Source organism: Lacticaseibacillus daqingensis, assembly GCF_003946115.1.
GTDB lineage: Bacteria > Bacillota > Bacilli > Lactobacillales > Lactobacillaceae > Lacticaseibacillus > Lacticaseibacillus daqingensis.
Map to the genome: position 1 here is coordinate 1 of NZ_RHOH01000005.1, position 112,243 is coordinate 112,243.

The following is a 112,243-nucleotide window of genomic DNA, read 5'->3' on the forward strand; positions in this document are numbered from 1 at the left end:
AACACAGAAGTTAAGCTTCTCTACGCCGAGAGTAGTTGGTGGGTGACTGCCTGCGAGGGTAGGAAGCTGCCGCGCTTCATCATTCCGGATTAGCTCAGTGGTAGAGCACCTGACTGTTAATCAGGGTGTCGTCAGTTCGAGCCTGACATCCGGAGTTGTATGGAGAGTTGTCCGAGAGGCCGAAGGAGCATGGTTGGAAACCATGTATACGGGCTTTACCCGTATCAAGGGTTCGAATCCCTTACTCTCCGTTGCTTCAATGGCCCGTTGGTCAAGTGGTTAAGACACCGCCCTTTCACGGCGGTAACATGGGTTCAAATCCCGTACGGGTCAGTTTTATGGAGGATTAGCTCAGTTGGGAGAGCGTCTGCCTTACAAGCAGAGGGTCACAGGTTCGAGCCCTGTATCCTCCATTTTTTTTGATTTTGGTTCCATGGTCTAGTTGGTTAGGACGCCTGCCTGTCACGCAGGAGATCACGAGTTCGAGTCTCGTTGGAACCGCTACTGAAGCCGCAGCTGATGCGGCTTTTTGTTTGCCCAAAAAGTGGCCGCAAAATAGGCCGAGGCGCGAGGCCTCGACCAGAAATTCACTCAACCATGCAGGTGCGTCCAGATGTCTGCGACGCTGATAACGATGCCGGCCCAGGCGGTTGCCACCGGGGGCAGTTGCTTGGCTCGAAGCGCCAGCGCGCACCCACAGAGAACGGCGATCGCGGCGGTGATCAGGGTGAAGGATTGCTGCCAGACGGCCAACCCGGCCACGAGCACCTGCAAGCCGATAGACACCCACAGCGGCTGTGACCACTGAGCGAGTAGCGGGGGCGTGGCCACGAAGACCACGGCCAGGACGGCACTGAGCGTGAGGACGGTGTTCAACCGGGCTAACAGCAGGAGCTGAACGAAGGCCACTTCGATTTGCCAGCCGGAGAGTTGCAAGGGCCGCTGCAGATTTTGCGAGGCCAAAAGGGCGGCCAGGCCGATCTGGGCCAGCGCCAGCGGCAGCAGGCGCCAAGCGCCAACGCAGCCGAGTAACGCCAGCACAAGGGCGGGCCACAGCCCGCGCAGGTCCCGAGTGGCCTGTGTCCAAGCGAGCGCCAGCGCCATGGCGATCAGCGCCCACATGGACCAGGGCAGCGCCGTCAGCTGGGTGCGGTTCAGCAATAGGGGGAGCAGGAGGAGCTGCGCCGCGAGACTAGCGGCGGTCAGGAGTTTATGAGTACGCATGAGTTTGTCCTTTCATCACGCTTCTCATGTTACCCAAGTTGACGCGTTTTCGCAAAAAGGAATTTCGGTTCTTACTTATTTATGGTAAACTGGGACAGTTGCAAAGAATTCCCGATGGGATCCGCTTCGGCGGAGATGCCTTGTAACCGAACGACAATTTAGGGGGAAAATACACATGCAAGAACGTCACTTATTTACGTCGGAGTCTGTCTCCGAGGGCCATCCGGATAAGATCGCGGATCAAATCTCTGATGCCATTCTGGATGCGCTTTTGGCGGAGGATCCGGCGGCGCGCGTGGCCTGCGAAACCACGGTGACCACGGGGCTCGTCCTGGTGGTCGGGGAGATTTCGACCACGGCGTACGTGGACATCCAAAAGGTGGTCCGCGACACGATCCGTACGATCGGCTACACGAAGGAATCTGGGTTTGACCCCGATTCCGTTGGCGTGCTGGTTGCGCTCGATGAACAATCACCCGACATCGCGATGGGCGTTGACGACTCGTTCGAGGCGCGCCAAGACGATACCGACCCGCTGGATAAGATCGGTGCCGGCGATCAGGGGATGATGTTTGGCTACGCGATCAATGAGACGTCGGAGTTCATGCCACTGCCGATCAGCCTGGCACACCAGTTGATGCGCAAGATCACGGCGCTGCGCAAGGCGGGGACGCTGAGTTACCTGCGGCCGGATGCCAAGGCGCAGGTGACTGTGGAGTACGATGACCAGGAACGGCCCGTCCGCGTGGACACCGTGGTGGTCTCCACGCAGCACGATGCGGACGCGACGCTGGCACAGATCCGCGCGGATGTCGAAGCGCAAGTGATTCGCGCGGTCATCCCAGCTGCATTGATGGACGACCAAACCAAGATCTACGTGAACCCGACCGGCCGCTTCGTGCTGGGGGGGCCGCAGGCGGATTCCGGGTTGACCGGCCGCAAGATCATCGTCGACACATACGGCGGCTTCGCGCGTCACGGCGGTGGGGCCTTCTCCGGGAAGGACGCGACGAAGGTGGACCGCTCGGCCAGCTACGCGGCGCGCTACATCGCCAAAAACGTGGTGGCGGCAGGACTGGCGGACAAGCTTGAGGTGCAACTGGCCTACGCAATCGGCGTGGCGCAGCCTGTCTCGGTATCCGTCAACTGCTTTGGCACCAACAAGATCCCAGAACAGACCATTACAGACGCCATCCGGGCCAACTTCGATTTGCGCCCGGCCGGCATTATCAAAATGCTTGACCTGCAGCGGCCGATCTACAAACAGACGGCGGCTTACGGTCACTTTGGACGTACAGATGTTGATCTACCTTGGGAGCACCTCGACAAAGTCGCGGTGCTGGCCAAGTACTTAGATTAAACGAGTGAAGAGGCGGCCTTCCCCACGCATGGGGGAGGTCGCTTCATTTTTAGGCGAAAGGAAGGGCTTATGCCGAAAACCAAACAAACGAATGTGACGGTCGTGACCGTGGCAATTTTCATTGCGACCTTCATGACCGCGATCGAGGGGACCATCGTGTCCACCGCGATGCCGACGATCGTGGGGAGCCTGCACGGGGTCAACCTGATGAATTGGATCATCTCGATCTACCTGCTGACGAACGCGATGGCCACGCCGATTTACGGCAAATTCGCCGATAAGATCGGCCGCAAGCCGGTGTTTCTGATCGGGCTGACGATCTTCATCCTCGGCTCCGCGCTGTCGGGGCTGGCGCAGTCGATGCCGGTGCTGATCGTGTTCCGTGCGATCCAGGGGATCGGGGCCGGGGCGATCATGCCGGTCACGTTCACCATCATCGCAGACATCTATCCGTTCGAAAAACGGGCTAAGGTGCTGGGCTTCAACGGCTCGGCCTGGGGGATCGCGTCGGTGGTGGCACCGCTGCTCGGGGGCTTCATCGTCGATCAGCTGTCCTGGCACTGGATCTTTTTTATCAACGTGCCCATCGGCCTGATCACCATGGGGCTGGTCGTGTGGTTCTTCCACGAGGATTACACGGCTGAAAATAAGGCGGTCGACTACCTCGGCACTGTGTGGTTGGTGCTGACGCTGCTGTTGCTGATGCTCGGGTTCCAGGGGCTGGCCGAGGCGAATGGCCTGCTCGTGTTCGGCGGCTTGCTCGCGCTTGCTGCCGCAACACTGTGGCTGTTCGTGCGCCAGGAAAAGCGGGCGGTGGACCCCATCATCGACCTGAAGCTGTTCAAGAACCGCGGCTTTGTCATCACCAACATCGTGGCGGCCCTGATCTCCGGGTTCGTGATCGGGTATGAGGCCTACATGCCGATGTGGGTGCAGGGGATCCTCGGGATGGACGCCTCGTTCGGGGGCTTTGCCATCACGCCCAGCAGCCTGATGTGGGTGATCGGCTCCTTCGTGGCCGGGCGGATGCTGACCAGCATGCCGGCGCGGCGGATCTTAACGCTTGCGATGAGCGTGCTACTGGTCGGTGCGCTGGTCCTGGCGCTGGTGCCGGAAGCCACGCCTTACTGGGCGTTTCTGCTGATCGCCGCCGGGCTCGGGTTCGGCTTCGGGCTGGTCATCACAACCACCACGGTGCGCGCGCAGGCGACGGTCGACCAGGCGGAAGTCGGGGTCGCAACCAGCTTCAACACGCTGTCGCGGACGCTGGGGCAGACGCTGATGGTGTCTGTTTACGGCGTGGTGCTGAACTTGCGCATGGCCCAGGGCGTGGCCGCGCATCCGGCAGTAAAGGCGGACATGCTCAACAAGCTGATCAATCCGCAGACGGCTCAGTCGCTACCGGCGGCTTTGATGCCAACGCTGCGCGGGATCCTGTACGAAGGGCTGCACAACATTTACTTCTTCTCGGTGGTCATCGTGGGGCTGGGGCTGTTGATCAACGCCTTTGACCGCGACCCAAAGCGCCTGTAGTCGGCGCTTCGGTCATGAGACGCGCCGAGGACCGCTCGCGGCGCACGCAAAAAGCGCGGCCACCTGCTCCCCGTTGTTGGGAAGCCAGGCGGCCGCGTTTTTGCGTGAGTCGGTCGGCGGCCATTCACTGACGCCGGGGCACCCACCCAGTCGGGGTGACGCGGGTCAGCCACGGCCACATCAGCCACCACAAAAGCATCAGGCCGACCAGTGCACTGCTTTGGCCGGCGAGCACGTCGGTAGGGTAGTGCACCTGCACGTAAATGCGTGAGATGCCGGTCAGGCCGATCATCACCACGCTCAAGGCGATCAACCCGCGGCGCCGGTGGCCGGGGTCGACCAGCGTGACCGCCAGCAGGATCACGGTGCCCCACAGGAGCACGGTGCCGCTGGCGTGGCCGCTAGGGAAACTGTAGCCACCGATGCGAGTCAGCGGGGTGATGGTCGGGTCGGCGATGAACGGGCGCAGTCGGTGCACCACTTGCTTGATGAGGTGGTTGACGCCGCTCATGCCGACAATGCTCAGCGCGGCAAAAACGGCGTAGCGCTTTTTGCGGTAGTAGAAGAGGACCGCAGCAATGACTAGGCCGAGGCCGACGATCACCAGCGGGTTGCCGCAGTTGGTGACGGCGAGCATCAGCTCGGTCAGCCACTCGGGGCGATAGGCCGTGACTTGGGCGACGATCGCGTGATCGAGCGCCTGCACCCAGGTTGCGTCGTGCCAGACGCCAACCAGCAGGGGGATGAACAGCACCAGCCCCCCAGCGGCGAGAATTAAGGGATACTTGGGTCGCCTCATCGTAACACCTCCGTTTGACTTAAAATTGTACCACATGGCGGGCGGGGAAGGGTTGTTTAACCGGCCCATTTTTGCTATGCTTAGCCTAATATCGAACGAACAAAGGACGAGTAACTTTGGGGTGGGATGCAGAAAGCAGGCGGTTGCTGGAAGCCTGACGAAACCCTGGGCGAACTGACCTTTGCAGTGCACGCAACCCAATGCGCGCCGGCTCCGGCCGTTATCCCGTCAAGCGCTGCGCAAGCAGAACTTAGGTGGTACCGCGGCTAAGCCGTCCTATAGACATAGGGCGGCTTTTTGTTTTCGTTCGACCAATTGTTGGCATACGCATAGGAGGCACAATTTCATGTACGATCACAAGGCGATCGAAAAAAAGTGGCAGAAGCGTTGGCATGAGCACAACAACTTCAACACCACGACCGACCCAGACAAAAAGAACTACTACGCGCTGGACATGTTCCCGTATCCGTCCGGTCAAGGCCTGCACGTGGGGCACCCGGAAGGTTACACCGCCACGGACATCATCGCGCGGATGAAGCGCGCGCAGGGGTACAACGTGTTGCACCCGATGGGCTGGGATGCGTTTGGCCTGCCTGCGGAGCAGTACGCGCTGAACACTGGGAACAACCCGAAGGATTTTACCAAGAAAAACATCGAAAACTTCAAGCGGCAGATCAATTCTCTGGGCTTCTCCTACGACTGGAACCGCGAAATCGCAACGACCGATCCGAGCTACTACAAGTGGACGCAGTGGATCTTCGAGCAGATGTACAAGCGCGGCCTGGCCTATGAAGACGAGGTCGCGGTGAACTGGAGCCCGGATCTCGGTACTGTGGTCGCCAACGAAGAAGTGATCGACGGCAAAACCGAGCGTGGCGGTTTCCCTGTCATTCGCAAGCCGATGCGCCAGTGGGTGCTGAAGATCACCGCCTATGCCGATCGGCTGCTGGCAGGGCTTGACGACCTCGACTGGCCGGAACCGATCAAGCAGATGCAGCGTAACTGGATCGGCCGCTCTGTGGGCGCTCAGGTGACCTTCCAAGTGGCCGACAGCGATCAAGCCTTTGACGTCTTCACTACGCGCCCAGACACGCTGTTTGGGGCCAGCTACTGCGTTATGGCCCCGGAGCACGCGCTGGTCGACACGATCACCACACCGGCCCAGCAGGCAGCGGTCGCGGCCTACAAGGAAGCGATCGCCCACAAGTCGGACCTCGAACGCACGGATCTGAACAAGGACAAAACCGGCGTCTGGACCGGGGCTTACGCCATCAACCCGATCAACGGCGAGCGGTTGCCGATCTGGCTCTCTGATTACGTGCTGGTCAGCTATGGGACCGGTGCCATCATGGCGGTGCCGGCGCATGACGACCGGGACTACGCGTTTGCCAAGCAGTTCGACCTGCCGATCATTCCGGTCATCGCCGGCGGTAACGTTGCCGAAGCCGCCTACACTGGTGATGGGCTGCACATCAATTCCGGCTTTTTGGACGGCAAGAACAAGCAAGACGCCATCGATGCGGCCATCGCCTGGCTGGAAGAGAAGGGGATCGGCGAAAAGCACGTCAACTTCAAGCTGCGCGACTGGGTCTTCTCCCGCCAGCGCTACTGGGGCGAACCGATCCCGGTCATTCACTGGGAGGACGGCGAAACCACACTGGTGCCTGAGGACCAGCTGCCACTGATGCTGCCGGAAGAGGCTGACATCAAGCCGTCTGGCACCGGGGAATCCCCGCTGGCCAACCTGACCGACTGGGTCAACGTGGTGGACGAAAACGGGCGCAAGGGGCGCCGCGAAACCAACACGATGCCGCAGTGGGCCGGGAGCTCCTGGTACTACCTGCGCTTCGTTGACCCGCACAACAAGGAAGCGCTGGCCGATTTTGACAAGCTCAAAGCGTGGACCCCGGTCGACCTCTACATCGGTGGGGCCGAACACGCGGTGCTGCACCTGCTGTACGCGCGCTTCTGGAACATGTTCCTGTACGACATCGGCGTGGCGCCGCACCCGGAGCCGTTCCAGCGCTTGTACAACCAGGGCATGATCCTCGGGGATAACCACGAGAAGATGAGCAAGAGCAAGGGCAACGTTGTCAACCCCGATGATGTGGTGGCTGAATACGGCGCCGACACCCTGCGCCTGTACGAAATGTTCATGGGCCCACTGGATGCCGGGATCGCCTGGAGCACCACGGGGCTGGCCGGGGCGCGCAAGTTCCTTGACCGCGTCTACGGCACCTTCGTCGATGACAACGGCAAGATGCGCGACCACATCACGACCCTCAACGACGGGGCGCTGGACAAGGTTTACAACGAAACCGTCAAGAAGGTCACGGAAGATTACGAGTCCCTGCACTTCAACACGGCCATCTCCCAGATGATGGTGTTCATCAACGAAGCGCGCAAGGTGGATGCTTTGCCATACGCGTACGTTGAAGGCTTCGTCAAGCTGCTGGCGCCGATCGCGCCGCACCTGATGGAAGAGCTGTGGCAGATCCTCGGCCATGAGCACACGCTGACCTATTCGGCTTGGCCGACCTACGATGAGGCCGCCATGCAAACGGCCCAGGTCAACCTGATGGTGCAGGTCAACGGCAAGCTGCGCGGTCACCTGACCATCGCGGTGGGCACGGCTGATGCGGACATCAAGGCGGCCGCCAAGGCGCTGGAGAACGTCCAGAAGTTCATTGCCGGCAAGACGATCGTCAAAGAAATCGTCGTGCCAAACAAGATCGTCAACTTGGTGGTCAAGTAACCCACGCCCAAAAAGCGTCGATGAACGCGTTCGGCCCCGCAAATTTGAAGGGGTCACGATGAGTGCAAGGGGTGTGATGGCTTAACGGTGATCGTCCGCTTGCGCAAAATAGGATGGCGACAATGAAAAACTTAGCGGTTTATTTCACGTTATTCGGGATGCTGTTAGTTGGCATTAGTGGTTGCTTGTTTTTGTTTTTGAATCATTGGCAACTGGCAGAGGGCATTTGTTTTCTGAGCGGTTTTTTCATCCTGATCTACGCCGAGAAAATCGAAAAATTGCTTCAGCGAAAATAGTGGTGTTGCGTTTGAGGGGAGTAGTCGTCAAAAAGACGGCTACTTTTTATTTGGTCGGGTGATTTGCGGCATTCACTGTCAGTGGGGGTGAGCCAAGGCCAAAAGCAAAGGAACGCATAAGGCCGGCGGTTAGAATTGAAAGGCGCGGGGGGTTCAACTAAAATAGGCGTATATGTCTATTTTGATGGGAGCAGACGCATGGCGAAGCAAACACAGGCGGCACAGCCGCAGCGCAGCAATAAGGAAATGATGCTGCGCGGATCGGCCTGGATGACCGCCGGCAGCATTCTGTCGCGCGTGCTGGGCGCGATTTACATCATCCCGTGGCGCATCTGGCTGGGGGCGGCGTACCTGACCGCCAATGCCTTGTTCACCAAGGGGTACCAGGTCTACAGCATTTTCCTGATCATCTCGACCGCTGGGGTGCCGGGGTCGATCTCCAAGCAAATCGCCCACTACAACGCGATGAATGAGTACAAGACGGGCTTTCGGCTGTTCTCGGCCGGCACCATCGCCATGGCGATCATGGGGGTCATCTCCTGTGGCCTGCTGTGGCTGCTGGCCCCGGTGCTGGCGCTGCATGATGCGGCGCTGACGCAGGTGTTTCGCACGCTGGCCTGGCCGCTGTTGATCATTCCGGTGCTCAGCATCATCCGCGGGTTCTTCCAGGGCTATAACGAAATGGCGCCCAGCGCCTTGAGCCAGTTCATCGAGCAGGTGGCCCGGATCATCTACATGCTGATCATGACCTACGCGATCATGCGCACAGGCAGTGGCAACTATGTGGAAGCGGTGGCGCAGTCCACCTTCGCCGCGTTCATCGGTGCGGTGTTCGGGCTGGGGCTTTTGGTGATTTACTTTTTCCGGCAAAAAGATCGGTTCACCGAGCTGGCGGCCAACAGCGCCGACAATCTGCAGATCTCAACGCAACGCATCTTGCTTGAAATCGTGCAGCAGGCGGTGCCGTTCATCATCATGGGCTCGGCCATCAACCTGTATTACATCATCGACCAGTACACCTTCCCGAAGATGATGCTGACGCATTTCATCGCGTCCAAGACCGTCCTGGACGAGCTGTACGCCTTGTTCGCCGGCAACGCCAACAAGCTGATCATGATCGTGGTCAGCCTGGCGGTCGCGATGGCCTCCACGGCGCTTCCGCTGCTGGCGGCGGCCAAAACGCGCGCCGTGGGGCGGGAAATCGCGGACACGATCACCAACATCCTGCAGCTGTTCTTTGTCGTGATGATCCCCTGTGCGTTCGGGATGGCTGCCGTGGCGCAGCCGCTGTACGTGCTGTTTTACGGCTACGACCGCCTAGGGATTTCGATTCTAGAGCTGTCGGCCTTTCTGGCGGTCTTTCTCGGGTTGTTCACTGTGCTGGCCTCGATTCTGCAGGGGCTGTTCCACAACCGGTTGGCGATCCGCACCATGCTGGTGGGGATGGCGGTCAAGGCGGTGTGCCAATGGCCGGCCATCGTCTTTTGCGGCGTGTACGGGCCAACGCTGGCAACCATGCTGGGGATGACGGCGTCCATCGTCTGGATGCTCAATGACCTACGTCAGCTGTATCACTTCAAGGTGCGGCAAACGGCGCGGCGGCTGGTCGGGATCGTCGGGTTTTCCGTCATCATGGCCGTGGTCGTTCGGGCGCTGGTCTGGGCGCTGTCCAACGTGTTCAACCCGGCCAGCGGCATGCAGTCGGTGTTGATGCTGGTGATCGTGCTGCCAGTTGGCGTGGGGATCTATGGCTACGCGGTGCTCAAAACGCGCTTAGCTGACCTGATCATCGGGGCGCGCGTTGGCGGGATTCGCCGGCGCCTGCACATCGGGTGAGCGCATGCGACTAGACCGTTTATTGAGCCACCTTCAGTACGGCACGCGCAAGGAAGTGCGACGCATCATCAAAAAGCCGCGCGTCATGGTTGACGGTGTGCTGATCCGCGACCCCGGGTTCGACGTGCCCAGCACCGCGGTGGTCACGCTGGACGGGCAGGTGCTCGACCAGGACCTCGCCGTGTACTACTTGATGAACAAGCCGGCCGGCGTCATCACGGCCACGACCGATGCGCATGACCGCACTGTTGTGGACTTGATCGCTGAAGCAGACCGCCGCCCGGGGCTGTACCCGGTCGGCCGGCTGGACAAAGACACGACGGGATTGCTGCTTTTGACCAATGACGGCACCCTCGGCCACAACCTGCTGGCGCCGGGTAAGCACGTCCCCAAAACCTACGAGGCCACCCTGCTGGTGCCGCTGACGCCGGAGATGGCAACGCAGCTCGCGCAGGGCATCGCCTTCAAGGACTTCACTAGCCAGCCGGCTCGCGTGGCGGTGGTACCGGACACGGCCGCCAAGCGCGTGCGCCTGACCATCGGGGAAGGCAAGTACCACCAGGTCAAGCGGATGTTCAAGCGCGTCGGTAACGAGGTGCTGGCGCTGCACCGCCTGAGCATGGGGCCGCTGACGCTGTCGGCCACGCTTGCGGCGGGGACGTACCGGCCGCTGACCGAAGACGAGCTGGCGCGCATCAAGGCACTGACGAAATGAAGACAAAGAGACGGCCCACGCAGGGAGATGCGTGGGCCGTTTTTGGGGGGTGTGGGGCTGAAGGTTTCCTCGGCTTCCGGTTGGCTTTGTCTCGGGGACGTCTAACCAAGCAGTCTGGGTGACGTACTTGCTACCTTGCTTCCGTTCGGCTTCGCTTCGCTCCGCAGCAGTGCCTTGCTTCCGTTCGGCTTCGCCTCGCTCCGCAGCAGTGCCTTGCTTCCGTTCGGCTTCGCCTCGCTCCGCAGCAGTGCCTTGCTTCCGTTCGGTTTCGCCTTGCTCCGCAGCAGTGCCTTGCTTCCGTTCGGCTTTGCCTTGCTCCGCAGCAGTGCCTTGCTTCCGTTCGGTTTCGCCTTGCGCCGCAGCAAAGCCTGCTTACTGCTTTCCAGTCTTCGTCGAGCGCCGTGGCGCAACGCGGGAGCGGCTAGCGACGCACAGGCACTCGGGCCCAAGTGCGGGCCCGGGCGTTGTCCCGAGGGCTTCTAGCCATGCAGTCTGGGCAACGTACTTTCCGACTTGCTTACTTCTTTGCAGTCTTCGTCGAGCTACGCAAAGCAACGCGGAAGCGACTAGCCACGCCTAAACACTCGGGGCCAAGTGCGCCCCAAGCGCTTAGGCGAAGCTACTCGTTCCGCTAAGTGCGCTTTGCTTCGCTCTGGGGACAAAAAACTCACGCTGATTTCTCAACGTGAGTCATGGGTTATTGCCAATGCCGCAAACAGGAGTCGAACCTGCACATGGATAACCATACAGCGACCTGAACACTGCGCGTCTGCCAATTCCGCCATTGCGGCAACAACAGGATTAATTATAGCAAGGCACCGTCACTTTGCCAAGCCCGAATGTGCGCTTTTTGGATTTTTTCTCATGCTAGATTCATCTGGGCGCGGTGCGGTATAATCAGCGGCGAGGTGAGTGCAGTGAAACAACTTTCAGAGGCGCTGGTGCGTCAGGTGATTCAACCGCGACTGGCGCAAAGTCACAAGGGGACATTCGGTCGGGTGCTCGTGATTGGCGGCAATGCCCATTTTGGCGGTGCCGCAATTCTGGCGGCCAGTGCAGCGGTGTACGCCGGCGCAGGGCTCGTGACCGTGGCCACCGATCCGGTGAACGCAGCGGCGTTGCACGCGCGATTGCCTGAGGCGATGGTGATTCCCTATGATGGCCCGCGACTGCGGCACACGGTTCCCGAAGCGGACGTGGTGTTGATTGGCCCGGGGCTGGGCACGAACGAGACGGCATGGGCGATTTTGACGCAAACGCTCGCAGCGGCAGCGCTGACGCCAGCGCAAACGCTGATCTTGGACGGCTCGGCGCTGACCCTGATCGCGGCGCATCACGTGACCGTGACGCACGCCGCCACAGTGTGGACGCCACACCAGATGGAGTGGCAACGGCTGAGCGGTGTGGCGGTGGCGGCACAAACCGCGGCCGCTAACTTAGCGGCCGCCGCAACGTTGCCAGGGACGGTGGTGGTTAAAAGTCACCGGACGCAGCTTTTCACCCCTACGGCGAGCTACGAGAACCCGATCGGGACACCGGCGCAGGCTACTGGCGGCTCCGGGGATACGCTGGCCGGGATCCTTGCCGCGTTCATCGGCCAGTTCGGCTACCGCGATGCGACGATCGGCGCGGCAGTGTACACGCACAGCGCGATCGCGATGCAGCTCTCCGAGACGCAGTACGTGGCCTTGCCGACCCGCGTGATCGCCGCGCTGCCGGCTTACATGGCGCAGATGGCGCAAAAATATTCCGAATAAGAGTTGGCAAACGCGGCGCGCCTTGTTATAATCATTTATGTTGTTGCCGCAATGGCGGAATTGGCAGACGCGCAGTGTTCAGGTCGCTGTATGGTTATCCATGTGCAGGTTCGACTCCTGTTTGCGGCATTGGCAATAACCCATGACTCACGTTGAGAAATCAGCGTGAGTTTTTTTATCCCCAGAGCGAAGCAAAGCGCACTTAGCGGAACGAGTAGCTTCGTCTAAGCGCTTGGGGCGCACTTGGCCCCGAGTGTTTAGGCGTGGCTAGTCGCTTCCGCGTTGCTTTGCGTAGCTCGACGAAGACTGCAAAGAAGTAAGCAAGTCGGAAAGTACGTTGCCCAGACTGCATGGCTAGAAGCCCTCGGGACAACGCCCGGGCCCGCACTTGGGCCCGAGTGCTTGTGCGTCGCTAGCCGCTCCCACGTTGCGCCACGGCGCTCGACGAAGACTGGAAAGCAGTAAGCATGCTTTGCTGCGGCGCAAGGCGAAACCGAACGGAAGCAAGGCAGAAAGTATGCCAACCAGACTGTATGGTTAGACCCCCCGCGTGTCAAAGCTTGTGGCCGCACGACCATCGCCACGGCGCTCGACGAAGACTGGGAAGCAATCAGCCAGTCGAACAGCCCGTCACCAAGATTGCATGGGCAGACCCCCCGGGCCAAAGCTAGCCCCGACATCACCTCGCCCACGCAAACAAAACAGTTGCCAACGGCCGGTTGGCGCGCTAAAATTTCACCTAATGGTGTTATCGAATCGGCGTCACGGATCCTTAGTCCTTACTAGGCTTAGGATCCGTGACGCTTTTTTCGTTGGAATGGAGGGATCGTGTGTTTCGAATCGTGATGGCCCACACACACGGGCGCGCGCGGTGGTGCTTCTTTCTCGCGCCGCTGGTGATGCTGGGCGAGGTGTTTTGCGACTTGCAACAGCCCACGCTGATGGCGAACATCATCGACCACGGGCTGGCGAAGGGCGACATGGCCTTTGTGGTGCACGAGGCCGTGTGGATGCTGGGGTTTGCACTGCTTGGGCTGGTCGCCGGCGCCAGCACCGGCGTGCTTGGCAGCTACGCGTCGCTGGCGATGGGGCAGCAACTGCGAGAGCACATGCTGGCGGTGGCGCTGAACAGTCGCAAGGCGGACGGGCTCGCGCCGGCCACGCTGATCACCCGCATCACCAACGATGTGACGCAGATGCAGAACTTGGTGATGATGGTCACCCGCGGCATGGTGCGCTCTCCGATGCTGATGCTGGGAGGGATCGTGATGTCGGTGATCGTCAGCCCGGCGCTCGCGCCGATCCTGTTTGTGACGCTACCGGCGCTGATCATTTTCATGCTGGTGATCGTGCGGCGCAGCCTGCCGAAGTACCTGGCGATGCAGCAAAGCGTTGACGACATGAACCGGGTGATGCGCGAGAACTTGCAAGGGGCCAAAACTATCAAGTCATACGTGTTAGAGCCGCACCAGCGCGCGCAGTTCACGGCGACCAATGACACCTTGCTGGCGCGCTCACAGGCCGCGGCGATGGCCACGGTGACGTTGGCGCCGGTGATTCAGCTCGTCTTGAACCTCGGGGTGGTCGTTGCCTTGGCGTATGGGGGGAGCCTTGCCATTCGCAGCACGATCTCGACCGGACAGATCATCGCGTTTGTCAACTACATGATTCAGATCACCACCGCGATGATCGGGACGGTCAACATCATCACCGCCTTTTCGCGCGCCATCACGTCGGCCGGACGCGTGCAGGCCGTGCTGGTCGAGGCCCAAGGCGCGGTGCCGATGGGCAGTCCTGCGAACGCGCCGACGGGCAGTGCCATCCAGTTTGACCACGTGACCTTCGGCTACGCGGCCAGCATGCCGATCCTCAACGACATCAGTTTCACGGTGCCGGACGGGCAGTGGCTGGGCATCATCGGCACGACGGGCAGTGGCAAAACCAGCCTGATCAACCTGATGACGCGCGCGTTTGACGCTTACACGGGCACGATTCGTATCGGCGGCGTGGACGTGCAGACGCTTGACCTCGCCGCGGTGCACCGCAAGGTCAAGGTGGCCACGCAAGACGCGCAGCTGTTCTCGGGCACGGTGCAAACCAACCTGACGTACGGTGCGCCGGCGGCTGATGCGGCCGCCTTGACCGAAGGGGCCTATGTGGCGAACGCGGACGAGTTCCTGGCGACGCTGCCGGCGGGCATGGCGGCGCCGGTGGAACAGCACGGCAAGAATTTTTCCGGTGGGCAGCGACAGCGCCTGAACATCGCGCGCGCCGTGGTGCCGGATGCGGACATTCTGGTGCTGGACGATGCGACCAGCGCGGTGGACCAAACCACCAACGCGACGATCCAGCGGCGGCTGATGCAGGCGCGGGCCAACCGCACCACGGTGATCATCTCGCAGCGCGTGGCGAACCTGATGCACGCGCAGGAGATCCTGGTGCTGCAAGGCGGGCGCATCACGGCGCGCGGGACGCACGCCGAGCTCCTGCGCATCTCGCCGTTTTACGCGCAACTGGTGCAGACACAGTTAGGAGGTGGCCGTCATGCAACTCATGCCTAGACGCGGCCCGCGCAACTTACACCAACCCAAAGCCGAGCTGCACAATGTGCGCGCCACGTTGCGCCGCATCGGCGGCTACCTGGCCCCGGATAAGGGGCGGCTGGCGCTCGTATTCGGCCTGACGGTGTTCACCACGGCCGCCACCATCATCGGCAACCGGGTCAACGGGATCGCGGTCGACCGCTACATCACCGAACCCCACCTGCGCACGCTGCTGCTCGTGTGTGCGGGGCTGGCGGGGCTGTACCTGGTGGCCGGTGGCTTGACCTATTTTCAAACCAGTCTGATGATCAAAACCGCGCAGCGCACCGCGACGGCGATTCGCGCCGACGTGTTCGCCAACCTGCAGCGTCTGCCGATGCGCTTTTTTGACACGCACGACAACGGGGATGTGATGAGTCGCCTGACCAACGATGTTGACAACATCAACACGGCGCTGATGCAGACGTTCGTGCAACTGTTCACCGGCGTCATCAGCGTGGTCGGCATGGGGGCGGCGATGCTGTGGCTGTCGCCGCTGTTAACGCTGATCGCACTGCTCGCTACGGTGCTGACCTACACGTTCACCCGGGTGGTGGCCAGAGTCACGCAAAAGGCCTTCACGATTCAGCAGGCGGCGCTGGGCGCGCTCAACACCCAGATCGAGGAGAACGTGTCGGGTAAGGCGGTGGTGCAGCTGTTTGACCACCAGCAGGCGGCGCTGGCCGACTTTGCGGCCACCAACGCGACGTACACCCGGGCCGCCTTTCGCGCGCAGGCGTTTTCCAGCGCGATGGGGCCGTTCAACAACATGACCAACAACTTGGCGTACCTGCTGATCACGGCCGCCGGTGCCGTTTCGATCCTCAGCGGCAGCCACACCATCACGGTGGGCGTGATCTTCACCTTCCTGATCTACCTGCGCAACTTCACCGGGCCGATCAACAACGTGCTGGATCTGATCAACACGCTCCAGCTATCCCTGGCCTCGGCCGAGCGGGTGTTTGCGCTGATCGATGAGGCCCCGGAGACGGATGCCCCGGATGCACTGGCGCTGACGACCACGCACGGCGCAGTCGCCTTTGAGCAGGTCGATTTTGCCTACGACACGCGGCCGATCCTGCAAGACATCAACCTGACCGCCGCGCCTGGCACGGTGGTGGCCTTGGTGGGACCGACCGGGGCGGGCAAAACGACGATCATGAACCTGCTGACGAACCTGTACCCCTTGCAACGCGGGCGGGTGCTGCTGGACGGTACCGATGTCACCCACATTCAGCGGGCGGCGCTGCGGCGGCTGATCACCGTGGTGCAGCAGGAGCCGTACCTGTTTTCGCAAACGATTCGCGAGAATATTCGCCTCGGTCGCCCAGACGCCTCGGATGCCGCGGTGGAAACCGCCGCCCGGCAGGCGAACGCGCACCAGTTCATCACCCAACTGCCGCAGGGCTACGACACGCTGCTGACGGAAAACGCCAGCGGCATCTCGCAGGGCCAGCGGCAGCTGCTGAACATCGCGCGCGCCTTCATCACCGGGGCGCCGGTGCTGGTGTTGGATGAGGCAACGGCGTCCATTGACAGCAACACCGAGGCAGATGTGCAGCGCGCCATGACGGCCTTGATGCGCGGCAAGACGAGTTTCGTCATCGCGCACCGGCTGTCCACGATCCAGCATGCCGATCAGATCCTCGTGATCCAGGCTGGCCGCATTGTGGAACGCGGCACCCACGCGCAGTTGCTCGCGCAAAACGGGGCGTACGCGGCGCTTTACAACAGCCAGTTTGACGACGAATAGTTTGCCCATAGCATCAAAGAGTCTGGTACACTGGGGGTATAAGACAGACGAAGTGGGAGGAATCTGGCATGAAAAAAGTGGGGCTCATTGTGAGTGCAATCATCGCGCTGGGGTTGGCTGGGTGCAGCCAGCCCAAGGCACCGACGCAGCAGACGGTTGAACAAACCGGCACCGTCACGCTGAAGAAGAACGTGAAGGTTTCGTTGAGCAAGGCCTGGACGACCTTCACCACCCAAAACGCTGGGGCGGCCGTGACTGGCATCGACCTCAAGAAGGCCGGCAGCGGCTATCATTACGAGATCGAAGGCGTGGACGACAGCACCGAGTACGAGTTGACGCTGGATGCCGCAACGGGGAAGACCGTGCGCAAGACGTCAGAGGCGCTGGATGCCGATGAGGCCAACGGGGTTAAAAAAGCCGCTGATGCGCTGACCAAAAACGGGTTGCAGACCCTGACTGAAGTGACCGACTTGGCCGAAAAGCAAGTCGGTGATGGCGATGCCTACGAATGGTCGCTGGAGAAAGACTCTGGCAGCACCGTGTGGCAAGTCCTCGTGCGCCACGGCAAAACCACCACAGAAGTCACCATCGATGCGTATGGTGGCGAGATCCTGAAGTCCGAAGTGGATGACTAACCAGGCACAAAGAAGCCCCGGCCGAAAAAATCGGCCGGGGCTTCTTTGTGGGCTGTCAAGGGGCCCCTCAGTACATCACGTCATCATCGAGCAGGGTGCCCTTGCTGGCAATGACGCGCTGGTACCAGGCAAAGGACTGCTTGCGTGAGCGGGCGAGGGTGCCGTGGCCGGCATCGTCGAGGTCAACGTAGATGAAGCCGTAACGCTTGCTCATCTGACCGGTGGAGGCGCTGACCAGGTCGATGCAGCCCCACGGCGTGTAGCCCATCACGGGCACGCCATCGCGCAAGGCCCCAGCGATCGCTTCGATGTGCGCGCGCAGGTAGTCGATGCGATACGGGTCAAAAATGCGGCCGTCCGGTTCCACCACGTCTTTTGCGCCCAGTCCGTTCTCCACCACGAACAGCGGCTTCTGGTAGCGGTCGGACAGCTCGTTGAGGGCGATGCGCAGGCCAGTCGGGTCGATCTGCCAGCCCCAGTCGGACGCCTGCAAAAACGGATTCTTGACGCCGCCCATCAGGTTGCCGGCCACGGTGTCCTTGACGGCGCCAGTCACTTCCACCGCGCTGCTCATGTAGTAGGAGAACGAGATGAAGTCCACGGTGCCGGCCTTAAGCAACGCCAGCTCTGCTTCGGTGCGGTCCAGGTCGGCTTCGCTGACGCCGTTCTCTGCCAGGTAGCGGTGGGTGTAGCGTGGGTACGCGCCGCGCACTTGCACGTCAGCGCAAAAGAAGTTGAAGTCTTGGTTGTGCTGGAGGTTGGCCAGCTGGTTGACGGGATTGGCGTCGTAGGCGTAGCTGGTCGCGTAGATGATCATGCATCCGACTTGGATCGTGGGGTCAAAGGCGTGGGCCAGCTGCACCGCCTTGGCCGAGGCCACGAACTGATTGTGCCAGGCCTGAAAGACGTTGCGCTTGTCGTTGGCGCCGGTGGCCGGGATCAGCCCCTGGCTCATGACCGGAAAGTGCGCCGCGGAGTTGATCTCGTTGAAGGTCAGGAAGTACTTCACGCGGTCGCCGTAGCGTTCAATGACGGTGCGGGCGAAGCGCTCGTAAAACCCGATCAGGGCCTTGTTGCGCCAGCCGTTGTACGCCTTGGCCAGGTGTAGCGGCAGTTCGTAGTGCGAAATCGTGATCACCGGCTGAATGTCAAACTTCAGGCACTCATCGATCAGGTCATCGTAGAACTTGAGTCCCGCCTCGTTGGGCGTGGACTCATCGCCTTGGGGAAAAATCCTTGACCAAGCGACGGAAAAGCGGTAGCACTTGAAGCCCATTTCGGCAAACAAGGCGATGTCTTCCTTGAACCGGTGATAGTGGTCAATGCCCAGGTGGTTGGGGTAGGTGGCGTCAGGCACCAGCGACCAGTCAAAGTCGGGGCTCGCTGCGATGGCGAAGCGCTCGGGGCCCCCGGGCAGGGCATCGGCGATGGACGGGCCGCGGCCGTCTTCCTGCCAGCCACCTTCCAGTTGATTGGCCGCCGTGGCGCCGCCCCAGAGAAAACCGTGTGGAAATGTCGTCATATCGTGTTGCCTCCCATGTGGATTTGCAGACTGTATCCGCTTTCCTCAGTATACCGCAAAAGGCTGCGTAACTGGCGTATAATACTTGGGGGACCGGTCGTGGTATCGGCCAAATCTTGTAGTCTTTCACAACTTTTATCCCCACAATCCACAACATCTTGTGGATAACCGATCGCTAGGAGGATGCATGAAACGTTTGATTCAATTGGCCACCGCACTGCTGACGCTGTGCGCGGTGGCGGCGGGGCTCACGCGCGTCCCGCAGGCGGCCACCACCACGGTTTTGACCACGCAAACCGCGCCGCGGCTCATTGTGATGTCCGATCCGCACTTCATTGCGCCGAGCCTGCACGACCAAGGGGCAGCGTACACCGCGATCAAGGGTAGCACCTCCGGCAAAGACCTCGACGCCCAGCCGGTGGCGTTGCGCGCCTTTGTGCGCCAGGCACTGGCGGTCCACCCCGTCGCCGTGGTGCTCACCGGGGATGTTACGTTCAACGGTGCCAAGGCTTCAGCGCAAAGTCTCGCCAAGCGCCTGGCCCCACTGCAGCGCGCTGGCATCGCGGTGCTGGCGGTTCCCGGCAACCATGATATCTTCGACGGCTGGGCGCGGGCGTTTCGGGGAAAGCAGCAGCTGACCACGGCGCAGCTCAGTCCCACCGATTGGCGGCGCATTTTTCCCGATGCCTTCACGCATGCGACCAGCCAGGATGCTGACTCGTTGAGTACCACCGTGGTGCTCAACCGTGACTACCAGCTGCTGCTCCTGGACAGCAACAACTACCCGATCGGCGTCAGCCAGCGCCAGCCCAACACTGGTGGACGGCTGCGGCCCAGCACGCTGGCCTGGGTGGCGCGCCAGCTAGCGGCGGGGCAAAAAGCCGGGCGCGCCACGCTGGTATTCATGCATCACAATCTGTACGCGCACAATCAGGTCGTTCACACCGGCTATGTGCTCGATAACGCGCCGGCGCTTGCAGCGCTGCTGACGAAATACCACGTGCCGGTGCTGTTCTCTGGGCACAGCCATGCGCAAGACATCGCGGCCGACCCTGCCGGCACCTGCACCACCACCGAGGTGACGAGCGGCAGCTTCGCCATTTCCCCGGCCAGCTTTGGCGTGGTGACGCTTGCGGCAACGCGGCTTCAGTACCGCATGGCGACCGCGGCGCTGACCCCGGTGCTGACGGCCGCAGAGCGCCGCGATCCGACGCTCACGCACTATCAGGCCCACCTCAAGCAACTGTTCATGGGCAACGGTGCGCGCCTGGCGCTGGAGACCCTGTACGGGCAAAAAGGCCTCAGCGACCAGGAACTGACAGCGGCGGAACAGTTTCTCGGGGAGGTCAACTGGCGCTTCTTTGTTGGGCTGGATCACCCCGATGCCCAGACGCTGGCCGAACTGAAGCGCATGCCCGGCTACAAGATCGCGTGGGCCACGCCGAGCCTGCGCCGCTATGTGCAATCCTGTTGGCAGGATCAGAACCTGCCAGACCGGCAGCTGACGCTTACGATCGCACGACCTTAGCAGGGGCATCCTGTGGTTTTCTTCTATAGATGCATTGCCCTTACGCCGAATATCTGATAACATTGTTGCCAATACGCCTAGAGGAGGAACTAACACCTTTGCTTACTGTGAATAACGTGTCGATGGTCTTCACCGACCGCAAGCTATACGACGATGTGAACCTGAAGTTCACGCCTGGGAACTGCTACGGCATCATCGGGGCGAACGGCGCCGGGAAGTCCACGTTCCTGAAGATCTTGGAAGGGAAGCTCGCCCCGACGACCGGGACCGTTCAGATGGGTCCGAACGAGCGCATGAGCAGCCTCAAGCAGGACCACTTTGCCTTCGATGATCAAACCGTGATGAACACGGTGCTTCAGGGCTTCACGCGCCTGTACGAAGTGATGACGGAAAAAGACGCGCTGTACGCGGACCCGGACTTCGATGAAGCCAAGGGGATGCGCGCCGCAGAGCTTGAAGGCGAGTTCGCCGAGATGGACGGCTGGAACGCGGAAAGCGACGCCAGTCAGCTGCTCCAGTCCCTGGGCATTCCGGAAAGCCAGCACCAGACGCTGATGGCCGAGCTACCAGAAGGGGAAAAGGTCAAGGTGCTGTTGGCCCAGGCCCTGTTTGGCAAGCCGGATGTGCTGCTACTGGACGAGCCGACGAACGGGCTGGACCCGCAAACCATCGACTGGCTGGAAGACTTTTTGGCCGGTTACGAGAACACGGTCCTGGTGGTCAGCCATGACCGCCACTTCCTGAACGCGGTCTGCACGATGATGTGTGACGTGGACTTCGGTAAGATCCAGCTGTTCGTCGGTAACTACGACTTCTGGCTGGAATCGTCCAAGTTGGCCCAAGAACTGCGCGGCCAGCAAAACGCCAAGAAGGAAGAGCAGATCAAGCAGCTGCAGGAATTCATCGCGCGCTTCTCCGCCAACGCCTCCAAGTCCAAGCAGGCCACTAGCCGTAAGAAACAGCTGGATAAGATCACGCTGGACGACATCAAGCCGAGCTCCCGCAAGTACCCATACATCAAGTTCACCCCGGAACGCGAGATCGGCAACGACCTGCTGCGGGTGGAAAACGTCTCGAAGACCATCGAAGGCGTGAAGGTGCTCGACAACGTCAGCTTCATCCTGCGACCTGGCGACAAAACCGCCATCATTTCTCGTTCAGACGTAACGGCCAGCCTGCTGATGCAGATCATCGCCGGGGCCATCGAACCCGATACCGGGACAGTGACCTGGGGCGTGACCACCAGCCGCTCCTACATGCCGCGCGACCTGACCCCGGAATTTTCCGATGAACGCTTCGACATCCTCGAGTGGTTGCGTCAGTTTGCCAGCAAGGAAGAAAGCGACAACACCTTCCTGCGCGGCTTCCTCGGCCAGATGCTGTTCCGCGGCGACGAGGTGCTCAAGAAGGTCACCGTCCTGTCTGGGGGCGAAAAGGTTCGTTCGTACCTGGCCAAGATGATGCTGGCCAAGGCCAACGTCCTGCTGCTGGACGACCCGACCAACCACCTGGACCTTGAAAGCATCACGGCGCTGAACGATGCCTTGATCGACTTCAAGGGGTCCATGGTGTTCACCAGCCATGACCACCAATTCATCGAAACGATCGCCAACCACATCGTTGAAGTGGGGCCAAAGGGCGTGGTCGAGCGCGCCGACACGACTTATGATGAATTCATGAGCCATGAGGTCGCGCAAGCGCAGGTCGCGGGCGTCTACTAATCGGACACATACTGACCCCCTCACGTGTTATACTGCTGCTTGCAGGGGGCGGTGATTCGGGGGAGTGCCGCCCACCGCGCATCACCACGAGGAGAAGCAGCCAGCAAACGCTGGCTGCTTTTTTGCGGTCAAAGGCGCAAAATAGGGTATGCTGGAAGCAATACATCAAGGAGGTAAGGGCAGATGCGACTCTTGCACACGGCCGATTGGCACATCGGCAAAAAACTGGCGGGCTTTGACCTCGCAGCGGATCAGGCCGCAATTTTCGCGCAACTGGTGGCGACGGCCAAGCGCGAGCGCGTGGATGCCATTGTCATCGCGGGGGACCTGTACGACCGGGCGCTGGCCAACGAGGCGGCCGTGACGATGGTCAATGACCAGCTGGCGCAGCTGAACCGAACGCTCAAGTACCCGGTGCTGGCGATCGCCGGCAACCACGACTCGGCGGTGCGACTGGCCACGGGGCGCGACTGGTACGGGGCCACGCAGCTGTACCTGAACACGCAGCTTGCGGAGGCATTCACGCCGGTGGTGCTTGGCGACACGCAGTTCTTTTTGCTACCGTACTTCGAGCCGGTGGCGGCGCGCCAGTACTTCGACGACGACAGCCTGACCAACATCAACCGCGCGATGCACCGCGTCACGCAGGAATTGCAGGCGCAGTTTGACCCGACCAAAAAGCACGTGCTCATCGCCCACTTTTTCGCGGCGAACAGCCACCGCAGCGACTCCGAGACCCAGTTGGCCGTTGGTGGCCTCGATGCGGTGGATGTGGCCGATCTGGCGGCGTTTGATTACGTGGCGCTCGGCCACCTGCACAACCGCCATGCGCTGGATCACCCGACGATCCAGTACGCGGGGTCGCTGTTGAAGTATTCCGTCAGCGAAGTCGCGCAGGAAAAAGGCGTGTTTATCCTCGACACCGACACCATGGTGCGCCGGTTCGTCGCGCTGCCGCCGCTGCATGAGGTGCAGCACCTGACTGGCAGCTTCGCGGACCTGACCGATCCGGCGCACTACGCGGCGGTCGACCGCGAGGCCTACACCGCCATCACCCTGACGGATGTGGCGGTGATCCCCAACGTTATGACCGCGCTGCGTCAAGTGTTTCCGCGCACTATCAGCCTGCAGCGCGCATCGAGCCTGAAGCTGGATGCCGCAGCCGCAGCCGTGGACCCGAAGCTCGGCCCGATGCCGATGCTGGCTGATTTTTACCAGCAGGTGCAAGGGACGGCGTTGTCTGCCGACCAGACGCGCTGGGCCAAGGCGGCGCTTGCTCAGGCAAGGGAGGGGCAATGATGCAACTACTGCGATTAGACTTACAGAACTTCGGCCCGTATCGTGATGCCACCGTGGACTTCACCGCCTTTGCCGAGACGCCGTTATTTCTGATCAGCGGCAAAACCGGGAGCGGCAAGACGACCATCTTTGACGCGCTGGTGTTTGCGTTGTACGGCACGACCACCGGGGACGACCGCTCCGGTCGGGAGATGCGCGCCAGCTTTGCCGCGCCGAGCGAGCCGACCCGCGTCACCCTGACGTTTGCCCACGGCGGCAAGCAGTACGTGATCTGGCGCGAGCCCGACCAGGTGTTGGCCAAGAAGCGTGGCGGTGGCACCACCAGTGTGCCGATGCACGTGAGCCTGAGCGAACAGGTTGAAGGGCGTGAGGTGAACGAGTGGACCAAGGTGCGCGACGTGGCGCCGCGCATCGAAGGTCTGCTGCACCTGGACGCCGACCAGTTTCGCCAGATGATCCTGTTGCCGCAGGGCAAGTTCCGCCAGTTTTTGGACGCCAAGAGTGACGACAAGGAGGCGCTGTTGCGGCACCTCTTTGGCACCGCGCTGTTCAAGCGCTGGCAGGACAACCTGCGCGCCATCGCCCGCCAGAAGCAGGCCGCGGTGAAAAAGCAGGCTGAGCGGCTCGACACGCTTGCCGGCCAGTTCGCGTTCGATGGCGCAACCCCAGACGCGAGCGTGCCGATGCCGGACCGGCTCGCGGTGATGCACGATCGGCTGACCGCACTGGAAGCCACTGTGACCGCCGCAGCCGCCGAGTTGACCGCCGCAGCCGCCGCTTACGCGCAGGCAGAGGCCGCGGCGCAGGCCGGTGACCGGCTGCATCAGGCGTTTGCCGATCGCGCCAGCGCGGCCGCCGCGCTGGCGGAATTAGCCGCGACCGCGCCGGCGCGCGCCGCCCAGCAGGCGCAGCTGACCCAGCTGCAGTGGGTGCAGCAGCACGTGGCCGTGGCCGATCAGCTGACGACGCAGGAACAGGCGCTCGCGAGCCTCGCTAAGCGGGTGACGACTGCAACGCAGGCGCTGACCGCCGCCACCGCAGCCGCCACGGCTGCCGAAGAAACGCAGGCGCGCTTGGCCGCGGCTGCGCCGGCCCACGATGAGGCAGTGAAGCGCCGCGACCGCCTGCAGGGGCTGCGGCCCCAGTTGGAGCAAGTCGCTGAGCTGACCGCGGCGCTTGAGGCGGCCAATCAGGCGGTCACAACGACCGCCGCGAAAGTTGCGGCTGCCACCGCAGCGGAAGCCAAAGGCCAGGCCGCTCAGACCGCGAATGCCGCCGCCCAGGCAGCCGTGGCCGATCATGCCGAGGAAGCTGCGGCGGCCACGGCCAAGCTGGCGGCGCTGACCCCGCGGTTTGAGCAGTGGCAGGCCGGTGCCCGCGAGAGATCTCAGCTGACGCGCCAGCAGACGACTGCCGCCGCGGCGCTGGCCACCGCGACCGCCGCCGCCGAAACCGCGCAGACCCACTACGCGACGCTGCGTGATGCGCGCCTGTCGCAGCAGATCGCCGTTTTGGCCGCCCAGTTGAGCCCCGGGGCGGCCTGCCCGGTGTGCGGCAGTGAGACCCATCCGCACCCAGCAGTCGCTTCGAACGCGGCCCCGGCCGTATCGGATACGGCGCTGGAAGCCGCCGATGCGGCACGGCAAGAAGCCCAAATCACGCTGGCACAGGCCCAAGCTACGGCTGAGCGGTTGGCGGCTCAGGCTCAGACACTGACCGCCAGCCAAATCGCCCTGACGACGCAGCTGACCGGCGCGGCCGACGGGGACGTCGCAGCGGTGATGGCCGTAGCTAAGCAGGCCGCCGACCACCTGACCGAGCTGGTCGCGCAGGAGCAGGCCGCGCGCACCCGGCTGATGACGGCCGCAACCGCTTTGGCCACCACGCAGCAGAAACTGGCGCAGGCGGTGACCGATGCGACTGCGGCGGCGCATGCGGCCACCGTCACCCAGGCCAGCCTCGCTGGGCAGCAGGCCGCCGCGCAGAAGGCATTGCCGCCAGACGCCCCGGCGCTTGAGGTGCTGGCCGCTGAGATCCAGCAGCTGACTGCGGAAGACGACGCCTACCGCAAGGCGGTGGATGAAGCACGAGTGGCGCTGACGGCCGCGCAGGCAGACGCCGTGCAGGCGCGCACCCAGCTGGCCGACCTGACGGCTCAGCAGCAAACTGCCACCGCGCAGCATCAGACCGCGCAAGCCGCATTTGTGGCCGCGCTGACCGCCCAGTTTGGCACGCCGGACACGGCCCGCTTTGATGCGCTGCGCGCGCAGCTGGACCAGCAGGCCGAACTGAGCGCCGCGCTGACTGCGGCCAAAACGCAGCAGGATCAGCAAACCGCGCTGCTTGACCGCGCCAACGCGGCCATTGGGACGCAGGAAGCACCGGATCTGGCGGCCCTGGCCGCGGCCAAAGCGGCCGCTGCAGCAGCACAGGCGACCGCGCAAACCGCGCACGCCAACGCGACGCACGAGCTGGCGACGAACCGCAAGCTGGTCACTACGATCGAAACCGAATACGCCGCCAACCAAACTGCGATGGATGAAGCAGTTGGCCTGGAGAGCCTATTCCAAGTCGTCACCGGCAACAACCCCGCCAAGCTGAGCCTGGAGCGCTACGTCCTGCGCGCCTACCTGCAGCGCGTGCTGGAGGTGTCCAACACGCGGCTCAAAACGCTGAGCGCTGGCCGCTACATTTTCACCCTGCACCAAGAACCCGGTAGCCACCGCAACGACTCGGGGCTTGAGATCGACATCTACGACGACCAGATCGGGGCGACTCGCTCCGTGCACACGCTGTCCGGCGGCGAGAGCTTCATTGCTGCCTTGGCGCTGGCGCTGGCCCTAGGCGAGGTGATCCAGCAGGAAAGCGGCGGCGTCTCAATCGATGCGCTGTTCGTTGATGAGGGCTTCGGCTCGCTGGATTCTGCCAGCCTCACGATCGCGATGACGGCGCTCGAAAGTTTGGAAGGCCAAAGTCGCATGATCGGCATCATCAGTCACGTCACCGAGCTGCGCGAGGGCATCCCGGATCAGCTACAAGTGATCGCCGACGGGAACGGGGAAAGTCACCTCCAAGCGGTCCACCGCGATTAGCAATTAACGATTCCATGTGCTAACAGTCCCAAAATGTGGTATAACTAACTTGTCGCGAGAGTCATCGTGCCCTCACGCTAATTCATTCATGAAGAGGCGAGAAACATGGCAGGAAAACTCAGTAAGCAAGAACGCAAGGCGCTGATTCAAGAAGCAGAAAAGAAGCGCGCTGAGCACCCAGTTAAGAAGACCGAGTCAGGGTTTGCTACAATCGACAAAGAAGCCGAGAAGCTCGAAAGTGAACACTAATCTGATGGTCTGTCGACGTCCAGCGATGGGCGTCTTTTTTTGCGCTTGAATTGTCAAGCTAAGTGGCACATCTCTGACCAGAGGACTTCTGACGAAGATTTCCATCCGAACAGATTGTGTGGTCGAATTTTGGTTGTTAATCGCGCGCCACCATTTTTACTCATGTAATTGCCATGAGGGGTGCCAGTCCATCGCGAGCAATCGGCTGACACAAAACCCCTCACGCGATGGTCGTGAGGGGGCGGGAATGTGATATCAGACTGTTTTTTGCAGGCGCTTGATGAACCAGTGTCCGATCAGCTCAACCACCGCGATGATAAGTGCCAAGCCAGCGAGAATTGCCAGCTCGATGGCGCGCATCTTGGGCGTTTCAACAAAGCCGGTGGCATCCGTGTGGCGCGTCAGAATAAACGCGGCCAGGCTGATAAACACAAGTGTCAGCGCGCCATTGGTGAACCAGAGTGCTTTGGATTTCATTGGGATCAACCTCCTTGTGAGCTGGTGCTGGTACCATTCGCAGCTCATCTCACTGGTGAGAAGTGCGCCGGCGAGGCTGTAAGCGAACTGCAGGGGCCATTCCATCTCAAAAATGTTCCCCCATGAAAAAGCAAGCATTGAAGCCCCGAGGCTTAAGGTGGTCAAGGTAACGGGGCGGCTGGCGACATGGTGGCGTTGGGCAAGCCACACGCCGGCTAAGCCGATGATCACGGCGTCTTCGAGCAGTAGTGTGGTGCCGCTTGTTGCAATGCTGAGACGCATGCAGACAAGGATCGCCAAAACTGGCACGACCGAACCGAATGGGGTCGATGCGCGCGTCTCGGTAGGACGCCCGAGCAGGTAATCGGTGGTGACGTCCAATTCGGCGGCAAGCCGCGCCAGGGTCTCGAGGTTGGGGAGGTTGCGGCCGGTTTCCCAACTCGAGACCGTTTGACGGGAGACGAATAAGCGTTCTGCCAGCGCTTGCTGGGTGAGCGCGACGTCCAGTCGTGATTGCTTCAATCGTTGTTCAAACATGGTTGACCTCCAAAGCGTACAGTCGCCAGCTCGATTCGTCACGCTAGCCTCTCTAGCACGCGGTTATCACGGGCGTCAGACGCGCGCGCCCAGCCCCATCATACTGCTTTTTTGCGAGCGAAGCTGCCATTAACGCGGGGGCATTCCGAATGACGCGACGATTATTGCCCGGGAAATCATCGTGCGGTTGCTTTGCGCACGCAATGCGACCCAGACCTAGCCTCTGCTTGCGAGCTAAGCCTCATCGGGTCACTGGCGCAAGATGACCACCACGTCGATCAACCATAACACGAGCGCGGTGGTTCCTGCGATCACCAACGAGACACCGGCCGTTGTGGCCAGCTGCATGTTGTTGGCAATGCCCGCTTTGCGGCAAGCCAGAACTACGAGACCGTAGAGGCTCGAATCGCTCAGTCCGGCGGCAAGCAAAAGTACGATCAGCTGCAAGCCACTTTCGATCCCGCGCTCTTGAATCAGCTGGCCGCGAGTGAAGCCAAGCAGGGACAGCTGGGCCAGGTTTGGTTTCTGCACGGCCCCCTTCAACATGGCCACCGAAACGATGTTGGCGATCACCAGGATCAAAGGGGCACCAATGTAGGCGAGGAAGGCGACCCAGACGTTGGGGAAACTGATGGCCGCGGTATCTGCCATGCCGAACAGCAACGCGTACAGGCCGATGATCAGCGTTTGCACCACGAGAACGGGGACGAGGGTGGTCGCCGTCCGTTCGCCATCGGCCGCGACCTGCCACCCGGCCGTGCGCGCGCCCCCTTGAGGCAGCCAGCGCGTGGCTTTCGTGACCATATTCAGCAGCCACGTGAGCAACGCGCGCCCGCCGAGCACCTGAAGCAAAACGAGGCAGATCAGCGCAAAATAAAGTGGCTGAATGAAGTGTAGCGCCAGCGCCTGCGTTGAGTGGTGCGGCTGCGGTGCGAACAGGATGGCGCCGACACAGGCCAGTAGCCCGATCCCGGCCAGCGTCAGACGCACCATTGGTCCGCGGACAGGGGCCGTTTTTGCCGTCAGTTGAAAGCGGCGCAGGGCCTGCTTAGTGCGAAGCAGGCCGATGATGAAACAGGTCAGTGTCATCAGCAGACCGGTTGCCACGAAGCCTTGAGGGGAAAAGTGAAAGGCGACGGTTGGTAGCATCGCCGCCCCGATTTTGACTTGGAGCAGGTGGTACAGCGACGGGAGAGTTTGCAAGGCGAGCAGATCACCCACCAGGCTGCTGATGAGGCCGGTCAGGCCGAGCTGAACGGCCACTAGGACGGCGATCTGGGTGGGCGTGGCGCCTGTGATCAGCCAGAGCGCATACTCAGCCCTGAGCGCCTGGATCACGCTGCGAATGAGTCCGCCGAGCACGAAGAATAGCGTGATGCTCCCGAACACCAGCGGCATGATGAACAGCGGCGTGGGGTCTTCCGCCAGCGTCAGCCCGGTGGCAAGCGCCTGCTGAATGGAAAGAATGCCAGTCAGGCAAAAGCCGATCAGCCAGCCCGCGACCAGAAACACAAAGCTTGCGGTGAGCCACACCCGGCAAGACGCGCGAAATTGGGACAACCCGAGTCTGATCATGGGCGCACCTGCTCGGCGGACTGCATCGCCTCAAACAGGCGTCGCTCGGTGGGTCGCGTGTCGATTGCCGCGATCCGACCGTCCCGGAGGATCAGTGTCCGGTCGGTTTTGGCGGCTTGGGCAATGTCGTGGGTCACCATCACGACGCATGCGCCTGATACCGCCAGCGCGCGCAGCTTGTCGAAAATAATGGCGCGCGACAGGGAATCGAGGGCCCCGGTCGGCTCGTCGGCGAAAATCAGCTTGGCCTTTGTCATCAAAGCGCGCGCGATCGCGACTTTTTGCTGTTCCCCGCCTGACAGCGCGGCGGGACGCTGGTGCAAGTCCGCCTTGAAGCGCAGTTCAGCCATGAGGCGCTGAACCGCTTGAACGTTGATCGGATGATGGCTGAGGCGCAGCGGCAGGACGATGTTTTCCAACACCGACAGGGCGGGCAACAGGTTGTACGACTGAAAGATGTAACTGAGCGTAGTGCGCCGCAACAGGGCGAGTTGCTTGGCGGACAGTGCGCTGAGCGGTTGTCCGTTGATCAAAATGGTGCCGGCTGTCAGTGCGGTCAGCCCCGACAGGCAGCGCAGCAGGGTGGTTTTGCCCGACCCAGAGGGGCCGAGAATGCTGACGAATTCACCGGGGGCTGCGGTGAATTCGATCCCGCGTAGGATGGGCAACGGTGCAGCCTGGCCGCCCGGCGCGATGGTTTTGCTGATGCGGTGCGCTTCAATAATTGCGGTCACCGTGATTACCTCCAAAAGGCAGCTTATTTCGCTTGCTCTCTTGGCACGACTTCATAGAAGATTGCGTTGACGTTGTACCGGTAGTAGGCCTTCAGGATCCGCCACATGTAGCGGGTCATTTTCCAAAGTAACGGCATAATAAGGCAGGCAAAGGCAGTCAGACCTAAGCCACCGAGCGCCCGCCAGAACGTGAGCGCGCGGATGCCGGTGACGGCCTGCCAGATGACAACGCCTGGGCCGATGAAGCAGGCCCCCGCAGCCCCCCAGAAGGCGAGCTGAATTGAGATCAATGCGACTGCGACGATCCAAAAGAAGAGAAAGTTGAAGGTCAGGCTCCCGAACAACGCAAAAAAGTTGAACTTGTGAACCACAATGCGGTCTTCACCAAAAAAGTAGGCGACGTCGACCTGAAACAGATCTGCCAGATCCTGCACGGCCTTAAGGGGTGGGGTGTGCTTGTCGCTTTCCCACCGCGCGACCGTCTGCTGGGTGACGAATAATTTGTCCGCCACATCATTTTGCGTCAACTGCAATGCCTCGCGTTTTTGGCGAATTCGTTTGCCGATAGTCATCGTGTTCTTTCCCTTCAATGGACCCTTTTAGTAAGCCACGCGCAGTCGAGTAAAGCTAACAATTTATTTGATCGGTGCGGTTGTAGCGGGTGTTTTAGCTAGCACCATTATTCGCCGATCGCAGCCAGATGGCAATCGGGTGGGGGCGCATCTACTGGCCTAAACGCAACTATTTTCTGCTTGAACAGGTCACGCACCGCCCAAACGCGGCCCACATAGGGGGCGTAATTGGGCGATAAGGCGTGTTGGCTGTTCAACGCACGCAAAGCCTTGACAGCGACCCGTCGTCGGTTTAATATGAAGCTAACTTCATACGAAGCGAACTTCATATTTGGAGGTGCCGATGAAAACCAAGGTCAAGGAATTTCGCAAGGCGGCTGGCCTGACGCAGGCGCAGCTGGCTGAGCGCGTGCACGTTTCGGCGCGCACGATCATCTCGATTGAGAAGGAGCAGTACAGTCCGAGTCTCATGCTGGCTTACCGGCTGGCGCTAGTTTTCGGCCAAAGCGTGGAGACGCTGTGCTGCTTGGCGCTGAACAAGCGATTGGAGGATGAGGAGAATGCGGATCTATAACAAGCGCGGCTTACTGATGGGCATCGGGTTACTTTTGATGGGCGGGCTCGACGTCTACCTGAACCTGACCGGCCCCGCAACTGATTGGCCGACCGCCGTCAAGGATTGGGGCGTGGTGATCGTCTGCATGCTGGCAGGGGGCGTCATGATGAGACGCGCCTTTTCACGCCGGGCCGCGCATGCGGACCGCGTTGACGACCGCGATGAGCGCAACCAGCTGGTACGGCTCAAATCCAACGACCGTACGCTGAAGTTGTTGCTCGCGGTATTAGTGGTGGTGAGCCTGCTGACACTGGTGGCAACACACGGCACGGCCTCGGCTGAAACGCGCGGGCTACTGACCGGGATGGCACTGACCGTGGGGCTGACGTTTTGGCTCTGGCTGGGCAGCTCGTTGTATTACGAGCACAAACTTTAATTTGGGTGCGCAGTTGGCGGCCATGAGCGGTATCATAGGGGCGGTTGAAAACGGACGCTGGATGACATGTCGCAGGGGATGAGTCGATCCATTGACCGGCATGGTGGCGCGCGTCGATTCTAGTGGTGAAAGGCGTTCGGTCAGCCAGCGAAACGAGTGCACACTTGCCCCACTCAGTGTTGCGGCAGCGGTGGGCGATTGATAGACCTGATGATTGATGGAATGACGCCGCGCGTGTGTCACGTGCGGCGGCCTTAGCGGGAGGTGGCGTGATGCGCCGGTATCGGGTATTGCTCTGGGGCCAAGTTGGCCTGAGTCTGTTGATTTCTTTGGGGTTAATGGCGGTAGCGCCTCGCACCATCGCGATGCATATCGATGACCTGGGCATCACCGATGCGATCGGGGGGCCGGCAGGCTTGCTGCTGATGCCGGCACTCATGGCCGTTATCGCGGCCATCTGCGATGTTGTGGCGGCCCACCAACGCCGCCGGCAGGGACTGACGACACTGCCGAGCCTGCTTTACGCCGAGTGGCAGTTTCTTGGCTTGCTGGCGGTGTGTCTGGTCGTTTTGACCCTCGTGCAGCTGACGCAGATCGGCTGGCTGTAAAGCAAAAACCGAAGTGGCGTCGCCGGGAATGGCGCGCTACTTCGGTTTTTTCGTGGTGGCATCGGTTGGCGGAAAAACGATTTCGGTGGTGCTGCCGTCCTTGCCGTGCATCAGCAGGCTGCCCAGGCCCTGCGCGAAGGCCTTGATCTGACGGAGCACCACGTCTTGCTCTTCCTGCATCGCTTATGCCTTGCGCGTCTTGCCGCGCCACCACAGGCCAGCGAGCCCGAGCACGATGGCGGCGGTGATGCCCCAGAACCAGCCCGTCAGACCGATAGTGGCCCACAGTCCACCGATGACGGTGCCACCCAGCAGGGCCACCAGCTGATGCCCACGCGTGAGGAGCCAGCGGGTCGTGGTTTGCCGGTAGCGGGCCTGGGCCAGCAGGCTGACGGCGATGCTGACCAGCAGCACCGCGAGCAGTCCCAGCTGGGTCAGGTGGCCCATCGCGCTACCAGGCCAGTTTAGGGCAAAGGCCGCGATGATCCCCACGATCATCAGCGTGCTGAGCTGGGTGCCCCAGTACAGCAGCCGGGCGTTTTGCCGCTCCTGTTCCTTGTGTTTGGCATCATTCATCATTCGAACATCTCCCTTGAGTAATTGGTCGAGGGAGAGCGTTAGTGTGTCTGCGAGTAACACAACACTGGCGAGATCCGGGTAGCTGCGACCCACCTCCCAGTTCGAGATGGTTTGCCGGGTCACGTGCAGCTGTTCGGCCAGCTGTGCCTGCGTGAGATGCTGCGCTTTGCGCGCCTGTTGAAGTTGCTCACCGATACTCATGTTCGATCCCTCACCATCACTTTAGGCGCTTACTTCAGATTCTACTAGCAAATGGCCGTGGCATCACGCCAAGAATCGGCGCATTGGCATTATTGCCCGGGAAATATTGACCAAACCGGCCAGAATGCCCAGCCTCCGCCTAAAGTCCCTTGCTCGAAACCGGCTTGGGCGTTACAGTGACAGTGTATTGGAGGGATCATCATGACAAAATTTGATCGCACCGCATTCTCGACGGAAGTCGCCCGTTTGCAGGCGCTCTCGACCACCACGGCGGCGGAACGCCTCGTGCTGGACCAGGTGGCCCGCGCGCTGGCCAGCGGCGCCGCGGACGACCGGTGCCTGATGTTGCTCCGTCAGGGACTGGACCCGCTGGCGGTGAAGCAGGCGCTGTCGCAACCCGTTGGCGCCTGGTTTGCCACGACGGCGCCATATCAGCTTGGCACACGCCATCGCGGGCTGGGGCTCGCGCTGCTATAATGGGCGAAGGAAACGACAAGCCCGATACGCTGGGAGGAAAACAAGTGACAGAGCAGCATTACGCAGAGGCGCAGGCCTTTCACCGCGTGTTTGACGACCGCGCCCCGGCCAAGCCGCAGGCGCTCGGACAGGCGGAGCTGATCGACCGCGCGGGATTCATGCTGGAGGAGCTGACGGAGTTTGCCACGAGCACCGCAACCAGTGCGGCGGACGTGGACGCGGTATTTGCCGCGCTTCAGGATAAGCTCGCCTCGGCGCGAGCCAAGTTGGCGCGCAAGCCCGCCAGCGCCACGCCGCCGCTGGTGAAGCAGGCGGATGCCGTGGGTGACATGCTGTACCTTGCATACGGCAACTTCGTGCTGATGGGCGTCGAACCCACTGCGGTGCTGGACGCCATCCACGCCGCCAACATGCACAAGCTGTTTCCAGACGGAACGGCGCATCGCGACCCCGTCACGAACAAGGTGCTCAAGCCCGCCAGCTGGGCCGTCCAGTATCAGCCCGAACCTGCCATTACGCGGGCCATCGTACAACAAACCACGGCTTCACAAGACTAAATGGAACGGTCGCCACGATTGGCGGCCGTTTTTGTCTGCGCTAAGGGGGCTTTGAAACCCCGGTCAGCTTCGCTATAATGAACTGAAATGGAGGGATGACGATTGAATTGGTCACAAGATAAAATTGCGGCGTTTCGCCAAACGCTTTTGGCGTGGTACGACGCGGAGAAGCGCGACTTGCCGTGGCGGCGCGACCAGGAGCCGTATCACATTCTGATCAGCGAGACGATGCTACAGCAGACGCAGGTGGCCACGGTCATTCCGTACTATGAGCGCTTTTTGACCCAGTTTCCGACCGTGGAAGCCCTGGCGGCCGCCTCTGAAGCGGCGGTGCTCAAGGCCTGGGAGGGGCTGGGTTACTATTCGCGCGCGCGCAATCTGCAAAAGGCGGCCAAGCAGCTGGTGGCGGATCACGGCGGCCGGTGGCCCGAGACGGCCGCCGAGCTGCGCACGCTCAGCGGGATCGGCCCGTACACGGCGGGGGCCATCGCCAGCATTGCCTTCAATCAGGTGGAACCGGCGATCGACGGAAACGCCTTTCGGGTGTTTGCGCGGCTGTTTTGCGTGCCGGATGACATCGCACAGCCCAAGTCGCGGGCGGTGTTTGATACGCTGATCCGCCAGGTCATCGACCCCAAGCGGCCCGGTGACTTCAACCAGGCCATCATGGACTTGGGGTCGAGCTACATGTCAGCCAAGGACGCCGACCCGGCGCACTCGCCGGTCGCGGCATTCGACGAAAGTTACCAGACGGGACGGGTGTACGATTTTCCGGTGAAAACCAAGAAGCCGCGGCCCAAAAAGGTGCCATACTTTGCGTTGGTGCTGCACAGCCCGGCCGGCTACCTGATGGTGCAGCGGCCGAGTACGGGGATGCTGGCGAACCTGTGGATGTTTCCACTGGTGGCGCGGGAGGAACTGGAAGGGACCACGCTGCCGGCCCAGCTGGCGGAAGCGGCGGCGCAGTTTGGCGCCAGCGCAGGCGTCACCCCGCAGCTGGCCGTCAGCGATTATCCGCTGGTGCGGCATACGTTCACCCACCAGCAGTGGCAGCTGACGCTGGTGACGGCGGAGACGGCCGCCTTTGACCTCGCCTTTCTGCCAGGGCGCTGGGTGCCGGCGGCCGAGTTTGACCAGTTGGCGTTGCCGACGGTGCAAAAAAAGCTGCTGGCTGCCTGCCAGGGCGGTGCGTCATGAAGACATTGGTGATCGTGAGCCATCCCGACGTGGCGGGGTCGCTGACGCAGCAGTTCCTCAAGGCCAGCGCCGCACGCTTGCCCGAGGTGACGTGGCATGTGCTACCGGCGATGCTGGACGTGGCGGCCGAACAGGTGCAACTGCTGGCGGCCGACCGGATCGTGCTGGCGTTTCCGCTGTACTGGTATCAGGCGCCCGCCAGCCTCAAGGCGTGGCTGGACGCCGTGTGGACCGACGCGCTGGCGGCCAAGCTCGCTGGCCGCGACCTCGGGTTAGTGGTCACGTTCAGCCAGCCGGAAGCTGCCTATCAGGCCGGTGGGGCGGAAGGCGTCAGCCTGAGCACGCTGCTCAGCCCGTACGCCGCGTTGGCGCGCAAAACCGGGCTGCGGCTGCTACCGACGCTGACGGTGCCGCAGTTTGCGTACCAGGATGAGGCGGCCCGCGCGCAGCTGCTGGTGCGCTACCAGCAGTATTTGACGCTGGAAACGCCGCAGTCGTTCAGCGCACAAGCCGCTTGGTGGATGGCACAGCTCGACCGGCGCGGGCAGGCGGACCCGCTGGCACCGCAGACGCTGATGGCCGCCACGCTGGCGGAGCGCCAAGAGCAGCTCACGGCCTTGCGGGCGACGATTCAGGCGATGAAAGCAGGTGAGCGCGATGACGGATGAGACGACCCGCTGGCTACTGGCGCAGGCTCAAGCGCTGGCGGCTGCGGCCGATCAGTACGAGGACCGCGCGTTTTATCAAGAATTGCAGGCGTTCATTCAGGCGCAGGCCCAACGGCTCGACCAGGCCGCTGGCGAGGTGGATGGCCGCACCTGGGACCACGCGCAGTGGTAAGCCCTAAGACGGATGCCGCGCCGCTTCTGGCATGGTATGCTGGAAGCAAAGAAAGGCGGATGCGCAGATGCAAACGATTTGGCAAACGATTCAACGAATGACGGTGTTGCGGGCCGTGATGCTGGCCGCGGCAGGGGGTTGGTTCCTGGTCGCGCCGTACAGTGTGTACGCCGTGGTCAAGTTGGTGCTGGTGGTCAGCCTGTTAGCCATGGCCGTGCCGGCACTGATCGCCGGCTGGCAGGCGCGGACCCAGCAGCCCAACTACGCGCTGTGGCGCGGCGGAGCCCTGCTGATCGCAGCCCTGTTGGTGGCGGCGCTGTTGCGGCCGGCGATGAGCCTACTGCCGGTGCTGTTCGGCCTGCTGCTGGTCATTTACGGCATCAACCGGATCACCAGTGCCCGTGTGCAACAGCAGTACATCAACGTGTCCCCGCTGCCGGGGATCCTGTATGGTGTGATCGTGGCCGCGGCGGGCGTGTTCCTGCTGTTCAATCCGTTCCGCACGGTCATGGTGATGCTCCAAGTGGTCGGCGCCTTGCTGATCGTCATGGCGGTGGCCGAAGTGGGCAACGCGATTCGCCTCAAGAAATAGCGACATCAAAAAACCGGTTCGGCTGCAAGTGACTGCAGGCGGACCGGTTTTTGCGTGGGGTGCTATAACGTCCAGCTTAACCCAGCCGGTTGCTTTCCAGTCTTTACGCGAGGCATGGCGTGCCCCCCGGCTCTGGTCTATCGTCGAGCGCCGCAAAGCAACGCGGAAGTGGCTAGCCAGGTCTAAGCACTCGGGGCCAAGTGCGCCCCAAGCACTTAGACGAAGCTACCCATTCCGCTAAGGACGCTTTGCTCTGCTCTGGTCTATCGTCGAGCGCCGCAAAGCAACGCGGAAGTGGCTAGCCACGTCTAAGCACTCGGGGCCAAGTGCGCCCCAAGCACTTAGGCGAAGCTACCCATTCCGCGAAGAACGCTTTGCTCTGCTTTGGTCTAAATAAGATGCGGCTGCACCAGCGTGTTGGCCCAGTGATTGATGGGGCCGAACTGGTGGCCGACCGCGATTTCGTTGGCGATCGCGGTGTCGACGAAGCGCTTGGCGATGCGAATGGCGTCTTCAACGGCCGCGCCCTTACCCAGTTCCGCGGTGATGACGGCACTTAAGGAGTCGCCGGTGCCGTTCTTGCGGTCGGTCGGGTAGTAGGGGCCAGTGAGCCAAAAGGCCTTGCCATTATCCAGCAGAACGTAATCGCGGACTTCGGTTTGCGTGGCTTGGTCGTGGCGGCCCTTGAGCACCACGTTCTTGGCGCCCATCGCGTGAATCTGCTCGGCGGCGTCGATGATGGCGGCTTCGGTATCCAGCGTCTGGCCGGTCAGGTGCTCCGCCTCGTAGAAGTTTGGTGTGATCACGGTGGCCAAGGGGATGAGCTCGGCCTTGAGCGTTTCGAAGGCATCGGCTTCCATCAGCAGGTTGCCATGCTTAGTGGAAATGACGGGATCGAGCACCAGTGGCCCGAAGTCGTACTTCTTCAGATTTTTAGCCACCGTTTTGATCATGTCCGCGTTAGCGAGCATGCCGGTTTTAGCGGCGCGAATCTTTAGGTCGTCCGCCAGCGCATCGAACTGGTGGTCAATGAAATCCAGCGGCAGCAGGGCCGCATCGTGAATCCCATATGAATTGCCGGCCACAGCGGCCGTCAGCACGAGCGTCCCGTAGGTGCCGCGCATGAAGAAACTGTGCAGGTCCGCTTGGGCGCCTGCACTGCCATCGCTATCAACGCCAGCGATAGTCAAAACTTGGGGAAATTCATTGGCCATGGTGTCTTGTCCTCCTTAATCAATTACGCAAATCATACCCCACTGACATGAAAATACAAATATGTGGCCCTAAAAATTCGACTGATCAGATGAGAAGGGTTAACAAAGAGGATGATACCACAGTGGCATCATCCTCTCATTCGGGTTTTCAGTGGGGTTAGTTGAACGCGCGGCGCATCGGCAAAATAGCCTTGAGCCAATCCCCGAGGAATGGGTAGGTGTGATTGAGCTCCAATACCTGCACGGTTGGCTCCGGGTAGGCCAGGGTGAGGGTGTCCTCCTCTGGGTCAACATTGATGGCCAGGGTCTTGTGGTTCGGCAAGTCCAGCGCGTAGTCGCCCAGGTTGCTACCTTGGCGCATCAGGATGGCGTTGCTGGACGCGATGACAAACAGCTCATCTAGGGCCGGCGAGTTTTCACCGGTGCGGACTTGTGCTTCAAGCTTAAGCGAGTGGCCGACTAGGTTTTCCGGAATGGTGTTGGACGTCCAGGTGAAGGCAGTCGCGGTGGTGTCGGCGGTGCCCAAGTTGGTCCAGTCCGAGCCGCTGTTGTCGCGCACCCGGTAACCGAGCACCACGCCTTCCGTCAAGGGGAGGGTCAACGTCAAATCACCGGCTGTGCGTGCGGTCGCGGTGGCCGTGCGCACTTGGGTGTTATCGTAGCGGGTCTTGAAGGTCAGGCCATCAACGGGCTGCAGCACGGTTTCATCGATGCGCGCGAAGGCCAGATCTGCGGTGTAAAGCACCTTGATCATGGCGCTCAGTGCGGTGACTTCGCTGTCGGTGTAGTCGAGGACGGGTTCGGTAGCGGTCACTTGAATCAGTGTCGGTAGCGACTTGGCGACCAGCTTGGCCGAGTCGCCAAGCGGCGTGTCGATCGTGAGCAGATCCTGGTTGTGGTCGGCGCTGGCGAGGTGGAAGGTGATGGCGCTGTGATCAACATCGGCCATGGTGACATCAAACCACAGCCGGCTGGCAAAATCGTCTGCTACGGTGCGGTCGGCCTTGAGGGCCTGCAGTAGCTTATCCCCCAGCAGGTTCGTAAAACTGGCCGTGACCGTCATCATGGCGGGCAAGTTGGCTTCCCACAGCCCGTCGTTGCGCAGGGCGGAGAGCGCCTTGTGGTACGCCGCACTGATCTTAGTGCGGGCCTCGTGGGCGCTCAGGGCACCGGTGACCAGCTTTTGAATCGTTGCATCGTTGTAGTTAAGCATTGGCTTTGGCCTCCTTTGCTTCTTGTGCCTTCATGAAGTCCTTGGAAAGGTTGGCCAAGACGTTCTGGAATTGGTCAACGGAGCTGTAGGCTGCCGTGACCGCTTGGTACTCATACCGCGTGATGGCTGCGGCCACCTCAAGCTGGCGCTTGTTGGCGTCAAACTCGGCATCTGCGGCTTCCTTGGCGGCATCAAAGCGCGCCTTGAGCTTGTTAGCGGGTTGCGCCGCATTGCGCCGGGCCGGCTTGCTCGGCGCCGGCTCATCGGATGGATCAATGAAGCTCTTCAGCATCCCGCGCAGACCGCTGCCAGTGCCGGTGCTTGCGCGCGCCGGCTCACTGGCAGATTCTGCAGCGGCCGCTTCCATCTGGTTGTGCAGGTCATCCACCGCGGCGTAGGTCGATTGGCGCATCGCCTCGATCTGGTTATCAAGGAAGTTGTCCGGGTCCTGGGCGAACGCCTGCAGTTGCGGCAAAATGGCGGCCTCGGCATCCGTTGTTTGGTTGATCAGGCGGCTGATGACATCGATGTGGCCGAATTGGCGCCGGTGGTACCAGTCCCCGAAGAAGACGTCCCCGCCATCGCTCACCTTGAAAAAGGGGATGTGTTCGCGCAAAAAGGCGATAAAGTCCGTTTGCAAAAAGTCGTGCAGCTCCCGTTGCGCATCCTTGTCATAGGCCAGGATGTAACCCGGCGTCTCAGACAGCGCGAGGCGCAGGTTGGCGGCAGTGGTGTCGATGCCTTGGTACAGGCGGAAGGTGGAGCGGTTCTGCCACGCGGTGTCAAACGCGTCAAAGAATTTTTTTTGGTAAGTCAGGCTGGATTGAATTGTCATGAGGGACCTCCTTGAATGCTGAAGCGGTGAAAAAAAGCATGGTTGCGGTGGGGGACGCACAGGCGCGGCGTCGAGTCACCGACCGCTCAGTGACTAATGTCTTTAGTTTACCGCAATGACAGGGGTTACGAAACTATCGTAACCGTTTCTTCGTGAAATAATCGTTCATCTAAAGGGGTTTAGCGCGCAAGAATGAGAAATTGCCCATTTTTGATGCAAAGTGAAGGCGAATCGGTAGAATGGAGGAAGTGAGTTTTCAGAAAAAAGATAGGAGGACACACGATGGCGCGCAAAACGCTGACACTGAAATGGTTATTCTTGGGGTCGCTGATCACCAATACGGGTATCAGCTTCATCTGGCCGCTGACGACGATCTACATGCACGAGTACTTGGGCGAGTCGCTGACCGTGTCGGGCATCGTGCTGTTCTTCAACTCCGTCGCGATGATGCTGGGCAACTACGTCGGCGGTCGCCTGTTTGATGCCTGGCAGCCGTACCGCACCATCCTGTGTGGCATTGGGCTGGCGGTGCTCTCGAGCGGGTGTCTGATCTTCTGGCACGGCTGGCCGGCGTACCCCATCTTCTTGATCGCGCTCGGGTTCGGCAATGGGATCGTTGCCACCTCGGTGAACTCCTACGCCACGTTGGCGACCACCAAGCGGACCAGCTACGTGTTCAACGTGCTGTACTTCATGTCCAACCTCGGCCTGGTGATCGGGACACTGATCGTTGGCTTCGTGTTACCGCTGGGCATTCAATACATTTTCACTTTAGCGTTCACACTGTTTACTATTTTTTTCTTGGTCGCCTTATTCCACTTTAACGTGGTGCGCGAGAAGCGCGAGTCCCGCGTCGTGGCGGCCGGGGCTCGGCGTCCTAATCCGTATCAGACCTCGATCATCCTGCTATTGATGACCCTGTTTTTGACCTGGGTCGCCTATGAACAGTGGCAGTCCAACATCTCGACGTTCATGTTGGGCCTCGGCATGACGGTGCGGGATTACAGCTTCCTGTGGACCTTTAATGCCGTGCTGATCGTGCTGGGTCAGCCGATTCTAACCCACTTCGACGATTGGCTGACGACCCACATCCGCTTGCGGTTGGGCGTGGGGTTTACCCTGTTTGGCACGGCGTTTTTGTTGCTGATCGTGGCGCAACAGTACTGGCTGTTCATGCTGGCGATGGGCGTGCTGACGCTGGGCAAAATTCTGGCCCTGCCAAGCGTCTCGACCTTTGTGGACATGCACACCGAGTTTGCCGAAAAGGGCCGCTTCCAGGGGTACGTCCAGATGTTTGCGTCTGCCGGGCGGGCCGTGGGGCCGCTGGTGGGGGCGCTTTTGATTGAGGCGCTGAGCTACCACATTCTATTCTTCATGCTCGCCTGCATCCTCTTCGCCGCTATCGCGTGTTTCAGCTGGCAGGTTAAAACCGTTAACAATAACTAATGTACTTCATAACTTTATATTGAAAAATTCACAATTTCTTCACATCTTCACGATAAGCTGTATTTATCAAGACGAGCTGCCCACTCGCTTGATACCCATATCAACTTTTTCATTTTTACTCCTCCAAAGTAAAAATCGTCGGGTGGTGACACTCGACCAACCCTTACTCCTCAGGCCGCTACTGCCCATAGCGGCTTTTTTTGTGCGCGAGTTGCCTGGTCGATGGCGCCGCGCCAAGGGGTACTGGAACGACAAACGCCGCACGCACTCGCGGGAAGGCGAGTGCGTGCGGCGCAGTGATTGGCCCCAGTTCGGCACCGGCTACTTGAGCCGGCGACGCGGCGGGGTCAACCGCGTCTTTGGTGGGCGCAGCGGCTTGCGGTGCAAGCGTGCGTCGCGCTGCAAGGCGGATTCGTGGGCCGGCCGGGCGGCTGGGCGCGTGGTGCGCGGCGCAGCAGGGGCCGGTTGAGGCTTGGCAGTCGATGACGTTGGGGTGGTGCGGTGGTCAGTCGGGTGCGGCGACACTGGCGACTTGGTCGCCTGCTGGCGCGCTGGTGACGGGTGCACGACCGCTTGATTGCGCGTTGCGACGATTGGCTGGGGCGCTGCTTGGCGGCGCTTGGCGGCGGGCTGCTGTGCCGGGGCTTGGCTGCGCTTGTCAGCGGTGCGCTGGGCTTCGGCTTGGCGTTGCTGCCACTGTTTCCTGCGCCGCTTGGCGGCCGCATCCGTGAGCAACCCGGAGTTTTTGACCAACGCATAGCCAATGATCAGGGCAAAAACGAGCACTTCGAACATGATCAGTCCTTCTGCGCTTCGGCGGGTTCCTTCAGGGCGTCAACGATCGGCTTGTTGCCGGCTTGCTGGGTCAAGGCCCCGTTAAGCATGCCGCGAATGTCGATGCCGGCAACTTCATTGAGCATGTCCAACTGCTTCACCAAGTTACCGTTGGTCTGGCCGGTCAGGTCGCCGTCCCCGTAGAGCTTGATGGAATCGACATTGGCATACGGGCTCATGGCGGCCTCGATGATCTTTGGCATGGCCTCGATGGTCATCTTGAAGCGGCCGGATTCATCCAGTTGCTTGGCCGCTTCGGCCTGCTTGGCGATCGCTTCGGCTTGGGCCAGTCCCATCGCCTTGATCTTCGCCGCTTCGGCTTGCCCGGTGGCTGTGGTGGCTGCGGCTTCCGCCTGCCCAATCTTTTCGGTGCGCTCCGCGTCGGCGCTGGCGGCGAGCTTCACCTTGTTGGCCTCCGCTTGGGCAGCTAGTTCGACCTTCTTGGCGTCCGCTTCGGCGGCAAGCTCAACTTGCTTAGCCGAGGCCTCCGCGGCAGCGATCTGCGCCGCCTTTTGCGCGTCTGCGGCACGCTGGGCCTTATACAGATCGGCATCAGCTTGCTTGCGCACGGTGGCGTTCAACTGTTGCTCCTGCAGCTCGGCGTCACGCTGGGCGAGCTCGATGTCTTTTTCCTTTTGCACCTGCTTGGCCTTCATCTGCTCGACGATGGCGGCCTGATCGGCTTGCGCCTGGGCGATCTCTTGTTGCTTCTTAAAATCGGCCATGCGCACTTGCTGCTCGCGCTGGGCGTCGGCCACTTGGGTCTGGCGCTCAATTTCCTGTTGCTTGGCCTCTTGATCTGCCTGTGCCTGCTGGATGCGGGTGTCGCGGTTGGCGGCCGCTTCCGCCATGGCCGCGTTTTTCTTCACCTCGGCGATTTGCTTTTTACCCAGCGAATCGAGGTAGCCGTTCTTGTCGGCGATGTCCTTGATGGTGAAGCTGATGATCTGCAGGCCCATCTTCGCCAGGTCGGAGGACGCGACGTCTTGCACTTTTTCAGCGAAGGCGTCACGGTTCTGGTAGGTGTCTTCAACGGTCAGCGTCCCGAGGATCGCGCGAAGGTGCCCTTCGAGGATCTCTGTGGCTTCTGAGTTGATCTGCTCGTCGTTTTTGCCCAGGAACTGTTCGGCCGCGGTCGCGACCTCTTCTTGACTGGACCCGATTTTCAGGATAACGGTCCCGTTGACGATGATCGGCACGCCCTGTTGGGTGTAGACTTCTGGGGTCGCGACCTCGATCGTTCGGGTGTTCAGGCTGAGCACGTCCCAGCGCTGCAGGATCGGCAGGATGAATGACCCGCCGTTGGTGATGAGTTTGACCCGGTTGCCGTTCACGTCCTTGAAGCTGTGCTTACCCGAAATCAGCGCCCCGGAGATGATCAGCACTTCGTTAGGCAACGCCGTCTTGCGGTGCGTGGCGAGGAAAATAAATAGTAGAATCAGAATGACCACGGCGATCAGCCATGGGATGTATGGGGTGAAATCCATTGGTGAATCCTCCTTGAATGAAAAATGGCGGTGCGAGTGATGCCTTACGGGTGAAACGGTGTGGTGGCCGTGAAGCGCTCGACGTACGCGACGCCGTGGGTCACGTCGACTACGACGACTTGCTCGCCGCGCTTGAGTGCCGGTCCATCCGCGGTCCACAGCTTGGCCGGATAAGTCTGGCGCGCCCGCCCGCCGCCGGCAATCATTACCTCGCCGGTGTGATCAGGGGCAACAGAAAGCGTCAGCGTGCCGATCAGGTACTGGTCGTCACTGATGCTGGTCGAATTTTCGGCCGGCGCAAGCAGACGCTGGATCAGGGCCAGCAGGGGAAGCAGGAGCACCGTGAGACAGATCCACAGCACGACCAGGGCGATGGCAACGCCGACGAGGCCGATGAGCCAGGGCCACGGGCCGGTGAGATGGGAGAACCAAGTGAACATGCCGGCACTTCCTTTCAGGTCAAAGTGCAGAGAATCGTGGGCCACGCAGACTGGCTGTTTGGCCAAGTGACTTGAACCCGCACCCCTTGAAGCGGGAGGGGCGACAACGTTTGCGTCGTGCGCCGAGGGAAGTGTGTCACTCGCCTTGATAATAGCATGATTAGTCGCGCGTTCACACGCAACTTTTGAAAAGTTGCGCCCAAATCGTGACACCTGCGCGAGGCGGCGTGTCGTTGCAGGTGAAGCGCTTGCGATTTCGGCGCGCTTCGAGAAAAAGGACTTTACAGCGCGGCTAGATATGCTACAATATTACTTGTGTTTTGGGTCTGTAGCTCAGTTGGGAGAGCGCCTGCTTCGCATGTAGGAGGTCGACAGTTCGAATCTGTTCAGATCCATTAGCAATACTTTTATTCCGGGGGCTTAGCTCAGCTGGGAGAGCGCTTGCATGGCATGCAAGAGGTCGACGGTTCGATCCCGTTAGTCTCCAGAAGGTTCCACCCGCACCGCAGATCAATTGATCTGCGGTTTTTTAGTGCGCACTTTGCGGTGCTCGGAGGTGCGACTGCTGGTGCGCAAATAAAAAAACCTGCACGCGGCAGGTTTTGGCTCACTTCTTGAGGTAGGTTTCGTACGCCCAGTACAGGCCGTACACGACCGCCAAGAAGAGGACGACTTTGATGGCGAGGCCGATCAAGCCGGTGATGAATGGTAAGAGGATCAAGGCGAGGATGACGATCGCAACGATCACGCCGAGTTGTTTCAGTTGTGCTTTATCCATAAGTGGTGTGCCTCCGTTTCTGATAAGTTCAGTATACCGTGTTGCGGGGGGCAAGTGAAATCCGCCCGAAGGCTGAGAAACAGCGGCGCGGCCGGCTTGAGCTGTGGAACAATGCACAATATCGAATTGTTCGCAACACAATATATAGCTAATTTGGCGAAAAAAGCGATTTATTACCCCATATATGGTGTATCCGTGCTAGAATAGTGCTATTGAACAGAAGGGATGTTTTGCACATGATCGATCTGAAAGTACGCATTAATCTCAAAAAGCGTGACGGCCGTAAGGTGCGCTTCGACCAGGCAAAGATCACCAAGGCGATCACCAAGGCGGCGATCGCGGTCGATGGTGAACTGGCACCGACCGATTACACCAAAATCGAGCAGATCTCCGATAATGCCGTCGCGACGATTTGCGACCGCTTTGATAAGGACGTACGGATCGCGGAGGTCCAAAGCATCGTCGAAGAGGCGCTTTTGAATGCGCACGAGTACGATTGGGGCAAGGCGTACACGGATTATCGCGTGCAGCGCGATATCGAGCGCGCTAAGAAGTCCGATGTGAATTACAATGTGGAGAAGCTGCTCAGCCGGGACTCAACCGTGGTGCACGAGAACGCCAACAAGGATTCCCGCGTCTTTTCCACGCAGCGGGATTTGACGGCTGGGGCCGTGGCTAAGGCCATTGGGTTGAAAATGCTCCCGCCAGCCGTGGCCAACGCCCACCTGCGCGGCGACATTCACTGGCATGACCTGGACTACACCCCGTACATGGCGGAAACCAACTGTTGTCTGATCGACTTCAAGGAGATGCTGACCAATGGGTTCTGCATCGGGAACGCCGAAGTGGAGCCGGCGCATTCGATTCAAGTTGCAGTCACGCAGATGACGCAGATCATCGCCAACGTTGCGAGCTCCCAGTACGGTGGCTGTTCCAGTGACCGCACCGATGAAGTGCTGGCGCCATTCGCCCAGAAGAACTACGAGAAGCACCTGCAGGAGGCCAAGGAGCTGACCGCGGACGCCGAAACGGCGGACGCCTACGCCAAGCGCCGCACGCGCAAGGACATTTATGATGCCTTGCAGACGCTGGAGTATCAGGTCAACACGTTGTACTCGACGCAGGGGCAGACGCCGTTTGTGACCGTTGGGTTTGGCTTGGGCACGAGCTGGATCGAACGCGAGATCCAGCAGGACATTCTGAAGATCCGCATCGATGGGCTCGGTAAGGAGAAGCGCACCGCAATTTTCCCGAAGCTCGTCTTCACGCTCAAACGCGGCCTGAACCTGAACGCAACGGACCCCAACTATGATATCAAGCAGCTGGCGCTGGAATGTGCGACCAAGCGCATGTACCCGGATGTGCTGTCCTATGACAAAATCGTTGATCTGACCGGCAGCTTCAAGGCGCCAATGGGGTGCCGCAGCTTTCTGCAGGGTTGGACCGACCCGCAAACCGGTGAAGAAGTCAACGCCGGGCGCATGAACCTCGGGGTCATTACGCTGAATCTACCGCGCATTGCGATGGAATCCAAGGGCGACAAGGCGAAGTTCTGGGACCTGCTTGAGCAGCGCTTGGCGATCTGCAAGCAGGGACTGGTGTACAAGGTGGAACGCACCAAGGAAGCGACACCGGAATCCGCACCGATCCTCTATAAGTACGGTGCGTTCGGCAAGCGTCTGGCCGACGATCAGAAGGTCGATGAGCTGTTCAAGGACAGTCGCGCAACGGTCAGCCTGGGCTACATCGGGCTGTACGAGGTCGGTACGGTCTTTTACGGCCACGCGTGGGAACAAGATCCTGAGGCCAAGCAGTTCACGCTGGATGTGGTGAAGGACCTTTACGACCACTGCGTCGACTGGGAAAAGGAGTACGGCTACCACTTCTCCGTTTACTCCACGCCGTCCGAATCGTTGACGGACACCTTTGCGCGCGCGGACAAGCGCCGGTTTGGTAGCGTTAAGGACATCACGGACAAGGAATACTACACGAACTCGTTCCACTATGATGTGCGCAAGGCACCAACCCCGTTTGAGAAGCTTGACTTTGAAAAGGATTACCCGCAGTACTGCGCCGGTGGGTTCATCCACTACTGCGAGTATCCGAACCTGAAGCAAAACCCGAAGGCGCTGGAAGCCGTCTGGGATTATGCCTACGACCGGGTTGGCTACCTGGGCACGAACACGCCGATCGACCAGTGCTTCGCCTGCGGCTTCAAGGGTGAGTTCAAGGCCACGGAGAAGGGCTACGAGTGCCCGGAATGTGGCAATCACGACCCGGCACAGTGTGACGTGGTCAAGCGGCTTTGCGGTTACCTCGGCAACCCGAACAAGCGGCCGATGGTGCACGGCCGCCAAGAGGAGATCATTCACCGCAAGAAGCACATGACCATCGGCAATGACGATCTAGCCGGCCAGGCCTAACCTAATCACGCCTCCACTTCAGTCTTACGACTGAGGTGGGGGCGTTTGTGTGCCGGTATACTGAACACAGACAATTGGAGGTTGGCAAAATGAGAAAAGTTTTGGTGATCGCGAGCCGCTTGGTGACGCTGGTGGGGCTACCGTTCACGTTCATGCTGCTGAACAGCCCAGCGTGGCTGGTCAATGTGACCCCGGTGGTGTTGCTGGCCGCATGGGCGTTTGAAGCGTGGGTAAACGCGCAGCGGCGGCGTGAGCTCGCGCAGCTCTGGCAGCTGGCTGCCAGGTTGAATCGCACCGCGGCGGACTTGCAGCCGTACTTTACCGGGGTCGGGGTGCAGGGCTTGCGCCTGAGCCAGCAAACCCCGCCGCAGTTTTACCCCTTGCGCCGGCAGGTTCAGGCTGCGATGGCGGCGTTGGTGGCTGAGCAGGCTGCCTTGTGACGGCGCACGGCGACGCTTACAGCCGGGTGACAGAAGCGTTCGTTGCCTTCCTGAGCGGACGCGGTACGATAGAAGCATCGAAAACACAAGGAGGTCGCGTCATGCAGCGCTGGTTGAAGGGATTAGGGGTCATTGGCTTGGGCTTGTTGCTGAGCGGTTGGGGGCAAACACAGCGGGTGGCCGCTGCGACTCAGCCGCATCCGCGCACAGCCGTTGCACTGGCGGCCACGGACGCCGATCAGCTTGAGCAGCAGGCGCTTCTCGGTTGGCTGGCCCTGGGCGGCTTGGCCGTCGGGGCGGCCGCGTTCACGGCAAGCCGGCGCAAGTCACGGTAATGCACTATCAGAACAGTGAGACACAAAACGGGCGGCCGCATCGGTCGTCCGTTTTGTGTCTCATGATAGCCAGGTCCCGCTAGCCGCGATCAGCCCGTAGCCCAGCGCGGCGTGGCGCAGCTTCTTGGCGTCAATGTCGCGGTACAGCACGTGAAGGGTGCCATATAGGGCGCGGCCGGCTGGCGGTAAGGTCATCGGGCGGAAGTAGGGTAGCTGGTTGAGCGCCGTGTACAGGCTGAGGCGCACCGCTTCTTCCGGGGTCGCGTTTTGCAGGGCCGCTGCGGCGTGCAGCAAAAGCGCGTGGTAAGGCGCGTCCAAGTCACCGGGGTAGTCTTCGGCGTAGGCGGCGTCAACGAGGTTAAACAGTTTTTCAGACATCCTTATCCCTCCAATGAGGCGAGTATAACACAAAAAATAGCCGCCACTGGGTGGGTGGCGGCTAAGGAGTAAGGATTGACCGGTGAGTGGGTGGCTCACCGGTGATTTTTACTTTGGAGGAGTAAAAATGAAAAAGTTGGGTATGGGTATGGAAATGAGTGGGTGGCTCATTTCTATGGTTATAATGTAACGCCGGTTTGTGAAGAAAGTGTGACGAAATCCGCCAGCGTAGGTGAAGAATTCCTTAACATGGCTTAAAAAAACGCGTTCCGTCTGTAAAACAAAGCGGTCGAGGTGGTTTGGTTGCCTTTCGGCGCGCGGGCGATTAGGCTGTGGGCATGGAGGTGATACGATGGAAATTCAGTTCGATGCGGCCGCAATGGCCAAGTTGACGCCACACTTAGTGGCGGGCAAGCAGCTCTTGATGACATTTGAGGATGGCGTTGGCCCTTACTCACAGCACGCGATGATTCACATGCAGGTGCAGTTTACGCTGAACGTGGTCGCCGCAGATGCGGATCTGACGGCCTATGATACAACGGTGGACAGTAACCTGGGGCCGGTTTTGATCAAAGGTTACTCGACGGAGGACCTGGATGACCACATGGCGGTTCATCTGAATGAGGCGGCGAACACGATGAGCCTGACCGGTGACGGGGGCATGATCGATAGCAACCTCGGCTTCATCGATTTCACTGCGCCAAACAGCGTCATCAATCCGGCGCGCTGAGGCCCAAAGACCCTTCCTATTTGCTGAGCGGTGGTGTAGAATCATCGTGTTATCGGCGGCTCAGCCGGCGAATAAGCATTGAGGAGGAGTTTTTTTGTTGCAGTACACGTTTGAATCTGCCCTGACGATTCATGAAATCAAGGCGTTGTATGGCGGGGCCGGGTTGACGGGCTACCTCAAGGATGTGGCCGAGACCGCCCGGGGCATCGCGAACTCTACCCTCTTGACGGCACGCGATGACGGCCAGCTGGTCGGCGCGATTCGCGGCATCTCGGATATGCATACGGTGGCCTTCATTCAAGACCTCGTGGTGTTGCCCGATTATCAACATCAAGGCATCGGGCGCGAGTTACTGGCGCAGTTCGATGATTACTTCAAGCAGGTGGCCCGAATCGTGGTGGTCTGCGACAACGCAGCGCTGCGTGACTTTTACGCTAAGGCGGGGTTCTTGGCGGGTCAGGAAACGCAAACCACCACGTTCGTGCGGCCGCGGCGGTTATTGGAACCACGCTATTGAGGAAAACCCGGTCTGTGGCTTAGGCCGGGTTTTGGTTTCCCCGCGACGGAGGCAAAAATCAACCTTAGGACCTATGCATTCATTGACGCCGGCTGGCATACTAGAGATACAGAGGCAGTCAATACGTGGAGGTAATACCATGAATGAACGTGAACGGATCCTAGAATTAGTGAAGCAAGGGGTGATCACCAGCGAAGAAGCCTTGGTGTTGCTGGAAAATCTTGCGAAAGCAACGGCCCAAACCGCAGACACCCCCAAGTCGCCGATTGATCAGCCAGACCTGCCCCACACCGATCCGACGCCGGAAGCGGCGACGCCAGATGCCGATGAGGAGGCACTTGCTGACCTCAACACGAAGCTGGCCGAGCTGGCCGGCGCGTTGGATGCCACCGATGCCCAAGTGAAGAATGTGACCACCAAGCTGTCGGCCAATGCCGAGCAGATCATCGTGCTGGACACGATGGAAGACCTCGACACGCTGTCTGATGGCAAGTACCAGGAGCGCGGTCAGCTCAAACAGGAGAACCTGGCGCTCAAGACCCAGCTGGAGACCCTCAAGGCCCAGCAGGAGACGCTCAAGGCGCAGATCGCCGACCTGAACCGCGAGAAGCACCTCATTAATAAGAAACACTTTACCGACAAGGTCTTGCCGGATGATTGGCAGGACCAAGCCAAGGACGCGCTGTCCGACATTGGCAAAACGGTCAACGAGGCCACGAGCCAAATCGGTTCACTGGTCAAAAAGACTATGGGCAATGTCCTTGATAACGTGGACTGGAAGGATGTGACCGTGCGGGTGCCAGGCTTGGCGACCGAGCGGTTCAGCCACACCTTTGATTTTCCTGACAGTGCTGCAACCATCCTGGATCTGAAGGTCGCCAACGGGGACATCACCATTGATACCTGGGCGCAGGCCGGCATTCAGGTCGATGCAAGCGTCAAGTTGTTCGGCAAAATGCAGGCCGATACGCCGCTACAGGCGTTCCTTGACCGCAGCCGCATTGAGGCCACCGATGATCACTTGGTCTTCCAGGTGCCGAACCGGCGCGTGCAGGCGGATCTGACTATCCACCTGCCGAAGCGTGATTACGACCACGTGGCTGTTCGGTTACTCAACGGCGGCTTGACCATCAACGGGTTGAGCGGCAAGGATCTGTACGTTAAGAGCACGAACGGGGATCTGACCTTCAACGACCTGACCGCGGTGATGCTCGAAACAGAAGACGTCAACGGGTCGATCAAGGTGACGAACGGCGCCGTGCACGACCTGGTGCTGGAAACCGTCAACGGGGACATCAAGGCGCAGACCGATGCGAAGACGCTGAGCCTGCAGACCGTCAACGGGACCATTCGCACCACGCTGGCCAGTGACTTCAAGCAGCTGACGGCAAGCTCCGTCAACGGGAACGTCAAAGTGGCGCTGCCCGTGACGGTGGCGGTGAGCGGCGAAGCACGCACACGCTTTGGCGGCGTTAAGAGCCGCATGGCGGGGGTCGATGTGACTGGTAAGGCCAAGTCCGTGTCGTTGGACCGGCCCGGGACGGGCGAAGGCCAGCTGAAAGTCACCACGACCAGCGGGACGATTTTACTCAAAGACACTGATCCCATTCATTAAGCGAAACGCCGGCGAGCTGCCGGCGTTTCCGTTCAAAAGGAGACAACCGATATGCCATTTCTCATGATCCCCGTTATTTTGTTCATCGTTGGGCTCGTGATCATGGTCGTGTTGATGATCGGCTTCGCCTTGGTCCACATCCTGTTTTGGCCGGTTTTGATCGGCCTGCTGATTTGGTGGCTCATCCGGCGAAGCGCACGCGGCCCACAGACGACCCACCACACTCACACGGACTGGCAGCAGTACGTGAAGCCTGAGCGCAAGATGGCGCAACATGTGCATGAAGAAGCCAAGTCCAAGCCGGCGCACCACGATGACGACTGGAGTGACTTCTGATGGGATTCTTACGCAAAGTCCTGCTGACGACGCTTGTCTTCGTCGTTTACAGCCAGCTCTTTCCCGCCCAGCTCTACGTGGCCAGCCTTGCCGTTGCGGTGACTGGCGCGGTGGTGCTCGGGGTCCTGAACGGGCTCGTTAAGCCGATCCTGAAGGTGTTGTCCTTCCCGCTGACGCTTTTGACCTTGGGCCTGTTCCTACTGATCCTCAACGCGTTCATGCTGACGATGATGACCTGGTTCGTTGACGGGATCATCTTCGCGAGCTTTGGGGCCAAGCTCCTGCTCGCCATCGTCTTGAGCGTGGTCAACGCAACGCTGGGCGAACCGAACAACTAATAAGCGCGACACACCAAAAAGTCTGGCTCCTACCTTGGAGTCAGACTTTTTTGATGCATCAACTGATGTCTGAATGGTTGCCTTCACGCACGACGTAGGAATCGAGCAAAATTCGCCCAATTACTTGAATCGGTAAGCGCGAGCGCACCTCGTAGTCTGGGAAATATGACATTTCTGACTTATAGCCGTTGAAGAGAATGTCGGTGTACTGCACGATCGGGGAATCCTCGTTCGTCGTAATCGTCATTACTGGCACATTACGGACATTGAGTGTCTGAGCGGCTTCGACCAGTTCTGGCGTTTTGCCGTTCAAGGTTACGATGATCGCAACGGCATCAGGCTTTGTTCGGCCGGCGATGATGCGGATGATGTTGGGGTCACTGTAAAATTGCGCATTTTTGCCTAGCAGCTGTAACTTGAGCGCCATTTCCTCTCCAATCGTCTCGGAGAGCCCGCGTGCGAACACATAGATTATGTCGGCGCTGTGCAGCTGTTGGACGCCATCTTCGATCGCACTGATGTCGAGGTTAGCAATTGTCCGGTTGACCTCTTGCTGGTTCATTGTAATGACTTGCTTGATCTTGTCGTCTGCATCGCGTAGGACAGCATACTTTTGATCCTCCTTGGCTTCGCTCAGTAGGGAATGGCGAAAGTCGGTATAGCCGGAGTAGCCTAGCTTCTTCATTGTTCGCACGATGGTTGCGGTGGATACGTTGGCGAATTCGCTGAACTGCACGATTGACATGCTGGCAATCTGGTTGCGGTTCTTGGCAATCACGTTGCGCAAGTACTGCTCGGTGGCACTTAGCTTAACGGTCATATGAGCCTCCTGAAAACTTTTTCAGATTCACGGGTCCCACCGCATAATTCTGGCAACATGTACGCCACTGAGGGCGCTATGATAATTGTCGAAGGTAGGAGGGACACAATTATGATTTATACTTTAACACTGAATCCGGCGATTGACTTGTTCATTACAACGCCGCAGATGAAGGAAGGCGCCGTGAATCGCACGACGGGGGCCGATGTCCAAGCTAACGGTAAGGGAGTGAACGTCTCCTTTATTCTTCATCGACTGGGCATTGAAAATCAAGCTCTGGGGATTGGTGGCGGGTTCACACTCGGCCATATTGTCGCTGAGTTGAAGCGCGCTGGGATTGCTAACGATTTTATCGATGCTGGCGGGATCACACGGATCAACGTGTTTACCCATGTGTCAGAGACTAATGAAGAGTTCAAACTGGTCAACCCCGGACCAGCTGTCGACGCTGCGGCATTGCACCAGTTACTTGAACGGCTCGATCGCCTTGGTACAGACGATCTGTTGATCCTTTCGGGGAGCTTTGCGCAGGGTATCCGCCCCGAAGTGATCGTCACGATTGCACAGCTGAGTGCGCAACGTCATTTCAGGTTCGTGATCGACACTTCTTACCCAGCCGTGCTTGACGCATTGCAGTATCGCCCGTTTTTGATCAAGCCGAATGACACCGAACTAGCGAGCTGGTTCGGAGAGCCGCCATCCCACGACACCACGGCGCGGATCGAGATGGCGACGCGACTGGTTGATCGGGGGGCGCAAAACGTCTTGCTGTCGTGCGGTGAGGACGGGGCAATCTTCGTTGGGCAGGCCGGGTGCTTTGTTGGTAACGCCCCAAAGATTGCCGTGCTGAATACGGCAGGCGCTGGTGATACGATGCTCGGAACGTTCGTCGGCGGTTGGGTCGCGGGCAAACCAGTTGCCGATAATCTGCGAGAAGCGATTGCGGCTGGAAGTGATACGGCTCGGCGCAGTTGGCTCACAACATTTGAGGATTTAGATGATTTACGCGACCAGATTGTCGTCACAAGGGAGGAAGCATAATGGCCAAGTATGATCTGATTGGTGCCACGGGATGTGCGACCGGGATCGCGCATACTTACATGGCGCAAGAAGCACTGGAGCAAGCAGCGCAGAAGATGGGGCTGACGATCAAAGTTGAGACTCATGGTCAGACGGGGGTTGATGACCCGTTGACCCAAGAAGAAATTGATAATGCGCGCGCGGTCGTGGTGGCATCAGATATTGATGTTGACGCTGATCGTTTTGCCGGGCTACCAGTTGTGATGGTTCCAGTCGCTGCGGCGATCAAGGATCCTAAGAAGTTGATCGATGAAGCGCTGGCACCTGACGCGCCGGTATACAAGGCTAGTCAGGCACGTAAGGCGGCGGACGGCGATGACAAGCGTGGTGGCGAAAGTATTGGCCACTTGATTTACACAAGTTTGATGAACGGGGTGTCCCACATGTTGCCGCTGGTTGTAGCCGGTGGGGTTCTCGTTGCGATCTCATTCTTCTGGGGCATCTATTCTGCTGATCCGAAGAACGAGCAGTATAACGCATTTGCGGCGATGCTGAACAATATTGGGGGCACAACAATGGGACTAATGGTTCCAGTGCTGTGTGCCTACATTGGGGAAGCAATCGCGAAGCGCAGTGGCCTGATCGTTGGCTTTGCCGTTGGGATGCTGGCCCTCAATGGGGGCACTGGGTTCCTGGGCGGGATCGTTGGTGGCTATATTGCTGGTGCGGTCGTTTTGATTCTGCAGCATCTTCTTGCACCGCTACCTGACCGTGAATTTCGAGGCCTCAAGGCAATTTTCCTCTACCCAGTCTTGGGGGTCTTCATCGCCGGGACACTGATGTTCTTGATCACCAAGCCGATGGCAGCGATCAACACTGGTATGATGGATTTCCTGAAGGGGATGCAGAACTCAGACCCAATTATCCTGGGGCTCGTCGTCGGTGCAATGTGTGCGTTTGATTTTGGTGGGCCAATCAACAAGGCGGCTTACCTAACCGGGACCGCGCTGTTGGCACAAGGCAATGCGTTCTTCATGGCGGGGGTCTCTGCGGCGTGCATCGCACCACCACTGGCGACAGGGTTTGCCGTTCTGATGAACAAGAAGGCATACACGCGTGATGAACGCAGTGCCGGCTATGTTAATTTCTTACTGGGGTCCACGCACATCACCGAAGGGGCCATTCCATTTGCCGCTAAGAATCCACTGATCAACATTCCTTGCTTCATGCTCGGCTCTGCAATTGCCGCAGCGTTGACCTACGTCGGTAAGGTGCAAGTTCCAGCGCCTCACGGAGGGTTTATCGTGCTGCCGTTGGTCACGCATCCTGTGATGTGGGTGCTCTATATCCTGATCGGGTCACTGGTCTCGGGTGTACTGCTGGCAATTGTGGCCGGTCGCGCCTCGAAAAAGCACAATGCTGTTGCACCAGTGGTCAGCATGGCGGGTTTAACTGGTGATGAAGCCGCAACGGCAATTGCGCCGGCTGCGACGGAGGCTGACAAGGACAGCGATAGTGTGACCAGTGATTGGGGGCAGATCCTAACAGAGGCGAACATCGTCTTGGACCTCACCGCAAAAGACCGTGACGATGCCCTCCATCAACTTGCTGAACTTGCGGTACAAAACGGCTTGGCCACAGATGCTGAGGCGGTCTATCGGAAGTATCTGCACCGCGAAAGCGAAGGCTCGACTGGGATGGAGCAGGGGATTGCGATTCCCCATGCACAGGATGCGACCATTAAGCGCTCTGCGATGCTTGTTGTTCGACTGACCCGACCGATCGAATGGCAGACTTTCGATCAGCAACCAGTTGACACGATGATCAGCTTCTTAATTCCGGCACACGATGATGGTGACCACTTACGCTATTTGAGCAACACAGCGAAGTTGCTGACGCATCCGCAGTTCGTCGAGCGGCTTAAGGCAGCCTCGACGCCGCTACAGATTCTGACACTGTTCAAGCAATGAATCGCATGACCCGCTTGCATATGCAAAGCGGGTTTTTGCATGTCTGGGGAATGGTGATATTCGGTCGACGGGCTGCCCCTCTGTTATCCGAAGGCAAACGATGATAAACTTAGAGATAATTATGGCGAAAGACAGGTGGAACCGATGGTAGACAGTGTTTCGGTGCGCCAACTGGTCACGGATACGCACCTGACCGTATACAGTGGCGAAGAGTATCTGGATGAACGCAAGGTGGTCGTGTCGGATATTTCCCGGCCCGGCTTGGAGTTGACGGGCTACTTCAATTACTACCCCCACGAGCGCGTTCAGCTGTTCGGGCGCACGGAAAGCGCGTTTGCCCGCAACATGACCTCGGAGGAGCGGCTCGTGATCCTGCGCCGGATGGCAACGGAAGACACGCCAGCCTTCTTGGTGTCGCGCGGCATTGAACCGCTGGCGGAAATGCTGACGGCGGCCGGGGCTGCACATATTCCGGTGCTGGGGTCGAAGCTTTCGACGACGCGGCTGTCCAGCCTGATGACGGACTATCTCGAAGGCCAGCTGGCCGAACGCCGTAGCATGCACGGGGTCTTGGTTGACCTTTACGGGCTGGGTGTGATGATCACCGGGGACTCCGGGGTCGGCAAGTCCGAAACGGCACTGGAGTTGATTCAGCGGGGGCATCGGTTGATCGCCGATGACCGCGTGGATGTGTACCAGCAAGACGAGCAGACTATCATTGGCGAGGCGCCGGCGATCCTCTCGCACCTGCTGGAGATCCGGGGGCTCGGCATCATCGATGTCATGAACCTGTTTGGTGCCGGTGCCGTGCGCTCGCGCACTAGCATCGACCTGATCGTGCACCTGGAGAACTGGACGCCGGACAAGCAGTTTGACCGGCTGGGCTCTGGGGAGCAGGCGCAGACCATTTTTGATGTCGCTGTGCCGAAGATCGTCATCCCGGTCAAGGTCGGGCGCAACCTCGCGTCCATCATCGAGGTCGCCGCGATGAACTTCCGCGCCAAGTCGATGGGGTACGATGCCACCAAGACATTTGAAAACAATCTGAATAAACTGATCCAAGCGAATTCCGCGGATTAACGAAGGAGTCTTGTTATGTTTGCAGCGTTAAATCCGATTGCCGTGCGCCTCGGCGGGCTTGAGGTGCATTGGTACGGTGTGATCATCGCCTGCGGGGTGCTGCTGGCGGTGACGCTGGCGATGCGCGAAGCCACGCGGCGCGGGGTCGACTCGGATCACATTCTGAACCTCGTGCTGTGGGCGTTGCCGTTTGCCCTGATCGGGGCGCGGCTGTACTATGTCGCTTTTGAGTGGCCGTACTACGCGGCGCATCCGGCCGAGATCATCGCCATCTGGCACGGCGGCATCGCCATCTACGGGGCCTTGATCGCCAGTGTCATCGTGTTTCTGGTTTACTGCCGGGCCAAGTGGCTGCCGGCGTGGCTGATCCTCGATATTGCGGCGCCCACGGTGATGATCGCCCAGGCGATCGGCCGCTGGGGCAACTTTATGAACCAGGAGGCCTATGGGGCCAAAACGAGCCTGGCGTTTTTGCAGGGCCTGCACCTGCCGTCGTTCATCATCACCCAGATGAACATCGCCGGGGCATACCGGCAGCCCACGTTTTTGTATGAATCCGCGTGGAACGTGGCCGGCTTTATCCTGATCATGAGCGTTCGCCACCACAAGGACTGGTTCAAGCAGGGCGAGGTCTTCCTTAGCTACGTGATGTGGTACAGCTTCGGGCGCTTCTTCGTGGAGGGGATGCGCACCGACAGCCTGTACCTGATGCCCGGGTTGCGGGTATCGCAGCTGCTGTCCATTCTACTGTTCGTCGCCGCGGCTGGCCTGTGGGTCTACCGTCGGCGGCAGAACACCCCGTGGTATCTGGACGGGAACAAACTCGCCAACCTTTAGTTCATCAATATAGGAGTGATCTTTTGACAAAAAAAGTGGCCGTATTAGGGGCCGGTTCCTGGGGTACCGTGCTCGCCAACCTGTTAGTGGAAAATGGCCATGAGGTGGCCCTGTGGACGCATGACGCCACGCAGGTGCCAGAAATCAATGACCACCACACCAACCAGCACTACCTGCCAGACTTTCAGTTGCACGAGACGCTGCAGGCCACCGCAGACCTGCCGGCGGCGATCGCCGGTGCGGATGTGATCCTGTTCGTCGTGCCGACCAATGCGATCCGCAGTGTCGCCACGCAGGTCCAGCCGCTGCTGGCCCAAAGCGGGGCGCGCCCAATCATCGCGCACGCCGCTAAGGGGCTGGAGGTCGGCAGCAAGCTGCGCGTATCGCAGGTGCTTGAGGCGACGCTGGCAGACAGCGTGCATTCCGGGATCGTGGTCATCTCCGGCCCGAGTCATGCGGAAGATGTGGCCACCAAGGATATCACCACGCTGACGGCAGCCTCTAAGTCGCTGACGGCGGCCAAGGCGATCCAGACGATTTTCATGAACCCGTACTTCCGGCTGTACACGAACACGGACGTCACCGGCGTCGAGCTGGGCGCGGCACTCAAAAATGTGATCGCGATCGGCGCGGGGGCGCTCCACGGGCTCGGTTACGGCGACAACACCAAGGCGGCCCTGATGACGCGGGGCCTGGCCGAGATCACGCGCTTGGGCGTCAGCTTGGGCGCCCAGCCGCTGACCTTCATCGGCTTGTCTGGGGTCGGCGACCTGATCGTGACCTGTACTAGTGTCCACAGCCGCAACTGGCGGGCCGGAAACGCGCTGGGGCAAGGTGAAAAGCTGGCGGATGTCCTCGAAAACATGGGGATGGTGGTCGAAGGCGTGTCCACGGCCAAGGTCGCCCACGAGCTGGCGCAGGAACTGCATGTTGAGATGCCGATTTCCGAGGCCATCTACAAGGTGCTGTACGAAGGGGCCCCGATCCGCACGGTCATCACAGATCTGATGGCTCGGGACGGGAAGCCGGAGTTTGATTTTGAGACGACTTTACAGCGCGATTGATTGCGTGTATACTTACTTATCGTAAGCAGACCAACCAAAGGAGTTTTTGCCCATGTCTAAGCAATATGATGTGATCGTGATCGGTGCCGGACCGGGTGGGATGACGGCGGGGCTGTACGCCTCGCGCGCGAACCTGTCCGTGCTGATGCTCGACCGCGGGATCTACGGCGGTCAGATGAACAACACCGCCGCCATCGAAAACTATCCGGGATTCTCGTCCATCTTGGGCCCAGAACTCGGCCAGAAGATGTACGACGGGGCGACGCAATTTGGCGCAGAGTATGCGTACGGCAATGTGGTCGACGTGCGGCTTGAGGGCCAATCAAAGATCGTGGTGACGGACGAAGGCGAGTACACGGCCAAGGCGGTGATCATTGCCACCGGCGCCGAGCACCGCAAGCTCGGGATCCCCGGTGAGGAAGAATACGGTGGCCGGGGGGTCTCCTACTGTGCGGTCTGCGACGGCGCGTTCTTCAAGAACCGCGACGTTGCGGTCATCGGTGGGGGCGACTCCGCCGTTGAGGAAGGGCTGTACCTGACGGGGCTTGCCGCTAAAGTGACGGTGCTACACCGCCGCGACCAGCTTCGCGCCCAGAAGATCATCCAGCAGCGCGCGTTTGCCAACGACAAGATGGACTTTGTCTGGAACGCTGGCGTTGAGGCCATCGAAGGCGATGGCTCGAAGGTGACAGGCGTTCGCTACAAGGACAAGGTCACCGGTGAGACGCAAGTGCTGCCGGTATCCGGTGTCTTCATCTACGTGGGCATTACGCCGCTGACCAAGGGCTTTGAGCACCTTGGCGTGTTGGATGAGGCGGGCTGGATCCCAACCGATGAGAACATGGCCACCCGCGTCCCAGGCATTTTTGCCATCGGAGACGTGCGCGCCAAGCACCTGCGCCAGATCACCACTGCGGTGGGTGAAGGCGGCCAGGCGGGCCAAAGCGTGTTCGACTACATTCAGAGTCTGCAAGACGAGACGCTGAAGACCGGTGCGGTGCCTTCCGCCAACTAATTCATGATCGTGCAGGAACTCCGGCCCAAACGGCTGGGGTTCCTTTTTTTGAACCCCAGAGCGGAGTGGCGCGGTTATAAGGGTTGGGCTAAGACGGCCTGACGCTTGCGCCCGGTCTTAGGCGCGAGGGGCAGGATGGCTTAGACCGCACCCTTATGCGCCACGCAGCTCGACGAAGGTCGGAAAGAAGTAAGCGAGGCAGAAAGTGCGTCGCCAGAATTGCTCGGTAAAAAAGGGCCCACAGACGGCTTGGCCCCGCACTTAGGCGCGAGTAGTAGCGCATCTTAGGTTGCCCCCTCATGCGACAACCAGCGGGATGGTGCCAAGAGTAGGCACCACTTCCTTACGTAAACCTTGAGATTGTGTGTCCCTTCACCGGAAAGCATTGACCCACCGGCGCTGGATGCGATAATTAGAGGCGTAGGAGGCCCGGGACAAGTGTTTCGTTCACCGCTGGTCGGGCAATCGTTGTACAATGTGAGCGGAAGTCATCACATCAACTGAACAGGAGTGAGCTTATGGGATACAAAGAGAATTATGCGGGATGGGCAAAGGCACCACAGCTTGAGGCACACATGGCGCAGGAAGTTGCGGCCATGGCGGATGATCCGGAGACCCAAGAAGCCGCATTTTCCGCGCCGATGGCCTTTGGGACCGCGGGGATGCGCGGTGTGATCGGGGCCGGCATCGGGCGGATGAACATTTATACCGTGCGCCAGGCGACCGAAGGGCTTGCCCGGTTCATGGACACACTGGACGCCACGCAGAAGCAGGCGGGGGTCGCCATCAGCTTCGATTCCCGGTATATGAGCGCAGAATTTGCGCAGGAAGCCGCAGGCGTGTTGGGTGCGCACGGGATTCCGAGTTTCCTGTTCGACAGTTTGCGGCCGACGCCGGAGCTGTCCTTTGCCGTGCGGCACTTGCAGACCTACGCCGGGATCATGATCACGGCGAGCCACAACCCGAAGCAGTACAACGGCTATAAGATCTATGGCCCAGACGGCGGCCAGATGCCACCGGAAGAATCCGACCGCATCACCGACTATGTTCGCTCAGCCACCGACCTGTTCAGCATTGCGTCGCTTGATGTGCACGAACTGCGGGCGCAAAAACTGCTGACGCTGATCGGTGAGGACGTGGATGAGGCGTACTATGCCGCTGTTGCCACCGTCACCATTAACCACGATCTGATCGCAACGACCGGCAAGGACATGTCGCTGATCTACACGCCGCTTCACGGTACCGGCCGTATCCCGGCCCAGATGGTGCTGCGCAACGCTGGGTTTGCTAACTTCCAGCTGGTGGCCAAGCAGGCCGTGGCAGATCCCGAGTTTGCCACCGTGCCGTTCCCGAATCCGGAATTTGCGCAGGCGTTTGATATGGCGATCGAACTGGGTAAGGCGAGTCAAGCTGACGTGCTGATCGCCACGGACCCTGATGCCGACCGACTGGGCACCGCGGTGTGGACCGGTGAGGGCTATCAGCTGCTGACGGGGAACCAGATCGCCAGCCTCCTGCTGCACTACATCCTGGAAGCGCGCAAGCAGGCGGGCACGCTGCCGGCCAATGGCGCGGTGGTGAAGTCGATCGTGTCCACCGAGCTGGCCACGGCGATCGCTGAGGACTACGGCATGGCGATGATCGATGTCGAAACCGGCTTCAAGTTCATTGGGGATCAGATCAAGCAGTACGAAGAAACCGGCGCCCACGAGTTCCTGTTCGGGTTCGAGGAAAGCTACGGCTACCTGATCAAGCCGTTCGTGCGGGACAAGGACGCGATTCAGTCCACCGTTTTGCTGGCGGAAGTGGCGGCGTACTACAAGAGTCAGAACATGACGCTGTGGGACGGCATCCAGGCCCTTTACGCGCGGTACGGCCACTTTGCCGAAAAGACCGTGGGCGTGGACTTCGAAGGCATCGAGGGGCCGGCGCAGATGGCGGCCTTGATGACGAAGTTCCGCGAGCATCAGCCGGCTGATTTTGCCGGCGTCGCGATCGCGCGCGTCGAGGACTACAAGACGCAGACGACCACGACCGCTGATGGCACCCAGACGCCGATCGACATGCCGGTTTCCGATGTGCTCAAGTACATCCTGGCCGATGGCACCTGGATCGCGATCCGCCCGTCCGGCACGGAGCCGAAGGTCAAGTTCTATGTGGGGACTAGCGCGGCGACCGAGGCGGCCGCTGATCAGAAGCTGGCCGACTTTGAGGCGGCACTGCACGCCTTTCGGACGGAAGCGTAATTGAATGCACACAAAAACCGATCGCCAGTGCGGTCGGTTTTTGTGTGGATCAGTTGAAGTGGCGGCCCAAAATATCTAGGTCGCGGCGCTGCTCATCCATCAAGGCGACAGCCGGCAGGTGGCCCCACTGGGCAAAGCCGTTGCGCGCAAACAGGTGCTGGCTGGGCTGGTTGTGGTGAAAGACAAAGGCAACGAGGGTATCGAGGCCCAGCCGCGGCAGCTGCGCGATGACGTGGTCCAAGGCGGCTTGGCCGAGGTGTTGGTGCTGAAAGGTGGCACTGAGGTAGAGGCTGATCTCGGCGGTGTGGGCGTAGGCCGGCCGCCCGTAGAAGTCTTCCACACTGACCCAGCCGGCGGTGACGCCGGCCACTTGGATCAGCCAGATGGGCCGCCGCACCGGGTCAAACTGGGCGAACCAGGCTTGCTTGCTGGCCACGGTGACCGGGGTCAGGTCAGCGGTGGCCAGCCGCCCGGGAATGGCTTCGTTGTAGATGGCGACAATGGTGGGCAGAGCGGCTTCAGTCGCCGGAGTGAAGGTGATGGACATGGGAGGCCTCGATTCGCGATTTTTCTCTAGCCTAGCGCGCGGCTGGCGCAAACGCAAGCGTTCTTGGGAGGTTTGCTGACACGTCGCGGCACACTTGCATCACCGGCCTCAGGGTGGTATCGTTATGAGAATTTAGCCAAGGGGGATCAGACATCATGGGCATGCACCAATTCATTCAGGGACTGAGCAACTTAGAGACACTGCGGCGCGCACCGGGCTTTTTCAAATACTCGGAGCACAGCGTGGCGGCGCATAGCTTCAAGGTCGCCGAGATCGCGCAGCTGCTGGGGGACATCGAAGAGAACGCTGGCAACGCCATCAACTGGCAACACTTGTACGAGAAGGCACTGAACCATGATTACACGGAGCGCTTCATCGGCGACATCAAGACGCCGGTGAAGTACGCGACCCCAGCGCTTCGCACGATGCTGGCCGACGTTGAGGAGTCGATGACCGAGAACTTCATCCAAAACGAAATTCCCACGGAGTTCCAGGAGGCGTACCGGCGCCGGTTGTCGGAAGGCAAGGATGACAGCCTGGAAGGCGTCATCTTGAGTATCGCCGATAAGGTCGATCTGCTGTATGAATCCTTCGGCGAAATCGAGAAGGGCAATCCGGAGCGCGTCTTCGTCAACATCTACACGGAAAGCCTGGCGGTCATCATGTCCTTTGAGGACCGACCGTGCGTGCAGTACTTCCTCAAGGAGATCCTGCCGGATATGCTCAATGAGGAGTTTGCGGACCGCGATATGCTGACGAAGCTGACGCGGGCCATCATGACCAACCAATCTAGCCGGTAGCGAAAGTATGTTCGGGATGGTATAATTATATTTAGCCAAATTAGACAAAAGTTGGAATCGTTGGTTCCGGCTTTTTTGTTCAGCTAAGCGACGGCAGAATCGGAGGGCGATAAGTTGATCGAGCGCATGTCAGACCGTAAATTTGAATTGGTGTCCCCGTATGGCCCCGCCGGCGATCAGCCGGAGGCCATCGCGAAGCTCACTGCGGGATTCGATGCCGGCAAGAAGGAACAGATCCTGCTCGGGGCGACCGGGACGGGGAAGACCTTCACGATGGCAGAGGTGATCGCCAAGCGCAATAAGCCGACTTTGATCCTGTCGCACAACAAGACGCTGGCCGGCCAGCTGTACGGCGAGTTCAAGGAGTTCTTCCCGCACAACGCGGTGGAGTACTTCGTGTCGTACTACGATTACTACCAGCCCGAGGCCTACGTGCCAAGCTCTGATACGTACATCGAAAAAGACTCAGCGATCAACGACGAAATCGATAAGCTGCGCCACAGCGCGACTAGTGCCTTGCTGGAACGCAACGATGTGATCGTGGTGGCGTCCGTGTCCTCCATCTTCGGCTTGGGGAGCCCGACTGAGTACCGCGATCACGTGCTGAGCCTGCGCACAGGGATGGAGATCGACCGCAACACGCTGCTGCGGCAGCTGGTCGATATTCAGTTCGACCGCAACGACATTGACTTTCAGCGTGGGCGTTTCCGTGTGCGCGGGGATGTGGTGGAGGTCTTCCCGGCCAGCCGTGACGACCACGCCATTCGCGTGGAGTTTTTCGGCGATGAAATCGACCGCATCGTCGAGGTGGACGCCCTGACCGGTGAGGTCGTGGGCGAACGCGAGCATGTCGCGATTTTCCCGGCGACGCACTTCATGACCTCCGATGACCAGCTCGAACACGGGATCGAAAGTATCGCGTCAGAGCTTGAGACACGCCTGGCGGAGCTGAACGGGGCGGGTAAGTTGCTCGAGGCCCAGCGCCTGGAGCAGCGCACCAACTACGATATCGAAATGCTGCGGGAGATGGGCTACACCAACGGCATCGAAAACTACTCGCGCCACATGGAAGGACGCAAGGCTGGCGAGCCGCCGTACACGCTTTTGGACTTTTTCCCCAAGGACTTCATGATCATGGTCGATGAAAGCCACGTCACCATGCCGCAGGTGCGGGGGATGTACAACGGGGACCGGGCGCGCAAGCAGACGCTGATCGACTACGGTTTCCGCCTGCCCAGCGCCTTGGACAACCGGCCGCTGAAGCTGCCGGAGTTCGAGTCGCATGTCAACCAGATCCTGTACGTCTCGGCCACGCCGGGACCCTACGAGCTGGAGCGCGTGCCCAAGGCAGACATCGCCGAGCAGATCATTCGCCCGACCGGGTTGCTCGACCCGATCATCGAGGTCCGGCCGATCATGGGCCAGATCGATGACTTGGTGGGCGAGATCAACGACCGTGTCGACAAGCACGAGCGTGTGTTCATCACCACGCTGACTAAGAAGATGGCCGAGGACCTGACGGATTACCTCAAGGAGCTCGGCATCAAGGTCAAGTACCTGCACTCGGATATCAAAACCCTGGAGCGAACGGAGATCATCCGCGACCTGCGCCTCGGTAAGTTCGACGTGCTGATCGGGATCAACCTGCTGCGTGAAGGGATCGACGTGCCGGAAGTGTCGCTGATCGCGATTTTGGATGCGGATAAGGAAGGCTTCCTGCGCGCCGAGCGTTCACTGATCCAAACCATCGGCCGCGCGAGCCGGAACGAGCACGGGAAGGTCATCATGTACGCGGACAAGGTGACGGAGTCTATGGACGCCGCCATCACCGAGACCAAGCGCCGCCGCGCGATTCAGGAGGCCTTCAACGCGGCCCACCACATCACCCCTAAGACGATCATCAAACCGATCCGGGACTCGATCCACAGCCTGGATACCAGCGGCAAGGACGAGACGGATAAGGATAAGAGTTTTGCCGAGGTGGACCTGCACGATCTGACCAAGGCGGAGCGCAAGCAGCTGATCGAGAACCTGCGCAGTCAGATGCAGGCGGCGGCTAAGAAGCTCGACTTCGAGCAGGCGGCCACGCTGCGCGACACGATTCTGGAACTGGAAGCAGAGAATTGAGGCAAGCATGTCAAACGATAAAATTGTGATCCACGGTGCGCGTGCGCACAACCTGAAAAACGTCGACCTGACCATTCCGCGCAACAAGCTGGTGGTCATGACCGGCCTGTCCGGCTCCGGTAAGTCGAGCCTTGCGTTCGACACCCTGTACGCCGAGGGGCAGCGCCGTTACGTTGAGAGCCTGTCCGCCTATGCGCGCCAGTTCCTTGGCCAGATGGACAAGCCTGATGTCGACTCGATCGATGGGCTGTCCCCGGCGATTTCGATCGACCAAAAAACCACCTCGAAGAACCCGCGCTCGACCGTCGGGACGGTCACCGAGATCAATGACTACCTGCGCCTGCTGTGGGCGCGCATCGGCCACCCGATCTGCCCGAACGATGGCACGCCGATCACGAGCCAGTCCGTGGAGCAGATGGTGGACCGCGTGCAGCAGTTGCCGGAAAAGACCCGCATTCAGATCCTGTCGCCGATCGTCCGCCACAAGAAGGGCGGTCACAAGAAGGTGCTGGAGAAGATCGTGCGTGAAGGCTACGTGCGCATGCGCGTCGACGGTGCGGTGATGGATGCCAGCGCCGATGTGGTGCTGGACAAGAATAAGGCCCATGACATTGACATCGTGATCGACCGGATCGTGGTGAAGCCCGAGGTGCGCAGCCGCCTGTTTGACTCCTTTGAGGCCGCTTTGCGGTTGGCCGAAGGGTACGCGACGGTGGATGTCATCGGTGGCGACCCGTTGGTGTTCTCCGAGCATTTTGCCTGCCCGATCTGCGGCTTCACCATCGGTGTGTTGGAGCCGCGCCTGTTCTCCTTCAACGCGCCGTTCGGGGCGTGTCCGGAGTGTGACGGGCTGGGGGCCAAGCTGACGGTGGACGTGGACCTGGTGGTGCCGGATCGCACGAAGAGCCTGGCGGATGGCGCCTTGGCCCCGTGGGCCAGCGCCACCTCCAAGTACTACCCGTCTATGCTGCGCCAGGCGTGCGCGGCCTTTGGTGTGCCGATGGACCGGCCGTTCGACGACCTGACCCAGGCCCAGCAGGACCTGGTGCTGAACGGCAGCAAGGGCAAGACCTTCCACTTCCTGAGCGAAGGGGAATTTGGCCCGCACAAGGACGTCGAGGCGCCGTTTGAAGGCATCGTCAACAACATCTGGCGGCGCTACAACGCCAACAACAACTTTGCGTTCGGCAGTGACTCCATGCGCCAGTACATGACCGAGCTCGAGTGCCCGGTGTGCCACGGCAAGCGGCTGAACCGCCAGGCGTTGGCGGTCAAGGTGGACGGGCTGGACATTGCCGAAGCCTCCGACATGGCGATTCAAGACGCGCTGCCGTTTTACCGCGGGATCACGCTGTCTGACAACGAAAAAATGATCGCGCAGCCGATCGTCAAGGAGGTCGCCGACCGGCTGGCCTTCCTTGAAAACGTGGGGCTCGACTACCTGACCCTGTCGCGTTCCGCCGGCACCCTCAGTGGGGGCGAGGCCCAGCGCATTCGGCTGGCCACCCAGATCGGCTCGAACCTGTCCGGGGTGCTGTACATTTTGGACGAGCCGTCCATCGGGCTGCACCAGCGCGATAACGACCGCCTGATCCGCTCGCTCAAAAAGATGCGTGATCTCGGCAACACCCTTGTGGTGGTGGAGCACGACGAGGACACGATGATGGCGGCGGACTACCTCGTTGATGTCGGCCCGGGTGCCGGCGACAACGGGGGCCAGATCATGGCGGCCGGCACCCCCAAGCAGGTGATGAAGAGTCGCAAGTCGCTGACCGGCCAGTACCTCGCCGGCAAGAAGTTCATTCCCGTGCCGACCACGCGGCGCCCCGGCAACGGTAAGGTGATCCGCCTCGAAGGTGCGGCCGACCACAACCTCAAGGGTATCGACGTCGATTTTCCGCTGGGCAAGTTTATCGCGGTGACCGGGGTCTCCGGTTCCGGTAAGTCCACGCTGGTCAACTCGATCCTCAAGCGCGTGCTGGCGCAGAAGTTGTATCGCAACTCTGCCAAGCCCGGCGCTTACAAGCACGTCTACGGCTGGGAAAACATCGAGAAGCTGGTCGACATCGACCAGAGCCCGATCGGCCGCACGCCGCGCTCGAACCCGGCGACCTACACCGGCGTGTTCAACGACATCCGCGCGCTGTTTGCCATGACCAACGAGGCCAAGCTGCGCGGCTACACGCAGGGCCGCTTCTCCTTCAACGTGAAGGGCGGGCGCTGCGAAAACTGTAAGGGCGACGGGATCATCAAGATCGAGATGAATTTCCTGCCAGACGTCTACGTGCCGTGTGAAGTCTGTCACGGCAAGCGGTACAATTCCGAGACGCTTGAGGTGACCTACAAGGGCAAGAACATCTCTGAGGTGCTCGACATGACTGTGGACGAGGCGGTGAAATTCTTTGCGCCGATCCCCAAGATCGCCCGCAAGCTCCAAACCATCGTCGACGTTGGCCTCGGTTACGTCAGCCTCGGCCAAAGCGCCACCACGCTGTCCGGCGGGGAGGCCCAGCGCATGAAGCTCGCGTCTGAGCTCCAGAAGCTTTCGACCGGCAAGAACTTCTACATCCTGGACGAGCCGACCACCGGGCTGCACACCGATGACATTCGGCGCCTGCTGGGCGTACTGCAGCGCCTGGTTGATGATGGCAACACCGTGCTGGTGATCGAACACAACCTGGACGTCATCAAAACGGCGGATTGGCTGATCGACCTCGGCCCCGAAGGCGGGGACGGCGGCGGCACCATCATCGCGACCGGCACGCCGGAGGAAGTGGTCAACGTGGCAGCGAGCTACACCGGCCAATACCTCAAGCCGATCCTGGTGCGCGACAACGCGCGTGCCGCCGCGCTGGCGCACCCGCTGGGATAACGGTTGTGTCACCGGGCGCAAGCCGGTATGATACAGCTAGGAAGCGGTGTGGACATGTTTAATCGACAAACGCATTTTGGTTTTGACTGGGGCGAGTTCATCACCGGCGTGGCGCTGATCATCGCCGCTATCGTGATGTTCCGCAACCCGGGGGCGACGATGCTCGCCCTGACGTTTATCTTTGCTATCCTGGCGATCGTGCGCGGTATCGCGACGCTGGACGGGTTCCCCAAGCTCCATGAGCTGACGGGCAAGCTGGCCTGGCTGTCCGCCGTAGCCGGCGTGCTGGACCTGCTGCTAGGCGTGGTGTTCCTGTTCAATCTGGTGTCCGCCATGGTGACGCTGGCGTACCTGCTGGCTGCCTGGTTCCTGATTGACGCGATCGCCAACCTGTTCAACGCGGGCCACCTGCGCCGGGCCGGGGCCGGCTGGTTCATTCTGAACCTCGTGCTGGACCTGTTCGCGGTGCTGGTCGGCGTGTTACTGCTGATGCAGCCGGTGGTGGCCGCGGTCGGCTTGGTGACACTGCTCGCCATCGCGTTCGTGATCTTTGGGCTCAACGCCATCGTGATGGCCTTCGCTCGGCAAAATATTTAACGCTGTGCCAGGTGTCTGCGGATGCCTGGTTTTTTCTTGGCTTGGGGTCAGGGCACAGCTAGGGTGTGTTTTAAGATCCCGGACTCCGGTCCAGCCAGTGACACTTCCAGCTCCGACGGATGGCGGCGTGTGTGCCAGCGCAGCTCGCACACTGCTGGAGGAAGCGAAGCGACCGGAAGCACAGGGCTCGCCACCCGCCTCCGCTTTCAGCATCAGTGGCTGAACCTCCGTCCGCCGATTATGAACAACTCATGCTTCCACTGAACTGGTTATGTTTGCGAACCAGCAAGCATTGAAATGCATGCCACACAGATGTTTAAAGCACACCCTAAGCCATGCGCGCAGCAGGCGAAGGAAACGCGTTGTTGGCACGCCAAATAAACAACCCACTCGGGCACGTACCGAGTGGATTGTTTGGCTGGTTTTGTAGTGGGGTCAATTCTGGCCGCGCGTGTAGACCCGGCCGTTGAAGGTCACCTGCGCAGGCAACTCGGGCCAGACGGCATAGAAGAACTGGCGCATATCCCCTTTGGAACCGGGGGCTGCGGTGTAGCTAAAACGCGGATTGACATCGTGCACCCAGAAAATCCCGAACGGGTGATACACCTTAAAGTTGACGGCCGTGCTGAGAAACGACATCTGCTCGTAGCGGACGGCGTACCGGTGATTGCTGATCGTCAGCGTTGCCTCGTGCGTGAACGGGTTGTTCACCGTGGCAAGCCCCGCGACCACTATGAGCGGGATGAGGTAGGCCCAGGTGTGGCGGGCCACCGGCCGTTGCAGCTTGGTCTCGCTCCACACGCACACGGCGTAAAGGGTCAGCCCGACGATGATGGCCCAGACGGTCCAGGTGCTGAGCCGCTTGGCGTTGACGAACAGGCCCACAAACAGGGCCGCGGGAACCACACCGAGCCAGCGTGGCAGGGCCGCTTGCCGCCAGTCATCCGCCAGAACGGCGACAAAGCCGAGCGCACCCACAAGTAGCAGGGTGAAACCAAGGGGCGTTAGGCGCAAAATCGGCGAATTAAAGTGTGAGATGACAAGGAAGAGGGCCGCTAAGAAGGCCGTGCGATTGAAGTGCAAGAAAGGGTCAAGCATGGGACACCTCCAGTGAATACGCTAAGCTTACGATTTTGGCTGCGCGATCGTGCGGCGTTGCGAGCTTCTTAAGTAATAAAACAGAAAGCACCACTGGAAAACAGGTCCCAGTCTGGGAATGACACGCCCGGCATGTTATAATGGCCAACAGATGCGCGCCGACTGGGTGCGCCGAAGGAGGGATGACCGTGACGGAAACACTGAACCTCGTCATCATCACCGGAATGTCCGGGGCCGGCAAGACGGTGGCAATGCAATCGTTTGAAGACCTCGGGTACTTCTGTGTCGATAATATGCCCCCGGCACTGTTGCCGAAGTTTTGGGAGCTGGTCAAGGAAAGTGGGACGATCACCAAGATCGCGCTGGTCATTGATCTGCGCAGCCACGCCTTTTACGATCAGATCCTCGATATGCTGGCAGGGCTGGATAACACGGCGTTTGTGCGCACACAGATCCTGTTTTTAGACGCCACCGACGCCGAGCTGGTCTCCCGGTACAAGGAGACGCGGCGTAGCCATCCGCTGGCGATGGAAGGCCGGCTGATGGACGGCATCAAGCGGGAGCGAGACTTGCTGACGGAGCTACGCAACCGCGCCCAGGTGGTCATCGACACGACCAGTTTGTCGCCGCGGCAGCTGCGCGAGAAGTTGTTCGTCAACTTCAAGACGGCGGAGCACCCGACGTTTCATATCGAGGTGATGAGCTTCGGCTTCAAGTACGGCCTGCCGATCGACGCGGACATCGTGATGGACGTGCGCTTCTTGCCCAACCCGTACTACGTGCCCGAGTTCCGCGACCGCACCGGTCAGGACCAGGACGTCTACGATTACGTCATGAACAAGCCCGAGGCCGAGCAGTTTTACCAGCAGTTCTACCAGATGCTGGCGACGATCATGCCGCAGTATCAGCGGGAAGGCAAGTCCAGTGTGACGATCGCGATCGGCTGCACCGGCGGCCAGCACCGCAGCGTGGCGTTCGCGCAGCGCATCGGCCAGGCCTTCAAGGCGGATTACCCGGTCGATATCACGCATCGTGATATCAATAAGCGCAAAGCGACGGTGAATCGCTCATGACCACGACCAACGATCGCTTTATTCGCGTCATCAAGGGACGGCGGCCCAAGGTCGTCGTCATCGGTGGCGGGACCGGGCTGCCGGTCATCGTCAAGAGCCTGCACGAACAAAACGCGGACGTCACCGCCATCGTCACGGTGGCGGACGATGGCGGCTCCAGCGGGGTCATCCGCGACTACATCAACGTCGTCCCGCCTGGTGACATTCGCAACGTGCTCGCGGCGCTGTCCGACTTGCCGCAGCTGTACCTCGACATTTTCCAGTACCGGTTCAACACGAGCGATGCCTTTTTTGCCGGCCACGCGATCGGCAACCTGATCATCGCGGCGCTGTCGGAGATGCAAGACGGCATCTTCGGTGCGGTGCAGCAGCTCAGCCAGATGATGAAGGTCGACGGCCACATTTACCCAGCCGCGGACCGCCCGCTGACGCTGCACGCCGATTTTGCCGATGGCACGCACCTGGCCGGGGAGGCGGAGATCACCGCCGCGGGCAAGCAGATCAAGCGCGTTGGCGTGACCGACACCGCCACCGGTGCGGCCCCGAGCGCGATGCCTGAGGTCGTGGCGGCCATCATGGCGGCCGATGTCGTGGTGCTCGGGCCGGGGAGTCTGTTCACCAGCATTTTGCCGAACCTGATGATCCACAACCTCGGAGAGGCCGTGCTGAACACGCAGGCCGAGGTGATCTACATCGTCAACATCATGACGCAAAAAGGGGAAACCGAGCACTTCACGGATGCCGACCACGTGCGCGTGCTGCACGATCACTTGGGGGCCAGCTTCGTGGACACCGTGCTGGTGAACATTGCGCGGGTGCCCGACCATTACCTCGACCACCAGAAGTACGATGAGATCCTCGTGCCGGTGCGCTCGGACTACCAGGCCCTGCGCGCACTGGGCTGTCGCGTGATCTCCGCCGACTTTTTGCAATTGCGCGACCAAGGCGTCTTCCACGATGGGGACAAGGTGGCCACCGAGATCATGAACCTCGCGTTTCAAGTCGGCACCATGAAGAAGAAAAGGCGGTGAGCACATGGCCAGTTTTGCTAGTCTCGTCAAAAAAGAGCTGACTGGGCTTGAAGTCCACCCCGAGCACGCCAAGGCCGAGCTGTCGGCGCTGATCCGCATGAACGGGAGCCTCGGCATCCAGAACCACCAGTTCGTCTTGAACGTGCAGACGGAAAATCCCGCGATCGCGCGGCGCATTTACAGCCTGATCCGCCAGGTCTACCACCACGAGGCCAACCTGATCGTGCGGCGGAAGATGAAGCTCAAGAAGAATAACCAGTACGTGGTGCGACTCGCCACCGGCGTCAACGAACTGCTGGCCGATCTCGCCATTCTCGATGGTACCACGATGGCGATCCAGACCGCCGTGGCGCCGAGTGTGCTGAACGAGCAGCAGCGCGAGCGCTCGTATCTGCGTGGGGCGTTTTTGGCCGGCGGCTCGGTCAACAACCCGGAGACCTCGCGCTACCACCTGGAAATTTACTCCCTGTACCAGGACCACAACGCGGGCATCCTGAAGATGATGAACGATTTCGGCCTGAACGCACGCACCGTTGAGCGCCGCTCCGGCTACATTGTGTACCTCAAGGAAGCCGAGAAGATCGCAGACTTTTTGCAGGTGGTGGGGGCGACCAACGCGATGCTCAAGTTCGAGGATGTGCGTATCGTGCGCGACATGCGCAACTCCGTTAACCGACTCGTCAACTGCGAGACGGCTAACCTGAACAAGACCATTGATGCGGCCCAGCGCCAGATCGAGAACATCCACTACCTGAGCGACCACGGCATGCTCGACAACCTGCCGCCCAAACTGCGAGAAATCGCGGTGCTACGTCTGGCACACCCCGATGTGTCCCTCAAGGAGCTCGGGGAGATGGTGCCCAGTGGGGCCATCAGCAAGTCCGGCATCAATCATCGCCTGCGCAAGCTCAACCAGATCGCCGAAGGGTACCAGCAGCCCGCCGCAGAATAAATAACTTCCTTTGCGTGACCATATCGTGTACAATAATCTCGATATAAGCGGAGGCGAACACTATGGTAAAACCGATCTTGCTAGACGAACAGCTGTGTTTTTCAATCTACAAGGCCCAGAAGCAATACAACCATTTTTATGCGCAGGCCCTGAGTCAGTTCAAGCTGACCTACCCGCAGTACATCACGCTGCTGTCCTTGTATGAGCACGGCACGATGTCTGTCAAGGAGGTGGGTCAGACGCTCGCGCTGGATTCCGGCACGTTGACCCCGCTGATGAAGCGGCTCGAAAAAGACGGCTGGATCACGCGGACCCGGTCCAAGGAAGATGAGCGCCGCGTTGACGTGGCACTGACCCAAAAGGCCCTGGACGAGCGCGACGCTATTTTTGAGCACGTCGGCTCTGCACGAAGATGATGAACCTGACGCCGGATGACTACAATGCCATTAAGGCGCAGGTCGATGCGGTGGATGAACACCTCAGTGCGATTCCCGACGAGCAACTGGGTTGACCGACAAGCCAAAGACCAGGCCCACTCCGGCGACGGGGTGGACCTGGTTTTTTGGTGTACTGGCGTGGTGCTTGGGCGGTTCATCAGGTTCTGGCGGCAAAGCAAAACCCCCGCACGCGGCGGGGGTCATGGCTTACTTCTTCTGGTCGTCCTTGGAGACGAGGATATCATCGATCAAGCCGTAGTCCTTGGCTTCCTGCGCGGTCAGGTAGTGATCGCGTTCGGTGTCGTTCTTGATCTCGTCAATGCTCTTGCCAGTGGCATCGGCCAGGATCTTGTTGAGTTTGACGCGCGCCTTCAGGATCTGCTCGGCGGCGATCTCAATTTCGGTTTGCTGCCCCTGCGCACCACCAAGTGGCTGGTGGATCAGGACTTCTGAGTTCGGCAGCGCGAATCGCTTGCCCTTCTTCCCACTGGCCAGCAGTACGGAGGCCATGGAGGCCGCCATCCCAATAGCGATGGTTTGAACGTCGGCGTGGATCAGGTTCATCGTGTCGAGGATCGCGAGCCCCGAGGTGATCACACCACCGGGAGAGTTGATGTACAGGTAGATGTCTTTGTCTGGGTCTTGTGCATCCAAGAAGAGCAATTGGGCAATGATCGTGTTGGACACTTGGTCATTGATCTCCCCTGAAAGCATGATGATCCGGTCTTTGAGTAAGCGTGAGTAAATGTCGTAGGCGCGTTCGCCACGGCTGGTTTGTTCAATCACGGTAGGGACTAACATAGCTGGACCTCCTATTTACGAGTTAGCACTCTTAAAAGTACAGTGCTAAGTATACGATTAATGTCAGAAAAGGTCAAACGATTTGCTGGCACTTTTCTGATTAAGAATAGCACACTTAGGAGGAACAAAAAAACGCCGGCGGTCCGGCGTCTGCGTTAGTCGTGTGTCGTTTCGTCAAAGGCTTGCTGCTTCTCACGGCTGTAAGTGATGAAGGCAAACACGGTGCCGACGATGCGCACCACCCAAGAGGCAAAGGCGAGCACGAGGCTGCCGAGCAAGCCCGCGACCATCGACATCATCTGCCCCTCGTTGAGGTGCTCAACAGAATCCGCCAGCGCGGTGGTCGCGATCAACCCGCCAAACAGCGCGAACACGATCAAGTAGAAGAGGAGCTCCAGAACGCTGGCGACCAGCAGCAGGATCAGGGTCGACCGGCGCTTGCCACCCTTGGGCACCGTGATCAGCATGTACAGCGTGAGGCCGAATACTGCGAGGCCCATGATCAGATTGATCACCGCCGGGAGCGGGACACAGGAAACGATGGCAAGGATCCCCAGAATGAGGTACAAGGTTTCATAAGTTTTCGATCGAGTTGGTTCAGTCATTTTAACGCCTCCAAAAGTGGGGCCAAGCCCCGGTTGACTCGATTATCACCCAAACAGCGGTGGGTTACCAGCCCCACGCATGGGGGGCATGAGCTGGCGGCGTTAAACCAGTGGGCGGCATGCGTGCGCGGGGGCAGCGGGCACCAAGCCGTGTCAACCGCTTGCCGCAGCCGCCAACCGGGACCCTTTGCGACGGCGGGGCACCTTTGCTGTTTTTGCGGGTTTCCGGCCAAAAAAAACGCCGATCACTCGGCGTTGAGTCCGTACTATTACGACCTAAACGGTCATCTCATGCGCAGCCCGGGAGTCGAACCCGGATTTCGAGAACCGGAATCTCACGTGCGATCCATTACACTAACCGCGCAAGTACTCAATTATGATACGGGAATGCGCGGGAAAAAGCAAGTGGCAAGGCTGGATAAATTGCGTCCCACCCCAAAATGAAGCGTTTGTGAGAACGGAACCGAATGTTGATTTTTCGGAAATGGCGGTGCGTCGTTGCGAAAGCGATGCCAAACCGAAAGAAATTAAGCAGGGAAACCGAATCTTCGGGTTGCTGCGACCGGCATCGTCAGGCAGGGTAAAAGGCTTGCACGCCAGTTTTTTCCTTGCTATAATGAGCTTTGTTGGTAGGGCAGGAACCGGACAGAACTGGGTGCCCAAATTTTTTTGGCCTGACTGGGTCGCTCAGCGGCACAGTTGGACACAAAACGACCCGCCAGAAGGACAGCTGAGTATGCACTCTGAATTCGCCTGGATCGAAGCCATCGCCCCGGACATGATGGGCGTTATCACGAAGCGTTATCAGATTCTTCAGTTTATCAGCTGGATGGCCCCAGTTGGGCGTCGCAACCTGGCTGAACAGATGAAGATCTCGGAGCGCGTGTTGCGAACTGAAACCGACTTTTTGCGCAAGCAGGGGCTGATCGGTAGTTCGAAGTCCGGCATGGTGCTGACCAGCAAGGGCATCGAGGCCTTCCAAGGGCTGGAGCAGCTGATGAATCAGTTGCTTGGCTTCAAGGAAGACGAGAAGCAGCTGGCCGCTAAGCTGGGCATTGACCATTGCCTGATCGTCAACGGCGATGCGGATCAAAGTAGCCGCGTGATGGATGAGATGGGCAAGCTGCTCAATCAAACCATGCAGGTGGTGCTGCCCAGCGGTCGGCTGACGGTCGCCGTCATGGGCGGCACAACGATGGCGCGGGTGGCCGGGCAGATGAGCTACAAGCTCTCGGCTGGCCGTGAGCTGACCTTTGTGCCAGCACGCGGCGGCGTCGGCGAAGCGGTCGCGATTCAGGCCAACTCAGTGGCCGCGGCGATGGCGGAAGCCACCGACAGTAGCTACCGCGTGCTGTACGTTCCAGAAAACGTCAGCGCCAAAACTTACCAACCGTTGTTGAAGGAGCCGGCTGTCCAAGAAGTCCTCCAAATGATTGACAACGCTCAGGTAGTGATTCATAGTATAGGTGATGCCTTGATCATGGCGAAACGCCGGTCAATGCCCGCTGAGACCATCCGCGAGCTCGTTGAGCGCAGTGCGGTTTCAGAAACCTTCGGCACGTTTTTCGACGCCGCCGGGCAGGTCATCTACAAGATCCCAAGAATCGGCTTACAGATTCCGGACCTTGATCATATCCCATATGTGTTCGCCGTTGCCGGGGGCAAGAGTAAAGCCAAGGCAATCGCCGCATATATGAAAAATGCGCCGGCCCGGACGTGGCTCATCACGGACGTCGGCGCCTCAACTGCGATTTTAACTGGGGCGACCCGTTAGAATAAAACTCTTATTTCCTAAAGGAGGAAATTTTAGCATGACTGTTAAAATTGGTATCAATGGTTTTGGCCGTATCGGTCGTTTGGCTTTCCGCCGGATCTTCGAATTGGGTGCAAAGAGCAACGACATCGAAGTTGTTGCGATCAACGACCTGACCAGCCCAGCAATGTTGGCACACCTGCTGAAGTACGATTCCACTCACGGCACCTTCCCTGGTGAAGTTAGTGCAACCGACAACGGCATCGTTGTTAACGGCAAGGAATACCGCGTTTATGCTGAACCACAAGCTCAGAACATTCCGTGGGTTAAGGAAGATGGCGTGCAATACGTCCTCGAATGTACCGGTTTCTACACCTCTGCTGAAAAGGCCCAAGCTCACTTGGATGCCGGTGCAGAACGTGTCCTGATCTCTGCACCTGCTGGCAAGATCCGCACGATCGTTTACAACGTTAACGACAGCGAACTGACCGCAGACGACAAGATCGTTTCCGCTGGTTCTTGCACGACCAACTGCTTGGCACCAATGGCTTACTTCCTGAACAAGGAATTCGGCATCGAAGTTGGTACCATGACCACGGTTCACGCTTACACCTCCACTCAGATGCTGCTTGACGGCCCTGTTCGCGGTGGCAACCTGCGCGCTGCACGCTCTGCTGCGGTTAACACGATTCCTCACAGCACCGGTGCTGCTAAGGCGATCGGTATCGTTATCCCAGAACTGAACGGCAAGCTGCAGGGTCACGCACAGCGTGTTTCTGTTGTTGACGGCTCCCTGACCGAATTGGTTTCCATCCTGAAGACCAAGAACGTGACGGCTGACCAAGTTAACGAAGCCATCAAGAAGCACACGGAAAACAACCCTTCCTTCGGCTACAACGCTGACGAAGTTGTTTCTTCCGACATCATCGGTACGACCTACGGCTCCATCTTCGATCCTACCCAGACCGAAGTAACGACCGCCGGCGACTACCAACTTGTTAAGACGGTTGCTTGGTACGACAACGAATATGGCTTCACTTGCCAGATGATCCGTACCCTGCTGAAGTTTGCTACTCTGTAATCTAGAGTAACTACTTTTTACCGCAATAAGGGGGCGGAGGGAGTTACTCCCTCCGCCCTTTTTTCTAGGGGTTCGCCCCCAGCACCGCAGCCTGATTGGGCCGCGGTGTTTGAATGAGGGCAGGGCTTACCGGACCTTCATTCAAGCATCGCGGCTGAGTCACTGGGCTTTGGTAACATAGAATCAACCAAATTAGGAGGGTTTTATCTAATGGCTAAATTGATCGTCTCCGACTTAGACGTTAAAGATAAGAAAGTCTTGATCCGCGTTGACTTCAACGTGCCGATCAAGGACGGTGTCATCGGCGATGACAACCGGATCGTGGCTGCTTTGCCGACCATCCAATACGTGATCGACAACGGCGGCAAGGCCATCTTGCTGTCCCACTTGGGCCGCATCAAGACCGAAGAAGATAAGGCTAAGCTGAGCCTGCGCCCAGTTGCAGAACGCCTGTCCGAACTGCTGAAGAAGCCTGTGACCTTCGTGCCTGCCACCCGTGGTCAGGAACTCGAAGACGCCATCAACAACATGAACGATGGCGACGTCCTCGTGATGGAAAACACCCGCTTTGAAGACCTCGATGGCAAGAAGGAATCCAAGAACGACCCAGAACTGGGCAAGTACTGGGCTTCCTTGGGCGACCTGTTCGTCAACGATGCCTTTGGGACGGCGCACCGTGCCCACGCGTCCAACGTTGGGATTTCCTCCAACATGCCACAGGCAGCTGCTGGCTTCTTGATGGAAAAGGAAATCAAGTTCTTGGGCGACGCGGTTGAAAACCCACGGCACCCATTCGTTGCCATCTTGGGTGGTGCGAAGGTTTCCGACAAGATCGGCGTGATCTCCAACTTGATCAACAAGGCGGACAGGATCATCGTCGGTGGTGGGATGACCTACACCTTCTACGCAGCTAAGGGTCTCTCCATTGGGAAGTCCTTGGTTGAAACCGACAAGATCGACCTGGCCAAGCAGATCATGGCTGAAGCCGGCGACAAGCTGGTGCTGCCGGTTGATAACGTGGTGGCAACCGAATTCTCCAACGATGCCCCACACAAGGTCGTTGAAGGCAACATTCCTGACGGCTACATGGCACTGGACATCGGCCCTAAGGCGGTTGAAAGCTTCAAGAAGGTCCTCGCCGACGCCAAGACCGTTGTTTGGAACGGCCCAATGGGTGTGTTCGAAATGCCAAACTACGCAAAGGGCACCCTTGAAATCGGGAAGGCGCTTGGCGAACTGACCGACGCGACCACGATCATCGGTGGTGGGGACTCCACCGCTGCGGCCAACGAACTTGGCATCGCACCTAAGATCACCCACATCTCCACTGGTGGTGGTGCTTCCCTTGAATACCTGGAAGGTAAGGAACTGCCAGGGATCGCCGCAATCACCAACAAGTAAGCTTGCTTTGACGCTTGCGTCTTAGCTGAGCCGAGTGTTCGAGCGGGTCGCACCCGAGAGGCACTTGGTTAGTCTGTGAATTGCGGGTCGGCTTGCACTGCAGGTAAGCCGATGCGCGATTCGTTAAAGGAGATAAATTCATGCGTACACCTATCATGGCCGGGAACTGGAAAATGAACAAGAACCCGGAAGAAACTCAAGCTTTCCTTGACGGCATCAAGGGCAAGCTCCCAGATGCTTCCGTTGTTGAATCCGTGATTGCCGCACCTGCAATCGACCTGACGACGCTGGTTGCCGGCGCTAAGGGCACACCTTTGAAGACCGCTGCTGAAAACAGCTACTTCGAAGACGAAGGGGCCTTCACCGGCGAAACCAGCCCAAAGGCGCTCAAGGAAATGGGTCTGGACTACGTGGTGATCGGTCACTCCGAACGTCGCGGCTACTTCCACGAAACGGACGAAGACATCAACAAGAAGGCTAAGGCCATCTTGAAGAACGGTTTGCTGCCGATCATCTGCTGTGGCGAAACCCTCGAGCAGCGTGAAGCGGGCCAGACCAACGACTGGGTTGCTTCCCAAGTTGAAGCAGCGCTGGCCGGCTTGTCTGCAGACGACGTGAAGAAGAGCGTTGTCGCTTACGAACCAATCTGGGCCATCGGCACGGGCAAAACCGCGACCGCTGACCAGGCACAGGAAGTGGTTGCCCACATCCGTGCCACCATCAAGAACTTGTACGACGTTGAAACCGGCGACGCCATCCGTATTCTTTACGGCGGCTCCGTCAAGCCAGCGAACGTCAAGGAACTGATGGCCAAGGAAGACATCGACGGCGGCCTGGTTGGCGGCGCGTCCATGGATCCTGAATCCTTCGTGGCATTGGCAAACTTTAACGACTAATGTCCAGTGCTTGTCAGCGCGGTTATGAGGGTTGGTTTAGGCCGCACGCTCATGCGCTGAGAAGCGCGACGAAACCAGTGCGAGGATATCGCCGCGCACTGGGATTGTGTTAAACTAAATTCGAAACTGCCGGTTAGGCAAAAACAAAGGAGAAAAACATGTCTATCATTACAGATGTTTTGGCCCGCGAAGTCCTCGACTCCCGTGGCAACCCGACTGTTGAAGTTGAACTGTACACCGAAGATGGCGGCTTTGGCCGTGCCCTGGTTCCATCAGGTGCTTCCACCGGTGAACACGAAGCCGTTGAACTGCGTGACGGCGACAAGTCCCGTTTTGGTGGCAAGGGTGTGCTGAAGGCCGTTGCGAACGTCAACGACGCCATCGCCAAAGCGGTTATCGGCCTTGACGTGACCGAACAGCGCCTCATTGACCAAACCATGATCGACCTTGACGGTACCCCGAACAAGGGCAAGCTGGGCGCCAACGCCATTCTGGGTGTTTCCCTGGCTGCTGCGCGTGCCGCTGCTTCCGAAGTTGGTCTGCCACTGTACCAATACCTTGGCGGCCCGAACGCGCACGTTCTGCCAACCCCGATGATGAACGTTATCAACGGTGGCGCACACTCCACCAACACGATCGACTTCCAAGAATTCATGATCATGCCAGTTGGCGCGAAGTCCGTGCGTGAAGCAGTGCGCATGGGTGCCGAAACCTTCCACGCCCTGCAGGCGCTGTTGAAGGAAAAGGGCGACATCACCGCTGTCGGCGACGAAGGTGGTTTTGCCCCTAACCTGAAGGACAACGAAGAAGCCTTCGAATTCCTCGTTGAAGCGATCCAAAAGGCCGGCTACAAGCCTGGCGAAGATGTTGCGATCGCCTTTGACGTGGCTTCCTCCGAGTTCTACGACCCAGAGACCAAGAAGTACACCCTCAAGTGGTCCGACCCTGACACTTCCTACACCACCGAAGAGTTCATCGACCTCATCGCTGGGTTCGTTGCGAAGTACCCAATCGTTTCGATCGAAGACCCGATCGACGAAAACGACTGGGAAGGCTGGCAGAAGATCACCGCAACGCTGGGCGACAAAGTTCAGCTTGTCGGTGACGACCTGTTCGTCACCAACACCGATTACCTGAAGAAGGGGATCGACATGGGCGTTGCGAACTCCATCCTGATCAAGCTCAACCAGATCGGGACCTTGACCGAAACCTTCGAAGCCATCGAAATGGCGAAGGAAGCCGGCTACACTGCCGTTGTTTCCCACCGTTCCGGTGAAACCGAAGACACCACGATCGCTGACCTCGTTGTTGCAACGAACGCCGGCCAGATCAAGACCGGTTCCATGAGCCGGACCGACCGCATTGCGAAGTACAACCAGCTCATGCGGATCGAAGACGAACTCGGTGCTTCCTCCTTGTACAAGGGCCGCAAGTCCTTCTACAACGTTAAGGCCATCGACTAGTCTTACCCTGAAGCGCCTCTCTTACCGAGAGGCGCTTTTTTTGTGCCACAGGTGTTGGGTTCGTTGGTGGCGGTCTGGCGCGCATGCGGTGTGTCGGCGCGGCGACCGTTAAAGAAAATGCCGTGCCGGCTTTACCGGTCAGGTTGTGCGCGGGATGCTTTCGGTACCTAGCAAAACTAACTAATGGGAGGATCGCCAACGATGACCAAGCATCTCGCGAAACTAACCGCCTTAGACCGGCTGATCAACCAACTGAAGCCTGGTGATCGCGGCTGTCCCTTGGCATCGTCTTCGCGCTGACGAATCGCGAGATACGCACTGGGTTTGGCGGCGACGGACTCCTGCTGTACGTGGCTTGAACGTGGGGGCTACTTTGCGCGGGTAAGGCCTGACCAAGAATCAGTGAAAACGCGTCGGTGACACGTTTTTTTGCGCGCATTGGTTTGGCAGGCTGGCCATGGCGTGTATACTGGAAAGTGAAAGAAACTTCGGAGGTGGCGGCTTGAACACCGTGAAAAAACATGTGGACCCGACGCGACTGCGCTTCGTGCTTCAGGGGTTGTTCGTGGGCCTGTTGACTGGGGTGGTCATTTCGCTGTTCCGCCTGAGCATTGAGCGTATGCTGGTGTTCATGCAGGGGGTCTATCGTCACGCAAGCGTCGCGAGCATCAGCGTGGTGGTACTGGTCAGCATCGGTCTAGCGCTGCTCATCGCGCAGCTACTCAAAAGCGACCCGAACATTTCGGGCTCCGGTATTCCGCAGGTCGAAGGCCAGCTGCAAGGCGAGCTTGACTTCAACTGGTGGTCGATCTTGTGGAAAAAATTCGTGGCAGGCGTTTTGGGGATCGGGCCCGGCCTGTTCCTCGGGCGTGAAGGGCCCTCGATTCAGCTCGGCGCCGCGGTGGGTCAAGGCGTGGCGCACGGGTTCCACCGCACCGGCTCGGACCGCCGCATCATGATCGTTGCTGGGGCAGCCGGCGGGCTGGCCGCGGCGTTCAACGCGCCGATCGCCGGCACCATGTTTGTCCTGGAGGAGGTTTACCACAACTTCAGCCCACTGGTGTGGATCACGAGTCTGGCCAGTGCCATCGGGGCGAACTTCATCTCGCTGAACGTGTTTGGCGAGGTGCCGGTGCTACATCTGGTGTACACGAAGCCGTTGCCGGTCACGCTGTACTGGCACCTGCTGCTGCTCGGCGTGGTGCTGGGCCTGCTGGGCTTTCTCTATCAGCGGGTGCTGCTGGCGATGCCGGCGCTATACGCCAAAACACACATTCCGCGCGCGTATCAGGGGCTCGTGCCATTCTTGCTGGTGATCCCGATCGGACTGGTGGCCCCGCAGATCCTCGGCGGGGGGAATGGCCTGATCATCAGTTTCGGCGATCGGCTGCCGACCGTGGGCCTGCTGCTCGCGCTGCTGGTGGTACGCTTCGTGTTTTCGATGGTGTCGTATGGCTCAGGGTTACCCGGTGGGATCTTCTTGCCGATCCTGAGCCTGGGCGCGGTCATCGGCGCGGTGTACGCGGTGTTCATGGCGCAGATCGGGTGGCTACCGCAAGTGTATGTGATGAACCTGATCATTTTTGCCATGGCGGGCTACTTCGCCGGCATCGGGAAGGCGCCGTTCACGGCGATCCTGCTGATCACGGAGATGGTCGGCAACCTGACGAATCTGATGGCGATGGCGGTGCTTGCGCTGGTCGCCTACATCGTGGTCGACGTGCTGGGCGGCGCACCGATCTACGAGTCGCTGTTGCAGCGGCTGACCGTGCCCAAGCAGATCGAGTCGATCCGCCGTATGGACCGCCTGGAGCTGCCGGTGTTTGAAGGGAGCACGCTGGAGGGGATGCAGGTACGCGATTTCGCTTGGCCGAAGCAGACGCTGCTGATGAGTATCCGTCGCGGGGAGGAAAGTGTGCTGCCGCACGGGGACACCGTGATCCGCGCCGGCGACACGCTCGTGCTGTTGACCGATGCCAGCAAGCGCTCGGCCGTGCGGGCGCAGATCCACGCCAAGGCGGCCAAGCTCGCCGCGGCCACGGATCAGGCGGCGGAATGACGCGGGTTTGTGAAAGCTTTTCTAGTCACCGGGCGCCTTTTGTGATAGGCTACTATTAGTAGGTTTTCGCAAGGGAGGGAAAGACTTGCAGAGTCTTCTGACAACGCTACTTATTATCGATTCAATTCTGATCGTGATCGCGACATTAATGCAACCAAGTAAGCAACAGGATGCGCTGAGCGCATTATCAGGCGGTGCCACCGACTTGTTCGGTAAGCAAAAATCGCGGGGATTCGAAGCATTTATGGAAAAAGTGACCGTCGTACTCGGCGTGTTCTTCTTCGGTTTATCGCTTGCCTTAGTGTATCTGTCATCCCACTAACGAAGGTCTCCTGTCAGAAACAGGGGGCTTTTTTTGGAGGTCGACTACTGGCCGGCCTGCTGCAACCAATTAACCGATCAGCACAAAGAGAAAACGAGGGACAGTTATGACCACAGTTGGCCACATGCGCAATGAATTACTCGCCGCATTCCGGCGAAACCCACAGATCGGGTTTTCGATCGATTCACTGAAGCGGGCGCTCAAGTTGAGTGATGCCGCGGACTTCAAGGTGTTGGTCCAGGCGCTCGAGGCGCTTTTGAACGACAACCTGATCCACCAGAACCAAGATGACTTGTACCTGCTTGGCAGCAAGCCAGCGTCGATGCTTGGCGTGTTCCACGGCAACGAAAAAGGCTTCGGCTTCGTTGCGGTGGAAGACCAGGACAACGACGTCTTCATCGCCCCGCCAAGCACCAATTTTGCCCTGGACGGCGACACGGTCGAGGTCCATGTGACCCGCCAGCCGGCCCCCGGTGACACCCGCGGCCCGGAAGGGGAGGTCGTGCGCGTTGTGGAGCGCAAGATCACCCGCCTGGTTGGCGAATACACGCCGCTGTCTGACGGCGAGCGCGCCCGCACCGGCTTCATCGGGAGCGTCACCAGCCACGAAAAGAAGATGAAGCGCTACCCGGTGCTGGTCAAAGACACCGGCATCACCCCGCAGCTGGGTGACATGCTGCAGGTCATCATCACGGCCTACCCAGAGCCGGCGCGTCCGGCTGCAATGCTGGGGATGATCGAGTCCGACCTCGGGAACAAAAACGATCCCGGCGTCGACATCATGTCCCTAGTGCTGCAAAACGACATCCACGTCGAGTATCCGGAAGACGCCATGGCGCAGGCTAATGAGATCCCGGACCACGTCACCGAGGCTGACCGCCTCGGCCGCCGCGACATCACGGATCAGCCGGTGGTCACCATTGACGGCGATGATAGCAAGGACTTTGATGATGCCGTCGTGGCTTGGCAGCTGCCCAACGGCAACTACCACCTCGGCGTGCACATCGCTGACGTGTCCTACTACGTCACGGAAGGCTCCGCGCTCGACAAGGAGACCTATGACCGTGGGACTTCCACGTATCTGGTCGACCGCGTCATTCCGATGCTGCCGTTCCGCCTCAGTAACGGTATCTGTTCGCTGAACCCAGACGTGGACCGCCTCGCGATGTCCTGTGATATGGAGATCGACCCAAGCGGCCACGTGGTCAGCCACGATATCTACCAGAGCGTGATCCGTTCGCACGGGCGCTTGACTTACAACAACGTCAACAAGATCCTGACCGACAAGGACGAGGCTCTGCGCGCGCAGTACGCCGACCTGGTGCCGATGCTGGAGCTGATGGGCCAGATGCATGAGGTGCTGTACAGCATGCGCCATAATCGCGGCGCCATCGATTTTGAAGAAAACGAAGCCAAGATCATCGTGGACGAAAACGGGCACCCAACCGACATCGTGCTACGCGACCGCGGCCTGTCCGAGCGCATGATCGAAAGCTTCATGCTCCAGGCCAATGAAACGGTGGCGGAACACTACAGCAAACTGCACCTGCCGTTCCTGTACCGGATCCACGAAACCCCGGACGACGACCGCATCAAGGACTTCATCGACTTCTTGGCGACCTTTGGCCTGAATGTGCCGATCAAAAAAGGCACCAAGGTCACCCCGAAGATGCTGCAAGACGTCAACACGCAGGTGTCCGGCACGCCGGAAGAGATGATGGTCAACGTCAAGATGCTGCGCAGCCTCAAGCAGGCGCGCTACTCCGAAGACCCGCTCGGGCACTTCGGGATCGCGGCCGAGTACTACACGCACTTCACCAGCCCGATCCGCCGCTACCCGGATCTGATCGTGCACCGGTTGATTCGCGCTTACGCCGAACAGGGCACCGGGGAAGGCATCCAAGCCAAGTGGGCGGAGAAGCTGCCGGCCATCGCCGTGCAGGCCTCCACGCGTGAGCGGCACAGCATCGACGCTGAGCGCGCCGTGGACGACCTGAAGAAGGCCGAGTTCATGGCCGACAAGGTGGGTGACGAGTTCGATGCCGTGGTCAGCGGCGTCACCAGCTTCGGGATGTTCGTGGCCCTGCCGAACACAGTGGAAGGCCTCGTGCACATCACCCGCATGAGCGACGACTACTACGCCTTCGTTGAAAGCCAGATGGCGCTGGTCGGCTCGCGCACGCACCACATCTACCGCATCGGCCAGCCGTTGCGCGTCAAGCTCGACAACGTGGACGTGGAGCAGCGCCAGGTCGACTTCTCCCTGATCGCTGACAGCAACACGCCAACCGCAGACGCGGATGTCATCGCGTTGGCCGAAAGCAATAGCCGCGGGCGCGGCAACGGCGGCCAGGGCCGCCCGGATCGGCGCGGCGGCAACAACCAGAACCGCGGCGGCCAAAACCGGCCTGGGAATGGTAACCGCAACGGCGGGCGTGGCGGCAACGGGCCGAGCCAAGGGCATGGCAACGGCCGAGGATTTGGCAACACCATCGGCAACCAGCTGTGCAACAGCAATCAGAACCGTAACGGGAATCGGAACAAGCACTAGCATTTTGGCAAAGAAGGTGTGACCATGGCGAAAAAGATGCAACCCAAGCCCGATAATCTGCTGGCGCAGAACAAGAAGGCGCGCCACGATTACAATATTTTAGAGACCTACGAGGCGGGCATCGCGCTGACCGGCACGGAGATCAAGTCCGTGCGCGCCGGCAAGCTTAACCTCAAGGATGGCTTCGCCCGCGTGCGCAACGGTGAGGCCTGGCTCGAAAACGTCCACATCACCCCCTACAAGGAAGGCAACCAGTTCAACGTCGACCCGCTGCGCAACCGCAAGCTGCTGTTGCACAAGCGCGAGATCCGCAAGCTGGAAGTCGCTTTGACCCAGCAGGGCCTGACCATCGTGCCGCTGAAAGCGTACCTGAAGCACGGCTATGCGAAGGTGCTGATCGGCGTTGCCCAAGGGAAGAAGCTCTACGATAAGCGCGAGGCCTTGAAGCAAAAGGACCAAAAGCGCGACATCGCCCGGGCGATGAAGGAACGGTACTAGGAAGACGCCTCCGTGTGAGGCGTTTTTTTCGTGCCGTGCCAGGCGCCCTGATTGTGCTGTGAAAGCGATTAATATATGTTATCCTAGCATTAACTTAACGACCGATCAGCGAAGGGGATCAAACATGACACGGCATACGCGGGGACGCTTGAATCGAATTTTGCTCACCATTGAGATCGCGCTCATGGTCAGCTTCTTGGTAGGCCACGCCACGCCGAATCTGGCCGTCCGGTGTCGCCTCCTGACGATGGGACACCCGCTCGCCGCGGTGACCGCGGATATCGTTGTGAAAAAAACGGCTGCGGATGTGCCGGACCACCGGCTGTATGAGGTCCGGCCGGGGCCGCGCAACCGTGATGGCAGTGGCGATTTTGCGCTCGACACGTACACGGTCAAGCGGGTGGGGCTGAGCTTTGCCACGCTTGACTTGTTTGATGACTGATTGGGGCGAACGCGTACCAGCCGAAGACACTGGGCATTGAAGGTGCGACAAGATGCTAAGGGCGTGCGTCTGGGCCGTCTGTTGATGCTAGTTAGGCGTGACGAGTCACAGGAGATAAAAGCGAAAGCGGCGAAGGGCTCCGGACTGCATGATGCAGTTCGGGGTCCTTCGCCGTTGTACCTTTGTTGATGGGGATACCAGGCTACGCGCCCGCCAAAATCCACAAGCCGACCCCAATTATGACGCCGATCGTCCCTAACCGAACCAGCCGCTGGCCCACGATGAAATGATCGTGGCGTTTCAAGTAAATGCCGATTACGAGCAGAACTGCCGCAATCTCGCTCACGATAAAGCGTGTGGTGTCATTATTCATCAGTAAACCCAACTTTTTGATTGAATTGTAACCCTTTTCGTTAAGGCGTTCAATCAGCTTTCGTGACCTAAGGCCGAGGACGCCTTTTTTAGGGGCGTCAAGCTGAGATGCGCTAGTCCTCATCCAGCGTGTAGTACAAGTCCTTTTCGGGCATCAGCACCTCTGCGCGCGTCTGTGCATCCAACGCTTCGGCCTCGCGCTCGGGGTGGAAGCTGTGCCATGGGATCACGAGCTGCGGCGCGACAAGCTGGGCCAGGGTGACGAGGTCCTCACGCGTGGCGTGTCCGGAGCAGGACAGGAAGGTCAGCGGGATCTGCTGGGCCGCCAAAAAGTCCTGCAGCTGCTTGAAGCGGGGATCGTAATCACCCAGCGGTTCGCCGTTGCTGTGCAGGTAGTTGCTGACAGGCAGTTGGGTGAGCCAGTCGCGGTGCGCGAAGGTCGTTTCCAGCAGGTAGGCGGTGGGTGTTTGCGCCAGTTCGGCCAGAGTGATCGTCTCCCCGATGATGAGGTCGGGGGTCAGGCCGGTCATTTTACGCAAAATGCGCGCGTCTGTGGGCTCCCACACCATTTTGCGACCAGCCTTATGTGCCGCTGTCTGAATCGCGGCCAGGCGCTCGTAATTGCGCTGATAGGGGTTGATGACCACCAGCGCCGGGGCGGCCTGCAGTAGTTCAACAAGCCGGGTCTGCAGGGCCATCTCGGTCAGCGGGGCGCTGGGGTGGGCCTGATCCTCAACCGGTGTTGCAGTGTCAAAGGAGTAGGTGGTGCCCTCAAGCATGAACATCGCGAGCTTCTGGTCGGCCATCTGCTTGGCCCAGGCCAGCACGCGGTCGCGGTGCGGCCCATCGAGGCGCACATCCCCGGAATGCGCATAAGCCCGTCGACCGTCGGAGACCAAAAGCGCCATGATACCGGGTTCATCGTGGTCGGAAGCAAACCCGGTCACGCTGAACGCGCCGACCTGAACCGGCGTGTCAAACGCCATCGGATGAAGATTGGCGACTGGCTTTTCGATGCCGGCATCGATCAGGAGCTGATACAGGTGGTAGCTCGGGGCGCTGAGGTACACGGGAATATCTGTCTGCAAGTACTGCAAGGCGCCCATGTGGTCGATGTGCAGGTGGGAGATGAAGATGGCCTCGTGGGCAAAGCGCTTGGGCTGGTCGGGCAGTAGCAACTCGGGGACGTTGGGCAACTTGCCCGCCGCGATGGCGCTGGCCACCGTTTCATCGGTGAGGTCAGCGGCCACGCCGAAGTCCATCAGGATGCGGCTGTCGCCCTTGGTGAATTCGACGATGTTGCCGCCGATCGTGTTGAGGCCGTTCAAAAATCTGACTTGTGTCATGGAACCTTCCTTTCTGAATTGGAACCGGGGTAACAGTTTAATGTAGCACAGAACGGCAGGGGTAGCGAGGGTGGGCTTGCGCACCCAAATAAAAAACCGCCGCCCGGTCAGGGGAGGCGGTTGCCCATTGCTTACGCCAAAGCAGTGAGGGAAAGTGCTGGCTAGTTGTTATCCTTGATGATCTGCTTCGTCTTGGTCTGCAGGTCACCCATGGCTTTTTCTGGCGTCTCGCTCTTGGTCAGCATCGCGTCAACGGCGCTCAGCAGGTTGTTGCGGTATTCCGTGAAGCCGATGAATGCGGTGGATTGGAAGCCACCTGGCAGGGACTTGACGGATGCTTCAGAGGTGGGGTCCTTCTTCAGGAAGGCCTGGAAGTCGGCATCTTGAACGGCAGACTTGCGCAACGGTACGTAACCCGTGGCTTCTGCCCACTTGATGGTTTCCTTCTTGCTCATCAGGAACTTCATGAAGGCCCAGGCGCCTTTTTGCTGGTCGGTGGAAGCGGACTTGAACATCACGATATCGTTGCCGGCCAGTTCCGTCGCAGACTTGCCCTTGTAGGTTGGCAGTGGCATCGTGCCCCAGTCAAGATCTTTCGGGGCGCCGGTCTTCATGTGGGAGACCCCAGCGGAGGACCCAACGTAGAACAGGGTCTTACCAGAGGTGAAGGCCTTGTCGCCGTAGATGTCTTCACCGGCGGTCTTGGCTTCACCCTTTTGGATCATATCCCAGATGAAGTGGGTCGCTTCAAGTGTTTGCTTGGTGTTGAGGTTGGCCTGGAAGGACTTGCCTTTCGTCGCCACCAGCGCGTTGCCGGCCTGGCGGGCCAAGCCTTCGAGTTCCATGTCGAAGGACTTGTCAAACCCAACGGCCATCACGCCCTTGGCTTTCAAAGCAGGGGCCATCGCTTGGATGTCTTCCCAGCTCTTCGGCATCTTAACGCCGAGCTGGTCCATCAGCGTCTTGTTGTAGTACATGATCCGCGTGGACTTGGAGAATGGAATGGAGTAGTACTTGCCCTGATACTTGGAGCTTGAGATGAAGGCCGGGTAGATGTCCTTCAGGTCGCTCGCGGACAGCTTGTCAGCCCCGTCGATCATGTACGGATCAAGTGGGGTGATGAAGCCATTCTTCACGTAATCTGGGACCGTGGTGTAGGTAGTCTGTGAGATCGTTGGCAGGCTCTTACTCTTGGCGCCAGCCATGATCTTTTGCTGCAAAGCGGTGTAGTCGCCTTGCGCCGTGCCCTTCACAACGTACTTATCTTGGGAGCCATTGAAGTCTTTGATGATGCTATCCAGCGCCTTAGCGTAAGGGCCGTTCATGCCGTGCCAGAAGGTAATGGTGACCTTCTTGTCACTCGTTGACTTATCGGCAGTTTTGCCAGTGCTGCAACCGGCAAGGGTCAGGCCCAGTGCCAATGCAGAAATGCCGAGTAATGACTTTCCCCAAACAGTCTTTTTCATGAGTCGTACTCATCCTTTCAATCCAGCCTTGGAAATACCAGCAATAATGTATTTTTGTAGGAACATGTACAGGATCACCATCGGAATGATGACGAACGTGGAGGCCGCCATGAGTAACTGGTACTCTGTGCCGGCATCCGTGGTGAAGGCTTGCAGCCCCACCGGCAGTGTGCGCATCGTTTCGGTGTTGGTGACGATCAACGGCCACATGAAGGCATTCCATGAGCCGATGACTTGAAGTACGGTGACGGCAGTGATGGTCGATTTACTCATCGGCACCAGCACGGTCCAGAGGTACTTCCAGTCTGTCGCACCGTCCATTTTGGCGGCGTAATAGATCTGCTCTGGGGTGGACTGGAACGCTTGCCGAAGCGTAAAGACGGTGAAGAAGCTGGCCAGCCACGGCACGATGAGCGCCGCGTAGTGGTCGATCATCCCGAGCTTGGATAGGGTCACAAAGTTGGGAATGATCAGCATTTCGCCTGGAATCATCATCGTCCCTAAAAAGATGACGAAAATCAGGTTCTTGCCGAAGAACTTCAGCCGCGCGAAGGCGAACGCGGCGAGGATACTCGTGAACAGCTGGCCGACCGTGGTGACACTGGTAACGACCACGCTGTTGACGAAGTAGCGGGCAAACGGGGCTTCGCTCCAGGCCTTGATGTAGTTGCCCCACTGCAGGGACTTCGGGATCCAGATCGGGGGCACCTTGATGGTTTCAGGTGCGGTCTTGAGCGAGGTGGACAGCATCCACAGAAATGGGATCAGCATCGTGATGGCGCCCAGGGTCACAATTGCGTATAACAGGATCTTACTCAGTTTTTTAGCCATAGCGCCCTCCTAGTAGTGCACATGCTTGCGCGAGTACCACATCTGAACGAGGGTCACGAGCAAGATGAGGAAGAACAGGACAACGCCGCTGGCCGCTGCGACTGGGTACTTGTATTCCGTGTAGAACTTCTGGTAGAGGTAATACACGATGGTCAAGTCGGCCTTGCCGGGGCCAGGGGTCCCTTGGAACAAGGCGAAGATCTGATCGAAGACCTTGAAGGAGCCGATAATGCCGTTGACCGACACCAAGAAGGTGATCGGCGACAACAGGGGGATCGTGACGTTCCAGAAGCGCTGAAGGGCGTTGGCCCCATCGATTTCGGCCGCGTTGTAGTAGCCCTTGTCGATGTTATTCAGCCCCACGAGGAACAGAATGATGTTGAACCCCAGCCCCTTCCAGATACTCATGATGATCAGGGCGAGCAGCGAGTAGTGCGGGTTCGTCAGCCAGTTGATCGGGTGCACCCCGAAGAACCCAAGGAAGTAGTTCATCAGCCCGTAATCGGAGTGATAGATCCAGTTCCACACCATCGCGATCGCAACGGTGCTCGTGACGAACGGCAGGAAGTAAACGGTGCGGAAAAAGCCTGAGAACACCTTGATCTGGTTGAGTAGCAAGGCGATGACCAGCGACAAGATGACGGTGGTCGGCACCACGCCAGCAACGAAAATCAGGGTGTTGCGCACGGCTAGGTGAAAGTCCGGATCGTTCCATAGGTACAGGAAGTTATCGAACCCGAGGCCGCCCACCTCATCCGTGTAGAAATTGTAATCCTTGTAAAAACTCATCAGGAAGCTGGAGATGATCGGCCAGATGTTGAACATCACGGTAATCACCAGCATCGGGAGGAGGTACAGCAGGGCCTTCAGCGAGGATTTGATCGTCGGTTTCTCATTGATCATGGCTGTCACCGCCAAAGATCAAGGCGCCGGCCTCATCAAAGAGGAAGAACCCCGCTTTCGTCAGGAAGAAATCGCCTTCCGTCTGGGCTTGCGGCAGGTCCGCCATTTCGGTGGACAGCAGCACCTCACCGTTGTAGCTGAGCTCGGCCGTGGCTTCGCGGCCGTACTTTTGCGCGTGACGCAGGCCCGCGTGAATGGCCGCGACCATACCTTGGCCGTTATCGAACGGCACGATCGCTTCGCTGCGAACGCCAGCGGTGACGGCGCGCGCAAGGATGCTTGCCGGCACGCTGGCGACCAGGTCGGCCTTGAGCGCTTCGGCTGGCAGGGTGTTAATGACCGGCTCGCCGATGAACTTCGCCACGAACAGGTTGCTCGGTTCTTCGTACAGCGCCGTTGGGGTACTGAACTGCTGAATCGTGCCGTGAGCCAAGACCATGATGTTGTCCGAGATGTGCAGGGCTTCATCCTGGTCATGGGTGACGAAAATCGTAGTCACGCCGGTTTCGCGCTGAATGCGACGAATCTCCTGACGCATCTCGATCCGCAGGCGCGCATCGAGGTTCGACAGCGGTTCGTCGAGGAGCAGCAGGGACGGGGACTTCGCCAGCGCGCGCGCAATGGCGACACGCTGTTGTTGCCCACCGGAGAGCTCGCCGGGCTTCTTGTCGAGCTGATCGTCGACGTGCACCAGCTTGGCCAGCTCCTCCGCGCGCTTGTAGCGCTCGGCCTTCTTGACTTTTTGCATCTTGAGCGGAAATGCGATGTTATCGCGCACGCTCAGGTGCGGGTACAGGGCATAGTTTTGGAAGACCATGCCGACTTTGCGCGCCAGGGCGTCTTTTTTGGTCACGTCATCGTCGCCAAAAAAAATCTGCCCCTTGGTCGCGGGCAGCAATCCTGAAATCAGGTTCAGGGTCGTTGTCTTGCCACCGCCACTTGGGCCTAAGAGGGAAACAAGGGACCCATCCGGAATCTCAAAATTGAGATGCTTCAGGGTGTCTTTTTTGCCGTCGTAGGACAAAGTGACGTCTTTAAACGTTACTTTCAACCCGGTTCGCTCCTTCATCTGTAGATCGGTCTAGTGCCATCAGTGCCGTCGGATGTCACCACCGCAATGGTAGCAAAGAACGTCGCCGCACACAAGATGTTGTGGCTAGTCAAAAGGATTGTTTTGGCTTGATTGAATCGATATTTCGGCTGATTATTTTACTCTAACGGCGAATGAAAAATCGCCGTCGCCGACTATTGACCGCCACCGGGGGTCGCCAGTAATAATCAGCCGTTTATCAATAAAATATTCTCCGAATAAAGTTATATTTGTGTGCACCAATCTGATAACCTGTCACGCTGATTTGAAAGCCCCGGTCTGACAACGGTTGCGGGCATTAACCACGCGGCTAAATTTATCGCCTGGATTGTCGTCAAGTCACCACCAGGGGGTGTGTTATACTGAGGCCAAGCCTGAGGTGGGGCCGTGTGTGAAGGAGGGAAATCACGGCGGCGCGGCCCCGCGGGCAGACGCCGTGATGAAAAATGATTCGACCAGCCACGCCGGCGGACGCACATGCTGTGGTCCCGCTGATCAATATTGTGTTTGAAGAGATGGAAGTGCCTGAGCTGATGGCGATGCCAGATGAAAAGCTGTTCGCCGTGTTCGAGCAGGCCTTCCTGTTGAAAGATTATCGTTATGGGTACCCGCAGACCTTTGTCCATGAAGGGGCGGCCGGGGTCGATGGCATCCTCGTCGGGTACCCGCATGCGCTGGAGGCGCACATCGACGATGCCTTTGCGCCCCTGCTGCCACAGGTGGGCTTGCGCGAAGATCAGGAACTGTTTCCGGACACCGAAACGGCGGTCGGGGAATGGTATGTCGATACGCTGGCGGTGGCCCCAAGCGCTCAAGGGTACGGGGTCGGCACGACCCTTTTGACCGGCGTGGAACCGCTACTGCGCGCGCGCGGCGAGCGGCTGCTGTCGCTCAACGTGGACCAGGCCAACCCGCGCGCCGAGCACCTGTATCGCAAGGTGGGATACGCCAAAACCGGTGAGCTGATGATCGGCGCGCATCGCTATAACCATATGACCAAGGCGATCTAAGCAAAACATCGGTGGGGCGTGTTCTAAAATCCCGGACGCCGGTCCAGCCAGTGACACTTCCAGCTCCGGCGGGTGGCGGCGTGCGTGCCAGCGTGTGAGCAACGCCAGCGTGCACGATGTTCAATGAATTGCTCAGATGAGACAAAGCGAAGAGGCTGAGACGAAAAGCGGTTTTAGCCCAGAGTATAGGCAAGGCCTCCTGCAAAACCCGAACTCAGGTTTTGTGGGAGGCCTTGCCTATACGGCTAGGGCGTCGCTTTTCGTCTCGTACTGTTCTAGAATAGTCGTGGCTCATTCTTGGGCCGTTGATTATGTCTCGGCCCCTTCGCTTGATATTCGGGTGCAAGGTTGCCAGCATCAGACGCCGTAGCTGACCCCCGGGGTGGGCCGCATCAGCGGCGTGCGCAGGGCGGACTGGCGCCAGCGGTCGAGGATCGCGGCGATGAGGAGCCCGGCTGGAACGTCCGCTTGGCGGCGGATGTCCACTTGGAAGGTCGTGCCGGTGGCGGCACCGACTGCCGCGATGGTGGTGACCGTTTTGACGCCGTGGTAGATGTGGTACTCGTTGGCCAGCAGGTTCCCGATGATCATCCAGTTCAGGTCGGACACGAAGACGAATTCGTGCCACAAACCGATCACTTTTTGCACGGACCCCACGCGCTGGCGGTGGACGGACAGGTCGTAGCGGGGGAAGAAGCCGACGGTTTGCTGGCGGATGCTGCCGATGGCGTCACCGCTGATGGCGTTCAGGTTGAACCCCTCATTGGCCAAGCCGTGGCGGCCGGTCAGGATGTAGGTCGGCGTCATCTCGGCGTCCTTCACCACCGTCATGCCCCCGTCACGCAGGGCTTGCGCATCGATGTAAAACTGCATGACCCATCATCTCACTTTTCGCTTGCGTTCAGGGCGATGGCCTTGGTGATCGCCTGCGCCACCCCGTCTTCGGTGTTGATGGCGGTGGTGGTCCACGCCAAGTCCTTGATGGCTGGAATGGCATTGCCCATCGCGACCCCGTACTTGGCCATGCGGATCATGGAGGCGTCGTTCAGGTTGTCGCCGATGGTCATCACCTCATCCATCGTGATGCCTTGCTGGGCGGCGTACGCCTGCACGGCAAAGCCTTTTTGCGCCTTGATGTCGTTGATCTCGATGTTCGTGCGGGCGCTCGAGGTGACCACGAGGCGCCCGGTGGCCTCAAGCAACGCCTGTGGTTCGGCCAAGGCGGCCTGGCCCTCGCTTGAAAAGGCGATGATCTTCATCACCTCGGTGGTGGGATCAGCAAGGATCGGCGCGTAGTCGTCAACATAAGTGATGTTCATCAGCTCAAGGCGTGCGGCGGCCAAGGCGACCGCGATTTTGTACGTGGTGTCGGGGTTCAGGTTGACGAGCAGGTCCGCCACGTTTTGGATGCGGGCCACTTTGTTGTCGGACACCACGCCCTTGGCGGTCACCAGCTCAAAGTAAATGTGGCGGGCCTGTAAAATCTGAACGATCTGGGGCAGGATGTCCGCCCCCAGCGGCACATCGACCTTTAGCTCACCGGCCTCGTTGTACACGCGCGCACCATTCAGGGCGATGAAGGCGGTGGTCAGGCCGTGTTCTTCGATCAGGGGCTTGGCCTCCGTGATGTTGCGCCCGGTGGCGACCATGAACTCGATCCCGGCTGCCTGGGCGGCCTTAATTGCCGCCGCGTTGCCTGCGCTGACTTGCATCTTGTCGTTGAGTAGCGTGCCATCCATGTCTGACGCGATGAGTTTGATCATGATTGTCCTCCATAATAGATGCAATATTACCTAAAGAATAACATGAATTCGCTTCATTCGGTAGCCAAGGCCCTGGGGCTTTTGTACACTAGAGGCAATTGGAACGGGGAGGCGAGCGGGTGAAGACCTTGATTCATAATGATTGGCAGACAGTGCTGGCACCGGTGTTTGCGGGGCCGGAGTATGGGCGATTGCACGCGTTTTTGAAGCAGGAGTACCAGACGCAGACGATTTACCCGGAGATGCACCACATTTTTCAGGCGTTCGAGTGGACGCCGTTTGCGGCCACGAAGGTCGTCATTCTGGGGCAGGACCCGTATCATGGGCCCAACCAGGCTGTAGGGGCCAGCTTTGCGGTCAGCCCGAGCGTACCGCTGCCGCCGTCGTTGCAAAACATTTACAAGGAACTGCAAGACGACCTCGGCATTGCGCCGGTGCGCCACGGCTACTTGAAGGCATGGGCCGACCAAGGCGTGCTCCTGTTGAACGCGGTGCTGACCGTGCGGGCTGGGCAGGCCAATTCCCACCAGCATCAGGGATGGGAGACACTGACCGACGCTGCGATCGCCGCTTTGTCTGACCGAGGCGGGGTGGTGTTCATCCTGTGGGGCAGCGCGGCGAAGGCCAAAGCGGCGCTCATTGACCGCAACAAGAACCGCATCATCAGCTCGGTGCACCCCAGCCCCTTGTCGGCGTACCGCGGCTTTTTCGGGAGCAAGCCATTCTCGCAGACCAACGCGCTGTTGGAAGCGATGAATGAGGCCCCGATCGACTGGCGGCTGCCCGCAGATCCGACGGTTTAGCGCGGTCAGGATTGCCGCTCATCGAGTGGACTGGTATGATAATCACCGAAGCGTGAATACGCTAACATGACCATCACATTGGAGGGACACCTTTTGGATTTATTTGATAGTTTGAAGCAAAAGATCAACGGTAAGGACCTGACCATCGTTTTCCCTGAAGGCAACGATCCGCGCATCATCGGCGCTGCGGTGCGGCTGGCGGCGGACGGCTTGCTCAAGCCGATCCTGCTCGGCGACACGGCGGCCATCACCGCGGTGGCAACCGACAAGGGCTTTGACCTGAGCAAAGTCACCCTGCGCGACCCAGCCACCGACCCGATCCACGCCGAAATGGCGGCGGCCTTCGTTGACCGCCGCAAGGGCAAGGCAACGCCGGAGCAGGCCGACACGATCGTGCAGGACCCGAACTACTTCGGCACGATGCTGGTTTACATGGGCCTCGCCAACGGGATGGTCAGCGGCGCGGTGCATTCCACCGCCGACACCGTGCGGCCAGCACTGCAGATCGTGAAGACGCGCCCGGATGCTTCTCGCATCAGTGGGGCCTTCATCATGCAACGCGGGCGCGATGAGCGTTACCTGTTCGCCGACAATGCCATCAACATCGACCCGAATGCGCAGGAATTGGCGGAAATCGCCGTTGAGTCCGCGCGCACGGCCAAGTTGTTTGACATCGATCCGAAAGTGGCACTGCTGAGCTTCTCCACTAAGGGGTCCGCCAAGGCGCCGCAGGTGGACAAAGTCGTTGAAGCGACCAAGATCGCCCACGAGCTGGCGCCGGACCTGGCGCTGGACGGCGAGCTGCAGTTCGACGCCGCCTTCGTGCCATCCGTGGCGAAGCTCAAGGCCCCGGACTCTGACGTGGCCGGCAATGCCAACGTCTTCATCTTCCCAGACTTGCAGGCCGGCAACATCGGCTACAAGATCGCCCAGCGCTTCGGCGGCTTCGAAGCCATTGGCCCGATCCTGCAAGGGCTGAACGCGCCTGTCGCGGACCTGTCTCGCGGTGCCAATGAGGAAGACGTCTACAAGCTGGCGATCATCACCGCCGCCCAGAACATCACAGACTAGGAGTGCACATGGATTTTCGGAATGAATCAGCCCTGCAAGCGTTCGCTGAACAGCTCGCCCCCGCGCTACACGCCGGGGATGTGTTGCTGTTAGACGGTGACTTGGGGGCGGGCAAAACCAGTTTTACCAAGGGCCTCGCCAAGGGGCTGGGCATTACGGACTACATCAAGAGCCCGACCTTCACGATCATTCGCGAGTACCAGGCCGGTCGCCTACCGCTGTATCACGTGGATCTCTACCGCCTGGAAGACGGCGGGGCCGGTGACTTGGGCCTTGAGGAGTACTTCGAGGGCGATGGGGTCAGTGTGGTCGAGTGGCCGGATTTCTTGGGTGAGGCGATGCCAGAGGATTACCTGCTGATTCACTTCCTCAAAGATCCAGATGACGATAACCGGCGGACCCTGACCTTTGAGCCAGTGGGGCCGCGGGCGGCCGAACGGTTCGCCACGATCGGGTAACCTGAAAAGACGTGTGTCTGTGAGGACGCGCGTCTTTTTGAGTCAAGGGGGCAACGAATGATTACGATTCAGCAGGAAAGTGAGCCGAGAAAACGGCGGGAAGCCGTCGCCATGGTGCTGGCGGAGCTGCCCGAGTGGTTTGGTCTCCCAGAATCGACCCAGGAGTATATCGATGAAGCGGCGCACTTGCCGCTTTGGGTGGCGCAGTCCGGCGCAACGGTGGTGGGATTCATTGATTTGAATGAAACGAGTCCAATGACTGGCGAAATCAGTTGTATGGGGATTCGCAAAGCTTATCAGCGTCAAGGCATCGGCCGTCAGCTCGTGACCACATTAAAGACCGTTGCCCGCGAAAAGTATCAGTTCTTGCAGGTCAAGACGGTGGCGCCGGGCCATTACCCCCAGTATGATGAGACCATCGCATTTTATACGGCAATGGGGTTTGCGCCGCTTGAGGTTTTCCCGACGCTTTGGGATGCGTGGAACCCATGTCTGATTATGATTCAGTCGCTTAAATCGCGATAACCGAAGTGAAGCCGTCACGCCAGTTGGGCGTGGCGGTTTTTTGATACATTGCTTTACAAAGTAGTGGGGACGTTCTATACTTTGTCTTGCAAAGTAGAAGGCAGGAGGGCGACATGACCAAAATTTCTTCGCAGTTGCTCAAGGGTACGCTTGAAAATGCGATTCTGATGATCATCGCGCAAGGGGAGACTTACGGCTACGCGCTGATGCAGCAGCTGGCCACGGCGGGGTTTGGACCGATCCCCGAGGGGACCGTGTACCCGCTGTTGCTGAAGTTGCAGCGCAACGGCCTGATCACGGCCCAGCGCCACGCGTCAACGACGGGGCCGGACCGCAAGTATTACCAGGTGACCGCCACTGGGCGAGCGCAGGTCACCGCCTTTTTACCGGAGTGGGAACAGTTGGTGGCGGCCATGGCTGCCTTAATTCAAACGCAGCAGGGGTAACGGAATGAAAAAAGAGTTGGATCTGGTTAAAGCAAATGATGCGCGGGTCACGGCGCTGCATGGCCTTGACCGCATGTACGCGGAAACACTCATCACATATATTCGGTCGCACTGGCACAAGGACAGCGAAGCGATCGAGGACGCCATCAAGGACATCCTGATCGACTTGGTGACGGCGCAGGCGGAAGGGATCGCGGCGAAAGCGTATTTTGGCACCGATCCGCAAACAGCGGCGGATGAAATTGTGCGGGAGCTGCCACCGGCCACTCCCGCGCAGTGGCTGATGCGCCTGTGGCCCGGGCTCAACGGCATGGGGCTGCTGGCCATGGGCGGGATCGTGTTGACGATCGGGTTGGGTGAGGGCTTCAACCTGATGGAAGCGCTGAGCTGGATCGGCCTGTTTCTCTTGTTCATGCTGGTCGCCCCGCTGTTTCGCGGCCTGGACTTCAATCACTTGCAGCGCAAAACGCTGTGGCGCCTCTTGCTTAGCCTGGTGGTGGTGATCGCGGCCTACGTCGGCCTGTTCTGGCTGCCCGAAGTGTCGATCACCACCCCCGTGGCGTGCTGGCTCGTCGGTGGGGTGACCGGCGTGTTGCTACTCGCCAATGCGGCGCTGGCCGTCGCGTTTCGTCGCCTGGCGCTGCCGTGGGTGCTGGCCTGGCTGATCGGCGGCGGCTTGGCGCTGATTGCGCTTGGCCTGGGGCTGACGCTGTGGGCGAGTTTTGGGGTCGCCCTTGTGGTATTTGGATGTGGGTTCGGGGTGGAACTCTACCAAGTGAGTCACCTGCATGTGGTGGGGCAGATGGTGCGGTAGCGGATCATCGCATCACTTCAATCAAACGAGCGCCGGCGTTCCCAAGTGGGTGTCGGCGCTTGCGAATGTGGTTAGCGCTGAATGGCTGCCACGGGTTTACCTTTTGCCAGCTCATCCACCACTTTGTCCATGTAACGAATTTTGCGCATTAGGGGGTCCGCGATGGTCTCAACACGAACCCCGCAGATGACCCCGGTGATCAGCGCCGCGTTGGGGGCGATCGCAGCTTGCGCGAGAAACTCACGCAGGGGCAGGTCACTGGTGTGAAGGGTCTCGGCCGCGTAACCGGTCAGCCATGTCAGCACCGCATCAAGTTCAGCCTGGGTGCGCGCTTTGCGGGTGACTTTTTGCAGGTATAAGGGATAGAGCTTGCTGAAGGAAAGCTGGAAAACGCGTTCGGACATACGGGACTCCTTTCGGCTAAGCGGCCCCTCATGCGCCGTGACGCGCGATGGGTGGGCCGGGCGTGTTGCGACAGCAAGGGGGTATCACCCTGATCATAACGAGTTGATCGCGTTGTGGCAATTAGTGGCCAATAAGGGGGCTGTGCCTGCGCGCGATGGGTAAGCGGACGATCGTTTTTCGGAGGACGCCAAGAATGACATCAGTAAAACTGGATCTAACCAACGCCACCACCGCCCAGCCCGAGTTGCGGCAAGCCACAGCCTGGGCGCTCCCGTTTGTCGAAGCGGTGCTCCCGCTTTTGGCGGCGGCACCGGCGGCGCTGGCGCGAGCGCAAGAGGCGGTTGCTGTGGCGCGCCAGTACGCGCAAGGGGCACCGCGGGGGCAGGCGTTGCGTGCGGCCGCCATGGCGGTGTTCAAGCAGGGCAAAACCGTCCCACCTGCCGCTAAGTTTGTGACGAAGGCGGCTTGTGCGCTAGATGCCATGGCTTACACGCACATGGATCTGGCCGCGGGCGCACCGGGCGCATTGCAGGCGCAACACCTGTTAGGGCCGATCGTGTATTCGGCCTACGCACTTGAGCTTGCGACCGGGGACCCGACGCAAGCCGAGCAGCTGCTGGACCAGGCGGTGGCCGCGGCCCCACCGGTCGTGGCAGTGCTCGTGGGGCATTTTGCGCCGCAGCCCGACCCGCCAAACCGCGTCGGCCAGCTGATGGCGATGCTGGACCGTGCGTTGCGCGCGGACCAAAAGTGATTCAGCGCCCCGGCGCGGTTGGGTTAGGCTTGGCAGAACGCGCCGCCCGTAATCGCCCCATACTTGCCGGCTTTGGTTGGTGGTGCTGACGGCGCAAGCACGCGTAAACTAAAGGCACGACAAAGGAGGCATCATCATGACATTAGGCACACATCTCGGGGCCGCGCGCAAAACCAGCGGCCTTTCGCAAGAAGCTGTGGCAGAACAACTGGGCGTCAGTCGCCAGACGATCTCGAAGTGGGAGCTGGGGGAGACACTACCCGACATTCGCCAAGCGAAGCACCTGGCCCACCTGTACCACCTCACGCTGGACGCGCTGATCGATTTTGACTTCGAGGTGGAAGCGATTCAGACGGCGATCGAGAAAACGTCTGACGAAACGGTGAAGAAGGTGGATTGGACCAAGGCTTGGGGGCAGAAGTACCCGGTGCTGAAAACGTATCAGGCAACGGTGGCCAGCGCGCCTTACGCACAGGCACTCACCGACTTGCTCGACCAGCTTCAGGCCGCGTACGGCTACTCGCGGGTCGATGCCTTGCTGGTGCTGAAGGACATTCTGGGGAAGGTGTGGCAGAAGCACTAGCCTCACATAAAAAACCCGGACCGCCGTTGGGCAGTCCGGGTTTTTTATGCCGCCGTCAGCTTCAGCAGCGGGCGCAGCGCCTGCGGACCGAACGCCGAAGCCTGGGCCAGCAGGATGCGCGCGCAGGCGTAGCTGTCAGCCAGCGCGTGGTGGTGATGCGCCAGCGGGATGTTCAGCGCGGCGCTGACGGTGTCCAGCCGGTGGTTCGGCAGCTCGGGCATGAGCCGCTTGGCGGTTTTGGCCGTGTCGATCACCTGGTACTGCGGCACGGCGAGGTCGTAGCGCTCAAGGGTGCGGCGCAGCACAGAGACATCGAACGGCGAGTTGTGCGCCGTGACCAAGCGCTGCGGGGTGAAAAAGGTCTGAATGTGCGGCCAGACGGCGGGAAACGTGGGGGCGTCCGCCACCATCGCGGGCCGAATGCCGTGGATGCGGATGTTTTGCGGCTCAAAGTCGGTTTCCGGATTGATCAGCGTGTAGAAGCTGTCGGTGACCTGGTCGTGTTCGACCACCACGATGGCGAGGCTGCAGGCGCTGGCGCGCTGGCGGTTGGCGGTTTCAAAATCCATTGCGATAAAATCCATGTTAGTCTCCTAGTAGATCGGTGGTGGTCAGCTCGACCGGGCAGTGGTCGGAGCCGAGGATCTCGGTGTGGATCGCGGCGTCTTGGATGAACGGCACGAAGTTGTTGCTGGCCACGAAGTAGTCGATGCGCCACCCCGCGTTGCGGGCTCGGGCCCCGAAGCGGTAGCTCCACCACGAGTAGATCTCCTCTTGCGTCGGGTAGAAGTGGCGGAAGGTGTCGGTGAAGCCGGCGGCCAGTTGGGTGGTGAAGTCGGTGCGCTCCTCATCGGTGAACCCGGCGTTGTGGTGGTTGCTGGTCGGGTTCTTGAGGTCGATGGGCTGGTGCGCGACGTTCAGGTCCCCGCAGTACACCAACGGCTTTTTCGCGGCGAGTGCTTGGGTGTAGGCGAGGAAGGCCTTGTCCCAGTCCTGGCGGTAGTCCAGGCGCTTGAGCTCGCTACCGGAGTTGGGGGTGTACACCGTGATGAGGTAGAAGTTGGGGTACTCCAGCGTGATGACGCGCCCCTCGGTGTCGTGTTCCGGCACGCCGATGCCATAGGTCACCGCAAGCGGCTCGTGCTTGGTGAGGATCGCCGTGCCCGAATAGCCCTTGCGCTCGGCGTAGTTGAAGTACTGGTGGTAGCCCGGCAGGTCCAGTTCCGCTTGGCCCGCCTGCATCTTCGTTTCCTGCAGGCAGAACCAATCGGCGTCCAGTTCGTTGAAGGACGCATAGAAATCCTTCTTTAACACGGCACGCAGGCCGTTGACGTTCCATGAAATCAGCTTCAAAGCACGCACTCCCATTCCAATTGTTTGCCCTCATTGTACTTGAAAAGGGACTGCGGCTCAAATTGCGGTTGTGTTAAACTAAGACCAGACATTCTCTGAAAGGACTTGATCGCATGTCTTTTGATACGCCAGAGCTGGCCGGCATTCGGCTGCTGCAACACGAGCCTCTGAGTCATTACACCTTCACCAAAACCGGCGGGCCCGCGGACTGGCTGGCGTTTCCCAAAACCACTGCGGAGGTGCAGGCGCTGGTCACCTATGCGCACGCGCAAGGCTTGCCGCTGACTGTTATCGGCAACGCCTCCAACTTGATCGTGCGCGACGGTGGCATTCGCGGGCTGACCCTGATCCTGACCGACATGGCCGCCATCACCGTGACGGGCGCTCGGGTGACGGCGCAGGCCGGCGCGCGGCTGATCGATACGACCGAGTTTGCGTACACCGCTGGTCTGAGCGGGCTGGAGTTCGCCTGTGGCATCCCGGGCAGCATCGGCGGTGCGGTGTTCATGAACGCCGGTGCGTACGACGGCGAAATCGCGGATGTGCTGGTTGAAGCCACGGTGCTCAGCCCCGATGGCACGGTGCGCACCTACACTAACGCCGAAATGGCGATGGGCTACCGCCACAGCATCGTGCAGGACACCGGCGACGTCGTGCTCAGCGCGACCTTTGCGTTGACCGCCAGTGATAAGTACACGATCCGCACCAAGATGGATGCGCTCAACGCCAAGCGCGCGGCCAAGCAGCCACTGGAGTACCCGTCCTGCGGCTCCGTGTTCAAGCGCCCCGTGGGCCATTACGTCGGGCCGATGATCCAGCAGGCCGGCCTGCAGGGTCACGTGATCGGCGGTGCCCAGATCTCTAAGAAACACGCAGGCTTCATCGTGAACATCGACCACGCGACCGCCACCGACTACCTGGCGATGATCCGCTACGTCCAGCAGAACATCTTCGAGCAGTTTGGATTGCACCTTGAACCGGAAGTGCGCATTATCGGCACCGAGGGCTGACTGGCGTCACGCCGCTAGTCGGTATCGGCGGAGTTGCGGGCGGGCCGATGTCGACTCCGCCACTTCACTCTGGTCATCGAGCTACGTGTCGCTAAGCGCGCGCCACTTCGCTCTGGATTCGAAAGGGGTCACTCATGCACGTTGTTGAAGCCGTCTTACTCCTGGTCTCGCTGGTGCTGGTCAGCAATGTGATCAGCCATTACCTGGTGGCCGTGCCGGTCGCCTTGATTCAGGCTGCTCTGGGCTTGGGGGCGGCCCTCATTTTTCGCGTGCAGCTGGAAATGGCCACCGATTGGTTCATGCTGCTGTTCACGGCGCCGCTGTTGTACAACGATGGCCGGCGCTTTCCGAAAAAGGAACTGTGGGCGCTGCGGGGGCCGATCTTTGCCAACGCCATCTGGCTGGTGTTTCTCATCACCTTCGCCTGCGGTTTCTTCCTGCACTGGCTGATCCCGGCGATGCCGCTAGCGGCGTGCTTTGCGCTGGCGGCGATCATGGCGCCGACGGACCCGATCGCGGTGCAGTCGCTGGCCAACCGGGTGTCCCTGCCGAGTAGCTTGCTGCACCTGATCAGCGGCGAAAGCCTCATCAATGACGCCAGCGGGCTGATCGGATTCAAATACGGCATCGCCGCCGCGGTCACCGGGAGTTTCGTGGTCAGCCAAGCGGTGGGCGATTTCTTCTTCGTCAGCCTGATTGGTGCGCTGGTCGGGGCGGTGCTGATGCTGGTCATCAACGTGCTGCGGCTGTGGTTGCTGCAACAGGGGATCAATGACGTGATTTTGCACACGGTGCTGCAGCTCGTCACCCCGTTTCTGATTTATCTGTTGGTGGACGAAGTGATCGGCGCAAGTGGCGTCATTGCGGTGGTCGTGGCCGGGCTGGTCAACAACTCAGGCGGTAACCGCTACATTTCGGCCCTGCCCGAGTTGCGCATCGTGTCCGAGCGCACGTGGGACATCGTGGTGTACACGCTGAACGGGCTGATTTTTCTGATCCTCGGCATCGAACTGCCAGTGGCGATGCGCATGGCGATTCAAAGCCGGGAGGTCAACACGGGGCGCGCGCTGCTGGATGTGCTGTTGGTTTACCTGGTGATGCTTGCACTGCGCACGCTGTGGACTTACGGCTACATGCTGTTTGGCGCCTTGCGCAGCCACACCAAGCGCCCGCACTTCGGGGTCGCGCTGCTGTCTGGGCTTTCGGGGGTGCGCGGGGCCATTACGCTGATCGGGGTGCTGGCCGTACCGCTGACCTTGGCGGACGGCACGCCGTTTCCTGAGCGCAACCTGATGCTGTTCATCGCGGCCGGGTTCGTCGTGCTGAGCCTGGTCGCGGCGGTGGTGGTACTCCCGTTGGTGACCAAGAGCCGCACCCCACTGCGGGTGCGCGGCTCGGCACTGTCGGTGGACGACACCGCGGCTGCGGCAGAAGCAGCCCGGGAGGTCCGCCGCATCACGCCCGCCCAAGCACAGCGTTTCCTGTACCAGATGGCGGTGCGCCGGCTGGAAAGTGAGCGCCGGGAGCAGAATCAAAAGCCGGTGCTGGATCTGATCACGGAATACCAGGATCTGATTCGCCGGCTGGACCGGCAGGCCGACAATCACACCACGCTGCCGCCGATGGTGCAAGAGGAGATCGAGTTGCGCCTGGTCGGCGTGCGCGGGGAGCTCGCGCGGCTGGCCACACTGCATGAGGACACGGAAATCAGCGAGAAGGTTTATCGCCGCAGTCGCCGTCAGCTGCTGGGCAAGGAACGTGACTTGACCGAGATGGCGCAGCAAAAGGGCCGCCCGACCCTGCATATGCTCCTCGACAAGGTGCAGCTGCGGGTGCGGCATCTGACCCTCAGCCTCGCCAGTGAGCGTGAGCGCAAGGCCGGCCGCTACCAAGAGCAGCTGTACGCCGAAAAGGAGCTGGCCAAGGCCGGCCTCAAGGCGATCAGCGCGTACCTGAAGGACCCGGCGCACCACAAGGACCAGGCCAACCGACAGGTCATCTACGCGCTCATCGTCCAGTACCGCAACCGTATCGCCAGTGTCAAGGCTCTGACCACACACAAGAGTGTACAGTACGAGCGGGAGAGCCAGCGGCTGCGGGCCATCGCGCTGGCGGCCGAGCGCGCAGCGATCCACGACCTACTGGAGCAGGGTTACATCGGCACCAGTCTGGCCCAAAAGCTGAACCAAACCGTCAACTACACCGAAAATGCCGCGGATCTGACCGAACTGGAAGAGCTTTAGCCAGCCACGCATTCTGAGCAGTCTCTCATGAGGCTGCTTTTTTGGTGGCGAAAAAAGGAAGGGTCAACTTGAACCGGGCCCCGCGCAACCAATTTCGTTGTCATCAAACTGTTACGGAATTCTTGGGGACGTTCAGTTGCATTTTGGTCGCGAGGACGTATAATAAGCGGAGCACACTAAACTTTGAGTTTAGTTTAACGAAACCGAGTAGCGGGGGTGGCCGATGGACATTGGGCAGAAAATCAAAGACTTGCGCATTCAAAAGAATCTGACGCAAGAAGAACTGGGTGAGCGCACCGACCTGACGAAGGGATACATCTCGCAGCTGGAACATAATCAGAGTTCCCCGTCGATGGAGACTTTTTTTGACCTCCTGAACGTGCTGGGGCAGACCCCAGCACAGTTTTTCACGACGGAAACACCGGCGCAGATCGTGTACAAAAAAGAAGATCAAGTCGAGTACCTGGACGCCGAGCGGGGGTTCAACCTGCGCTGGTTAGTGCCGGAAAGCAACGAAAACGAGATGGAGCCGGTGCGCATCACGCTGGCAGAAGGCGGCACGTTCAAGACGTTCGAGCCATCGCCGGCTGAGACGTTCATCTACGTGGTGAGCGGGCGCGTCACGCTGCTTCTAGGCGACAGCAAGCACACGGCCAAGCGCGGGGAAACCATCTACTTTCACGCCACCCAGCAGCACCGCATCATCAACGCCGCCAAAGGCAAAAGCGAAATTTTGCTGGTGGCAACCGCCTCTTATCTGTAAACCAATCATCAAGGAGTGGGGACAATGAGTCAGACCATCATCGAACTGAAGCACGTGAACAAAACATATGGCGACACGGTCGTCTTAAAAGACATCAACATCGAGATCGAGCAGGGGAAGTTCTACACGCTGCTGGGTCCGAGTGGGAGTGGGAAAACCACGATCCTGCGCGCCATCAACGGCTTTTTGGATGTGACCTCTGGGGACGTCCTGTTCTCCGGCAAGCGGGTCAACGACATTCCGGCCAACGAGCGCAAGGTGAACACGGTGTTCCAAGATTACGCGCTGTTCCCGCACATGAACGTGTTCGAAAACGTCGCGTACGGGCTGCGCATTCAGAAACAGGCCAAAAAGGACATCAAGGCGCGCGTGCTGTCCGCGTTGAAAATGGTGCGCCTGGAAGGCTACGAAGACCGCGAAATTGCGGAGTTATCCGGCGGCCAGCAGCAGCGTGTCGCCATTGCCCGCGCCATCGTGCTGGAGCCCGCCGTGCTGCTTTTGGACGAGCCGCTGTCCGCATTGGATGCGAAGCTGCGCAAGGACATGCAGTACGAACTGCGCGAACTGCAGCAGCGCCTGGGCATCACCTTCCTGTTCGTCACCCATGACCAGGAAGAGGCGCTGGCGCTGTCCGATGAGATCTTCGTCATGAACGATGGCGAGGTGCAGCAAAGCGGCACCCCGGTGGACATCTACGACGAGCCGATCAACCATTTTGTGGCGGACTTCATCGGCGAGTCCAACATCGTGTCCGGCTACATGATCGAGGACTACCTGGTGGAATTCAACGGTAAGCAGTTCGAATGTGCTGATGCCGGGATGCGCCCGCACGAACAAGTCGAAGTCGTGCTACGGCCGGAAGACCTGGATCTGACCTCGGTGGACCAGGGCAAGGTGACCGTGACGGTGGACACGCAACTGTTCCGCGGGGATTACTACGAAATCGTGGCTTACGATGGGGCCAAGAACGAGTGGCTGATCCATTCCACCAACCCGGCCAAGGATGGTGATACGGTGGGGCTGACTTTCGACCCCGAGGACATTCACGTCATGCGGTTGAACGAGTCCGAAGAAGACTTTGACGCCCGCTTGGAGCGCTACGAAGGCGAATAGGAGGGGACGAGTTGAAGAAAAACACCACCAATCTGGCCTTTTATGTGCCGTATGGCTTGTGGCTGGGGCTCTTCGTTATCGCCCCGGTTCTGCTGATCATCTACCAAAGCTTCTTTGACATCGCTGGCCACTTCACGCTGGGGAACTACGCGACCTACTTTGAGTCCGGCACGTACATTTTGATGACGCTCAACTCGGTGGTTTACGCGTTCATCATCACGGCGCTGACGCTGTTGATCTCCTACCCGGCGGCCTACCTGCTGCACTACACCAAGCACAAGCAGCTGTGGCTGCTGCTGATCATCTTGCCGACCTGGATCAACCTGCTGCTGAAGGCCTACGCCTTCATCGGGATCTTCAGCCAGGACGGCGGCATCAACAGCTTCCTGGGCATGATGGGGATCGGCCCCAAGCAGTTTCTGTTCACGGACTTCTCGTTCATCTTCGTGGCCAGCTACATCGAAATTCCGTTCATGATCCTGCCGATTTTTAACGCGATCGAGGAGCTCAACGAAGGCTTTGTCAACGCCAGCCGTGACCTGGGGGCCAAGAGCTGGCAGACCTTCACCAAGGTGATCCTGCCGCTGACCATGAGCGGGGTCAAAGCCGGCGTGCAGGCCGTCTTCATTCCGAGTCTCAGCTTGTTCATGCTGACGCGCCTGATCGGTGGGAACCGTGTGATCACGCTGGGGACGGCGATCGAGGAACACTTCCTGGTCACGATGAACTGGGGAATGGGCTCGACCATCGGCGTGGTGCTGATCCTCGCGATGTTCCTCATCATGTTCCTGACCGGCGAACGCAAGCGAAAGGGGGGCCGGGCCTCATGAAAAAGTGGAAATGGTCGAACCTGTACCTGATCGCCGTCTTCATCATGCTCTACGTGCCGATTTTCTACCTCATCGCCTACTCGTTCTCTAAAGGAGATTCGATGAGCAACTTCCACGGCTTCACCTGGGCACACTACCAGGAGCTGTTCGCGGACACGCGCATGATCCAGATCGTGATCGACACGCTGTTGCTGGCGCTGCTGTCCAGCCTGATCGCCACCATCATCGGTACGCTGGGGGCGCTTGCGATTCAGCGTACCAGCCGGCCGGTGCTCAAGAACACCGTCTTGAGCCTGAACAACATCCTGATGGTGTCGCCTGACGTCATCATCGGGGCAAGCTTCCTGATTTTCTTCACCGCACTGCACGTTCCGCTGGGCTTTATGTCCGTGCTAATGAGCCACATCGCCTTTTCGATCCCGATCGTGGTGCTGATGGTGCTGCCGAAGCTGCAGGAAATGCGCCAGTCCATGCTGGACGCGGCGCGCGATCTCGGTTCCACCACGGGGCAGGTGCTCTCGCGCATCATCGTCCCGTTCATCACCCCGGGTATTCTCAGTGGGTTCTTCATGGCCTTCACGTACTCCCTGGATGATTTTGCCGTGACCTTCTTCGTCACCGGCAATGGTTTTCAGACCCTGGCTGTCGAAATCTACGCCCGCGCGCGCCAAGGGATCAGCCTTGAAATCAACGCACTGTCCGGTGTGATGTTCATCTTCGCGCTGCTGCTGGTCATCGGGTACTACTTCATTCAGCAAGGCGCTCAGAGCCGTAAGAGCCGCAAGAAGGGAGGCGCGCTGCGATGAAAAAACTCATCAGTATGATCATTGCGATCCTCGCCGTTGTCACCGGCCTCGGCCTGTGGTCCACCCACCTGCAAAAGTCGCAAGGGGCCACCGGCGATAACACGCTGAACTTTGCCAACTGGGGCGACTACATCGACCCCGCGCTGATCAAGAAGTTCGAGCAGCAAAGCGGCTATCACGTGAACCAGGAGACCTTTGATTCCAACGAGGCGATGTACACCAAGATCGAGCAGGGCGGCACCGCCTACGACTTGACTGTGCCAAGTGAGTACATGGTTGAGAAGATGATCAAGAGCAAGATGTTGATCCCGCTGGATAAAAGCAAGCTGACCGGGCTCAATCACTTCGGGAGCCTCTACATGAACCGTTCCTTTGACCCCGGTAACAAGTACTCCATTCCGTATTTCTGGGGGACACTGGGGATCATCTATAACGATGAGTACGTAAAGGCGTCCGAGATTCAACACTGGGATGACTTATGGAACCCGAAGTGGCGCGGCGATATCATGCTGATCGACTCGGCGCGCGACATCCTCGGCTTTTCGCTGGTGTCCATGGGCAAGTCGATGAACACCACCAACCCCACCACCCTGCAGTTGGCTAAGGCCAAGCTCGACCAGCTGTCGCCGAACGTTAAGGCGGTCGTCGCCGATGAGATCAAGATGTACATGGCGGAAGGCGAGGCGCCGCTGGCCGTTGACTGGTCCGGCGAGGCGGCCGACATGATGGCCAACAACTCACACCTGCACTACGTGGTCCCGAGCGAAGGCTCCAACCTCTGGTTCGACAACCTCGTGATCCCGAAGACTGCCAAGCACTTCAAGGCGATCTACGTCTTCCTGAACTTCATGAACGACCCGAAGAACGCGGCGCAAAACGCCGAGTACGTCGGCTACTCGACCCCGAACGATGCCGCGCTGCATCGGCTGCCAAAGGCGGTCCAAAACGACAAGCAGTTCTACCCGGATCAAAGTGTCATCGAGAAGTCTGAGGTTTACGAGGACCTAGCGCCGAAAATTGTCGGGATGTACAATGACTTGTTCCTGGAATTTAAGATGTTCAGAAAATAACCGTTTTGGACGACAATAGCTCACCGTACTGGCAGATAATGCCGGTGCGGTGGGCTTTTTTGTGGAAGTTTGTCAACTGGTGTTGTCTGGTGTTAGCCCAAAAATGCGCACAACCTTGGGAAAGCGTCAGCCCCACCACGACCAAGCGTGCTAAAATAGGCGCAACGACCGCCATTTCGCCCGAAGGCTACACTTTAGCGGCGCATTCGGCGTATAATGAAAACAATCTAAATTTTTGCGGAGGTTATTATGGCAGAATCCACGCATTTCTATCAGACGTTCCAACCCGCGCACTATGACTTGTTCTTGGACATCGACCGCGGCAACAAGCTGATCACGGGTCAGACCACGATCACGGGGCACGCCACCACGGCGACGATCGCCTTGCACCAGAAGTACCTGAAGGTGACCGCGGTCACGGCTGGCGACGACCCAGTGCCGTTCACGCTAGACGATGCGGCCGAGGCCGTGCGGCTGACCTTGCCGCAGGCGGGTGATGTGACGGTGACACTGACCTACACGGCGCCGTTGACCGACACGATGATGGGCATTTACCCGTCCTACTACAAGCTGAACGGCGAGCGCAAGCAGATCATCGGCACGCAGTTTGAAACGACGGCGGCGCGCCAGGCGTTCCCCGGTGTCGATGAGCCCGAGGCCAAGGCAACGTTCAGCCTCGCGCTGAAGTTCGACGAGCAGCCAGGCGAAACAGTGCTGGCCAACATGCCAGAGCTGCGCGTTGAAGACGGTGTCCACTACTTTGACACGACGGTGAAAATGTCCACGTACCTTGTGGCCTTTGCCTTCGGGGACCTGCAAAGCAAGCTGACCACCACCGCGTCCGGGGTGCAGGTCGGCGTGTTTGCCACCAAGGCCCACCAGGCCAAGGAACTGGACTTCGCGCTCGATATCGCCAAGCGCTCGATCGAGTTTTACGAAGACTTCTACCAGACGCCGTACCCGCTGCCGCACTCCTGGCAGTTGGCGCTGCCAGACTTCTCGGC

At 59.6% G+C, this 112,243-nt stretch carries 107 protein-coding genes, 10 tRNA genes, 1 pseudogene and 1 riboswitch (1 of these 119 cut by a window edge); of the genes and pseudogenes, 83 read left to right on the plus strand and 35 right to left on the minus strand.

Going from position 1 to position 112,243, the window contains the following annotated elements:
* Nucleotides 1-83 precede the first annotated feature (83 nt).
* The 5 genes from EKM88_RS07215 (at nt 84) to EKM88_RS07235 (ending at nt 501) form a co-directional block, all read left to right on the plus strand.
* Nucleotides 84-155: transfer RNA gene (locus tag EKM88_RS07215), tRNA-Asn, on the plus strand.
* 6 nt (nt 156-161) lie between these two features.
* A tRNA-Ser gene (locus EKM88_RS07220) sits at nt 162-251 on the plus strand.
* A gap of 10 nt (nt 252-261) precedes the next feature.
* Nucleotides 262-333 (plus strand) — tRNA-Glu (locus tag EKM88_RS07225).
* 7 nt (nt 334-340) lie between these two features.
* Nucleotides 341-413, plus strand: a tRNA-Val gene (locus EKM88_RS07230).
* Between the two features lie 14 nt (nt 414-427).
* Nucleotides 428-501, plus strand: a tRNA-Asp gene (locus EKM88_RS07235).
* Between the two features lie 90 nt (nt 502-591).
* Here EKM88_RS07235 and EKM88_RS07240 read toward each other — a convergent pair.
* Nucleotides 592-1,224, minus strand: coding sequence for a hypothetical protein (locus EKM88_RS07240; RefSeq protein WP_125704681.1), 633 nt, complete (start codon nt 1,222-1,224; stop codon nt 592-594).
* A gap of 93 nt (nt 1,225-1,317) precedes the next feature.
* Nucleotides 1,318-1,402: riboswitch (SMK box riboswitch) on the plus strand.
* Between EKM88_RS07240 and metK the strand changes: the two genes are divergently transcribed.
* Nucleotides 1,400-2,584 carry a methionine adenosyltransferase gene (metK, locus tag EKM88_RS07245; RefSeq protein ID WP_125704683.1) on the plus strand — a complete coding sequence of 395 codons (1,185 nt, stop codon included), beginning with the start codon at nt 1,400-1,402 and terminating at the stop codon, nt 2,582-2,584. It overlaps the preceding riboswitch by 3 nt.
* A gap of 69 nt (nt 2,585-2,653) precedes the next feature.
* A complete protein-coding gene (locus EKM88_RS07250) occupies nt 2,654-4,117 on the plus strand; it encodes an MDR family MFS transporter (RefSeq protein ID WP_125704685.1) in 1,464 nt (487 codons plus the stop codon).
* Between the two features lie 124 nt (nt 4,118-4,241).
* Here the strand turns inward: EKM88_RS07250 and EKM88_RS07255 are convergent, their stop codons facing one another.
* Nucleotides 4,242-4,916 (minus strand): phosphatase PAP2 family protein, encoded by a 675-nt coding sequence (locus EKM88_RS07255; protein WP_164512036.1) that lies wholly within the window; start codon nt 4,914-4,916, stop codon nt 4,242-4,244.
* Nucleotides 4,917-5,262: 346 nt separating this feature from the next.
* Between EKM88_RS07255 and leuS the strand changes: the two genes are divergently transcribed.
* The 4 genes from leuS (at nt 5,263) to EKM88_RS07270 (ending at nt 10,518) form a co-directional block, all read left to right on the plus strand.
* Nucleotides 5,263-7,671 carry a leucine--tRNA ligase gene (gene leuS / locus EKM88_RS07260; RefSeq protein WP_125704689.1) on the plus strand — a complete coding sequence of 803 codons (2,409 nt, stop codon included), beginning with the start codon at nt 5,263-5,265 and terminating at the stop codon, nt 7,669-7,671.
* A 122-nt stretch (nt 7,672-7,793) separates the two neighbouring features.
* Nucleotides 7,794-7,967 (plus strand): hypothetical protein, encoded by a 174-nt coding sequence (locus tag EKM88_RS13300; RefSeq protein WP_164512037.1) that lies wholly within the window; start codon nt 7,794-7,796, stop codon nt 7,965-7,967.
* Nucleotides 7,968-8,165: 198 nt separating this feature from the next.
* Nucleotides 8,166-9,803 (plus strand): putative polysaccharide biosynthesis protein, encoded by a 1,638-nt coding sequence (locus EKM88_RS07265; protein ID WP_125704691.1) that lies wholly within the window; start codon nt 8,166-8,168, stop codon nt 9,801-9,803.
* Between the two features lie 4 nt (nt 9,804-9,807).
* The gene (locus tag EKM88_RS07270; protein WP_125704693.1) at nt 9,808-10,518 is read left to right on the plus strand and encodes a pseudouridine synthase; all 711 of its coding nucleotides are present in this window, start codon (nt 9,808-9,810) and stop codon (nt 10,516-10,518) included.
* A gap of 707 nt (nt 10,519-11,225) precedes the next feature.
* Here EKM88_RS07270 and EKM88_RS07275 read toward each other — a convergent pair.
* Nucleotides 11,226-11,309, minus strand: a tRNA-Leu gene (locus EKM88_RS07275).
* A gap of 126 nt (nt 11,310-11,435) precedes the next feature.
* On the opposite strand from EKM88_RS07275, the gene EKM88_RS07280 reads away from it, so the two are divergent.
* The 5 genes from EKM88_RS07280 (at nt 11,436) to EKM88_RS07300 (ending at nt 17,245) form a co-directional block, all read left to right on the plus strand.
* Nucleotides 11,436-12,275, plus strand: a complete 840-nt coding sequence (locus tag EKM88_RS07280) for an NAD(P)H-hydrate dehydratase (RefSeq protein ID WP_125704695.1) — start codon at nt 11,436-11,438, stop codon at nt 12,273-12,275.
* Nucleotides 12,276-12,320: 45 nt separating this feature from the next.
* Nucleotides 12,321-12,404: transfer RNA gene (locus EKM88_RS07285), tRNA-Leu, on the plus strand.
* 701 nt (nt 12,405-13,105) lie between these two features.
* Nucleotides 13,106-14,836, plus strand: a complete 1,731-nt coding sequence (locus tag EKM88_RS07290) for an ABC transporter ATP-binding protein (protein WP_125704698.1) — start codon at nt 13,106-13,108, stop codon at nt 14,834-14,836.
* Nucleotides 14,820-16,610, plus strand: coding sequence for an ABC transporter ATP-binding protein (locus EKM88_RS07295; protein WP_125704700.1), 1,791 nt, complete (start codon nt 14,820-14,822; stop codon nt 16,608-16,610). Before EKM88_RS07290 ends, EKM88_RS07295 begins: the two co-directional genes overlap by 17 nt.
* 68 nt (nt 16,611-16,678) lie before the next feature.
* Complete coding sequence (locus EKM88_RS07300; protein ID WP_125704702.1) at nt 16,679-17,245, plus strand: PepSY domain-containing protein; 567 nt, start codon at nt 16,679-16,681, stop codon at nt 17,243-17,245.
* Nucleotides 17,246-17,312: 67 nt separating this feature from the next.
* Here the strand turns inward: EKM88_RS07300 and EKM88_RS07305 are convergent, their stop codons facing one another.
* On the minus strand, nt 17,313-18,767 hold the full coding sequence (locus tag EKM88_RS07305; RefSeq protein WP_125704704.1) for a glycoside hydrolase family 1 protein: 1,455 nt from the start codon (nt 18,765-18,767) through the stop codon (nt 17,313-17,315).
* A gap of 187 nt (nt 18,768-18,954) precedes the next feature.
* Here EKM88_RS07305 and EKM88_RS07310 point away from each other — a divergent pair, with 187 nt between their 5' ends.
* From EKM88_RS07310 to EKM88_RS13305, 5 genes are all read left to right on the plus strand, one after another.
* On the plus strand, nt 18,955-20,295 hold the full coding sequence (locus tag EKM88_RS07310) for a metallophosphoesterase (protein ID WP_125704706.1): 1,341 nt from the start codon (nt 18,955-18,957) through the stop codon (nt 20,293-20,295).
* A 98-nt stretch (nt 20,296-20,393) separates the two neighbouring features.
* Nucleotides 20,394-22,016, plus strand: a complete 1,623-nt coding sequence (locus tag EKM88_RS07315) for an ABC-F family ATP-binding cassette domain-containing protein (RefSeq protein ID WP_125704708.1) — start codon at nt 20,394-20,396, stop codon at nt 22,014-22,016.
* A gap of 183 nt (nt 22,017-22,199) precedes the next feature.
* A complete protein-coding gene (locus tag EKM88_RS07320) occupies nt 22,200-23,315 on the plus strand; it encodes an exonuclease SbcCD subunit D (RefSeq protein WP_125704710.1) in 1,116 nt (371 codons plus the stop codon).
* The gene (locus EKM88_RS07325; protein WP_164512038.1) at nt 23,315-26,407 is read left to right on the plus strand and encodes an AAA family ATPase; all 3,093 of its coding nucleotides are present in this window, start codon (nt 23,315-23,317) and stop codon (nt 26,405-26,407) included. Before EKM88_RS07320 ends, EKM88_RS07325 begins: the two co-directional genes overlap by 1 nt.
* A gap of 105 nt (nt 26,408-26,512) precedes the next feature.
* Complete coding sequence (locus EKM88_RS13305; RefSeq protein WP_164512039.1) at nt 26,513-26,656, plus strand: hypothetical protein; 144 nt, start codon at nt 26,513-26,515, stop codon at nt 26,654-26,656.
* 255 nt (nt 26,657-26,911) lie between these two features.
* On the opposite strand, the gene EKM88_RS07330 is transcribed toward EKM88_RS13305, so the two are convergent.
* From EKM88_RS07330 to EKM88_RS07345, 4 genes are all read right to left on the minus strand, one after another.
* Nucleotides 26,912-27,670, minus strand: coding sequence for a DUF3923 family protein (locus EKM88_RS07330; protein ID WP_125704714.1), 759 nt, complete (start codon nt 27,668-27,670; stop codon nt 26,912-26,914).
* Between the two features lie 249 nt (nt 27,671-27,919).
* The gene (locus tag EKM88_RS07335) at nt 27,920-29,230 is read right to left on the minus strand and encodes an ABC transporter permease family protein (protein ID WP_164512040.1); all 1,311 of its coding nucleotides are present in this window, start codon (nt 29,228-29,230) and stop codon (nt 27,920-27,922) included.
* A gap of 11 nt (nt 29,231-29,241) precedes the next feature.
* The gene (locus tag EKM88_RS07340; RefSeq protein WP_225418453.1) at nt 29,242-29,979 is read right to left on the minus strand and encodes an ABC transporter ATP-binding protein; all 738 of its coding nucleotides are present in this window, start codon (nt 29,977-29,979) and stop codon (nt 29,242-29,244) included.
* A 23-nt stretch (nt 29,980-30,002) separates the two neighbouring features.
* On the minus strand, nt 30,003-30,551 hold the full coding sequence (locus EKM88_RS07345; RefSeq protein WP_125704718.1) for a helix-turn-helix domain-containing protein: 549 nt from the start codon (nt 30,549-30,551) through the stop codon (nt 30,003-30,005).
* 343 nt (nt 30,552-30,894) lie between these two features.
* On the opposite strand from EKM88_RS07345, the gene EKM88_RS07350 reads away from it, so the two are divergent.
* The 3 genes from EKM88_RS07350 (at nt 30,895) to EKM88_RS07360 (ending at nt 32,151) form a co-directional block, all read left to right on the plus strand.
* Nucleotides 30,895-31,125, plus strand: a complete 231-nt coding sequence (locus EKM88_RS07350; RefSeq protein ID WP_125704719.1) for a helix-turn-helix transcriptional regulator — start codon at nt 30,895-30,897, stop codon at nt 31,123-31,125.
* On the plus strand, nt 31,112-31,543 hold the full coding sequence (locus EKM88_RS07355; protein WP_125704721.1) for a hypothetical protein: 432 nt from the start codon (nt 31,112-31,114) through the stop codon (nt 31,541-31,543). Before EKM88_RS07350 ends, EKM88_RS07355 begins: the two co-directional genes overlap by 14 nt.
* Before the next feature lie 272 nt (nt 31,544-31,815).
* The gene (locus EKM88_RS07360) at nt 31,816-32,151 is read left to right on the plus strand and encodes a hypothetical protein (RefSeq protein ID WP_125704723.1); all 336 of its coding nucleotides are present in this window, start codon (nt 31,816-31,818) and stop codon (nt 32,149-32,151) included.
* A 36-nt stretch (nt 32,152-32,187) separates the two neighbouring features.
* On the opposite strand, the gene EKM88_RS13310 is transcribed toward EKM88_RS07360, so the two are convergent.
* On the minus strand, nt 32,188-32,331 hold the full coding sequence (locus EKM88_RS13310) for a hypothetical protein (RefSeq protein WP_164512041.1): 144 nt from the start codon (nt 32,329-32,331) through the stop codon (nt 32,188-32,190).
* Nucleotides 32,332-32,334: 3 nt separating this feature from the next.
* Nucleotides 32,335-32,931, minus strand: coding sequence for a helix-turn-helix domain-containing protein (locus EKM88_RS07365; RefSeq protein WP_125704725.1), 597 nt, complete (start codon nt 32,929-32,931; stop codon nt 32,335-32,337).
* Nucleotides 32,932-33,132: 201 nt separating this feature from the next.
* Between EKM88_RS07365 and EKM88_RS07370 the strand changes: the two genes are divergently transcribed.
* The 6 genes from EKM88_RS07370 to EKM88_RS07395 all read left to right on the plus strand — a co-directional run bounded on the left by EKM88_RS07370 (nt 33,133) and on the right by EKM88_RS07395 (nt 36,594).
* Nucleotides 33,133-33,408: a hypothetical protein gene (locus EKM88_RS07370; protein ID WP_125704727.1), complete on the plus strand. Its 276-nt coding sequence runs from the start codon at nt 33,133-33,135 to the stop codon at nt 33,406-33,408.
* Between the two features lie 44 nt (nt 33,409-33,452).
* Nucleotides 33,453-33,965: a pyrophosphohydrolase domain-containing protein gene (locus tag EKM88_RS07375; protein WP_125704729.1), complete on the plus strand. Its 513-nt coding sequence runs from the start codon at nt 33,453-33,455 to the stop codon at nt 33,963-33,965.
* A gap of 102 nt (nt 33,966-34,067) precedes the next feature.
* On the plus strand, nt 34,068-35,162 hold the full coding sequence (gene mutY, locus EKM88_RS07380; RefSeq protein WP_125704731.1) for an A/G-specific adenine glycosylase: 1,095 nt from the start codon (nt 34,068-34,070) through the stop codon (nt 35,160-35,162).
* Nucleotides 35,159-35,830: an NAD(P)H-dependent oxidoreductase gene (locus tag EKM88_RS07385; protein WP_125704733.1), complete on the plus strand. Its 672-nt coding sequence runs from the start codon at nt 35,159-35,161 to the stop codon at nt 35,828-35,830. The genes mutY and EKM88_RS07385 overlap by 4 nt, the downstream gene beginning before the upstream one ends.
* Nucleotides 35,820-36,002 carry a hypothetical protein gene (locus tag EKM88_RS07390; RefSeq protein ID WP_125704735.1) on the plus strand — a complete coding sequence of 61 codons (183 nt, stop codon included), beginning with the start codon at nt 35,820-35,822 and terminating at the stop codon, nt 36,000-36,002. The genes EKM88_RS07385 and EKM88_RS07390 overlap by 11 nt, the downstream gene beginning before the upstream one ends.
* A 67-nt stretch (nt 36,003-36,069) precedes the next feature.
* Nucleotides 36,070-36,594, plus strand: coding sequence for a DUF308 domain-containing protein (locus tag EKM88_RS07395; RefSeq protein ID WP_164512042.1), 525 nt, complete (start codon nt 36,070-36,072; stop codon nt 36,592-36,594).
* A gap of 389 nt (nt 36,595-36,983) precedes the next feature.
* On the opposite strand, the gene thiD is transcribed toward EKM88_RS07395, so the two are convergent.
* From thiD to EKM88_RS07410, 3 genes are all read right to left on the minus strand, one after another.
* Nucleotides 36,984-37,808 carry a bifunctional hydroxymethylpyrimidine kinase/phosphomethylpyrimidine kinase gene (gene thiD, locus EKM88_RS07400; RefSeq protein WP_125704740.1) on the minus strand — a complete coding sequence of 275 codons (825 nt, stop codon included), beginning with the start codon at nt 37,806-37,808 and terminating at the stop codon, nt 36,984-36,986.
* 157 nt (nt 37,809-37,965) lie between these two features.
* Nucleotides 37,966-39,021 carry a hypothetical protein gene (locus EKM88_RS07405; protein ID WP_125704742.1) on the minus strand — a complete coding sequence of 352 codons (1,056 nt, stop codon included), beginning with the start codon at nt 39,019-39,021 and terminating at the stop codon, nt 37,966-37,968.
* Nucleotides 39,014-39,856 carry an SbcC family exonuclease gene (locus EKM88_RS07410; protein ID WP_125704744.1) on the minus strand — a complete coding sequence of 281 codons (843 nt, stop codon included), beginning with the start codon at nt 39,854-39,856 and terminating at the stop codon, nt 39,014-39,016. The genes EKM88_RS07405 and EKM88_RS07410 overlap by 8 nt, the downstream gene beginning before the upstream one ends.
* Nucleotides 39,857-40,138: 282 nt before the next feature.
* Between EKM88_RS07410 and EKM88_RS07415 the strand changes: the two genes are divergently transcribed.
* On the plus strand, nt 40,139-41,302 hold the full coding sequence (locus tag EKM88_RS07415; RefSeq protein ID WP_125704746.1) for an MDR family MFS transporter: 1,164 nt from the start codon (nt 40,139-40,141) through the stop codon (nt 41,300-41,302).
* Nucleotides 41,303-41,623: 321 nt separating this feature from the next.
* On the opposite strand, the gene EKM88_RS07420 is transcribed toward EKM88_RS07415, so the two are convergent.
* From EKM88_RS07420 to EKM88_RS07430, 3 genes are read right to left on the minus strand one after another with little or no spacing between them, the layout of a single operon-like run.
* The gene (locus tag EKM88_RS07420) at nt 41,624-42,097 is read right to left on the minus strand and encodes a hypothetical protein (RefSeq protein ID WP_125704748.1); all 474 of its coding nucleotides are present in this window, start codon (nt 42,095-42,097) and stop codon (nt 41,624-41,626) included.
* 2 nt (nt 42,098-42,099) lie between these two features.
* Nucleotides 42,100-43,623 carry a flotillin family protein gene (locus EKM88_RS07425; RefSeq protein ID WP_404819965.1) on the minus strand — a complete coding sequence of 508 codons (1,524 nt, stop codon included), beginning with the start codon at nt 43,621-43,623 and terminating at the stop codon, nt 42,100-42,102.
* A 44-nt stretch (nt 43,624-43,667) separates the two neighbouring features.
* Entirely contained in the window at nt 43,668-44,063 is a 396-nt protein-coding gene (locus EKM88_RS07430) for a hypothetical protein (RefSeq protein WP_125704750.1), read from the minus strand.
* A 322-nt stretch (nt 44,064-44,385) separates the two neighbouring features.
* Between EKM88_RS07430 and EKM88_RS07435 the strand changes: the two genes are divergently transcribed.
* Together EKM88_RS07435 and EKM88_RS07440 are read left to right on the plus strand one after the other, a co-directional pair.
* Nucleotides 44,386-44,458, plus strand: a tRNA-Ala gene (locus EKM88_RS07435).
* A 19-nt stretch (nt 44,459-44,477) separates the two neighbouring features.
* Nucleotides 44,478-44,550 (plus strand) — tRNA-Ala (locus EKM88_RS07440).
* A gap of 120 nt (nt 44,551-44,670) precedes the next feature.
* Here EKM88_RS07440 and EKM88_RS13315 read toward each other — a convergent pair.
* Complete coding sequence (locus tag EKM88_RS13315; RefSeq protein ID WP_164512043.1) at nt 44,671-44,841, minus strand: hypothetical protein; 171 nt, start codon at nt 44,839-44,841, stop codon at nt 44,671-44,673.
* A 236-nt stretch (nt 44,842-45,077) separates the two neighbouring features.
* On the opposite strand from EKM88_RS13315, the gene nrdD reads away from it, so the two are divergent.
* The 3 genes from nrdD (at nt 45,078) to EKM88_RS07455 (ending at nt 48,039) form a co-directional block, all read left to right on the plus strand.
* Nucleotides 45,078-47,264, plus strand: coding sequence for an anaerobic ribonucleoside-triphosphate reductase (gene nrdD, locus EKM88_RS07445; RefSeq protein ID WP_125704752.1), 2,187 nt, complete (start codon nt 45,078-45,080; stop codon nt 47,262-47,264).
* Between the two features lie 89 nt (nt 47,265-47,353).
* Complete coding sequence (locus tag EKM88_RS07450) at nt 47,354-47,704, plus strand: hypothetical protein (RefSeq protein ID WP_125704754.1); 351 nt, start codon at nt 47,354-47,356, stop codon at nt 47,702-47,704.
* A gap of 101 nt (nt 47,705-47,805) precedes the next feature.
* A complete protein-coding gene (locus EKM88_RS07455) occupies nt 47,806-48,039 on the plus strand; it encodes a hypothetical protein (RefSeq protein ID WP_125704756.1) in 234 nt (77 codons plus the stop codon).
* Nucleotides 48,040-48,099: 60 nt separating this feature from the next.
* Here the strand turns inward: EKM88_RS07455 and EKM88_RS07460 are convergent, their stop codons facing one another.
* Complete coding sequence (locus tag EKM88_RS07460; protein WP_125704758.1) at nt 48,100-48,417, minus strand: bacteriocin immunity protein; 318 nt, start codon at nt 48,415-48,417, stop codon at nt 48,100-48,102.
* A 352-nt stretch (nt 48,418-48,769) separates the two neighbouring features.
* Between EKM88_RS07460 and EKM88_RS07465 the strand changes: the two genes are divergently transcribed.
* The 5 genes from EKM88_RS07465 (at nt 48,770) to EKM88_RS07485 (ending at nt 51,953) form a co-directional block, all read left to right on the plus strand.
* Nucleotides 48,770-49,147, plus strand: a complete 378-nt coding sequence (locus tag EKM88_RS07465; protein ID WP_125704760.1) for an iron-sulfur cluster biosynthesis family protein — start codon at nt 48,770-48,772, stop codon at nt 49,145-49,147.
* 94 nt (nt 49,148-49,241) lie between these two features.
* Nucleotides 49,242-49,664 (plus strand): GNAT family N-acetyltransferase, encoded by a 423-nt coding sequence (locus EKM88_RS07470; protein WP_125704762.1) that lies wholly within the window; start codon nt 49,242-49,244, stop codon nt 49,662-49,664.
* A gap of 139 nt (nt 49,665-49,803) precedes the next feature.
* Nucleotides 49,804-51,279, plus strand: a complete 1,476-nt coding sequence (liaX, locus tag EKM88_RS07475) for a daptomycin-sensing surface protein LiaX (RefSeq protein ID WP_125704764.1) — start codon at nt 49,804-49,806, stop codon at nt 51,277-51,279.
* Between the two features lie 51 nt (nt 51,280-51,330).
* A complete protein-coding gene (locus tag EKM88_RS07480; RefSeq protein ID WP_125704766.1) occupies nt 51,331-51,615 on the plus strand; it encodes a hypothetical protein in 285 nt (94 codons plus the stop codon).
* On the plus strand, nt 51,615-51,953 hold the full coding sequence (locus EKM88_RS07485) for a phage holin family protein (protein WP_125704768.1): 339 nt from the start codon (nt 51,615-51,617) through the stop codon (nt 51,951-51,953). The genes EKM88_RS07480 and EKM88_RS07485 overlap by 1 nt, the downstream gene beginning before the upstream one ends.
* Before the next feature lie 58 nt (nt 51,954-52,011).
* Here EKM88_RS07485 and EKM88_RS07490 read toward each other — a convergent pair whose 3' ends face one another.
* Nucleotides 52,012-52,773, minus strand: coding sequence for a MurR/RpiR family transcriptional regulator (locus EKM88_RS07490; RefSeq protein ID WP_125704770.1), 762 nt, complete (start codon nt 52,771-52,773; stop codon nt 52,012-52,014).
* Between the two features lie 111 nt (nt 52,774-52,884).
* Between EKM88_RS07490 and pfkB the strand changes: the two genes are divergently transcribed.
* The 7 genes from pfkB (at nt 52,885) to EKM88_RS07525 (ending at nt 62,005) form a co-directional block, all read left to right on the plus strand.
* Nucleotides 52,885-53,814, plus strand: coding sequence for a 1-phosphofructokinase (gene pfkB, locus EKM88_RS07495; protein ID WP_125704772.1), 930 nt, complete (start codon nt 52,885-52,887; stop codon nt 53,812-53,814).
* Complete coding sequence (locus tag EKM88_RS07500) at nt 53,814-55,763, plus strand: fructose-specific PTS transporter subunit EIIC (RefSeq protein WP_125704774.1); 1,950 nt, start codon at nt 53,814-53,816, stop codon at nt 55,761-55,763. Before pfkB ends, EKM88_RS07500 begins: the two co-directional genes overlap by 1 nt.
* A gap of 144 nt (nt 55,764-55,907) precedes the next feature.
* A complete protein-coding gene (gene hprK, locus EKM88_RS07505; RefSeq protein ID WP_125704776.1) occupies nt 55,908-56,843 on the plus strand; it encodes an HPr(Ser) kinase/phosphatase in 936 nt (311 codons plus the stop codon).
* A 15-nt stretch (nt 56,844-56,858) separates the two neighbouring features.
* Entirely contained in the window at nt 56,859-57,680 is an 822-nt protein-coding gene (gene lgt, locus EKM88_RS07510; protein WP_125704778.1) for a prolipoprotein diacylglyceryl transferase, read from the plus strand.
* A gap of 23 nt (nt 57,681-57,703) precedes the next feature.
* A complete protein-coding gene (locus EKM88_RS07515) occupies nt 57,704-58,744 on the plus strand; it encodes an NAD(P)H-dependent glycerol-3-phosphate dehydrogenase (protein WP_125704780.1) in 1,041 nt (346 codons plus the stop codon).
* A gap of 52 nt (nt 58,745-58,796) precedes the next feature.
* Nucleotides 58,797-59,759 carry a thioredoxin-disulfide reductase gene (trxB, locus tag EKM88_RS07520; RefSeq protein WP_125704782.1) on the plus strand — a complete coding sequence of 321 codons (963 nt, stop codon included), beginning with the start codon at nt 58,797-58,799 and terminating at the stop codon, nt 59,757-59,759.
* Nucleotides 59,760-60,334: 575 nt separating this feature from the next.
* Nucleotides 60,335-62,005, plus strand: a complete 1,671-nt coding sequence (locus EKM88_RS07525; protein WP_404819968.1) for a phospho-sugar mutase — start codon at nt 60,335-60,337, stop codon at nt 62,003-62,005.
* Nucleotides 62,006-62,054: 49 nt separating this feature from the next.
* Here the strand turns inward: EKM88_RS07525 and EKM88_RS07530 are convergent, their stop codons facing one another.
* Nucleotides 62,055-62,552, minus strand: coding sequence for a GNAT family N-acetyltransferase (locus tag EKM88_RS07530; protein WP_125704786.1), 498 nt, complete (start codon nt 62,550-62,552; stop codon nt 62,055-62,057).
* Nucleotides 62,553-62,707: 155 nt separating this feature from the next.
* On the opposite strand from EKM88_RS07530, the gene EKM88_RS07535 reads away from it, so the two are divergent.
* From EKM88_RS07535 to EKM88_RS07550, 4 genes are all read left to right on the plus strand, one after another.
* Nucleotides 62,708-63,352, plus strand: a complete 645-nt coding sequence (locus EKM88_RS07535) for a YfbR-like 5'-deoxynucleotidase (RefSeq protein ID WP_125704789.1) — start codon at nt 62,708-62,710, stop codon at nt 63,350-63,352.
* A 114-nt stretch (nt 63,353-63,466) separates the two neighbouring features.
* Nucleotides 63,467-65,479, plus strand: coding sequence for an excinuclease ABC subunit UvrB (gene uvrB / locus EKM88_RS07540; protein WP_125704791.1), 2,013 nt, complete (start codon nt 63,467-63,469; stop codon nt 65,477-65,479).
* A 7-nt stretch (nt 65,480-65,486) separates the two neighbouring features.
* The gene (gene uvrA, locus EKM88_RS07545; protein ID WP_125704793.1) at nt 65,487-68,351 is read left to right on the plus strand and encodes an excinuclease ABC subunit UvrA; all 2,865 of its coding nucleotides are present in this window, start codon (nt 65,487-65,489) and stop codon (nt 68,349-68,351) included.
* Nucleotides 68,352-68,405: 54 nt separating this feature from the next.
* On the plus strand, nt 68,406-68,948 hold the full coding sequence (locus EKM88_RS07550; RefSeq protein ID WP_125704795.1) for an HdeD family acid-resistance protein: 543 nt from the start codon (nt 68,406-68,408) through the stop codon (nt 68,946-68,948).
* A 435-nt stretch (nt 68,949-69,383) separates the two neighbouring features.
* On the opposite strand, the gene EKM88_RS07555 is transcribed toward EKM88_RS07550, so the two are convergent.
* Nucleotides 69,384-70,046, minus strand: a complete 663-nt coding sequence (locus EKM88_RS07555; protein WP_125704798.1) for a hypothetical protein — start codon at nt 70,044-70,046, stop codon at nt 69,384-69,386.
* Nucleotides 70,047-70,234: 188 nt separating this feature from the next.
* Here EKM88_RS07555 and rapZ point away from each other — a divergent pair, with 188 nt between their 5' ends.
* The 4 genes and pseudogenes from rapZ to EKM88_RS07575 all read left to right on the plus strand — a co-directional run bounded on the left by rapZ (nt 70,235) and on the right by EKM88_RS07575 (nt 73,613).
* The gene (gene rapZ / locus EKM88_RS07560; RefSeq protein ID WP_125704800.1) at nt 70,235-71,119 is read left to right on the plus strand and encodes an RNase adapter RapZ; all 885 of its coding nucleotides are present in this window, start codon (nt 70,235-70,237) and stop codon (nt 71,117-71,119) included.
* Entirely contained in the window at nt 71,116-72,150 is a 1,035-nt protein-coding gene (locus EKM88_RS07565) for a gluconeogenesis factor YvcK family protein (RefSeq protein WP_125704802.1), read from the plus strand. Before rapZ ends, EKM88_RS07565 begins: the two co-directional genes overlap by 4 nt.
* A 4-nt stretch (nt 72,151-72,154) precedes the next feature.
* A complete protein-coding gene (gene whiA, locus EKM88_RS07570) occupies nt 72,155-73,102 on the plus strand; it encodes a DNA-binding protein WhiA (protein WP_125704804.1) in 948 nt (315 codons plus the stop codon).
* A 62-nt stretch (nt 73,103-73,164) separates the two neighbouring features.
* A pseudogene (locus EKM88_RS07575) lies at nt 73,165-73,613 on the plus strand (MarR family winged helix-turn-helix transcriptional regulator).
* A gap of 133 nt (nt 73,614-73,746) precedes the next feature.
* Here the strand turns inward: EKM88_RS07575 and EKM88_RS07580 are convergent.
* The 3 genes from EKM88_RS07580 to EKM88_RS07590 form a co-directional block, all read right to left on the minus strand.
* Entirely contained in the window at nt 73,747-74,340 is a 594-nt protein-coding gene (locus EKM88_RS07580; protein WP_125704806.1) for an ATP-dependent Clp protease proteolytic subunit, read from the minus strand.
* A gap of 155 nt (nt 74,341-74,495) precedes the next feature.
* A complete protein-coding gene (locus EKM88_RS07585; protein WP_125704808.1) occupies nt 74,496-74,945 on the minus strand; it encodes a hypothetical protein in 450 nt (149 codons plus the stop codon).
* 292 nt (nt 74,946-75,237) lie between these two features.
* Nucleotides 75,238-75,309: transfer RNA gene (locus EKM88_RS07590), tRNA-Arg, on the minus strand.
* 372 nt (nt 75,310-75,681) lie between these two features.
* Between EKM88_RS07590 and EKM88_RS07595 the strand changes: the two genes are divergently transcribed.
* The 10 genes from EKM88_RS07595 (at nt 75,682) to EKM88_RS07640 (ending at nt 87,411) form a co-directional block, all read left to right on the plus strand.
* Nucleotides 75,682-76,719: a sugar-binding transcriptional regulator gene (locus EKM88_RS07595; RefSeq protein ID WP_125704810.1), complete on the plus strand. Its 1,038-nt coding sequence runs from the start codon at nt 75,682-75,684 to the stop codon at nt 76,717-76,719.
* Nucleotides 76,720-76,756: 37 nt separating this feature from the next.
* Complete coding sequence (gap, locus tag EKM88_RS07600; RefSeq protein WP_125704813.1) at nt 76,757-77,779, plus strand: type I glyceraldehyde-3-phosphate dehydrogenase; 1,023 nt, start codon at nt 76,757-76,759, stop codon at nt 77,777-77,779.
* Between the two features lie 210 nt (nt 77,780-77,989).
* A complete protein-coding gene (locus EKM88_RS07605) occupies nt 77,990-79,180 on the plus strand; it encodes a phosphoglycerate kinase (RefSeq protein WP_125704815.1) in 1,191 nt (396 codons plus the stop codon).
* Between the two features lie 140 nt (nt 79,181-79,320).
* Nucleotides 79,321-80,076 (plus strand): triose-phosphate isomerase, encoded by a 756-nt coding sequence (gene tpiA / locus EKM88_RS07610; protein WP_125704817.1) that lies wholly within the window; start codon nt 79,321-79,323, stop codon nt 80,074-80,076.
* 158 nt (nt 80,077-80,234) lie between these two features.
* Nucleotides 80,235-81,539 (plus strand): phosphopyruvate hydratase, encoded by a 1,305-nt coding sequence (gene eno / locus EKM88_RS07615; protein WP_125704819.1) that lies wholly within the window; start codon nt 80,235-80,237, stop codon nt 81,537-81,539.
* A 502-nt stretch (nt 81,540-82,041) separates the two neighbouring features.
* Nucleotides 82,042-83,598 carry a ClC family H(+)/Cl(-) exchange transporter gene (locus tag EKM88_RS07620; protein ID WP_318530867.1) on the plus strand — a complete coding sequence of 519 codons (1,557 nt, stop codon included), beginning with the start codon at nt 82,042-82,044 and terminating at the stop codon, nt 83,596-83,598.
* Nucleotides 83,599-83,683: 85 nt separating this feature from the next.
* On the plus strand, nt 83,684-83,920 hold the full coding sequence (secG, locus tag EKM88_RS07625) for a preprotein translocase subunit SecG (RefSeq protein ID WP_125704823.1): 237 nt from the start codon (nt 83,684-83,686) through the stop codon (nt 83,918-83,920).
* 106 nt (nt 83,921-84,026) lie between these two features.
* The gene (rnr, locus tag EKM88_RS07630; RefSeq protein ID WP_125704825.1) at nt 84,027-86,471 is read left to right on the plus strand and encodes a ribonuclease R; all 2,445 of its coding nucleotides are present in this window, start codon (nt 84,027-84,029) and stop codon (nt 86,469-86,471) included.
* 24 nt (nt 86,472-86,495) lie between these two features.
* The gene (gene smpB / locus EKM88_RS07635) at nt 86,496-86,969 is read left to right on the plus strand and encodes an SsrA-binding protein SmpB (RefSeq protein ID WP_125704827.1); all 474 of its coding nucleotides are present in this window, start codon (nt 86,496-86,498) and stop codon (nt 86,967-86,969) included.
* A gap of 124 nt (nt 86,970-87,093) precedes the next feature.
* The gene (locus tag EKM88_RS07640) at nt 87,094-87,411 is read left to right on the plus strand and encodes a hypothetical protein (RefSeq protein WP_125704830.1); all 318 of its coding nucleotides are present in this window, start codon (nt 87,094-87,096) and stop codon (nt 87,409-87,411) included.
* A gap of 202 nt (nt 87,412-87,613) precedes the next feature.
* Here the strand turns inward: EKM88_RS07640 and EKM88_RS13320 are convergent, their stop codons facing one another.
* The 6 genes from EKM88_RS13320 to EKM88_RS07665 all read right to left on the minus strand — a co-directional run bounded on the left by EKM88_RS13320 (nt 87,614) and on the right by EKM88_RS07665 (nt 93,398).
* Nucleotides 87,614-87,784, minus strand: coding sequence for a hypothetical protein (locus tag EKM88_RS13320; RefSeq protein WP_164512044.1), 171 nt, complete (start codon nt 87,782-87,784; stop codon nt 87,614-87,616).
* A gap of 112 nt (nt 87,785-87,896) precedes the next feature.
* Nucleotides 87,897-89,129: an MBL fold metallo-hydrolase gene (locus tag EKM88_RS07645; protein ID WP_125704832.1), complete on the minus strand. Its 1,233-nt coding sequence runs from the start codon at nt 89,127-89,129 to the stop codon at nt 87,897-87,899.
* Nucleotides 89,130-89,290: 161 nt separating this feature from the next.
* Nucleotides 89,291-90,595, minus strand: a complete 1,305-nt coding sequence (locus tag EKM88_RS07650) for an ABC transporter substrate-binding protein (RefSeq protein WP_125704834.1) — start codon at nt 90,593-90,595, stop codon at nt 89,291-89,293.
* 9 nt (nt 90,596-90,604) lie between these two features.
* Nucleotides 90,605-91,426, minus strand: a complete 822-nt coding sequence (locus EKM88_RS07655; RefSeq protein WP_125704836.1) for a carbohydrate ABC transporter permease — start codon at nt 91,424-91,426, stop codon at nt 90,605-90,607.
* 9 nt (nt 91,427-91,435) lie between these two features.
* Complete coding sequence (locus EKM88_RS07660) at nt 91,436-92,329, minus strand: carbohydrate ABC transporter permease (RefSeq protein ID WP_125704838.1); 894 nt, start codon at nt 92,327-92,329, stop codon at nt 91,436-91,438.
* Nucleotides 92,319-93,398: an ABC transporter ATP-binding protein gene (locus EKM88_RS07665; RefSeq protein WP_164512045.1), complete on the minus strand. Its 1,080-nt coding sequence runs from the start codon at nt 93,396-93,398 to the stop codon at nt 92,319-92,321. Before EKM88_RS07665 ends, EKM88_RS07660 begins: the two co-directional genes overlap by 11 nt.
* Nucleotides 93,399-93,865: 467 nt before the next feature.
* On the opposite strand from EKM88_RS07665, the gene EKM88_RS07670 reads away from it, so the two are divergent.
* On the plus strand, nt 93,866-94,429 hold the full coding sequence (locus EKM88_RS07670; protein ID WP_125704843.1) for a GNAT family N-acetyltransferase: 564 nt from the start codon (nt 93,866-93,868) through the stop codon (nt 94,427-94,429).
* Nucleotides 94,430-94,786: 357 nt separating this feature from the next.
* Here the strand turns inward: EKM88_RS07670 and EKM88_RS07675 are convergent, their stop codons facing one another.
* Both EKM88_RS07675 and EKM88_RS07680 read right to left on the minus strand, forming a co-directional pair.
* Nucleotides 94,787-95,302: an LURP-one-related/scramblase family protein gene (locus tag EKM88_RS07675; protein WP_125704845.1), complete on the minus strand. Its 516-nt coding sequence runs from the start codon at nt 95,300-95,302 to the stop codon at nt 94,787-94,789.
* An 11-nt stretch (nt 95,303-95,313) separates the two neighbouring features.
* On the minus strand, nt 95,314-96,192 hold the full coding sequence (locus EKM88_RS07680) for a Cof-type HAD-IIB family hydrolase (protein ID WP_125704847.1): 879 nt from the start codon (nt 96,190-96,192) through the stop codon (nt 95,314-95,316).
* Between the two features lie 119 nt (nt 96,193-96,311).
* On the opposite strand from EKM88_RS07680, the gene EKM88_RS07685 reads away from it, so the two are divergent.
* From EKM88_RS07685 to EKM88_RS07710, 6 genes are all read left to right on the plus strand, one after another.
* Nucleotides 96,312-96,995, plus strand: a complete 684-nt coding sequence (locus tag EKM88_RS07685; RefSeq protein WP_125704849.1) for a uracil-DNA glycosylase — start codon at nt 96,312-96,314, stop codon at nt 96,993-96,995.
* Between the two features lie 93 nt (nt 96,996-97,088).
* The gene (gene pta, locus EKM88_RS07690) at nt 97,089-98,066 is read left to right on the plus strand and encodes a phosphate acetyltransferase (RefSeq protein ID WP_125704851.1); all 978 of its coding nucleotides are present in this window, start codon (nt 97,089-97,091) and stop codon (nt 98,064-98,066) included.
* Nucleotides 98,067-98,074: 8 nt separating this feature from the next.
* Nucleotides 98,075-98,524 carry a tRNA (adenosine(37)-N6)-threonylcarbamoyltransferase complex ATPase subunit type 1 TsaE gene (gene tsaE, locus EKM88_RS07695; RefSeq protein ID WP_125704853.1) on the plus strand — a complete coding sequence of 150 codons (450 nt, stop codon included), beginning with the start codon at nt 98,075-98,077 and terminating at the stop codon, nt 98,522-98,524.
* 57 nt (nt 98,525-98,581) lie between these two features.
* A complete protein-coding gene (locus EKM88_RS07700; protein ID WP_125704855.1) occupies nt 98,582-99,049 on the plus strand; it encodes a GNAT family N-acetyltransferase in 468 nt (155 codons plus the stop codon).
* Nucleotides 99,050-99,162: 113 nt separating this feature from the next.
* Nucleotides 99,163-99,495, plus strand: coding sequence for a PadR family transcriptional regulator (locus EKM88_RS07705; protein ID WP_125704858.1), 333 nt, complete (start codon nt 99,163-99,165; stop codon nt 99,493-99,495).
* 4 nt (nt 99,496-99,499) lie between these two features.
* Nucleotides 99,500-100,309 (plus strand): DUF1129 domain-containing protein, encoded by an 810-nt coding sequence (locus EKM88_RS07710; protein WP_125704860.1) that lies wholly within the window; start codon nt 99,500-99,502, stop codon nt 100,307-100,309.
* A 71-nt stretch (nt 100,310-100,380) separates the two neighbouring features.
* Here the strand turns inward: EKM88_RS07710 and EKM88_RS07715 are convergent, their stop codons facing one another.
* Nucleotides 100,381-100,713: a DUF2200 family protein gene (locus EKM88_RS07715; protein WP_125704862.1), complete on the minus strand. Its 333-nt coding sequence runs from the start codon at nt 100,711-100,713 to the stop codon at nt 100,381-100,383.
* Nucleotides 100,714-100,907: 194 nt separating this feature from the next.
* On the opposite strand from EKM88_RS07715, the gene EKM88_RS07720 reads away from it, so the two are divergent.
* A complete protein-coding gene (locus EKM88_RS07720) occupies nt 100,908-101,468 on the plus strand; it encodes a putative immunity protein (RefSeq protein ID WP_125704864.1) in 561 nt (186 codons plus the stop codon).
* A 136-nt stretch (nt 101,469-101,604) separates the two neighbouring features.
* Nucleotides 101,605-102,051, plus strand: coding sequence for a helix-turn-helix transcriptional regulator (locus EKM88_RS07725; RefSeq protein ID WP_125704866.1), 447 nt, complete (start codon nt 101,605-101,607; stop codon nt 102,049-102,051).
* 44 nt (nt 102,052-102,095) lie between these two features.
* On the opposite strand, the gene EKM88_RS07730 is transcribed toward EKM88_RS07725, so the two are convergent.
* Both EKM88_RS07730 and EKM88_RS07735 read right to left on the minus strand, forming a co-directional pair.
* Nucleotides 102,096-102,635 carry a 3'-5' exonuclease gene (locus EKM88_RS07730; RefSeq protein WP_125704868.1) on the minus strand — a complete coding sequence of 180 codons (540 nt, stop codon included), beginning with the start codon at nt 102,633-102,635 and terminating at the stop codon, nt 102,096-102,098.
* A gap of 1 nt (nt 102,636) precedes the next feature.
* Nucleotides 102,637-103,404, minus strand: a complete 768-nt coding sequence (locus EKM88_RS07735) for an exodeoxyribonuclease III (RefSeq protein ID WP_125704870.1) — start codon at nt 103,402-103,404, stop codon at nt 102,637-102,639.
* 113 nt (nt 103,405-103,517) lie between these two features.
* Here EKM88_RS07735 and murB point away from each other — a divergent pair, with 113 nt between their 5' ends.
* From murB to EKM88_RS07775, 8 genes are all read left to right on the plus strand, one after another.
* On the plus strand, nt 103,518-104,414 hold the full coding sequence (gene murB, locus EKM88_RS07740) for a UDP-N-acetylmuramate dehydrogenase (protein ID WP_125704873.1): 897 nt from the start codon (nt 103,518-103,520) through the stop codon (nt 104,412-104,414).
* A gap of 134 nt (nt 104,415-104,548) precedes the next feature.
* Nucleotides 104,549-106,657, plus strand: a complete 2,109-nt coding sequence (locus EKM88_RS07745; protein WP_125704875.1) for a cation:proton antiporter — start codon at nt 104,549-104,551, stop codon at nt 106,655-106,657.
* Between the two features lie 223 nt (nt 106,658-106,880).
* On the plus strand, nt 106,881-107,420 hold the full coding sequence (locus EKM88_RS07750; protein ID WP_125704877.1) for a helix-turn-helix domain-containing protein: 540 nt from the start codon (nt 106,881-106,883) through the stop codon (nt 107,418-107,420).
* A 24-nt stretch (nt 107,421-107,444) separates the two neighbouring features.
* Nucleotides 107,445-108,533 (plus strand): ABC transporter ATP-binding protein, encoded by a 1,089-nt coding sequence (locus EKM88_RS07755; RefSeq protein WP_125704879.1) that lies wholly within the window; start codon nt 107,445-107,447, stop codon nt 108,531-108,533.
* A gap of 11 nt (nt 108,534-108,544) precedes the next feature.
* Complete coding sequence (locus tag EKM88_RS07760) at nt 108,545-109,363, plus strand: ABC transporter permease (RefSeq protein ID WP_125704881.1); 819 nt, start codon at nt 108,545-108,547, stop codon at nt 109,361-109,363.
* On the plus strand, nt 109,360-110,169 hold the full coding sequence (locus EKM88_RS07765) for an ABC transporter permease (RefSeq protein ID WP_125704883.1): 810 nt from the start codon (nt 109,360-109,362) through the stop codon (nt 110,167-110,169). The genes EKM88_RS07760 and EKM88_RS07765 overlap by 4 nt, the downstream gene beginning before the upstream one ends.
* Nucleotides 110,166-111,239, plus strand: coding sequence for an ABC transporter substrate-binding protein (locus EKM88_RS07770; RefSeq protein ID WP_125704886.1), 1,074 nt, complete (start codon nt 110,166-110,168; stop codon nt 111,237-111,239). Before EKM88_RS07765 ends, EKM88_RS07770 begins: the two co-directional genes overlap by 4 nt.
* 249 nt (nt 111,240-111,488) lie before the next feature.
* Nucleotides 111,489-112,243, plus strand: the 5' end (the start) of a protein-coding gene (locus EKM88_RS07775) for a M1 family metallopeptidase (protein ID WP_125704888.1). The gene runs 1,771 nt beyond the window's last position; 755 of the gene's 2,526 nt are visible here — the first part of the coding sequence; its start codon is at nt 111,489-111,491; its stop codon lies off the right edge, out of view.

What these genes read in the sequence shown, in the direction of transcription:
- EKM88_RS07240 (WP_125704681.1), bottom strand. Translation starts at nt 1,224, where the DNA reads ATGCGTACTCATAAACTCCTGACCGCCGCTAGTCTCGCGGCGCAGCTC.
- metK (WP_125704683.1), top strand. Translation starts at nt 1,400, where the DNA reads ATGCAAGAACGTCACTTATTTACGTCGGAGTCTGTCTCCGAGGGCCAT.
- EKM88_RS07250 (WP_125704685.1), top strand. Translation starts at nt 2,654, where the DNA reads ATGCCGAAAACCAAACAAACGAATGTGACGGTCGTGACCGTGGCAATT.
- EKM88_RS07255 (WP_164512036.1), bottom strand. Translation starts at nt 4,916, where the DNA reads ATGAGGCGACCCAAGTATCCCTTAATTCTCGCCGCTGGGGGGCTGGTG.
- leuS (WP_125704689.1), top strand. Translation starts at nt 5,263, where the DNA reads ATGTACGATCACAAGGCGATCGAAAAAAAGTGGCAGAAGCGTTGGCAT.
- EKM88_RS13300 (WP_164512037.1), top strand. Translation starts at nt 7,794, where the DNA reads ATGAAAAACTTAGCGGTTTATTTCACGTTATTCGGGATGCTGTTAGTT.
- EKM88_RS07265 (WP_125704691.1), top strand. Translation starts at nt 8,166, where the DNA reads ATGGCGAAGCAAACACAGGCGGCACAGCCGCAGCGCAGCAATAAGGAA.
- EKM88_RS07270 (WP_125704693.1), top strand. Translation starts at nt 9,808, where the DNA reads ATGCGACTAGACCGTTTATTGAGCCACCTTCAGTACGGCACGCGCAAG.
- EKM88_RS07295 (WP_125704700.1), top strand. Translation starts at nt 14,820, where the DNA reads ATGCAACTCATGCCTAGACGCGGCCCGCGCAACTTACACCAACCCAAA.
- EKM88_RS07300 (WP_125704702.1), top strand. Translation starts at nt 16,679, where the DNA reads ATGAAAAAAGTGGGGCTCATTGTGAGTGCAATCATCGCGCTGGGGTTG.
- EKM88_RS07305 (WP_125704704.1), bottom strand. Translation starts at nt 18,767, where the DNA reads ATGACGACATTTCCACACGGTTTTCTCTGGGGCGGCGCCACGGCGGCC.
- EKM88_RS07310 (WP_125704706.1), top strand. Translation starts at nt 18,955, where the DNA reads ATGAAACGTTTGATTCAATTGGCCACCGCACTGCTGACGCTGTGCGCG.
- EKM88_RS07320 (WP_125704710.1), top strand. Translation starts at nt 22,200, where the DNA reads ATGCGACTCTTGCACACGGCCGATTGGCACATCGGCAAAAAACTGGCG.
- EKM88_RS07325 (WP_164512038.1), top strand. Translation starts at nt 23,315, where the DNA reads ATGCAACTACTGCGATTAGACTTACAGAACTTCGGCCCGTATCGTGAT.
- EKM88_RS13305 (WP_164512039.1), top strand. Translation starts at nt 26,513, where the DNA reads ATGGCAGGAAAACTCAGTAAGCAAGAACGCAAGGCGCTGATTCAAGAA.
- EKM88_RS07330 (WP_125704714.1), bottom strand. Translation starts at nt 27,670, where the DNA reads ATGTTTGAACAACGATTGAAGCAATCACGACTGGACGTCGCGCTCACC.
- EKM88_RS07345 (WP_125704718.1), bottom strand. Translation starts at nt 30,551, where the DNA reads ATGACTATCGGCAAACGAATTCGCCAAAAACGCGAGGCATTGCAGTTG.
- EKM88_RS07350 (WP_125704719.1), top strand. Translation starts at nt 30,895, where the DNA reads ATGAAAACCAAGGTCAAGGAATTTCGCAAGGCGGCTGGCCTGACGCAG.
- EKM88_RS07355 (WP_125704721.1), top strand. Translation starts at nt 31,112, where the DNA reads ATGCGGATCTATAACAAGCGCGGCTTACTGATGGGCATCGGGTTACTT.
- EKM88_RS07360 (WP_125704723.1), top strand. Translation starts at nt 31,816, where the DNA reads ATGCGCCGGTATCGGGTATTGCTCTGGGGCCAAGTTGGCCTGAGTCTG.
- EKM88_RS13310 (WP_164512041.1), bottom strand. Translation starts at nt 32,331, where the DNA reads ATGCAGGAAGAGCAAGACGTGGTGCTCCGTCAGATCAAGGCCTTCGCG.
- EKM88_RS07365 (WP_125704725.1), bottom strand. Translation starts at nt 32,931, where the DNA reads ATGAGTATCGGTGAGCAACTTCAACAGGCGCGCAAAGCGCAGCATCTC.
- EKM88_RS07370 (WP_125704727.1), top strand. Translation starts at nt 33,133, where the DNA reads ATGACAAAATTTGATCGCACCGCATTCTCGACGGAAGTCGCCCGTTTG.
- EKM88_RS07385 (WP_125704733.1), top strand. Translation starts at nt 35,159, where the DNA reads ATGAAGACATTGGTGATCGTGAGCCATCCCGACGTGGCGGGGTCGCTG.
- EKM88_RS07390 (WP_125704735.1), top strand. Translation starts at nt 35,820, where the DNA reads ATGACGGATGAGACGACCCGCTGGCTACTGGCGCAGGCTCAAGCGCTG.
- EKM88_RS07395 (WP_164512042.1), top strand. Translation starts at nt 36,070, where the DNA reads ATGCAAACGATTTGGCAAACGATTCAACGAATGACGGTGTTGCGGGCC.
- thiD (WP_125704740.1), bottom strand. Translation starts at nt 37,808, where the DNA reads ATGGCCAATGAATTTCCCCAAGTTTTGACTATCGCTGGCGTTGATAGC.
- EKM88_RS07405 (WP_125704742.1), bottom strand. Translation starts at nt 39,021, where the DNA reads ATGCTTAACTACAACGATGCAACGATTCAAAAGCTGGTCACCGGTGCC.
- EKM88_RS07410 (WP_125704744.1), bottom strand. Translation starts at nt 39,856, where the DNA reads ATGACAATTCAATCCAGCCTGACTTACCAAAAAAAATTCTTTGACGCG.
- EKM88_RS07415 (WP_125704746.1), top strand. Translation starts at nt 40,139, where the DNA reads ATGGCGCGCAAAACGCTGACACTGAAATGGTTATTCTTGGGGTCGCTG.
- EKM88_RS07420 (WP_125704748.1), bottom strand. Translation starts at nt 42,097, where the DNA reads ATGTTCGAAGTGCTCGTTTTTGCCCTGATCATTGGCTATGCGTTGGTC.
- EKM88_RS07425 (WP_404819965.1), bottom strand. Translation starts at nt 43,623, where the DNA reads ATGGATTTCACCCCATACATCCCATGGCTGATCGCCGTGGTCATTCTG.
- EKM88_RS07430 (WP_125704750.1), bottom strand. Translation starts at nt 44,063, where the DNA reads ATGTTCACTTGGTTCTCCCATCTCACCGGCCCGTGGCCCTGGCTCATC.
- EKM88_RS13315 (WP_164512043.1), bottom strand. Translation starts at nt 44,841, where the DNA reads ATGGATAAAGCACAACTGAAACAACTCGGCGTGATCGTTGCGATCGTC.
- nrdD (WP_125704752.1), top strand. Translation starts at nt 45,078, where the DNA reads ATGATCGATCTGAAAGTACGCATTAATCTCAAAAAGCGTGACGGCCGT.
- EKM88_RS07450 (WP_125704754.1), top strand. Translation starts at nt 47,354, where the DNA reads ATGAGAAAAGTTTTGGTGATCGCGAGCCGCTTGGTGACGCTGGTGGGG.
- EKM88_RS07455 (WP_125704756.1), top strand. Translation starts at nt 47,806, where the DNA reads ATGCAGCGCTGGTTGAAGGGATTAGGGGTCATTGGCTTGGGCTTGTTG.
- EKM88_RS07460 (WP_125704758.1), bottom strand. Translation starts at nt 48,417, where the DNA reads ATGTCTGAAAAACTGTTTAACCTCGTTGACGCCGCCTACGCCGAAGAC.
- EKM88_RS07465 (WP_125704760.1), top strand. Translation starts at nt 48,770, where the DNA reads ATGGAAATTCAGTTCGATGCGGCCGCAATGGCCAAGTTGACGCCACAC.
- liaX (WP_125704764.1), top strand. Translation starts at nt 49,804, where the DNA reads ATGAATGAACGTGAACGGATCCTAGAATTAGTGAAGCAAGGGGTGATC.
- EKM88_RS07480 (WP_125704766.1), top strand. Translation starts at nt 51,331, where the DNA reads ATGCCATTTCTCATGATCCCCGTTATTTTGTTCATCGTTGGGCTCGTG.
- EKM88_RS07485 (WP_125704768.1), top strand. Translation starts at nt 51,615, where the DNA reads ATGGGATTCTTACGCAAAGTCCTGCTGACGACGCTTGTCTTCGTCGTT.
- EKM88_RS07490 (WP_125704770.1), bottom strand. Translation starts at nt 52,773, where the DNA reads ATGACCGTTAAGCTAAGTGCCACCGAGCAGTACTTGCGCAACGTGATT.
- pfkB (WP_125704772.1), top strand. Translation starts at nt 52,885, where the DNA reads ATGATTTATACTTTAACACTGAATCCGGCGATTGACTTGTTCATTACA.
- EKM88_RS07500 (WP_125704774.1), top strand. Translation starts at nt 53,814, where the DNA reads ATGGCCAAGTATGATCTGATTGGTGCCACGGGATGTGCGACCGGGATC.
- hprK (WP_125704776.1), top strand. Translation starts at nt 55,908, where the DNA reads ATGGTAGACAGTGTTTCGGTGCGCCAACTGGTCACGGATACGCACCTG.
- lgt (WP_125704778.1), top strand. Translation starts at nt 56,859, where the DNA reads ATGTTTGCAGCGTTAAATCCGATTGCCGTGCGCCTCGGCGGGCTTGAG.
- trxB (WP_125704782.1), top strand. Translation starts at nt 58,797, where the DNA reads ATGTCTAAGCAATATGATGTGATCGTGATCGGTGCCGGACCGGGTGGG.
- EKM88_RS07525 (WP_404819968.1), top strand. Translation starts at nt 60,335, where the DNA reads ATGGCGCAGGAAGTTGCGGCCATGGCGGATGATCCGGAGACCCAAGAA.
- EKM88_RS07530 (WP_125704786.1), bottom strand. Translation starts at nt 62,552, where the DNA reads ATGTCCATCACCTTCACTCCGGCGACTGAAGCCGCTCTGCCCACCATT.
- EKM88_RS07535 (WP_125704789.1), top strand. Translation starts at nt 62,708, where the DNA reads ATGGGCATGCACCAATTCATTCAGGGACTGAGCAACTTAGAGACACTG.
- uvrA (WP_125704793.1), top strand. Translation starts at nt 65,487, where the DNA reads ATGTCAAACGATAAAATTGTGATCCACGGTGCGCGTGCGCACAACCTG.
- EKM88_RS07550 (WP_125704795.1), top strand. Translation starts at nt 68,406, where the DNA reads ATGTTTAATCGACAAACGCATTTTGGTTTTGACTGGGGCGAGTTCATC.
- EKM88_RS07555 (WP_125704798.1), bottom strand. Translation starts at nt 70,046, where the DNA reads ATGCTTGACCCTTTCTTGCACTTCAATCGCACGGCCTTCTTAGCGGCC.
- EKM88_RS07565 (WP_125704802.1), top strand. Translation starts at nt 71,116, where the DNA reads ATGACCACGACCAACGATCGCTTTATTCGCGTCATCAAGGGACGGCGG.
- whiA (WP_125704804.1), top strand. Translation starts at nt 72,155, where the DNA reads ATGGCCAGTTTTGCTAGTCTCGTCAAAAAAGAGCTGACTGGGCTTGAA.
- EKM88_RS07580 (WP_125704806.1), bottom strand. Translation starts at nt 74,340, where the DNA reads ATGTTAGTCCCTACCGTGATTGAACAAACCAGCCGTGGCGAACGCGCC.
- EKM88_RS07585 (WP_125704808.1), bottom strand. Translation starts at nt 74,945, where the DNA reads ATGACTGAACCAACTCGATCGAAAACTTATGAAACCTTGTACCTCATT.
- EKM88_RS07595 (WP_125704810.1), top strand. Translation starts at nt 75,682, where the DNA reads ATGCACTCTGAATTCGCCTGGATCGAAGCCATCGCCCCGGACATGATG.
- gap (WP_125704813.1), top strand. Translation starts at nt 76,757, where the DNA reads ATGACTGTTAAAATTGGTATCAATGGTTTTGGCCGTATCGGTCGTTTG.
- EKM88_RS07605 (WP_125704815.1), top strand. Translation starts at nt 77,990, where the DNA reads ATGGCTAAATTGATCGTCTCCGACTTAGACGTTAAAGATAAGAAAGTC.
- tpiA (WP_125704817.1), top strand. Translation starts at nt 79,321, where the DNA reads ATGCGTACACCTATCATGGCCGGGAACTGGAAAATGAACAAGAACCCG.
- eno (WP_125704819.1), top strand. Translation starts at nt 80,235, where the DNA reads ATGTCTATCATTACAGATGTTTTGGCCCGCGAAGTCCTCGACTCCCGT.
- rnr (WP_125704825.1), top strand. Translation starts at nt 84,027, where the DNA reads ATGACCACAGTTGGCCACATGCGCAATGAATTACTCGCCGCATTCCGG.
- smpB (WP_125704827.1), top strand. Translation starts at nt 86,496, where the DNA reads ATGGCGAAAAAGATGCAACCCAAGCCCGATAATCTGCTGGCGCAGAAC.
- EKM88_RS07640 (WP_125704830.1), top strand. Translation starts at nt 87,094, where the DNA reads ATGACACGGCATACGCGGGGACGCTTGAATCGAATTTTGCTCACCATT.
- EKM88_RS13320 (WP_164512044.1), bottom strand. Translation starts at nt 87,784, where the DNA reads ATGAATAATGACACCACACGCTTTATCGTGAGCGAGATTGCGGCAGTT.
- EKM88_RS07645 (WP_125704832.1), bottom strand. Translation starts at nt 89,129, where the DNA reads ATGACACAAGTCAGATTTTTGAACGGCCTCAACACGATCGGCGGCAAC.
- EKM88_RS07650 (WP_125704834.1), bottom strand. Translation starts at nt 90,595, where the DNA reads ATGAAAAAGACTGTTTGGGGAAAGTCATTACTCGGCATTTCTGCATTG.
- EKM88_RS07655 (WP_125704836.1), bottom strand. Translation starts at nt 91,426, where the DNA reads ATGGCTAAAAAACTGAGTAAGATCCTGTTATACGCAATTGTGACCCTG.
- EKM88_RS07660 (WP_125704838.1), bottom strand. Translation starts at nt 92,329, where the DNA reads ATGATCAATGAGAAACCGACGATCAAATCCTCGCTGAAGGCCCTGCTG.
- EKM88_RS07665 (WP_164512045.1), bottom strand. Translation starts at nt 93,398, where the DNA reads ATGAAGGAGCGAACCGGGTTGAAAGTAACGTTTAAAGACGTCACTTTG.
- EKM88_RS07670 (WP_125704843.1), top strand. Translation starts at nt 93,866, where the DNA reads ATGATTCGACCAGCCACGCCGGCGGACGCACATGCTGTGGTCCCGCTG.
- EKM88_RS07675 (WP_125704845.1), bottom strand. Translation starts at nt 95,302, where the DNA reads ATGCAGTTTTACATCGATGCGCAAGCCCTGCGTGACGGGGGCATGACG.
- EKM88_RS07680 (WP_125704847.1), bottom strand. Translation starts at nt 96,192, where the DNA reads ATGATCAAACTCATCGCGTCAGACATGGATGGCACGCTACTCAACGAC.
- tsaE (WP_125704853.1), top strand. Translation starts at nt 98,075, where the DNA reads ATGGATTTTCGGAATGAATCAGCCCTGCAAGCGTTCGCTGAACAGCTC.
- EKM88_RS07700 (WP_125704855.1), top strand. Translation starts at nt 98,582, where the DNA reads ATGATTACGATTCAGCAGGAAAGTGAGCCGAGAAAACGGCGGGAAGCC.
- EKM88_RS07705 (WP_125704858.1), top strand. Translation starts at nt 99,163, where the DNA reads ATGACCAAAATTTCTTCGCAGTTGCTCAAGGGTACGCTTGAAAATGCG.
- EKM88_RS07710 (WP_125704860.1), top strand. Translation starts at nt 99,500, where the DNA reads ATGAAAAAAGAGTTGGATCTGGTTAAAGCAAATGATGCGCGGGTCACG.
- EKM88_RS07715 (WP_125704862.1), bottom strand. Translation starts at nt 100,713, where the DNA reads ATGTCCGAACGCGTTTTCCAGCTTTCCTTCAGCAAGCTCTATCCCTTA.
- EKM88_RS07720 (WP_125704864.1), top strand. Translation starts at nt 100,908, where the DNA reads ATGACATCAGTAAAACTGGATCTAACCAACGCCACCACCGCCCAGCCC.
- EKM88_RS07725 (WP_125704866.1), top strand. Translation starts at nt 101,605, where the DNA reads ATGACATTAGGCACACATCTCGGGGCCGCGCGCAAAACCAGCGGCCTT.
- EKM88_RS07730 (WP_125704868.1), bottom strand. Translation starts at nt 102,635, where the DNA reads ATGGATTTTATCGCAATGGATTTTGAAACCGCCAACCGCCAGCGCGCC.
- murB (WP_125704873.1), top strand. Translation starts at nt 103,518, where the DNA reads ATGTCTTTTGATACGCCAGAGCTGGCCGGCATTCGGCTGCTGCAACAC.
- EKM88_RS07745 (WP_125704875.1), top strand. Translation starts at nt 104,549, where the DNA reads ATGCACGTTGTTGAAGCCGTCTTACTCCTGGTCTCGCTGGTGCTGGTC.
- EKM88_RS07750 (WP_125704877.1), top strand. Translation starts at nt 106,881, where the DNA reads ATGGACATTGGGCAGAAAATCAAAGACTTGCGCATTCAAAAGAATCTG.
- EKM88_RS07755 (WP_125704879.1), top strand. Translation starts at nt 107,445, where the DNA reads ATGAGTCAGACCATCATCGAACTGAAGCACGTGAACAAAACATATGGC.
- EKM88_RS07765 (WP_125704883.1), top strand. Translation starts at nt 109,360, where the DNA reads ATGAAAAAGTGGAAATGGTCGAACCTGTACCTGATCGCCGTCTTCATC.
- EKM88_RS07770 (WP_125704886.1), top strand. Translation starts at nt 110,166, where the DNA reads ATGAAAAAACTCATCAGTATGATCATTGCGATCCTCGCCGTTGTCACC.